The organism is Rhizobium mongolense subsp. loessense, assembly GCF_900099775.1.
GTDB classification, from domain to species: domain Bacteria; phylum Pseudomonadota; class Alphaproteobacteria; order Rhizobiales; family Rhizobiaceae; genus Rhizobium; species Rhizobium loessense.
The window spans coordinates 170,948-271,086 of record NZ_FMTM01000003.1 but is presented as its reverse complement, the minus strand read 5'-3'; the positions used below and the strand labels follow the sequence as shown (position 1 = coordinate 271,086).

Below are 100,139 nucleotides of genomic sequence, written 5' to 3'. Positions count from 1 at the left end.
CTAAGCCATTGATTTTTATAAAATGGGGTCTTCGTCCCACACGGGGTTAAGCTGCTGATTTTCTTGGAATTCGGCAGGCCCTCCGGGCCCACCATTTCTTTCTTCGGACGTTGTTTTTCCATCGTTTTTTCCTAGATTTGTCTCACCGGAATTCCGGTTCGATGAAAGTGGGACATTTTTGCGGGCCACGTAGGTCTTCCGACGCTCGAAACCAGCATCGATAATCCGCTTGGATTGGGCGGCTTTGGTGTAGTGCTGCGCCATCTTGGAATCAGACCAGCCGAAGATCGCCATCAACTGATGCTCGGTTGCGCCCGCCTCGGCGAGGATCGTCGCGGACGCCTTTCTGAGGCCGTGCGACGAGCATTCTGGTAAATCGGCATCATTGCACCACTGGCGCATCTTGTTGCCGAAGCCGTTCCCGCTGAACGCCTTGCCGTATTCGGTGACAAGGAAGGTCGGCTGTTCATGTGTGATCGCGTCCAGCGCCTCGCGTAGCTCGTCTGTGACGGGCAGGCTGAGAGATTGTGCATATTTGCCGGAGCCCTTCTCCGGCATGAATTCGATACGGTCGCCGACCAGGTTCCGCCAACCGAGCTTGACCAGGTCCGAGCGTCTGACGCCCAAATTCAGCATCAGCTCCATTGCAAGCCGGGCCATGGAGCCGAGCGGATAGACGGCGCGATACCGCCCCAACTCCGCTTCGCTCCAGGTGTGGAAACCGGGAGACTTGTGGATTTTGGTGACGCCGTTCGCGGGATTGAAGGTCGCCAGCTCGGCGCTGATAGCCCAATTGAAGAGCGCCTTCAGGTACTTCACCAGCTTGTCGGCCGCGCCGGGGGTCCCGCTGCGCTTCATCTGACTGGCTTCGATGTCGGATTTGCGGATCTTCTTGAAGGGCAGCTCGCCCACATTGCTGCAATAGCGATTGAGAACGCTCTTCTTGTCCTTCTGCGTGGCCGGCGACTGGCTTTGAAACGCCTTGGACCGATAATAGGTCTCGACCAGCCAACGAACCGAACCCGGTTCCAGTCGCGAAATCGGGACCGTCTTTTCACCACGATCGCCAGCCAGCACGCGGTGATATTCTTCGGTAAACGACCGGGTGATGCTGCCTGCCTCGTCCAGATAGGCCGATGTCATGCGATATTTCGGCATGCCTGGCAGGCGCAGATAGAAACGCTCGTTGCCATGCCGATCGATATCCCGCGAGCAATATTTGAAGGGGACGCGCTGATTACCCGACCGCGTAATCAAACGGGTTTTCGCCATCGTCTTCGTCTCCGCTCAAGCCCTGTTCTTTGATGTCGTACCAGGACGCCCGGATTTCCTCCGCATCCCAACGGCGCAACGCACCGATCTTCACGCCTTTCGGCATAAGACCACGGCGGACCCAGTCGTCAAAGGTGCCCGTCGAGACGTCCAGAAGCTCCGCCGCTCGGATGCGGCTGACCGCGAAGCGGTCGTGGGGCTAGCGCTTCAGCTTGCTGCGTCATGTGCTGCTCCTCACGCTCTGGAGGCGCTATGCTTGGGCTCGACCATATTCGCCGCAAGGTACTCATCCACGGCGTTTTCGGGCAGGAACAAGCTACCTCCGATCCGCACATGCCGGATTTCCTGCTTCGCAATCAGATTGCGAATGCGTGCGACCGGCCATCCGGAACGATCGGCCAATTGCTTCGGTGATAAAAGCTGAGATTGCATAACTGCTCAACTCCCTAGAGATAATTCGACACGATACAGAACGAATCATATAATCGCACTGGACACAACATTTTTATCGCATTTGAGATATTTTGATGCAAGATGGATTCATGGAGGCGATGGGGCAGCGGCTGGGGAAAATCCGGAAGGATTCCGGGTTAAAGCAGGTGCCCTTTTCCGAAGCGCTTGAGGTATCGCAAAGCGCTTACAACACCTACGAGCGGGGAAATCGCGAGATCCCGCCAAAACTTCTCCGGCTTCTTCATGTCAAATTTAATGTGAACCCCGTGTGGATGCTCACGGGGGAAGGAAGCCCGTACAACCGGGACTCCGTCGATCTGTATCACCAGGTCACAGGGGCGGTTGACGCTTTCATCGAAAGGGAAAACTGTCAGGTGGAACCGGACAAGCGCTTGAAGCTCATCCGGTTTCTGATCGACTACGCCGAACAACACGGCGAATTCACAGAGGAAATTGCAGAAAAATATCTGAGGTCAGCGATATGAGTAAATCGAGCTTCGAAGAGCAGATAATGCAGGGCGTATACGTGCTTGGTCGCCAGCGCGATCAACTGGCATCCGAAAAGCGAAGGTTGGCAAGGCAATTGCGCTATGCCCAGCATTCGGCCAGGCTCACGAGCCTTTCAAAGCAATACGATTTCGGAATGGTCTTCTTCGCTGCAATGGGAGCTGTTTCGCTCATCTTGTTCGATGCAAACAGCGGCTCCGATGCTTGGTTGACGCCCGTGCTTGGCTTTTCAATGATGCTGTTCGCGTGTGGTAGTGCGCTGAGAGGCCGAAAGATGGTCAGCCGGATCAGATGCTTCCATAGCCGGTTCGGTAGTTGGCAGTTCTAGTGGCAGTTATTAAACCCACTTTAATGGGTTGAATAAGTTGAAAAAATGCATTATTTGATCCATTGAAAGGGTCAATTAATGCGCCTAACGCTCCAAACCCATTTTAATGGTGAGTGGCATCACGCCGCGACGCTAGAACTCCAGGACGACGCGGCCGGCTTCCAGGGCGCGTCGATCGTCGATTACGATCTCGATTATTTCGTCACCCTGGCGTCGGCGGAATTCGCGGCCGGAAAAACGGTCCGCGACCATCGCGCCTTGTCAGTCCGTCATCCCGTTGATCTCGAAAATCGATATAGCCGCAGCTGGCCGCCCTTCCTCTTGGATCTTATGCCCCAAGGGCATGCAAGGCGAAAGCTTGCCGAGCACCTCGGCCTTTCTGAAGGCTCGCGCGCTTCCGATCTGCCGCTGCTTCTGCGATCGGCGACTGGGGGCATAGGCAATATCCGGATCAAAGAAGCGGCCGAGGCGGAAACGGAACGGCTGAGCGGTGTTGAGCGCCAAGGGGTTACAGAGGCGGAAATCCTTGAGCGGTCTGATCGCTTCATGGAAGTCGCCGATCGCTTTGGAATGCTCGCCTCCGGCTCAAGCGGCCTGCAAGGTGAATGGCCGAAGGTCTCGATGACCCAGGCGAATGACGGACTCTATTATCCTGACAGCTTCGTGACCGATGATGAGGCCGTGCGCCACATCATCGTCAAGCTGGTACGCAGCAACGAGCCTGTAGACCGCCTGATTCTCGAAGGCGAAGCCCTTTATTCGAGGATGGCTCAAGAGATCGGTCTGAATGTCAGCGAACCGTCGACCTATGCCGAAGGCGTCCTGATCATTCCCCGTTTCGACCGGAAGAAGAAGGAAGGCGGCGGAACCGTCAGGCTGGGCCAAGAAAGCCTGGTGTCAGCGATCGGCGTTGCCGATTTCGGCCATGTCGGCACACATGAGGCCTATATCGACATTCTGCGCCAATATTCGGCCGATCCCATCGCGGACATCGTTGAGTACTTGAAACGTGACATCACCAACCTGGCGCTCGGCAATCCCGACAATCACGGCCGAAATTCCGCTCTCAGCAAGCACCAGGACGGTACGATACGCCTGTCTCCGCTCTTTGATTTCGCACCAATGCGGCTCGCCAAGGAGGGAATCGTTCGCTCTACGCGATGGGCGATGATGCGTGACGGTGGCCGCGACCATCTTCCCGATTGGAAGCACATCTGCACAGAGCTGATGGCTGATCTTCAAGAACCGAAAGCGCTTGCAGCGGTGCTTTCTGACTTTGCAGAACAGCTGCGCCGGACGCCGGCCATGGCGAAAGAATTGGGGGCGTCTCCAGACATTCTGGACCGTGCGATGGGACGCTGCATCGCGATAGCAGACAGCGTTCTGGCGGCGTGCCACTGATGCCGAAGGACAGCTAAATGGCTCGATGGAAGAAACCCACGAAAGAAGAGATTCTAGAAAACCGGCGAACGCTGGCGGAGCGTGCTCGAACCGGCGACTTAAGGCTGCCTGAAGCGGTTGTTGAAATCCGTAGGGGGCTTGGTTTGACGCAGGATGAATTCGCCAAGACGCTATCGCTCACCAGGCGCCAAGTTGCTGAGATCGAAGCCGGGGCGGCGAACCCAACGCTCGAAACTTTAGTGAAAATTGGCCGATTGTTCGGATTTGCTGTGGGGTTTGTTCCAAAGGCGCAATGAAGGCAGAATTTTCAGTTTGCCGCATCGATTAAAAGTTGTGCTTTAACGAGTTTGGAATATCGATTTACTGCTGAATTTTGCCGGGGGATGGGCATTGTCATTACGCAAGGAAGCAACGGCCAGGATCAAAATCAATCGGCTGCTGGAGGCCGCCGGCTGGCGCTTCTTCGATGACAAAAACGGTCCTGCGAACGTCGTTCTTGAGCCAAACATCAAGCTGAAGCCTGAGCACATCGAAAGTCTCGGTGCGGACTTTGAGAAAAGCGCGAAAGGATTCATCGATTTCCTGTTGCTGAACAAGGACGGCAAGCCGCTGATCGTCCTCGAAGCGAAATCGGAAGATAAAGATCCCCGTATAGGGAAGGAGCAGGCGCGCAAATATGCCCGCTCCCAGAATGCCCGCTTCGTCATCTTGAGCAACGGAAACATCCATTACCTTTGGGACCTTGAGCAGGGCAATCCGACCGTCATTTCCGCCTTCCCGGGGCCGGATGAGATCAAGAACCATTACGCATTCGAGCCGAACGCTGATCGTCTCTTCGCCGAAAAGGTGGAGAGCGACTTTATCGTTCTGACCCAAATGCCCGGCTACGCCAGCGAGGCGGCTTGGAAAAACGAGACGGAGCGCGCGGCCTTTGTCGAAAAACAAAAGCTGCGCTTCCTTCGCCCCTATCAGGAACGTGCCATTCAGGAAATTCAGAGGAGCGCCAAGAAAGGCGCAACACGGTTTCTTTTCGAGATGGCGACTGGAACCGGCAAGACTCTTACGTCAGCCGCTGTGATCAAGCTGTTCCTGAAAACACGAAACGCAAAGCGTGTGCTGTTTCTCGTCGACAGGCTAGAGCTGGAAACGCAGGCCGACAAGGCGTTCAAGGCCCATCTGAAAAACGACTTCACTTCGATCATCTACAAGGAACAGCGCGACGATTGGCGAAAGGCTGATATCGTCGTGACGACGGTGCAAAGCCTACTTTTCAACGACAAATACCGCCGGCTGTTTTTGCCGACGGATTTTGATCTCGTTATTTCGGACGAAGCACATCGGTCAATCGGCGGCAACGCCCGCGCCGTGTTCGAATATTTCATCGGCTACAAGCTCGGCTTGACGGCCACGCCCAAGGACTATCTGAAGCAGTCAAAGAAGGCGAAATCCAACGAACGCGACCCTCGTGAGGCCGAGCGCCGTATGATGCTCGATACCTACCGCACGTTTGGCTGCGAATCGGGCGATCCCACGTTCCGCTATTCATTGCTGGACGGTGTGCGGGAAGGTTTTCTGATCAATCCCTATGTCATCGATGCTCGAACTGGTGTCACGACCCAGCTTTTATCAGACGAAGGATTTACCATTGAGACGACTGCAGAAGATGGCACCGAGATCAAGGAAGCCTTCGGCGGCCGCGATTTCGAGAAGCGATTTTTCGCTGAGGCGACCAACCAGGCCTTCTGTCGAACGCTGCTAGAACATGGGATGCGCGACCCGATTTCCGGCGAGTTCGGCAAAACTATCGCCTTCGCTGTCAGCCAGAACCATGCCGCCAAGATCACACAAATCCTGAACGAACTGGCCGATCAGTTGTGGCCGGGGCGCTACCAGTCGGATTTCGCGATGCAGGTGACCAGCGACGTGCCCGCCTCGCAGCAGATGACGATTAATTTCGCGAACAACAATCTCGGCGGCCGCAGCGGCTTTGTCGAAAACTACCGCACCAGCAAGGCGCGGGTTTGCGTGACCGTCGGCATGATGACGACGGGTTATGACTGCCCCGACATTTTGAACCTGGCGCTGATGCGGCCGATTTTTTCGCCGTCGGATTTTGTCCAGATGAAGGGACGCGGAACGCGAAAGCACAACTTCACGGAAGAGCTGTTCGATCCCGTGCAAAAGGCGGCGCGCGGGGATGCGCAGAAGGCGGCGTTTCGCCTGTTTGATTTCTTCGCCAACTGCGAGTTCTTCGAAGAAGAATTCGATTACGACCAAGCATTGGCTTTGCCGAAACCTGCCGCCATGCCGCTGTCCAATGGTGGCGATGATGGTACGACGATTGCCTCAAAACCCGCCATCTACGAGTTTTTGGAGCCCGACCAGGTCGTTTATCATGTGGAGGAACAGATTGGTCTGGACGGCATGCGGATCGACCGCGAACTGTTCCAAAAATTCGAGGAAACGGCGCGCTCCGATCACAAGCTTGCCGAACTGGTAGAGCAGCGGGATTGGGATGCCGCAACCCGTCACGTGGTCGAAGAGCTGTTCGACAAGCCGAGTGAATACTTCAATCTGGAGAAGCTGCGCCGCGCCGCCGGTGTTGATCGCCGCATCTCGGTGCGGGAACTGGTGGAAAAGGCCTTTGGTTTCATTCCGAAGTTTAAGAGTAAGGGCGAATTGATCGATGACGAATTCCAGAAATTTCTGATCGATCAGAAGCCCGAGGAAGCCGATCGCATCCGAGAAATACGTTACTTCTTCGAGGCCTATATCCACGATGCCAAGGTCAGGGCTCTGATCGATGCTGGCCATTTGGCCGACCTCAACGTAAACCCCTCCTTCTCGACCCGCGATCTCAAGGAAGTGCCCGCCCCATGGCGAAAGCGCATCCCCGAATACATCAAGGACTACGTGTCCCTGAACCCCTTCATGTCATGAAAGCCCGAAATGCTCGATAAAGATACCAAGCGCCGCATCGATACCTGCCGCGACATTCTCGTCGGCAAGGTGCCTGACCCCAAAAGCCAAGTCGAACAGATCACGGTCGCGCTGATCTATAAGTTCATGGACGACATGGACCTCGAGGCCGAAGAGTTGGGTGGCGAACGCAAGTTCTTCACGAAGGACTACGAGCGTTATCGCTGGGCCAAGCTGGTGGCGCCGGGCGTGTCCGGCCAGGAGATGCTGAATACCTATTCCGAAGCGCTGACGAAGATGGTTGAAAATGACAACCTGCCGGCGCTTTTCCGATCCATCTTCCGCAATGCCTATCTGCCCTATCGTGACCCGGAAACGTTGCGTTCTTTCCTGCGCGAGATCGATAGCTTCACCTACGATCACAGCGAACGCCTGGGCGATGCCTTCGAATACCTGCTCTCCGTTCTGGGCAGCCAGGGCGACGCCGGGCAGTTCCGCACACCGCGCCATATCATCGATTTCATGGTCGAGATCATCGATCCCAAGAAGAACGAGGTGATTCTTGACCCGGCCTGCGGAACCGCCGGTTTCCTGATCTCGGCCTACAAGCACATCCTGAAAGCCAACTCATCCTTTGTCGTCAACGGCAATGGCAAGCATGAGGACGCTGATGCTACCGAACAGGCACTCGAAAGCCCCATGCGCTTCCCTGGCGATCAGCTCTCACTGGAAGATCGTTCGCGGCTGGCCGGAAACATCAAGGGCTACGACATCTCGCCAGACATGGTGCGCCTCAGCCTCGTGAACCTCTACCTGCATGGCTTCGCCGACCCGAAGGTCGAGGAATACGATACGCTGACCAGCGAGGAGAAGTGGACTCAAACTGCGGACGTGATCCTCGCCAATCCGCCCTTCATGTCGCCAAAGGGAGGCATCAAACCTCACACTCGTTTCCAGGTGCAGTCGAAGCGCAGCGAAGTGCTATTTGTTGACTACATTGCAGAGCACCTGAATCCGAACGGTCGCGCAGCGATTGTGGTACCGGAAGGGATCATATTCCAAAGCCAGAGCGCCTATGTCGCTTTGCGGAAAATGCTCGTTGAAAACCATCTGGCTGCCGTCGTCTCGCTGCCAGCCGGTGTGTTTAATCCCTATTCGGGCGTCAAGACCTCGATACTGATCCTCGATCGCGCCGTTGCCAAGGCGAGCGAGCATGTCGCCTTCTTCAAAATCGAGAACGACGGTTTCCAGCTTGGTGCGCAGCGCAAGGCGCAAAAAGGATCACAGCTTCCGCAAGTGAAGGCCGAATTAACCGCTTGGTTGCAGGAGGCGCGGGCGGGCAGAGGCGAGCAACTGAATGGCCACTTCGGCTTTGTTGTACCTCGCGAGATGCTCGTCAACGGTAGCGACTATAATTTGAGTGGCGAACGATACCGCCCGATTGAGGAATCGACATCCCACTGGCCGATTGTGAAGATTGGGGAGGTTTGCGAGATTGCTCGGGGGGCCTCACCGCGCCCGATTAACGACTTTATGACAGACAGCCCAGACGGCGTAAACTGGATTAAGATCGGAGATGCACCAGTTGGTGCAAAGTATATCACCTCTACGAAAGAGAAGGTGACGCCAGCGGGAGCGGAAAAATCTCGTTATGTGCGACCAGGAGACTTTCTGTTATCCAATTCGATGAGCTTCGGTCGTCCATACATAATGGCAACGGATGGCTGCATTCACGACGGTTGGCTTCTGCTCCGCCTAAAAGACACGTCTCTAACCGACCAAGATTATCTTTACCATATCCTCGGATCGTCGTCAGTCTATGATCAGTTTGCGCGGCAAGCTACTGGTGGGGTGGTCAACAATCTGAATAGCAGCATCGTTGCTTCGGTGGAAATTCCTCTGCCACCAATTGAAGTGCAGCGCGAGATTGTTGCTGAGATAGAGGGCTATCAGCGCGTTATCGAAGGTGCGCGCGCTGTTGTCGACAACTACCGCCCTCACATTCCGGTTGATCCAGAGTGGCCCGTTCCGTCGATGGGCGAAATAGCAGACTTCAAGAATGGTTTGAACTTTACGCGTAGCGAGGACGGTGAGCCGCTTCGCATCGTCGGCGTGAGTGATTTCCAGAGCAACTGGTTAGTGCCCAGCGATAGCCTGTCTTCCATTCAACTGGACGCCGCAGTAGGAGCAGATTATTTGCTACAACCGGGCGATGTTCTGTTCGTTCGATCGAACGGAAACCCTGATCTGGTTGGTCGCTCGATGCTTGTACCTGAGGAAATTGGACGTGCATCCTTCTCAGGCTTCACGATCCGTGCCCGTTTCGACACCTCCAAAGCAAGCCCAAGGTATCTTGCTCATTTCTTTAAGACGCCGCTGTTTGCGGAACGAATGAAGACAACCGGACAGGGCGCAAACATCAGAAACCTGTCACAAGGTATTTTGTCCGAACTGCAGGTTCCCCTCCCTGATCTAGCAACTCAACAGGTCATCGTCACCGAGATTGAAGCCGAGCAGGCTCTCGTCAATGGCAACCGCGACCTAATTGCTCGGTTCGAGAAAAAGATCGACGCTGCCATTGCCCGTGTCTGGGGTGAAGCCAAGGTCGAGGGGGCTGCCTGATGGATGAAGCACTCGAACTGGGAACCTACTTGCCGCAATCATTCGCCAATAGCAGCGAACAGGCTTATCTCGACTTTCTCTGGTCTGCATTCGAGACGAACTACGAAGCGGAGCGTTTTGAGTTTGCCAGCCTCGCCTTCCACCTTCTCTACATGAGCTTTGTCAGCTTCTCGATTTGGCAGATCAGGCTTGCCCGGCCTGAGCAGTTTTCTATGGCGATGGTTGGCTTCCGTTCGGACGAGGAAGGCAGTCTGATGGATTGCGAAAGTCCGTTCAAGTTCTACGACCGCCTGAAGGAAAGCCAGATTTTCCGGTTTCTCAAGCTCATTGGCTGCACAAATCAGCAGGTCGGGGAATTCGCCAAGTTCGTGAAACGCCGAAACAAGATTGCTCATCCGACAGGAACTGTCTTCTTCAATGACCGCGCCGCGATCGACGCGGAAATCGCTGATATGATGAAGGAAGTTCGCAACATCGAAACACACATGCAGCCGGTTATCATTGAGCTCTATCGACGCTTCCTGAGAACGAGCGCTGACCTGGAAGAGCGCCAATATACCGACCCAGCGGACGAACTCGCTGCCAACCTGATCCACACCAATTACATGTCTGCCGCTGATCTCGTCATTTGTGCTCAATTCGACATCTCGACGTTGGCGACAGAAGCAGATTATGAAGAAATGCAGGTGCTGCATGCCAAGCTGGGTGAACTTCACCCACCGGAAGATATGGAAGAAGCCGCATGAGCTCGCTCTACTCGATCGTTGACGGCAAACTCATAGCTGCCACGCGCCGCGCCTTGATGAAGGAAAGCCTGATTGAAGACTGGGTGGCGGCCGATCCATCGCTGCTCGGCCTGGATGCTCTGGTTATCGGCCGCCAGGTGCCGACGGACCACGGCAAGTTTATCGACCTGCTGGCGCTGGATGCTTCGGGCGCGCTGATCATCATCGAGTTGAAGAAGGACCGCACGCCGCGCGAGATCGTGGCGCAGGTGCTCGATTACGCCTCCTGGGTGCGCACGCTGACGACACCGCAGATTTATGAGCGTGCGGAAAGGTATCTCCAGACACGCCTGGTGACCGCCTTCCGTGAAAAATTCGGCGAAGCCATTCCCGAACAGCTCAATGGCAGCCACTCCATGTTGATCGTTGCGAGCGAACTCGATCCGGCGTCGCGGCGAATCGTCGAATATCTGTCGGAAGAGCATGGCGTCGCCATCAATACCGTCTTTTTTAACGTCTTCGAAGCCAATGGCCAGGAATGGCTGACAACCGATTTTCTGCTGGATCAGGAAGAGGTGGAAGAGCGATCCGAGCGCAAGGTCCGCCCGCCGTGGTCCGGTTATTACTTCGTCAATGCCGGTCTGGGCGAGCACCGCTCCTGGACGGACATGAAGCGATACGGCTTCGTGAGTGCCGGTGGCGGCGAATTCTACACCAAGCGCCTGGAGCAGCTCGGTGTCGGCGACGAGATATTCGTTTTTGACAAGGGCAAGGGCTATATCGGTTACGGCGCGGTGACGAGCGAAGCGCAGCTTGCCTCTGACTTCATGACACCGGACGGCCTGCTCTTCGAGCAACCCCTTGCAGAACCCCGAATGAAGCGTCTTGGCGAACCTGCTGACCGGGCGGAATATGTCGTCGGTGTCGAATGGCGCAAGACGGTAGAGCCGTCCCAAGCCAAATGGTTCAAAGGCGCCTTCGCCAACCAGAACATAGTCTGCAAGCTGCGAGACCAGGCGACTGTGGATTTTCTTATCGCGGAATTTGCGGTGGACAGCTAAAGTGAAGCAGAATGTAATGGCGATCGATCAGAGCCAGCCATCCGGTGGATTTTTCAGGAAAAACGATGATAACATCTGGTGAAATTGCCATTATTCTGAGGGCACTCCAAAACCACACGGCCCTTGAAAATGATTATTTAAAAGAGATTGTAGAAAAGCAATGGGAGGAAGAGAGCGGATACTTAGCCGCACTCTCAGCTTGCTTTGAAAAAGGCCTCGTTGAAAAATCTGGTGCATTCCTTAAACTATCAAATGAAGGTATCTCATGGATACAGGAAAATAACGCGGAATTCAGTGTCGAGAAAGACTTGGAACATTCGGGTGATAGTGGGGCCCAGCCGACCAAGCCATACGATGTTGCCAAACTGAAAATGGAGACGAAGCCATTAAGCGTGTTTCAAGCGCTTCGGAAAATAGAGAGGGCGGAAATTGATCTAAGTCCGGAGTTCCAGCGTGCCTTTGTATGGGACGAACTCAAACAAAGCCGGTTGATCGAATCCATGATTATCAAAATTCCTTTGCCTGCATTCTACATCGACGCGACCACAGCTGTTCGCTGGATCGTGGTTGACGGTCTTCAAAGGCTGACGACGCTTTATCGTTATTGTAGACTCCAAGACTTTGCGCTCTCGGGTCTGCAGTTTTTGACTGAGCTTAACGGGAAGAAATTTGACGAGCTGCCACCCGAATATAAGGTCGCCATCGAAGACGACACGCAGCTCATGTTTTACAACCTCATGCCGGGCACCCCTCCGCTCGCGAAGTACACGATCTTTTCTCGTGTAAATACGGGAGGAATGCAGCTCACACCTCAGGAAATTCGACACGCGCTAAACCAGGGGCCATGCACAGAACTCCTGCGGAGGATGGCGAAGTCTCCTGAGTTTCTTTCGGCCACTCAAGGTGTAGTTGAAAGCCTTCGCATGAGTGATCGCGAATTGATACTTAGGGCGCTGGCTTTCACCCTCAACGACTACAGTTCATACCGTGAGCATGGCGATATGGAGTCGTTCCTAGTTCACGCGATGAACCAGGTTAATGCTTTGCCAGAAATCGAAATTAAGAACCTGGAACAAGAATTTTATTCAAATATCGGGAAAGTTCGAAAAATATTTGGTATATACTCCTTCCGAAAATATTACATGAAGGGTGGACGACGATCTCCATTGAATAAGGCGTTGTTTGAAGTTTGGACTGTAACTGTAAAGGGATTTAGTTCTTCTCTAATAGAACAAAAAAAGGATGCGATAGTTACAGAGTTTCTCACCGCTATGAACACGGACGACAGATTTGTTCGATCAATTAGCGCCAGCACAGGAACTTACTCGGCTGTAGAAAAGCGTTTTAAAGCCACCACTAGTATTTTAGAGAAAGCTTTAAATGCTTAAAAGACTCGATATAAATGGTTACAAGAGCCTTGTGAATATTTCACTTGAACTTGCGTCGCTCAACGTGCTTGTGGGCGCGAATGCGTCTGGGAAATCTAGCGTCCTTCAGAGCCTTCTCTTGCTGCGGCAATCGGAAGGAGCTGGTGGCTACATCGAGAGGCTCGCGTTGGGTGGCCCTCTCTACGAGGCTGGCACGGCTCGAGATATTCTGCATCCCAAAAGCGGATACCAAGTAAAGATGCGTTTAGACGCATCCGGTCGTACCTATCGGTATGCATTTACTGTGAACCGAGATGCCTCGGATGGATTGTCACAGCGTGAGATACGCTGTGAACCTCGCCGAAAAGCACCTACAGAACTAACGCGGCGCGGACATGGGTTTGTCTATTTGAATGCCGAGCGGCTGGGCCCCAGAACGAGTTATAGCCTGTCGGGGGAAGATAAAGATCCTGCCGGCGCATTCGGTAAGCATGGTGAGTACACGCCATCCGTGTTGGCCAAGGCGCAGGCTACTGAAATCAAATTCGATGGATGGGATGACGATGTAGCCGGTCGTTGGGTAACCGCAGCCCTCCAGGCTGACAACTTTGACCGGAGTGAGGACTTCAAGAACACCCAAGGTCGGGTTGATCTTCTTACCAACGTTTTATTGTCGTGGATTATACCCGGCAGCCGCTTCGAGTGCCAAGAGCTGGTTTTGCAGGATCTGGCAACCCTTTCTTATCAAATCGGGTCAAGCATCCGGTCTTCGGTTCGTCCGACACATATCGGCTTCGGACTCAGCTATACCCTGCCTATCATTGCTGGAGCGCTGTCGCTTAATAGAAACGGCGTGATGATCGTTGAAAATCCGGAAGCCCATTTGCACCCCTTCAGCCAGTCTCGGCTCGGGATGTTCTTAGCAATGATTGCTGCTGCCGGTCGCCAGATTTTTATCGAAACGCACAGCGACCACGTTGTAAACGGCATTCGTTTGGCGACAAAATTCGGCGTAGTTCAGGCGAATGAGATATTCCTAAACCATTTTACGTATGACTTTCGAGAAGAATGCACGGTGGCTCATCAAATTCGGATGGACCAAAAGGGAAAGGTTTCCTCGTGGCCCAGAGGCTTCTTCGATCAAATCGAATCCGATCTCTCAAAGCTTTGAAACATGAAAAGCTTTTATCTCGTTCCTTTGACAGTGAAAGAACAATGTTATGCTTTTTCGGAAGCCGAACACTGTATCGGCGAACTTGTCGTTGCGCTGCAGTATGCGGAGCCCGCGCTAGCTCGAACAGTGACACTCTATTTTGACCCAGCAATTGAGAACCTTTCCCTTCGACCCGCAGAATCGCTAATTCAGACAATTAGCGCGGTAAATGACCGCGACCTGGTCCGTCTTTGGTATCTTTTTACGAGAAACAGAGCTGTGGAATGTGATGCGCCCCCTCAAATGACGAAGGTGTCGCGCGAAGACTTTACGAACGAGGGCGCAATATCCGGCCAAGACATCAAGCCCCACGCGATATGGCTTGGTTTACGTCACCCCGAACTGCCGGATGCTTGTGATGACTTATTGGTTGCAGATTCTGAGTCGGAGTATAACGTTTCATTCGTGAGTGGGCTAGAGGCGATAAGGCAGGCTCTCCCCCGCTATGAGCCAAATCCGAAACACAAACGTCAAGAATATACCCGTACAGGAGCAGAGTCTGTCTCGCCAATGACGCTTTCGGATGCGGAAGCGCAGCGACTTCTTCTACAGGCACTCGTTGGAGGTCGCGGTTTATACTCATATCATTCTGAAAGTAAAAAGTATTATCGGTTTGTCAGAACACATCCTGATCGTGAAATATTTCATGGATTTGAAATAAAAGAAGCTGAAGTTCCTGGAAAAACTCTGAAGTTGCTTCAGCGATAGCACCTGGCATTCCATTTGCGAGCAGTTGGTTAGGTGACGATTCACACCATCGGGTTCCGGTCCAGCTTCCCCCGATATGCCGGATGCCGGTGCGACACGATCGCGTCAACAAGCGCCGGCGGCTTCGAGCCCGTCAGCAGCAGCATCTTGCCGGTCTTCATTTCCAGGATCTGATCTGCGGTCATGAGCTTCTGGCGCTGTTCGGCGGTTGAGGTCCTACGGCTCTCGCCGAATTTGGCGGACGATTGCTTCGTGCGAGTGAGCACCGTCTGGTCGCCGAGCGCGTTCGCGGCCCAGTTGGCGGTTTCGAACTCGGCGCGGCCAAGACCGAAAATGCGGGTGGTGACGCAGGATCCGAGAATGCTGGCTGTGTCGCCCTTGCCATAGACGCTTTCGATCTGGCCCTTGTCCTGGGTGATGATTAGCGCCTTGATGCCGCAGCCGGCGGCGACGTTGGCGATGTTGATCAGTTTTTCCATCCGGCCGAGACGGACAAACTCGTCCAGCACCAGCAGCACATTCTTTTTCGTCTTCTTCGCGCCTTCAAGGCGCACGGCCATGCCGAGAATGATGTTTGTCAGCAGCCGGAGAAACACAGCCTGGGCGTCCACCTGGTCGAGCGGCACGACCATGAAGAGATCGGCGCGGCCCTCGAACAGGTTTTCGAGCGAGCATGTGGAGGCGCTGAGGAAGCTGCGCAGTTCGTCGGAACGCGCCCAATCGAAGGCCTTCTTGATCGTCGTCTTGATCGCGCCGCGCTCGTTCTCGCCGGCTGCAAGGAAAGTGGCAGCGGCGGCGGCCGGGCGGGTGCCGAATGTTTCAGGCGCTCCGGCCCATTCTGTTAGCGTCTTCTAAAAGCCTGCGGAAAACAGCAGGTCCATGACGGTGATCAGGTTGCGATCGGCTTCCGCGCGTCTGGTCATGATGACCTCGATCACGGCGGCGATCATGGATTTCGCCATTTCGGCGAAATGCGCGCCGTTTCCGCTTTCCGGCCGAACAAGGCCTTCGGCAATGACCTCGATGTCGCGGACCAGGTGCGCCTGTCGGATATAGTCGAGCGGATTGAACTGGTCCTTTGACGGCTCGATGACGCCAAAGGGGTTGAGAACCACGACTTGGCGCCCGAGCGATCGGCGATAGCGGCGGGTCACGGCGAAGTTTTCGCCCTTGATGTCGAGGACGGCGACCGGGCCGTCATGGTCGATGATGGCGGGAATGACGACGGACACGCCTTTCCCGGCGCGGGTGCCAGCGATGGCGACATGGTGGCCCGCGCGCCATCCGGTCTTCGGGTTGGGGCGATAGCGCAGCATTGCCCTGCCGGAAAGACCAAGTGGCAAGCCGGTATCGTTGTGCCGGAGCTGGCGCAGCTCGCTCCGGTTCATCCACCGGGCGCGCCACGGGCCTTGTTTGGAAACCCGGCTGGACGACGCCGGGGCGGCAATCGAGATCGCCCGCAGGATGAAGAACACCGGCACAGGCAGGCCGATGGCAAGGTTGGTCTGCAAACCCAGTTTCTGCGCCTCTGTGAAGCGATCCCATATCGAAACCATACCTCGGATGCTCTCAATTCCGGAATAGCCGGCATTTCGCCAAGCCTTGAAGCTGTCGAGCAGGACGCCTGCCGCAATGGTCGGGTCGGTAAGGGCGAGAGCAGACGCGGCAAGGAGGGCAGCCCCCACAGCTAAGCCCGACGCGCTGCGGATGCGGCCCTGGGTGTCTCCCGCCAAGGTCAGCAGCGCAAACCCGCAGAACATGACCAGGATCGCGGCGCGCGCGTTTTGGTAGATGGGTGGCCAGAACAACGGTGCCGTTTCCATCAGCAGGAAGCCGGCGGCCACCACGGCGATGGAAAGGGCATAACGATAGGGCTGAATGATCAAATTCATGGATCGAAACTCCAGACGGAAATGAGGATTAGTTGCGGCCGCGACCGGGCGCGGGCGGTCGGGCTGTCACGTTGGCGGCGCGACCGTCTCCAGCATCGCTTCGGCTTGCTCCAGCAGGGCGAACGCTTCCGCCAGCTCGGTCGAGGCCGTGTCGCTGGAAGGATTGCCGGAGGCGAGCCAGGCGTTCATGAAGGAAGCCTGTGACGCGATGAGCGATTTCAGCGATTCTTCCAAAGCCGCTTGCCGGTTTTCGATCATGTCGGTCGAGCGTTTCTCCAGCGCCTCGAATTGCGCGGTTCCGCTCTGCAATGTGTTCATCAACGTCTCGACGTAACCCAGCAATTCGCGCTCCAGCGGCGACAGGGTCTCGGGCATCTGTGGTCTGGCGGGTGTGGTCATTGGTCAATCTCCCTGGACGATCTTCAGGCATGGCGCTTTGTCGCTCCCGGCCTGACAGGTGATCAGCTGAAGGCGGTTGACGTCCCAGGTCAGGACTTTGCCGCTGCTGGTCTGGTTGATCTGCAAGCCCATTTGCCAGAGGCTGGCGCTCTGGGCGCGGTCGATAATCAGACCCGCCCAAATCCAGCTCGCGGTGAAGCTCAACAGGACGATCAGTAGCGCCACCGCGCCCATGGTCAGGAAGAACGGCTGCACCATCGACCGGAGCCGGTTCACGTCCGCCTCGGTCGTCACCAGCGCCTCGCTCAAGTGCTGGCGGTTCGCGTCCGTGAAGTTGCGGATATCGGTCTCGATTGTAGCTTGCGCGCGCTTCAAGGCTTCGCTCCAATCGGTCTCGAAGCTCGTCGAAGGCGATGGCGTCGAGCCGGCTTCCGGAGCGGCTGGGCTCGCCAGCCGATCTTTCAAGCGCTCGCTCAAGGGTATTCTCTCGGGTCCAGTCTTCACGGAACAGGTCTCCTTTCAGACGCCACCGCTCGTCCGTCTCGGGGTCGCGCACGGTGATGTAGTTCTTGCCGGCGCGCGGCAGGTCGAAGCCTGCCGCTGTCAAAGCCTCGGCCATGCTCGGGCGGTCGTGGATTTCGCCGGTCTCGATGCGCTGGACGATCCAGTCATGGATCAACTCGCGGGCATCGCCGCGCCTGACGCTCTCGATGAGGCTGACGGTCTCGCGTGAGCGCTCCGGGGCCATCGGATCGTTCCAGCCGTGTTCCTTGTTCAGAACGTCCCGCAATGCGTCGTAGTGCTTCTGGTAGCCGGGTGGCGCGATGTTGAGGCTGCGCCCGCTGACAAGCTCCATGCGCGGCGTCACGAAATGCAGTTCGACGCGTCCCTCGTGCGTGTGGCGCACCCAAAGCATATCGCGCTGGTCGGCTTCGAGCCCGGCAAAGGCAAGGTTCTCGAAGGCGTCCATGACATGCCGTTGCTGGGCAGGGTTCGGCGCGTCCTTCGCCGCGAAGGCGATAAGGCATCGATCAGCGCGCGCATGCGGTCGGCGTCTCCGCGCAGAACCTCTGGCAGGGGCTCGCGGGCAAACAGTATGACGTCGCCGCGCTCATCGCGAATCGCGTTGCGGTTCTGGTCGTAAGCGACGACGTCGCGCTCGACCAGATAATCAACCGGTCCCGATCCGCCGCCCTGACCGTTTCTGAAAAACTTGATCAGCACGGCGCGCCATCCTTGGCCGTGAACTGCTCAAGCGTTTCCGAAAGCGTGCGCTCGATCGCGACCAAGCGGGCGGCAACCGTGATTGCGTCGATGGCCGACACCTGGCCCTGAGCCTGGGCCGTGTTCAGCCATCGGGCGATCTGGTTGAGGTTGCCGCCGATCCGAGCGACGGCGCGCACCAGCTCCGGGTCCACCTTGGGAACCGGACGGCGGCGGCGCGCCTCGGTGAGGCCGAGCGCTTCCCGCATTAGCATGGCGAAGGGCAAACCAGCCCGCGCCGCGCGTGCGGTCAGCGCCTGCTTTTCCGATGCCGTGCAGCGGAAAACCACGACGGCATTGAGTTCGCCCTTGGGCGGTCGCCGCGCGCTCTTGGTGGGGTTTGAAGGGGAGGCTTGCCTCCCCTCACAAGGCTCCCTGTCGGACGGCTCGCCGTATGACAGGGGTCGCCTTGCTCCCTTCAAATCGCCGCCCGTCATGACGCCCTCCGAAGGTCGGCTTCTCGGGCAGTTTCTTCGGCGATGTGGTCACGGCGACGGCTGAAGAATGCGATCCAATCGAGCGCGCTGGAGCTTGCTTCGTCCGGCGGCCAATAGCTGGGCAAGGCATAGCCTGGTTTCCCGGCTTTCACCGTCCGCATGCCCAAAGCGTCGATCGAAGAAAAGCCGTGACGTCGCAACCAGGTGCGCCATTGCTCGACCTGATCGGCTTTGGTTTCTGCCACGAAAACGACCGGGACGGCTCGCCGCATCTCGACGCGCGGCGGAGCGTCCTCACGCTGGTTAGGTTTATATATTTTTTCCTTCTCTAAGTTTGGTGGACATATTTGTCCCCCTTCGCTGGACACATCTGACCGCCTTTCCGGACGATTTTGACCGCCTTTATCAGGGTAAAGGGTGACAACTTTGTCCGTCTTTTCGCGGGCGTCGGATGCGCGTAAAATCGACGCGGCTGAGGGACGATATTCCGTGTTGTGCCCAACGCCATTTCCGCGCTGGATCTCGAACCATCCTTTGACTTCAAGTTCATGGACGGTGCGCTGAATGGTCTTGACGCTCTTGCCGGTCGCGTCGGCAATCGTTTGATAGGACGGCCACGCCTTCGCGGTGTGGCCGTTCAAATGCGTGGTGATGATGTAGAGCGCCACCGACCGCGCGCTGTCGCTCAAATCCTTGTCGCAGCTCAGCTGCTGAAGCCATTGCAGCTTCACGTCCCGAAATGGTCGCGCTCCGCTCATGCGCGCCTCCCTGGTCGCCATACGACCGGGAAAGAAGGGGCGGAAACGGCCGGAAAAAGTGGGACGGCGGCTTTACTAAGCCATTGATTTTTATAAAATGGGGTCTTCGTCCCACACGGGGTTAAGCTGCTGATTTTCTTGGAATTCGGCAGGCCCTCCGGGCCCACCATCTCTACCGTTTTGATTTCGCTAAAAATCCCTGTAAACAAAGGCTTTGTTTACTGCTGGGGTTCCAACAGCGCGAGCGCCCAACGCGTGTCGAGGACACCGGGCTGCATGAGGTCCGCCTCCGATCATGCCGCGCTGTTGAGCCTGTCGAAGACACGAGAGTCGCACCGACGCAACCTGCGTAACCCAACAGATGATGCCGTCATCAACCACAGCGCTGCTGCCCATCCGGCGAAGTCCTGCCCCTGTGGGACACGGACCGCCGCCAACGTCGTCGGATTGGAGATGAAGAAGGTTGTTCAGAAATTGAACCGCACGCCGAAGACATTTGCACTGGAGCCGCCGTGCACGTCGCCGAGCGTCCCCCAGGCTCCGGACCGGTGGTGTATACGCCAGAAGAAATCGACGTCGGGCATGGCGTTGAAGGAAAGGTTCAACTCGGGGCCGAGATAGAACAGCGTTCTGGCGTCCCCGTTATGCTCCACCTCGTTCTTGCGCTCCCGTCCCTCCTGGGTATGCGTGACATGGCTGATGCCAAACGTAAAGGCTGGTGAGATACGGACGGTATCACCAATCTCGAAACCGTCGTAGCGAACGACGCCGCCGCCCCAGAATTCCGCATTCGGATGCCCGCCGAATCTTCCGGCGAGCCCCGCTTCCAGTCCGAACCTGAAGGAGCCCATCCTAGCCGGGAAGTACTGGTAGCCGAGGCCGAAGATCGGGAGGTCCTCGTATGTGACGCCGAAAGGATTGGCTGCATGGAGGATGTCGGCGTCGACCATCGTGCCGCCGAAGGCGAATACCGATTGATTGACGTCGCGGTTCTGGGCCTGCGCGTCGGTTGTTCCCAAGAACGGCATAGTGGCAGCGCCGAGCAGCAGAGCAAGCGGGATCGCGGTTGAAGGCTTCATATCGGATCTAATCCTGGACTTCATGTTTTCTCCAGCGCGCGCGCACATTCACCTAAGGCTCTGGAACAGCTCCTGACTGGGCGAAGACACGTCTGCTAGCCCCTGCATGCGGCCCCGCAGGATCGTCAGCGGGGTCCTGAGCTCGTGGGGATCGCGGAATTCGAGTACTTCGGCTCCTTCGCCGCCCGCTGCAACTATTCGGCCATGCGGTTGAAATACTCGATCAGGTGGTCGGCCTCGCCGAAGCTGCCTTGGCCCGACGCCCGTCCGCCAAGGTCGCCCGACGCTATCGAGCGGGCCGCCTCCGTCACGGTCACGAGCGGCGTGACAAGCCTCTTTTCCACTCTCAGGCCCACATAAGCCGTTACGGGACTGCCCAAAAGAATTTTCCATCGCAACCTCCGGCAGTTGCGGAATGACCCTGCGCAATGAACTCTACACATTACCTCCACGAAAACGCAACATTGCGAAGCCATATGGTAGAGGGCCGCCAGAAAAGATTACCGCTCGACAAAGGGCTGAGAGGACGCCGTCGGTGTGATTCCGAGGGGACGTTGAAGCCGTCGTGGCACACGAAGCTACGATCTCGTGGCATCTGCTACATTACTCCGCGGAATCCATTTCTCGGAACGAGATCCAATTGAGACTGTTAAGTACGCTTGGCAACACCTGCCAATCGGAATCGGTCAAACCAACCGCTGCTTTCGGACCCATTGCTGACGTTTCTGCGAGGCGGCAATATTGAAGGCATCAGCCCCTTCGCATTCCCTGCGGCTCATACTGCGAGACAGGATATCCGCAACAGCCATTGCGGTGCTGTTCGCATATCTGTTGCTGTTGCAGGGGCTCTTGTCGGGCACGTCGCAAGGAGCAATGGCAGCCCCTGCGGTCGATCCGCTCCACGCCATCTGCTTCTCATCGGGGTCTGTTGGCCCAGGCAACGGAGGATGAAAGCCCGGCCAAGAAGTCGATTGACTGCCGATGCGGCACGGTCTGCCGCCTGGCTTCAACAGACATGCCGGCGATCGTCGGCGGAGAGGATCCGGTCGCTTTTGCCGTTGAAGTTGCGATCGTCGCGGCGATTCTCTTTGAAGAGGTCGCCTCGCTGTCGCTCCTCGTCTGATCGCCGAGCCTCGCGCCCCTCCACAAATCAGACCCTGCAGCGCATCGAAGCGATGACCCCGCCCCGGCGATAATCGGATGGGCCCGGCGAGAACGGGCGAAGAACATGGGCCCATCGGGCCCATCAAAACCCCAATAAAATCAAAAAGGATGGTATGCCCTCCGGGCCCACCATCATCTTCCTAACGAACTCATGTCACTGGTATCATCGCGTCGTTCAAATGGAACAAAACCGCGCGCTCAACGTTGGGTTATATCGGAGTGTAAGCATAAGAAAATGCACCGTGCTAGGCACTCCTAGGAGACGTACATGGATATCACCACGCTTCTCATCATAGTTCTTATCGTTGTTCTGCTCGGCGGCGGCTGGTACGGCCGAGGACGCTGGTATTAAGCGACGCCCTGGATTACTTGTCCACGCAGGAACTCCGCGAGATATAAAGTTACAGGCGGCGCTCATGGGCAATGGGCACTCTGCCGCCTCTTGCGAAACCAAACCGCAACGGCCCGCCCTATCCGGAGCCACGTCAAACTCTCGTTGACATTCGTTCCAGTTGGGGTCGGAAGGTGGGTGGGTGGCTGCGTTCCTCGACATTGGCCATGGTCAACTCATGGAAGAGGCTGTAGACAACTGCCGGCAACGTTGGCCCATCGCCGCCAAGGAGCCCGAAGAGGCCGAGCAGCACTGGCAGGTTGTTGGGCTTGCCGAGGACGTAGGGTCGGATGAGATGAGATCGTCAATGCTGCTGACGAGGAGCAAGCGCCCCATGCTGCGACGAAGATTACTCCGCCAAAAACGCGGCTCCCTGGACGAGAAACCATAGTGCAACAGAGCCCCATACAAGCGGGGTGGCCTGCCGGCACAAACGGCGTGATGAACATAGGAACCCCAGCAGCAGCGCGCCCCGGACTCCAAGCTTTATTTCTTTGAGGCCGGCCTTTTCGCGCTCGAGGAAAAACCTGAACGAAATCGTGGCTTTAGCGGGCAAGGAAACGAGCGAAAGTATCCGTCGGTATAGGCCCGCGATATCCAAGATCAATATTCGGGACGTGAGTGGCTTGCTAAAGTCTTGAACGGAACCCAACTCGGACATCACGCCCATGCGACACGTCCCCAAGCACGATAACTCTCTCGGACACGCGCTACTCTTGCGTTTGCCGGGATTGTACTGACTATGATCGGCGCCTATGCCGTCGGCCTCGCCCTCATGTCGACAAAGCCTGCCGGGACGCGTGTCTACGTCCCCATCCTTGCCGAATGCGCCATCCGAGTGCGGCGCATCGCCGGGCGCGAGGTGCTCAGTCACACGTACCGGCGAAGGCAACGTCGCAAGCAACTGAGTTCGCCTGCTTCTCCACACGCGGAGCGATAACATGGATGTGACCACCAACCTCGACAAGATGACGTCAGCCGAGAAGTACGGCGCTATCCGTCTCCTAAGCCGCAGGCTCCACTTCTCCGCCATTCTGGCGAAGCAACGCGGCGACGATTTCTGGGACAGGTTGGAGCGCCTGGCCGATCGGCTGCTCCACGAGAGCGATGCGATTGTCACGGGGGGACCGCGCATCTCCGATCCCATCCTGGTCGAGGCAGCGGACCTACTTGCTCGGTTCGACAACGCGGACGGATCGAAAACCCGATCTGCCTCGCCATCGACGCTTGAATGATAGCCAGTTCCCAGCCGTTGAAGCTCGAGGTTTCCTGAGGCATCCGGACCAAGCGTTGGCAGTCGTTCCGCTCACTCCGCCAGCGGCGGCGCAGCACTCGCCGCTCCGATCTGCAAAAGCGACGCGCTTGGTGCAAGGTCGCGCGACCTCTGCCACCGTCGCAGGGCCTCCCGCGATCTGACGCTGACGGCGTGCATTTCGATGCTACCGGCAAGCTTCGAGGGGCCATCGAACGTGCGGCGCAAGAGACCGCGGACGGCAGCAAGCGGATAGGCGCGGTCGGGCATGGCCTGCGGCATCTCGCTGAACAGGCGCTGGATCATCTTGCGTCGGACATCCTCGGCGGTCTGCCGGATTTCCCAGTCATAGCGGCGGTCCCGGACCGCCACGATGGAGATGGATAGCCCGAGGCGCGCACTATCCACGCCGCTCACCCTGCCCGCGACGTCGAAGTCGGCAAAGGGCGAAAAGATCACAATGTCGCCTGGACGAATCTGCCTGGCCGTCCGATTGTCATGCAGCGTTATCTCGGCCTTGCTGATTGAAATGGTGTCGACCGTGCAGGGCATACAATTGCCGTCGTGTCCAAGATTTGCCTGCCGTGCGAGTGGAAACCGGATGCTGTCAAGCGGCTCTCGCGGAAGTTCTATGCAAACGAGCAGGGAAACGAAGGAATAGACCATGACAACCATGCCCCAGGCGACGCTGAAGCCGTCGAGGTCGTTGTAGGTGCCCATCAGGGGACCGTTGAGCATACCCATGAACGTCAGGATGATGACCAGGAAGAAGGTCCCGGCGATCGGGTAAAGGACATCGACGCGCGCCCGGTCCTCGCCCTTGGCCGTGACCTTGAACGGCCGCCCGAACGGATGGATGAGGGCGTGAAGCAGCGCGATCGTGATAGGGATCGCCGAGACCATTTGCGACACTTCCGTAAAGAGCGGCATGCTGCGCCGCCCAGAAACCCAGGCGTGAAATGCCCACATGCCGCTGACCATCGGAAGCGCATAGAGGAAAAAGGCTTCCGGCTCCATCTGGATAGCCGGCAGGCCAAGGAAGTAATAAAGGATCGGCGCTGCCATCAAAAGCAGGATGAACGGGCGACAGAACCAGAAGAGCAGTCCGTGGAAATAATGCAGCCGTTGCAGGAAGGTGTATCCGCCGCCGAAGAACGGACCATCCCGGAGCAGCGCGACCTGAACGGTTCCGAGGCACCAGCGGCAGCGCTGGGTAATATAGCCTGAGAGGCTTTCGGCCGAGAGCCCGACGCTCAGGCGTTCGTTGAGCCAGCGGGTCTTCAGGCCCTTCTGCAGCAGCCGGTAGGTCAGGTGGATATCCTCCGTGACTGTTTCCTGCGGCATGCCGCCGATCAGGCCAAGCGCATCGCGCCGAACGATGCACGACGTGCCGACGCAAAAGGCAGCCCCCCATCCGTCCTTCGACGGCTGCATGACGTCGAAGAAGATGCGCTGGTCATCGACCCATGCCTTCGATGCCAGGAGGTTATGCTGGACGGGGTCGGCATTGTAGTAGAACTGCGGCGTCTGGATGAGCCCGATCCCTGGATCGGCGAACTGGCCGACGGTGCGCTTCAGGATTGCGCGTTGCGGCGCAAAATCGGCGTCGAGAATGAGGATGAAGGGCGCATTGGTCTCGTTCGCCGACTGCCGGATGGCATTGTTTAGATTGCCGCCCTTGGCGCCAATATTGTCGCTGCGCCGCAGATATCGCACGCCAATCTCGGTGCAATAATCCTCCAGCCAGTCGCGGCGTCCGTCATCGAGCACCCAGACAGCGAAATTGTGATAGTCGATCGCCTTCGCGGCAAGGATCGTGCGCTCCAGAATGGATAGTTCTTCGTTATAGGTGCAGATGAAGACATCGACGGCCGGCGGCGACGCGTTGCCGGCGATCGTGAGCTCGCTCGCGTCCGCAGCCGCACTGTGGTCAGTGCGCCGGAAGAAAAAGACGATCGAAAGCAGCGTATAGAAGATGACGACGACTTCGAAAGAGAGATAGGCGCGCGGCCACAGCGCATAGGCGCTCCACTCGAAGTCTGGCAGCGTCTTGGTGATGCGGAAATAGAGATAATTCAACAACATGACGATGAGGATCATGCCGAATATAACGCGATCCTTTCCCCGGCGGCTGTCGAGCAGCCAGGCACAGCCCATGATCAGCGCAAGCGAAAGCAGCGAAAAGAGAATGGCGTCCGAGAGAGTGACTACTTCGGGGGACATGGGCTATCCTTGCTGGTCAGCGCCTGGCCCGCGCGGCCGAGGAAAGGGTTGAGGTCAAGCGCGGCAAGCACGGCCCAGCCGGTCGCCCCGATATGCGGAAGACGGTAATATTTGAAATCGCCGGGCGAGGAGTTGGGACCGACCTGAAGGCCTGTCGAAAGCTGCTCGTTGACCGTCGCATAGATGAGTCCGCCGGGCGTGACCTGGGCAGCGATGGTCTTGAACAAGGGTTCTGCCTTTTCGGGCTGTCCGGCAAGCCGCAGGACGAGTGCTGCCTGCGCCGTGCCCTCGAGCCAGATGCCGTCCCGGTCGCTGTTGAAGTCGAAGCCACCATCGACGCCGTGGTTAAGCTCGGTCCATTCCATGACTCGCTCGGCCTTGGTCTTGAAATCCGGCACGGCGATCAACGGCCACAATTCAGCGTCAAGCCCCGACATCGCGATATTCGGAGTGTTGCTGTCGGGGACGCTGCCGATGTAGAAGCGCCCCTCGCCGTCGTCCCACATGGCGCGGAGGAACTTCAGCGCGCTGTCGCCGCGGTGGGTCCAGTCGCCGCCGGCGTCCAGTCGCGCAAGCCAGCTATCCGCGGCGTAGATATCCAGATTGTGTTCCGTCGATTTCCAGGTCATGCGCTCAGGCGCCGGCTCATGGCCGAAAAAGCCGCCGTAATAGCCCGGGCTTTGCGGATCTGCCGTGCTGCGGTGGATCCAGTCCATGATCTTGCGTGCGGTGTCGAGATAGGCCGGCTGTTCGGTCTCCTCGTAGGCCATGAGCAGCGCCAGCGCGCCCCATGCGGTGCTGCCCGTCGCACTGCCGACTTGGTACCCGTCCTCGATCCAGGAATTGCTGGCCGCACTCCAGTAACCGGGCAGCAGCATTCCCTCCTTGCCCGGAACGACGGGACCGGACCGGTAGGCATTCCTCAACCGTCCGTCATGATAGTGACGGTCCGTCTCCACGGCGAGCACGAGAGCATCGGCAACGCGGCGCGCTTCTGCCTTTCGCTTGCAACCGTAAAACGCCATTAGGGCAAGGGCGTTGTCATAGGTAAAGCCGGCGTTTTCCAGAGCCGGATGGAGCGCCGACCCGCCGTTTGCCGGTTCGAAACTGCGCAGGACGAAGGGCTGCGCCGGATCTCCGCCCATCTGGGCGGCCAGCCCGTCGCAAAGCGTGCAGGCAAGTTTCTGATGTTCGCTATCGGCAAGCGCCGGGAATGTCTGCAGGACAATCACTGCCGCGGCGAGCAGCAGCAAGCGTCCTGTGTTGATGGTCGATCTCAGATGCTTCATTGCTGATCCTCATCAATGCAGCGGCGATACCGGCGTTAGGGCTTGACGGGTTCGGCAGCGGCTGAACGCGGCGCCGTCGCCTTGTCGAAAAGCGCGGACGCCGAAAGCATGGCGCTTTGCGAGGCCAGCCTGGCAATCGCCAGCTTCGAATAGCGGGCGATCCGCGAGACGATCGTCTCGCCCAATGAGACGATCACATCCTCGCCGACATGGCATCCAAAGAATTTGTCGTTGTTCTGATGCGCCGAAGCGCCGCCCTCGCCGGCCGGTTCGTCGATCTTGACGAGCACATAGACCTCGTGGCCTTCGGCTTCGGGAAACTTCGCGTAATAGCGATTTTCCGGGCCTGAGTTGAAGTAGCGCACGATCTTGTAGATATGGGCGTCGCGCTTGACGCCGAGGCTGCGGAAATTGACCATCGCCGGCATGCCGATCTCGAGCGACGTCACATCGCGGCTGCGATAGACGGCGGCAGCAAAGGCCTCGTTGCAATCCAGCGATTTTGCCACCGGCTGGCCCTGCATCACGAAATCGCCGAAGGATGCGTCGACGCTGACGATCTGGCCGTGGCGCTCGGCCACGACCTCGGCCGCCCCGGTCTTGCCAAGCCGCCCCTCCTCCCGCGCAATCAGGTTTTCGACCTGCTGCTTGCGCTCCGTCATCTGGTTGATCTCGATGTTGTCTTCGGCGATCTCGCCGGCAAGCTTGGTGCGCTGCATTTCAAGCGTCAGCAGATTGGCGGCGACGGTACCGCCGGTGTAGATGTCGCGTTCGACGAGCGACAGGACAATCTCGTTGCGGCGTAGTTCGCCGCGCGCGGAGTCGAGTTCGTACTGCGCGGCATTACGCTTCTGGCGCTGCGGTTCGATGCTGGCCTCGGAGATCAGCTTCTTCTTTAGGAGCACGAGCTGCCTCTGCAGCAGGGCGTTCTGTTCATTGAGCCGCGCCTCGTAGGTCTGCACGTTGTAACGGGCATTCTCGATGACCGCCGAAAGCTCGCTGATCACGCCGTTCTTGACGTCCGCAATCTGGCTTTTGACCTTCTGGAGTTGGTCGGTGCGTTCCTGAACGACGCTTCTCGTATTGTTCAGCTTTTCGGTGAGATCGAGCTTCTCGAGCCGCAAGCCGGTCAGCGACGTCTGGTCCTGGTTGGGATTGGAGACCGTCGCCATGACATCGCCGAGCTTGACGACCTGCCCGACCTGCAGCGAAATCCTGTCCACCCTGCCGTAAATCGGCGAGGCGATCATTTGCACCGGCGCATTGATGACTGCGCGCGTGGAAACAATGAAAAACTGATTGGGGATCATCGCCATGGCGATCGTGAAAATCAGCATAAAGGCGAACACATAACCAAACGCCCTTGATACTGAAAGTATCTTATGATCACGCGGATCTAGTAATAGAGTTTCGTCCTTCATTTTCGCCAATCCTGACTTCTTACACCGCAGGCCGAATAGAAGGGCGTTTCCATGTATATTTTTTATTATTTGTATTTTATATCGATGAAATTCGAGTATGCAAACGAAATTTTTTCTATGACGTCGATGTTTAGATTCAGTATCGGCACGATAAGTATCACCACGAATGCAATCAATCCATCTTATTTAAGTAATTCATGCAATTAATACGCGCAGAACTGGACGCAATCGAGTTTCATCCAGCCAGAAGCTATTTTAAGAGTTTAACTTTGATTTTTCGGTGATTTTTGTAACACACCCAGGGGGACGAGCCAGACACGGCATCCATCCTAACTCTGCGGAGCGGGCTGTTCACAAATCGCGAGCTCCCGAACAGACGGATCGTGAAATGGTGGCGCTCGATAACCTTAGTGCCGAAGGATCATTTGCTTCGCAAGATCGACGCGATGATCAGGACCTTAAAAGCTTCGCTGTGTTTGGACATGCAAAACCCCCGAAGGTCGATGTCCAACTTCCGGGGGTCAGTTCATGTTGGCGGTCTTGTTATTACGCTACTGCTGCGCCGGAGGTGTTGCCGGCGGAGTTGTAGGTGCCGGTTCCGTAGCCGGCGGCGTTGCCGGTGCCGGAGTTGCCGGGGCCGGCTCGGTTGCCGGTGGCGTTGCCGGTGCGGTCGACGTTGCCGGTGGCGTTGTGGCTGGCGGCTGGGTCGTTGTTGTCTCGCCGGCGGGCGGTGTGGCTGGCGGTGCACTCGTGCGCGGCCAGTAAATCGCTGCAAGGGCTATGATTACAACAACAGCCGCGATACCGATCCACATTGCCCATGGTGACCGGCGGTCGCTGCCCGGTGTCGAACGAACATCCGGGCCAGGTCTATTAAAATCATTGGTCATAGTAGTCCTCCTGTACACTCTAAAACTACTAAGTGCATAAAAGGTTCCATGCTGTGTTATGATGCGATGCTGAAATATTGCAAAACCGCCTAAGTTTCGAATGCTATTCCTCTTCAGGCATTCGCAAAGCGGTGTCTGCAGCACATCGCATCGAGAGAGATTATACCATCTTTTGCTCTTCCGATCGCAAAAAAGGAGGAATTCGATATTCGAAAGGTGATTTGCGCTCGTAGTGACGCCGTGGCAGCATTCGCCTCCAGCATTCCGGCTTTGGCCGGCAGAATGACTGTCACCGAACAAGCATGAAAATCGTGCCCATGGGAGGGAAACATGTCCGATCAACTGCCGATGTTCATCCTGCAATCGATCGTAATCTTCGGCCTCGTCGGCGTGCTCTTCATTCGCGCCTGACCTGTCTAGCGAACATCTGACCTTGCTCTCGGCCGCGTGTCGTTGCGTTCCCAGGAGAATATGGTGCGTGGCAAGGGTTCGCGCCCGCGGATGATGTCCGCTCCCTTCTCGCCGACCATGATTGTCGGACCGTTGGTATTGCACGAAGGAACACGCGGCATGACGGAGCTGTCGCACACGCGCAGTCCCTGCAGCCCCCTCACCTTCAGATCGAGACCGACGACGGCCATGGCATCCGCGCCCATCTTGCACGTGCCGACCGGATGGTGGTCCGTCTTGGCATTGGCGCAGCCGTAGTCGAAAAGCTGCTCGTCGGTGACGACGCCGCTTCCCGGCAGCTTCTCTTCGAGCACATAGGGCTTCAACGCCGCCTGCTGCATGATCTCGCGGGCGATCTTCAACCCCTCGATCGACATCTTCCGGTCATGCGGATCGCTCCAGTAATTCGGGTCGATCAGCGGCGCAGCCGCCGGATCGGCAGATGCGAGACGCACGGTGCCGCGCGAGCGCGGATGCAGATAAGCGGAATTCAACGTCACCCCGGCGTTCTTCAGCCTGGCGACGCCCGCCTCGATCCCGGAGCCGAGGCCGAGATGGAACTGGATATCGGGGGAGCGCGCGTTTGGATCCGCATACCAAAAGCCGCCGGTCTCGAAGAGCGAGGAGGCCACGGGGCCTGAACGGAAGAGGACATATTGCAAGCCCGCCCAAAGCGTGCGGTGCAGCTTGGCGACCCCGTCATATGTGTGCTCGCCGGTGCATTCTGAAATGACGAAGAGGTCGAGATGATCCTGGAGATTGCCGCCGACGCCGGGCAGATCATGCTTCACATCCACCCCAACAGCTTTCAGATGGTCCGCAGGCCCGATTCCGGATTGCAGCAGCAGCTTCGGCGACCCGATCGCACCGGAAGAAACGAGTACCTCCCGCTCGGCGCGGATGAGCTCGACGCCGTTGCGTCCGGCAACCTCGACGCCGATCGCTTTTCTACCCTCAATCACGATCCTCACAACACGGGCATTCATCCGGATGATCAGGTTTCTCCTATCTCTGACCGGTGACAAATAGCCCAGTGAGGCCGAGGAGCGGCGGCGGTTGCGCTGCGTGAGCTGATAGAAGCCGACGCCCGCCTGCTGCCGGCCGTTGAAATCGTGGTTATAAGGAATGCCAAGCTCTTGCCCCGCCCGGATATAGGCGTCGCAAATCGGCAGCGCGGAAACCGGCATCGAAACGCCGAGCGGTCCGCCATAGGAATGGTAGTCGTCGGCAAAACGCTGGTTGTCTTCGGCGCGTTTGAAGTAGGGCAGAACGGAGCGATAGTCCCAGCCATCGCAGCCCTCCTCGCTGGCCCAGAGATCGTAGTCGGCGGCATTGCCCCGCGTATAGAGCTGCGCATTGATCGACGAGCCGCCGCCGATGACCTTGGCCTGGGTATAGCGCAGCACCCTGCCCTTCATGTGCTTCTGGGGCACGGTCTCCCAGCCCCAGCTCGCGACGCCCTTCGTCATCTTGACAAAGCCTGCCGGCATGTGGAACAGAGGGTTCCAGTCGCTGCCACCTGCTTCCAAAAGCAGCACTTTGACATTCGGATCCTCGCTCAGCCGGTTGGCGAGCACGCAGCCCGCCGGGCCGCCGCCGGTGATGATGTAGTCGTATGCCATCCCAAGTCCCCCGCTCAAAGGCGGCCGATCGAAAGCCCGCCACCAGCATCGATCACCGAGCCCGTGGCAAAGCCGAAGGTCCCCGACGCTAGGGCTGCGACGATCGCGCCGATGTCCTTAGCCTCCCCCCAACGCTTCATCGGCACGAGCCCGCCCGAAATCAACGCATCGTATTTTTCGGCTACCGTCGCCGTCATCGCCGTGCGGATGATGCCTGGCCGCACTTCGAAGACGCCAATCCCGCTCTCGGCAAGCCGCACCGCCAATCCCTTGGTGAAGGCTGAAAGCCCGGCTTTGCTGATGCAGTAGTCCAACCGCTCCGGCGACGTCAGCTCGGAGGAAACGGAGGTGATGTTGACGATCGAACGAGTTGCCTGCCCGGCGCCACTTACCAGCATCGCCTTGACGACCGCCTGCGTGAAGAACACCGTTCCCCGCAGGTTGGTGTCGAGCACCGCGTCGAAATTCTCCGGCTTCAGCTCGATGAAGTCGCCGCGGACAATCGAACCGATGCCGGCATTGTTCACCAGGCAGTCGATCGCCCCGAATGTCTGCAGGACGTCCTCGATGGTTGTGGCATGCCCGTCAACGTCCGCCAGGTCGGCCTTCCGGTAAGAGGCGTTGGCCCCGAGCGAACGCAATGCCTCGACCACCGGATCGTTCGGCCCGCCCTCCTCTATTCCGGTGATGGCGACGTCATACCCCGCCTTCGCCAACGCCTCGGCGATAGCCAGTCCGATACCTTGTCTTCCTCCGGTGACAAGCGCGACCGGCCGCCTTCCCTGTGCCATCACGCGAGTTCCTTCTGCAGGATATGATCCCCGACGCGCAGCGCCTGCGCTGCCACCGTCAGCGCCGGATTGACCGCGGCAGACGTCGGCAGATAGCTCGCATCGACGACGAAGAGGTTCGGATGGTCGTAGGCGCGGCACCAGATGTCGAGCGGCGCCTGCGCCGAATCGTTGCCGATTCTGACCGTGCCGCACTGATGCGACGGCGTGCGCTTGTCGAATGGCCGCGAGAGCACCAGAGGAAAGCCCGCCGCCCTCAGAGCCTGCTTCAGCTTCTTCACCAGCATCAGATGCGCCGGCCAGTTCGTCCGCACCCACTGCAACAGAATGCGCTCGCCATCGACCATGATGCGGCTTTCGGCATGCGGAATATCCTCGCTCATCGCGTAGAAATCGATCGCATGCGCCGAGAGTTGATTCAGCATCCATTCCGGCACCGAGGGCATATTGGCCTTGAGGATGGCGCCGGAAACGCGGCCGAGCAGCTGAACATTGCCGAGCGGCGGCCCGCCCTCGCCGTCCGTGAGGTAATAGTCGTTGAAGCCGAAGGTCTTCTGATAGATCGCGTCGTTTCGATAGGTCGGCGAGACCGCGATCACGGCGCTCGAATTGTGGTTCATGAAATTGCGGCCGACCTGATCCGAGCTGTTGGCGAGCCCTTTTGGATTCTTCCCGTCCGCGGAGCGCAGCAGCAAGACGGCGGATTGCACCGCGCCTGCCGCAAGGATCACGAGCTTCGGAGAGACCACCTCGTCGGCGCCATCCTTCCGGTACTGAACCGTCTCGATGCGCTTGCCGTCAGCCCCGGCTTGAAGCCGTGTCACCCGCGATCGGGTCTGCAGGCGAACGTTCGGATGCTGCAGCGCCAGCGCAAGACCGATCGTCTCGGCATCCATCTTGCCGTCGAAACTGTTCGGATGCGCGTCCCAGGGCGTCTTCGCCTTGGCAAGCCAGCGCTCGATATCGATGCCGAGCGGCAGCGAATAGGGATGCAGGCCGTTCTGCTTCATCCGCTCGCGCACAAGCGCAATCGACGGCTCGTCGGGCACGGGCGGAAAGGCGTAGTTCTGCGAATGCACAGGCTCGGTAGGGTCTTCGCCAATCTGTCCGCGCACCTGATAAAGCTGCTCCGCGCGGCTATACCATGGCTCCAGCTCTTCGTAGGCAAACGGCCATGCGGGCGAGATGCCTTCCAGATGCTGCATCTCATAAAAATCCTCGCGCCGGTAGCGCACCATGACCGCTCCGAAGAACTTCGAATTGCCGCCGACATTGTAGTAATTGCCCGGATTGAACGGCTTGCCGTTCATCTCATACCAGAATTCCTTTGGCCGGAAGTGGCCGCGCTGGAAGATCGCGCGCTGGTCGCGGTTCTCCGGCCGGTCCTCGATATGTCCGCCCGCCTCAAGGAGAAGGATATCGGCCCCGGAGGGCGCAAGCGCCGCAGCGATGGTCGCCCCGCCGATCCCCGAGCCGATGATGACGATGTCCGGCTGCTTCACCAAGCGATCCTCCCAGAACGCAAGCCCCTACCTCAGCGCGGCATCCACCAGCCCGTCCGGGCGCCAATGTGCATGTTGAGCGTCTTGGTCTCTGTATAGTCCTCCACCGCATGTCGCCCGAGTTCGCGACCGAGGCCCGATTGACGATAACCGCCGAAGGGCAGTTCTGCTGCACCATCCATGAAGGTGTTCATCCAGATCGTGCCAGCCCTGACTTTTCGTCCGATCGTCAGGCAGGTGTCGATGTCGCGGCTCCAGACGCTGGCCGAAAGGCCGTAGTCGACGGAGTTCGCGATGCGGACGGCATCCTCCGCAGTTTCGAATGTCAGCACCGAAAGCACCGGTCCGAACACCTCCTCGCGCGCCACCGCCATCTCTGGTTTGACGCCGGAAAGGATCGTCGGTGCCATGTACTGGCCAAAACCAAAATCGATATGGCTGCCGCCAAGTGCGATATTCGCACCACTGTCCGCGGCGGCGGAAACATAACTCTGAACCTTCTCCAGATGCTGCGGCGTGATGATCGCGCCCACCTGCGTCGATGGATCCAGCGGATCGCCGACCTTGACTTTCTGCGACAGCGCCGCCACCCGCGACGTCACGTCGTCGGCGATGTCGCGATGCAGGATCAGGCGCGATCCGGCATTGCAGCATTCACCTGCGTTGAAATAGGCGCCGAAGACGGCGGCATCGACGAAAGCGTCGAGATCGGCGTCCGGAAACACGATCTGCGGATTTTTGCCGCCAAGCTCCAGCGACACTTTTTTGAGTGTCTTCGAGGCGTTTTCCATCGTCAGCCGGCCAACGCCGGTCGAGCCGGTGAAGGAGACCATGTCGACATCCGGATGCCCGGTCATCGTCGCGCCGACGGCTGCACCCGTGCCGACGAGAATGTTGACGACGCCCGCCGGAACGCCCGCCTCCATCAGGATTTCGCCGAGCACGAGCGTCGAGCCGGAGGTGAGTTCAGATGGCTTGACGACCGCCGTGCAGCCCGCCGCAAGCGCGAAAGGCAGCTTCTGGCTGACGATCAGGAACGGGAAATTCCAAGGCGTGATGATCGAGACGACGCCGACGGCCTCCCGCAGCACGACGCCGAGCGTTCCCTCGCTCAGCGTATTGTAGCTTTCGCCATGCAGATCGCGGGCAAGTGCTGCCGCATAACGCCAGATATCGGCAGCACCGGCGATCTCACCCTTGACCTGCGTGATCGGCTTGCCGGCCTCGATCGCATCGAGATAGGCAAGTTCATCAGTACGCGCGGCGATCATGTCCGCGGCCTTAAGCAGAATGTTGGAGCGCTCGGAGGCTGTCATGCGCGGCCACAGACCATGGTCGAACGCCTTGCGCGCCGCAGCAATCGCCTTGACCGCATCATCCTTGGCCGCTGCCTTGTAGCGGCTGACGGCAACGCCATGACTCGGTGCCACGCGCTCAATCGTGCCTGCCTCGATGCCCTCCACCCATTTGCCGTCGATCAGCATGCTGAACTCGCGCACCTTCACGTCCACGAGCTTCTGCGGTTTCAGCAGCACCGTCATCACCACTCTCCCCTGAATTGAGCCGGACGCTTTTCAGCAAATGCCGCAACGCCCTCTTTGAGATCGCCGGTCTTGGCAGCCAGGATCGATCCTAGTGCCTCGACCGCTGCACCATTGTCCTCGCCATTGGCCGATGCGATGAGAAGCTTCGAAATCTCCAGCGCCGCCGGCCCGCGAAGTGCGATGCGGAAGGCATAGTCCCTGGCCGCGGCAAGTGATGTGCCGGTATCGACGACGGCGTCGACGATGCCGTTCGCCTTTGCCTCTTCGGCCGAAAACATCTCGCCGCCGAGCACCATCCGCCGGACGATCTGCGCGCCGAAGCGCTTGACCAGCCGCTGCGTACCCGACCAGCCCGGGATCATACCGAGGCCCGTCTCAGGGAGGCCGATCTTGATCTGGCTCTCGGCAATGCGGATATCGGCAGCGCCCGCCAGTTCCAGACCGCCGCCGAGCGCATGGCCGTTCAGCGCCGCGATCAGCGGCACGCGCAGCGTCGCAAGTCGCTCGAAAATGCGATGGCCGAAGCGCACCCAGGCATGGCCGAACTCATTGGCCTGCATGCCGCCCCAGGCCTTGATGTCACCGCCCGCAGAAAAGGCCTTGCCCTCGCCTGTCAGAATAGCGACGCGGACATTAGCGTTCGCCTCCACCCCGTCGCAGGCCGCGGCCAGCGCCTTCAGCATGTCGATATCGAAGGCATTGAGCTTTTCCGGCCGCGCCACGGTCATGACCGCGATGTGACCTTCGATTGAAACCTTCACCTCACCCATGGGATGCTCCTTAAAGAACCCGCTTTGGCTTTTCTGGCAGCTTGAGGCCGATCGGCGCTTCGCCGAAGAGAGCGTCGTCCATGACCTTCAGATTGTCCGAAACGATCAACGGAAATTCCGATTGGTCGAGAATATGTGCCTGCAGATCGGCGCCGGGTGCGATCTCGGTCAAAACGATGCCATCCGGCGTCAATTTCATTACGCACCGCTCGGTGACATAGGTGACATCCTGCCCTTGGGCCACGCCGCGCGGACCCGAGAAGGTCACGTGCTCGACGGTGTTGACGAGCTTCTTGAGTTTGCCTTCCTTCTCGATCACCAGCCTGCCGCGCTCGACTCCGAGCTTTGCGCCGGCATTGAACATGCCCGAGAAGACGATCTTCTTCGCCCGCGCCGTGATATCGACGAAGCCGCCGGCGCCTGCCGTTACGTGTGGACGGAAGGAGAGCTTCGAGACGTTGACCGAGCCATCGCGGCCGATCTCAAGGAACGAGAGCAGCGAGGCATCGAAGCCTGCACCCTGGAAATAGGTGAATTGGTAGGGCGACGGCATGAAGGCATCGGCATTCGAGGCGCAGCCGAAAGCGAAGTCGAGAAGCGGAACGCCACCAACAGCACCTTGCTCGATCACCCATGTCACCGCCCCGTGAAGTCCCTCCTCCAGCAGGATACGCGGCACGTTGGCGGAAATCCCGAAGCCGAGATTGACGGCGCTCCCACCCTGCAGTTCCTGCGCCACCCGGCGCGCAATCGCCTTCTGGATATTGAACTCCGACAGGCGGAACGTGTCGAGCGGCCGGAAGATCTCGCCGGAGATGGCCGGATCATAGAGCGTTTGCGTCGTTTGCTTCTGGTCGGGATCGACCACGACATAGTCGACGAGCACGCCTGGAACGCGGACATCGTGGGGCTTCAATGAACCTTCCTTGGTGATGCGCTTCACCTGCGCGATCACGATGCCGCCATTGTTGCGGGCGGCGAGCGCCTGGTCGAGGCCGCCGAGATAGGCGCCTTCATGTTCGTATGTCAGGTTACCGCGCTCATCCGCCGTTGTCGCCCGGATGATCGCGACCTGCGGTGCGATTGCCTTGAAGAACAGCCAGTCCTCGCCTTCGAAGCTGATTTTCTTGACGACCGGTTCGGCAGCGGCCTTGGCATTCATGGCGCAGCCTTCGCGCACCGGATCGACGAAGGTATCGAGCCCAACCTTGGTGATCACCCCCGGCCGTTTGGCGGCCGCCTCACGGTGCATGTCGAAGAGGATGCCCGACGGCACGTTATAGGCGGCGATCTCGTCGTTGCCGATCATCTGCCAGATCAATGGCGGCTCGGCGCCGGACGGGCCGGAGGGATAGGAGCCCCCGATGATCTTCTTCAGCAGGCCTTTCCTCGCGATGTGGTCCACGCCTTTGATACCGCTCATGTCGCCTGCCGCAATCGGGTGCAGCGTCGTCAGATCGCAAGGATGGCCGATCGCTTCGAAACGCTCGCCGATCGCCTTCAGCATCAAATCGGGGCAGCCGAGGCCGCTCGACGACGACACCGAGACGATCGCACCGTCGGGGATCAGGGCTGCAGCCTCGGCGGGTGTGACGTGCTTGTCCATGTCAAAGCCCCGGCTCGATCTTGACCGCCTGGCCGGTCCTGGCGGATTCGACGACGGCAAGGCCGGTCGCAAGTGACCAGACACCGTCTTCGCCCGTCGCCGACGGCCTGCCCTTCCCAGCAACCGCATCGTGGAAGGCGCTGAGCGCAACCTCGTAGAGATTGGCGCTTTTGCATTCGAGTTCGGTCTCGCCTTCTGCATTCCGCAGAGTCACGCGGCCGACGGGACGCTGAGTCATGACGTTACTGGCAACGAGCGATCCGTCGCTGCCATGCACCTCGAAGCCGGTCTCTGCATATTTCGTGGTGAACCCGTCATGGAACTGCGCGATGAGGCCGGACTTGAAGCGCAGTACGCCCATGACGGCATCCTCCAGCCCGGCCTTGCCCATGCCGCCGCTCTGGCCGAAGGCGATCGCCTCGACCGGATCGTCTCCGAGCACGAAGCGCAGCGTATCGGCATCGTGCACGGTGATATCAAGGATGACGCCGCCGCCCGCGTCTGGCCGGTCGAGCCGCCAGCCCTGCAGATGCGGCGGCAGATAGACGGCGTGAAAGACACGGGCAGCGAGCGGCTTGCCGATCTTGCCCGCTGCAATCGCATCGCGCATGGCGCGGTGGGTGGCGGCATTGCGCAGGTGGTGGTTCGTCGCCAGCACCACACCCGCCTGCCTGGCAGCCTTCACCATCGCATTCGCATCGGCCTGGCTCATTGCCAGCGGCTTCTCGCACAGTACATGCTTGCCTGCCTGGATCACCGCCAGCGTCTGGTCACAGTGAAGCTCGTTGGTGGTCGAGATGTAGACTGCCTCGACATCCGGATCATTGACGAGGTCGGCAACGCTGGTCACCGATTTCGCAATGCCGTTCTCGGCCGCGTAAGTCTTGCCGCGCGCCGCGTCCGTGCTCATCACCGAGACGGCCTCGCCGCCCGCTGCGCGGATCGCACCAATCACCCATTCCCTGGCGATCGTGCTGGCACCGATCAAACCCCAATTCGTCATCGCACCCCTCCTTGAATGCCTGCGCCGCAGCTTTGACGGACGACGAGGCGCACGCTTTTGACCAGCGCTTCGGGCTCAGCCGTCCCCGAATTGATCTGCTTTAGAAGCAGCTGCGCTGCCCGGCGCCCCATGCCTTGCGGATCGACGGAAACGGTCGTCAGCGCCGGCACCGCCGTCTTTGCCTCGATCACATCGTCGAAACCGACTACCGCGAACTCGGCGCCCGGCTCTATTTTGCGGCTTCGAAGCCCGTCACAGGCGCCGAAGGCAACCGCGTCGTTGAAGCAGACCGCAGCCGTCGGAGGGGTGGCAAGCCGCATCGCCCGCTCGATCGCCTCGACGCCGCCCGCCCGCGAGGGTGCCGCTCCGATGGCCAGATCCGCGTCGAAATCCAGACCCGCGTCAAACAGCGCATCGCGATATCCCATAAAGCGCTCGGTAAAGACGGCGGTATCTGGAAAGCCCCCGAGAAAGGCGATGCGGCGATGGCCGAGTTTTGCAAGATGCGCGACGGAGGCGGCCGCTCCCGCGTGATTATCCGATGTCAGCGACGAAACCCGCGCACCTGGCACATTGCGGACGGCCAACACGACAGGGATTCCGGCATTGGCGAGCGCCCCGAAATCTGCAGCCTCGGTGCCGCGAGCCGGCGAGATGATAAGCCCGGAAATCCCGTGTTCGCGCATCGATGCAATGACTTCGCGCTGCCGGTCGATATTCTCGCCGGTATTGGCCAGAAACTGCACGTAACCCGCAGACTGCATGACGCTGTCGATGCCGACGGCGAGTTCGGCGAAGAAGCTGTTCGTCAGGTCGTTGACGACCATGCCGACGATCTTTGACTTGGCGTTGGCCTGTCTCAGATTGGCAGCGCCGCGATTATAGACATAACCAAGCTCGCGGATTGCGGCGTTCACCTTGGCGCGCGTCGTTTCGTTAACGAGCGAGCTCCCCTGCAGAACGAGCGACACGGTCGACTTTGAAACGCCGGCGGCGTTAGCGATGTCGATGACGGTCACCCGCTCCCTGCTCATGATTGCTCCTCCAAGAATACTCGAAGTTAATTGGAACGTTCCAAATTTGTCAAGGAATGAATTGCAGCGCAGTCACATCTTTCTCTGATCGGTTTGGAACGTTCTAAAATAAGGTGATAAAGCCGTGAAAAAAATCTCTTCCCGAACACAAAAGCGTACCGGAATTGACAAAAGTGCACTTTGCAGCCGTACTCAACGGTACTAATGAAATGAGCGTCGCTTCTTCTTTTCCCCGAAGCGGCCTAGAACTCAGCCTCGCCCGTCGCGAGGCTTTTTTCATTTTTACGACCGCAATCCAGGCAATGAAAAACCGCCCTTGCCGTGATCCGAGAAGAATTGGCAAAGGCGGTTCTTGTGCCGCCGCGTCTGAAAGACCGGCGGCTGCTACTTATTAACGGCGGATCAGCGGGCAGCCACGGACATTCGCGAAGGTCATGCGGTCCCAGCCACGGCGGTCACGACCGGCAACGACGACGCGGCGCGGTGTGACATTGACGACGCGCACGTCGCGCAGACCGGACCAGCGAGCCGCGCGGACTGCCATGACCGGCGAGCAACCGCGGTAGACCGGTGGCGGACGATGATACTGGACGTCGATGACAACGCCGCGCTCCGGGCCGGCTGCGGCAGCAGTCGAGACGCTGGCGGGGATCGAAGCAATGGCAAGCAATGCGGCAAACGACGCCTTGGCAATGAAATTGGTCATCGGGTTTTCCTGGTTTCAAATGATCGAACTCCCTTCCGGGGATGATTCGACAATAGAAGGCTGAAACTGAATGCTGTTCGAATTGCGTATTCAGGTTCGGTTCAGGCGCTGACATGCAGCACGATTTCGCGGCGATGAGGACGGTCGCGATGCTCGAAGAGATAGAGCCCTTGCCAGGTGCCGAGCACCATCTTGCCACTCGTAACAGGAATACCGAACGAAACCTGTGTCAGCGCCGCCTTGATATGGGCAGGCATGTCATCCGGACCTTCGGTCGTGTGGACAATCCAGCGCATCGATGGGTCCGATGACGGCGGCACGAGCCGGCGGAAGAAGGCATTGAGGTCCGTCTGCACATCCGGGTCGGCATTTTCCTGGATCAAGAGCGAACAGGAGGTGTGGCGCACGAAGACAGTGAGCAAACCTTCGTCCACGCCGGTTGCCCGGACGAAGCCAGCCGCCTGGTCGGTAAATTCGTAGAGGCCTTGCCCCCGGGTTGAGACGGAGATGATCGTCTGGGGCATGGAACTCCCTTTTTCAAAGTTCGACGACAGTTTCGAAGCCGCCGTAGATCATTCGCTTGCCATCAAAGACCGTTTTCCATTCTTCGCCCTGCAGGCGTGGATCGGACATGACCTTGGCCACTATATCGTCGCGCTCCTTCCTCGATCCATAGACGATCCAGGAAAACCCCACCACTTCGTCTTCCTTCGCCATCACCGCACGCGGAAACGAAGTCAGTTCGCCATAGGGCACGTCGTCGGCAAGGCACTCGACATATTTGAGCGCACCATGCTCCTTCCAGATCGAGCCGGCGAGATTCGCCAACTTCTTGTAAGCCTCGATATTGGCTTTCGGAACAGCCACGACGAATCCGTCGATGTAAGGCATTGTCGTTCTCCCATATTCTGTTGACGCTCATAGGACGGATGGCGAGCGCAAGGCCCGACAGTATAGGTGAGAAAATATGCGTGATCGGCCGATTTCCAGCCCCACGGCGTCCCGGCCTTGGCAAGATTGGGCAAAAGACGCGTTCGTTTCTGAATAATCCGATTGGCACGATTTGCGCCTATTGAAACGATTGTTCCGATCGCGACAACGCACCTGATCAGCCATTGAAAGAAAGCGTCAATGCGCCATTTTCTGACGCAAACGGAATGGCGCATGACGCATGAAAGCATGCTCAATAGGCTTGCTGGCGGACGCGGTGCCGCAGGCGAGTGGGTTCAGTCACACCGCGACCAGAGGGAACAAGAAAATGAAAGCACTTTTGGCTTCAACCGTCCTTGCTGCCGGCCTGATCGGCCTTTCGAGCACGGCATCGGCCGCGGACTGTGGCAACGTCACCATCGCCAGCATGAACTGGCAATCGGCCGAAGTTGCCGCAAACCTCGACAAGATCATCCTCGAGGAAGGCTATGGATGCACCGCCGAGATCGTCAGCGGCGACACTGTTCCGACGCTCACATCAATGGCTGAAAAGGGTGAGCCGGACGTCGCACCGGAAGCCTGGGTAAGCCTCCAGCCGGAACTCGTGAAGCGCGGCCTGGAAGGCGGCAAGGTGGTTGCTGCCTCAAAAATCCTTTCGGACGGCGCGATCCAGGGCTGGTGGATCCCCAAATACATCGCCGAGGCTCATCCAGACATCAAGACGATCCCTGATCTCTTCAAGCATCCCGAACTCTTCCCGGCTCCCGAAGACAAGAGCAAGGGCGCCGTCTTCAATGGCCCTCAAGGCTGGGGCGGAACGGTGGTGACCTCGCAGCTGTTCAAGGCCTATGGCGGCGACAAGGCCGGCTTCACGCTGGTTGATACGGGCTCTGCCGCCGGCCTCGACGGCTCCATCGCCAAGGCCTATGAAGGCAAACAGCCCTGGGTCGGCTACTATTGGGCCCCGACCTCGCTCCTTGGCAAATATGAAATGGTAAAACTCGGCTACGGCTCCGAATACGATGCGGCGGAATGGAAGCGCTGTACCTCGGTTGCCGATTGCCCCGATCCCAAGCCGAACGCCTGGCCGGCCGACGATGTTCAGACGCTCGTGAGCAAAACCTTTGCCGATCGCGCCGGCCCGGCCATGGACTATCTCAACAAACGTGCCTGGACGAACGACACCGTTAACAAGCTGATTGCCTGGATGACCGACAACCAGGCTACCGGTGAAGACGGCGCCAAGCACTTCCTCAAGGAAAACGAAGCCCTGTGGAAGGAATGGGTCTCTCCGGAAGTCGCAGAGAAGATCAAGGCTTCCCTCTGATCCCTCATGATCCGCAAGCTGGCGGTGCTTGACATCCAGGCACTGCCAGCCCGATCCTTTTGCGCGACGGCCATAAGAAGAACAGGGCCGCCGCCGCTTTAGCCATGGGGAACTGACATGGACTGGCTCTGGAAATTTCCGACAATGGATGCCGACACGCTGCGCGTTCTGAAGAAGAACGTGGACGAAGGCTTTCGCGCTTTTACCCGCACTTACGGCGACAGCATCGAAGGGCTGTTCAGCCCGCTGCAAAGCTTTCTGATCTGGGCCGAAAGGCTGCTCACCGGCACGCCCTGGCCGCTGGTGATCCTGGTCGTCGCCGGCATTGCCTGGCTTGGGAGCCGCAATTGGAAGATTGTCATCGGCTGCGCCGCGACGCTTCTGCTGATCGGCTGGTTCGACATGTGGGAAGACACGATGAAGACCGTTTCGATGATCTTCGTCTGCACGGTGCTTTCGGTCGCGATCGGCATTCCGATCGGCATCGGCATGTCGCGTTCCAACCGGCTCCAGAATGCCGTCAATCCGGTGCTCGACGTGATGCAGACCATGCCGAGCTTCGTCTATCTGATCCCGGTCGTCATGCTGCTCGGCATCGGCCGCGTCCCCGGTGTGATCGCGGTCGTCATCTATGCCTTGCCGCCGATGATACGCCTCACCAATCTCGGCATTCGCATGGTCGACAAGGACGTGCTCGAAGCGGCCGACGCCTTCGGTTCGTCGAGCTGGCAGAAGCTGCGCAACGTCCAGCTTCCCTTGGCGTTGCCGACCATCATGGCCGGCATCAACCAGACGATCATGATGGCACTTGCCATGGTCGTCATCGCTTCGATGATTGGCGTCCAGGGCCTCGGCCAGCCGGTGCTCAAGGCTATCGCCAACCAGTACTTCACCCTCGGCGTCTTCAACGGTCTCGCCATCGTCGGCATCGCCATCATCTTTGACCGCATCAGCCAGGCCTATGGCCTCAGGCTGCAGAAGCACCGGGAAATCGTGCATGGCTAGCCAGTCGATTGAGATACGCAATCTCTACAAGATTTTCGGTCCGCGTGGCGGCGATTACATCGAAGCCGTTACCAAGGGCATGTCGAAAACCGAGCTCAACAAGGAGCACGGTCATGTCCTCGGGCTGAAGGATATCAACATCTCGATTCCCGGCGGCAGCATCACCGTCATTATGGGGCTTTCCGGTTCCGGCAAGTCGACGCTGATCCGCCACATCAACCGGCTGATCGACCCGACGGCGGGCGAAGTACTCTATGGCAATACCGACATCTGCAAGATGAGCGAAGAGGAACTCCGCGAGTTCCGCCGCCGCAGGACGGCGATGGTGTTCCAGAAATTCGGCCTGCTGCCGCATCGCAACGTGCTGCAGAACACCGTCTACGGACTGGAAATACAAGGCATGCCGAAGGGTGAGCGCGAAGAGCGTGCTAATATCTGGATCAAGCGCGTCGGGCTCGACGGCTTTGCCGGGCATTATCCGAACCAGCTTTCGGGCGGCATGCAGCAGCGTGTCGGTCTTGCCCGTGCACTCACCAACGATGCCGAGATACTCTTGATGGATGAGGCCTATTCCGCCCTCGACCCGCTGATCCGCGTCGACATGCAGAGCGTACTGCTCGACCTGCAGAAGGAACTGAAGAAGACCATCGTCTTCATCACCCACGATCTCGACGAGGCGTTGCGGCTCGGCGACAAGGTCGCCATTTTACGCGATGGCGAGCTCATCCAGCAGGGCTCGGCTGCCGATATCGTGCTCAATCCCGCAAACGACTACATCGAGGCCTTCGTCAAGGAAGTAAACCGCAGTCGCGTCATCCCGATAGAAGCGCTGATGGAACCGCTCAGCAATCCCGCAAGCGACACCGTGATCCGCATCCCCGGCAAATCGACCGTCGAGGAAGGTATGCGAATGATGACCGAAAGCAACGTCACGCACGCGACCGTCACGGCCGCCGATGGCCTGCCCGCAGGCCGCGTGTCGCTGGAAGGTCTCGTGCGCTGTCTTGTCGGGACGGGACGCTAAAACTCGCCGGCCTCAGGCGACTGCAGTTCTTCGATCGAATCCACGCGATCCGGATAGAACGCCATGCGGTCCTTGATTTCGCGCATCGCCGCATGCGGGTTTTCATAGGTCCAGATGGCGTTCTTCGCGCGCTCGCCGCCAGGCGCGATGCTGTAATAGGAGGCCTCGCCCTTGTAGGGGCAATAAGTAGAGTGGTCGGTGCGTTGAAGCAGCGACATGTCGACATCCTTGCGCGGAATATACTGCACCGGCGGATAGGAAGCCTCGCGCAATGTCAGTGCATCGCGGGTATCAGCGACGACCTTGCCGTCGAGCTTGACGACGACGCGCGCTGGATTGTGGTCTACGGTGATCGGATGATCAGGCCCGGGAATCTTGATTGGCTTGTCTGACATGAGCGTTCGCCTTCGAAAGATTGCACCGTCCCTAACATAGGGTCGTACCCGGCGCTTCCCAAGGGGTCACCCGTCACGCGCGCCGCACCCGGTAAAGTGCAGACAAGCCGAGTCCCAGAACGGCGGCGAGCACACAGGCGACGCCAAAAATCTGATGGATGCCGACTGGCTCGCCGAGCAGCACGAAGGCAAAAATGACGGCGGAGACTGGAGCGATTGCCGTAAACAGTGAAGCCTCGCTGCCGCTGACGCGCGCTAAGCCCGCGTACCATAAGATGAAGCCGCCGACAGTCGGAACCAGCGCATAGTAGACGACGGCCGACAGCGGCCCTCCCGAAAAACCGCTTGCCCCATGGCTTTCGAAGAGAGCCGGAATGCCGGCAACGAGGAACCCGATACCGGTCATCAGCGCCGACTGCGTGAGCGGCAGGATCTCGCTCTGCATGCGCTTGTTCAGAAGAATGAACAGCCCCTCGCAGATGACGGCGCCGAGGATCAGCGCATTGCCGGCAAGTGAGCCGCGTGCGGATGCGCCTGGCGACACCGCAACCCAGAAGACGCCGAAAGCAGCAAGCGCGATGGCGACCAGCAGGAAGCGGTGCGGCCTTTCGCCGAGAATGACGATCGAGATTACCGCCGAGACGACCGGCAGCGTGCCGATGATGATGCCGGCATTCGCCGCCGACGTCAGCTGCAGGCCGGAGATCAACAACGTCGTATAGCCGACGCTGCCCGCCCCTGCCTGCGTCACGAGAATGAGCCAATCGTGGCGCGACAGTTTCGGCAGCCGGGATCGGGTGAGTTGCATCAGAAGCAGGAAGAAGGGGAAGGCCGCAGCGAAACGCAGTGCCGTTGCCGTAAACGGCGGAAGGCCTGATGCGATGATCTTGCTGGCAATCACCGTGCTGCCGACCGTGATCATCGCCAGCGTCAGATAGATGTAGCCCTGAAATGCTTTTGTCATGGGATTCTCCGTTTCGATGGACGGAGAAAACCGCAAAGACGAAATAGCTTCTTGAACGAAATTGCAGGCCGTCAAGCAAGTGCCGTGGCATAGACACGCGGCGTAAGGCCGTATTTGGCCGTGAAGACGCGTGTCATGTGGCTCTGATCGGCAAAGCCGCTGGCGAAGGCCGCTTCGGCAAGCGGCGTGCCCGAAGCGATCAGGCGGCGGGCCATGTGGATGCGCGCCTGGACCAGATAGGCATGCGGCGTCATGCCGGTTGCTTTCGCAAAACCGCGCAGCACCTGAAACCGGCTAAGGCCGCTTTCGCGCGCAAGATCGGCAAGCGAGACATTGGCGAGGGGATCGCCGTCGATCAGGCTCTGCGCCTTGCGGATCGCGCCCGGCGCCATACGAGCCACTTCCGGCATCGGCTGTTCGCGCATCACATCAGCAACAACGCCGAGGAGCAGTTCTTCGCGTGCAAGGTCATCCTGCGTGGAACTGCCTGTGATTGCGGCAAAGAGGCTCGCGAAGCGTGCTGCAAGGACGCTATTTTGAATAACGGGGCGCGGAATTTCCGAGCGCATCATCCTGCTTTCGCAGGCATCCTGCACGAGATCCCCGATGATCGCCGGATCGAAATAGAGGATGCGCCACGAGCGCCACTCGCCGATCGGTGTGCCGTCATGGACCTCGTTCGGATTGACGGTGATGAGATCGCCGGCTTGCGCCTCGACCATGCCGCGCCCGCTCAGCGACCTCTGCGCACCGGAGACAATCAGGCCGATGCCGAATTGTTCATGCGTATGCCGTGCGAAACTATGTCGTGTTTCCGCTTCGACGGCCTCCACCCCGGCCATCGCCGAACGGTGCATTGTGAACTGACTTTTGGCCACGCAGCGTCTCCTTCCGTCCGGACTGTGCCAGCGGCAGGCGAAGCACGCAACGCTTTGCCGAGATTAGTGAAGTGTTTCAGGCCGGATGTCGTCGGAGAGAATTTTCAGAGCGTCTTCGAGCGCTGCGACCAGAATATCGGTGAGTTCATCACCCTTGTTTTGGAGGAACGCCAGGCTCGCGGCCTCGTCCTGCATTTCAAAGAAGTGCTCGATTTCGTTCGACATCATCGTCCTTTCATTCACCGGAACATTCAGCGATGAAAGCAGACTAGGAGAACTTACTTGCGCAGGGCTGGTGCGAGCCCGTGTCAGAACTGCGGAAGATTGCGGCTGCGCCACAGGCTGGGCGGGATCGGATCGCCGACATCGACGGCAAACGAGACGATTTTGGTTACGCCCTCGTCCACCTCACATCGGAATTGAACGTCGTACCATCCCTCGCGCGTGCGGAAGGCACCACGCCGCACCTCGAGCTTCGTACCGCGCGGCAGCGCATAAGTGGGGACCATTACCGGGTTGTAGGCGGGCGATCCGTGAACCAGTTGCTCGCGAAGTTCGGTGCTGCAAAGCTGCGCGGCCCTTCTTCCGCGCGGCATGTTGCCCATGGCAGTCCGGGCGATCGGATCATCCGTTTCGTTCTGCGAGAACAGCGTCTTTGCTTCCTTCAGCTCGCTAGGCTTTTCAGCCTTCGTCGTTTCCGTCTGATCGATCTTGGGCTGGTCCGTAGGCTTTGCCGGTTCGAAGCCGATATTCGCCTTGTCTTCCGCGCCGGCTGCAGGTCCGTTCTTCTGCGGGTCGTTATTGGCCACATCCACCTGAGGCAGATTGACATCGTCCGGCACTGGGTTTGCCGGCGGCTGGTCCGTGGCGGGAGGCTTTGCAGCAGCCGTTTCGGCGGGCTTGGGCTCTTCCTGTTTCGGCTCGTCCGGGGGCGTCACCGGCGGCTTACCAGCCTCCGCCGAAACGTTGCCCGTTTCGGATTTGCGGGGGCCACTATCCTTGTCGCCGAACTCGAAGACCGGCCTCAGGACGGGCATTCTCTGGTCCTTCCCTTCCTTGTCGGAGGGATCGTTCCTGGCTTCGGATTTCGGCGGTTCGGACGGCTTGGCTTCCGACGGCGGAGGAGGAGGTGGTGGTGGCGCCGGCGGTTTCTGCTCAGCCTTCTCCTCGATCTTCGGCAGCTCGGGAGGTTTCTCAGGCGGCTTTTGCTCTTCTGCCTTCTTTTCCTCGGCCTTCTTCTCCTCCGGCTTCTTTTCCTCTTCCGGCGGAGGCACGAGATCGACGTTCACCGTCTCTTCTTCTGGCGGTTGCGGCGTCTTTTCAGGCAGCTTCACCAGGAAAAACGCAACGACGGCAATATGCAGCGCGATCGAGGCTGTGACACCCCAACTGATCTCTCCCCAGCGCTTTGCGACGATCTTCTGCATGCCCGCGAATTATGCTCTCCGACAAGGTACGGATGTGGCCTTTCAAGAAGGCAGCATCAAGCCGCAAAACAAAAAAGTGCCTCGCCGCGCGGCCGAGCGAAGGCCCCGCGGCCGATCGTCCACATCTTTTCACCGTCACGAGGCTGCGATCGCAGGCCGATCGCCGTTAGCCGAGCGAGCCTATGATTTCGCGATAGGCAGCCTCTGGAAACGCTTTCAGCGTTTTCGTGCGAACGTTGCCGGCCGTTGCAAGCTGCAGCGTGAACCGCGCCATCACCGCGTCGTCCGGCGCCTCGCATATGGAGACCATGTCGTATTCACCCATCGTCAGAAAGAAATCCTTGAAGGAGCCGCCCATCTCGCCGAGCGCCTTCTTTGCCGCGTCCAGCCTTTTTGCCGAGTCGCGTGCACTGCGAACGCCTTGATCCGTCCAGTTGATAAGCATGACGTATGTGGTCATTGCACACCTCCCTACGGAGGGTTTTGGTCCACGCAGGTATTGTGGCGACCTTCGCTCACGCGCTGCGGCCGGTCCCGTCCCCCGTATCATCCGGACTATACCATTGAGGCGCGAGGAAAGCGACGGAATGTCTGGTAACGCAAAAGAAAGAGCCGGGACGGACCCGGCTCTTCGATCATCAATCAGTCATCCGCAAGGCTGTCATCGCGGCCGGTACGGCTCTCAGCTATCCAGGAAGCTGCGGAGTTTTCTGGAGCGGCTCGGATGCTTGAGCTTGCGCAGCGCCTTCGCCTCGATCTGACGGATACGTTCGCGGGTAACCGAGAACTGCTGGCCGACTTCCTCGAGCGTATGGTCCGTGTTCATGCCGATGCCGAAGCGCATGCGCAGCACGCGTTCCTCGCGCGGTGTGAGCGAGGCGAGAACACGCGTCGTCGTCTCGCGCAGGTTCGCCTGGATGGCGGCGTCGATTGGCAGCAGCGCGTTCTTGTCTTCGATGAAATCGCCGAGGTGTGAATCTTCCTCGTCGCCCACGGGGGTTTCGAGCGAGATCGGCTCCTTGGCGATCTTCAGGACCTTGCGGACCTTTTCGAGCGGCATGGCGAGCTTTTCGGCCAGTTCCTCCGGCGTCGGCTCGCGGCCGATTTCGTGCAGCATCTGGCGGGACGTGCGGACGATCTTGTTGATCGTCTCGATCATGTGCACCGGAATGCGGATCGTGCGCGCCTGGTCGGCGATCGAGCGGGTGATCGCCTGGCGGATCCACCATGTCGCATAGGTCGAGAACTTATAGCCGCGGCGGTATTCGAACTTGTCGACCGCCTTCATCAGGCCGATATTGCCTTCCTGAATGAGGTCGAGGAACTGCAGGCCGCGGTTGGTGTACTTCTTGGCGATGGAGATGACGAGGCGAAGATTCGCTTCGACCATTTCCTTCTTGGCTATGCGCGCTTCGCGCTCGCCCTTCTGCACCATGTGCACGATGCGGCGGAACTCCGAAATCGAGATGCCGGTTTCCGTGGCGAGGTTCTGGATCTCCTGGCGGATGTCACGGATCGTCGTGTTCTCGCCCTTGGCGAATTCCTTCCAGCCGCGCGCAGCCAGATTGCCGATCGACTTCATCCAGTTCGGATCGAGCTCGGCACCCTGATACTGCTCCAGGAACGAGTCGCGCTTGACGCCGTAGGATTCAGCCAGACGCAGCAGGCGGCCTTCGTTCTGAACGAGGCGCTTGTTGATATCGTAAAGCTGCTCGACCAGAGCCTCGATGCGGTTCTGGTTGAGCGAAAGCGACTTGACGGCCTTGATCAGCTCGTCCTTGAGTTCCTTGTAGCGGCGCTCTTGGGCAGAAGACAGCGTACCGGTCGCGGCAAGGCGTTGCTCGACCTGCTGGTCCTGCAGCTTGCGCAGCTTCTTGTAGGTCTCGGCGATGAGGTCGAGCGTCTCCATGACCTGCGGCCGCAGCTCTGCTTCCATGGCTGCGAGCGAGAGGTTGGATTCGTCTTCGTCCTCTTCCTCTTCTTCCACAGGCATGCCTTCGCCGCCGACATCGGTGATGTCGTCGTCGCCGGAACGCATGCGGCGGGTCTTTTCCTTCTCTTCGGCGGCCTTGCGGTCAGCCTCGATCTTTTCAGGGCTCTGGAACTGTGGGGCGGCCTTGGCTTCCGGACCGGAATAGGTCGTTTCGAGATCGATGATCTCGCGAAGCAGCGTCGTGCCCTCGTTCAGTTCGTCGCGCCAGATGATGAGCGCTTGGAAGGTGAGCGGGCTTTCGCAGAGCCCGGCGATCATGGTTTCGCGGCCGGCCTCGATGCGCTTGGCGATGGCAATTTCGCCTTCGCGCGACAAGAGTTCGACGGAACCCATCTCGCGCAGATACATGCGCACCGGATCGTCGGTACGATCGGTCGGCTCCTTCTTCTTTGCCGTTGCAAGCGCGGTGCCGCCGGAAGGCGCAAGTTCGCCGCCTTCGCTCTCGTCATCGCCGCCCGCGTCGTCGTCGTCACCGCCGCCCTGGCCTGCCTCTTCGGCTTCTTCGTCTTCGATGACATTGATGCCCATATCGGACAACATCGCCATCGTGTCTTCGATCTGCTCGGACGTCACTTCCTCGGACGGAAGAACGGCATTCAGCTCGTCCATCGTCACGTAGCCGCGCTTCTTCGCGGCCTTGATCATTTTCTTGACCGCGTCATCGGAAAGATCGAGAAGAGGGCCGTCGGATGCGCCGTCGCGTTCGACTTCCGCTTCTTCGTTCTCTTTGACCTTGGTTACCATTTATATCGTCGCCTTCCTGACGCTATTCAAACTCGCTGCGGTGAACGGCCCTCGAAGCCTGAGTGCGCAAACCCAAGCCTCGAATCACCTTACCCACCTAACGGGATGACCTTTAAAGCCCAATTAACCACGATCGCTGATGCCGGACGACAGAGCTTTAGTGCTTCGAAATTTCCGGCCATGGTTATGTGCGATCCGCCTCGACCCAGTTCACCGCTTTTCAAGTCGAACGGTGATTCCCACAATTTTTGTTCGCGTCAAGCTTTTCCACTAAAAAAGCCGTCGAAAACACGGAAAAACCCTTATCCACAGGCTGGGAACCGCTCAAGCGATTGCTTCGCTTAGATAGGATGTCACCGCAAGAAGACAAGGGGAGCAGGAATTCTTGCCACGGCAACGAGAGATCTTCCTGGTTTTTAGCTGCCGTTACAGGATATCCGCCGCCCATCGCTATCGGGACGCGCCATCGTAAGGCATGATTTCCAGAGAATCGAGATCGATGACGGGAATACAGCGCAGGTTGATCGATGCCATGGGATCGCCGTTCGGAAGAACGCCTTCGCCGTAGGGTGCAATACCGCAGTTGCTGCAGAAGTGATGTTTGATGACATGGGTGTTGAAAGTATAGGTCGACTTGTTTTCTTCCGGCGTCTGCAGCTTTAGCTTGTCGCGCGGTACAAAAGCAAGCAGGCCGCCCCGCCGCCGGCAGAGCGAGCAATTGCAATCGATCGCCGTCTTGAAGTCTCCTTCCACCTCGAACGCGATCTTGCCGCAGTGGCAGCTTCCCTGGTAGATCATCTTTTTTCCTTTAGTTCCAATCCATCACGACCTTGCCGGAATTGCCTGAGCGCATCGCCTCGAAGCCGTCCCGGAATTCGTCGATCTTGATGCGGTGCGTGATGACAGGCGACAGATCGAGCCCGCCTTGCACGAAGGCGATCATCTTGTACCAGGTCTCGAACATCTCGCGACCGTAGATGCCCTTGAGGTTCAGCATCTTGAAGATGACCTTGTTCCAGTCGATCTCGAAACCAGCCGGCGCGATGCCGAGGATTGCGATCTTGCCACCGTTGTTCATCTTGTCGATCATGTCGCGGAAGGCGGGTGCTGCACCCGACATTTCCAGGCCGACGTCAAAACCCTCCGTCATACCGATCGCCTTCATGACATCGGCAAGATTCTCCTTCGATGCATCCACGACGTAGTCGATGCCGAGTCTGCGCGCCAAATCCAGTCGGTGCGGGTTGATGTCGGTAATGACGACTTTGCGGGCGCCGGAACGTTTGGCGACGAGTGCGCCCATGATGCCGATCGGGCCTGCACCGGTGACGAGCACGTCCTCGCCGACGAGATCGAAGGAAAGTGCTGTATGAACCGCATTGCCGAAGGGGTCGAAGATCGCAGCGATCTCGTCCGGGATGTCGTCCGGGATCGGCACGACATTGGCTTCCGGAATACAGACGAACTCGCCGAAGGAGCCGGGACGGTTGACGCCGACGCCAAGGGTGTTGCGGCAGAGATGCCCCCTGCCGGCACGGCAGTTGCGGCACTTGCCGCAGACGATATGGCCCTCGCCGGAAACCCGCTCGCCGACATGGTATCTGGTGACGGCGGAACCGATCTCGGCGATCTCGCCGCAGAACTCATGGCCGACGACCATCGGTACCGGAATGGTCTTCTGGGCCCACTGGTCCCAGTTCCAGATATGGACGTCCGTACCGCAGATCGCCGACTTCTTGACGCGGATCAGAACGTCGTTCGGCCCGACCTCAGGAACCGGCACGTTTTCCATCCAGAGCCCGACTTCCGGTTTCGACTTGACCAGCGCCTTCATCATATTCGACATTTGAGGATTCCCGTCTTGTAAGGTGCCCAGCTTCGCTATTTCCCTTCTCCCCTCGGGGAGAACGGCACACCGTCAATTGCTCTTCATTCCATTCAGAGCGTCGCTGACGCTTCGGCCCCTCATCCGTTTTGACATCTTCTCCGCGCCGCGGAGAAGATGGAACAAGCGGTGTCAAATGACGCCCAGCTCCCTGCCCGCTTCCGCGAAAGCCGCAACCACGCGCTCGACATCTGCCCTGGAATGCGCCGCCGACATCTGCGTGCGGATGCGCGCCTGGCCCTTGGGCACGACCGGGAACGAAAAGCCGATCACGTAAACACCCTTCTTCAGCATCAGCGCCGCCATGTCCTGTGCGAGCTTGGCATCGCCGAGCATCACGGGAATGATCGGATGCCCCTCGCCCGCCAGCGTGAAACCGAGCTTGGTCATCTCCGCGCGGAAGAGCGAAGCATTCGCTGAAAGTTTTTCGCGCAATGCGTTGCCGTTCTCGATCAGGTCAAAGACCTTGAGCGAGGCGGCGGCAATGACCGGTGCAAGCGTATTGGAAAAGAGATAGGGTCGCGAGCGCTGCCGAAGCCAGTCGACGATCTCGGCCTTCGCCGAAGTATAACCTCCCGAAGCACCGCCGAGTGCCTTTCCGAGCGTGCCGGTGATGACATCGACACGGCCTTCGACGCCGCAATGTTCCGGCGAACCACGACCATGCTTGCCGACGAAGCCGACGGCATGGCTGTCGTCCACCATGACCATTGCGCCGTATTTCTCCGCGAGATCGCAGACACCTTGCAAGTTGGCGATGATGCCGTCCATCGAGAACACACCGTCGGTCGCGATCATCTTGAAGCGGCTGTCTTCGGCCTTCTTCAACTCCTCTTCCAGCGCCTTCATATCGTTGTTGGCATAGCGGAAACGCTTGGCTTTGGAGAGCCGCACGCCGTCGATGATCGAGGCATGGTTAAGCGCATCGGAGATGATCGCATCCTCCTCGCCAAGCAGCGTCTCGAACAAACCGCCATTGGCATCGAAGCAGGAGGAATAAAGGAGCGTGTCCTCCATGCCGAGGAACGACGAAATGCGGGATTCGAGTTGCTTGTGCTCCTCCTGAGTGCCGCAGATGAAGCGGACGGAGGCCATGCCGTATCCATAACGGTCGAGTGCCTTTTTGCCCGCCTCGGCCAGCTCGTCGTTATCCGCAAGGCCGAGATAGTTGTTGGCGCAGAAGTTCAGCACGCGCTCGCCGGAGGCTATGGCGATTTCGCCGGCTTGCTTCGAGGTAATGACGCGCTCGGACTTGTAGAGGCCGGCATCCTTGAGCGCGGAGAGTTCGCCGCGCAGATGGGAGATGAATTGCGAGGTCATTGACGGTCTTTCTTCCGATGCTTCCGACTGTCGCCGAGTTAGCATATTGCCGTCGGCTTGTCTTGTTCAGCGCCGAACCGAAACCAGCAGGAAGCAGCCTCCTGCAGAAGGATGGAGCTGGCACGCACAACACCGCACTTGAATTCGCCAATTGACCTCGCTCGGAATTGCCTCCTTCGTCAACGGCATGTCCTGACCGTCGATCGCGGATGACCGTCGGGATGTGAAAACTGCCTTTGCAGCTAGCCTTCATCGGGCGGATAGACTGCAAGATGGCGATCTCGATCCTAGAGCTCGGTTTCCATTTCGACGTCAACAAGACCGAAACGCTCCTGAACGGCAAGGATGGCTCCCGGCGTGTTGGCGCCGGTGCGTTCGAGTTCCATGAAGAAATGTTCGAAACCACCGGGTGTTACGACGGCCATCATGCGCCCTGTCGCATCGCTGATGTTTTTCCACGCATGCGGCACGTTCGGCGGCAGAACGACCGTGGTGCCCAAAGGCGCATCGATCACCTCGTTGCCGCACCAGAAACGATAGGCTCCGGCAATCACACGGAAAACCTCGGTCTCGCGCGTATGCATGTGCGGGGCCGGTCCTGTTCCGGGCGCTGAAAATGTCTCCCACATGCCAAGCACGCCCCCGGTCTCTTCTGCCGTCGCATGAATAAAGACCTGCCCATCGTGCAGATGTCTAGCAATCCGCTCACGCCCGGGCGACGAAACCACCGCTCTGTTGAAAATTGCCATTGAAGGTCCCCCGGACTTTAGGGGAAACATATCAGAGGTCCGGCGCGCAGAACATCACCCGATTGCATTAGGCAGGCCTCTGCAACCGCCCCAATTCCGGTCTAGTCGCCGTTTGCCAGAATGACGTCCAGAAACGCATCGCCATAGCGCTCAAGCTTCGATTGCCCAACGCCCGAGATGTTCAGGAGATCCTTCCGGCTCCTTGGCCGCTCGGTGGCGAAGGCAATCAGCGTCGTATCGGGGAAGACGACATAGGGCGGAACGCCGAGGGATTTGGCGATCGACGTGCGTTCGGCCCGAAGCGCTTCGAAGAGAATGCTGTCGGCGCCGGAAAGACCGGAGCGGCGCTCGCTACGTTCGGCTTTCTTGGTGCGGCGTTCCGAGGCCGGGCGGTCCTTGCGGAAGAAGACCTGGCGTTCATGCTTGAAGACGGCTCGGGCATCCGGCTCAAGCTTCATCGCGCCATAGGCTTCATGATCGATGCGGATCAGACCCATGGCAAGAAGCTGGCGGAAGACGGATTGCCAGATGCGGGCCGGGACATCCTTGCCGGCGCCGAAGACCGGCATGTCGATATGGCCGAAGCGCTCGGTCTTTTCATTGATATTGCCGAGGAGCACATCGATCACATGGCTGGTGCCAAAACGCTCGCCGGTGCGATAGACGGCGGCCAGCGCCTTGATCGCCGCTTCCGTCCCGTCCCAGGTTTCGACAGGCTTCAGGCAGGTATCGCAATTTCCGCAATTGCCGGCATGCGCCTCGCCGAAATGCCCAAGAATCGCCTGACGGCGGCAGGAAGCCGTTTCGCAGATGGCGAGCAGCGCGTTGAGCTTGCCGCGTTCGATGCGTTTGATCTCATCGGCCGCATTGCCCTCGTCGATCATGCGGCGGCGCTGGATGGCGTCGGACATGCCATAGGCCATCCAGACCTCCGACGGCAGGCCGTCGCGCCCAGCACGACCGGTTTCCTGGTAATAGGCCTCGATGGAGCCCGGCAGGTCGAGATGGGCGACATAACGCACATTCGGCTTGTCGATGCCCATGCCGAAGGCGACTGTGGCAACGAGGCAAAGCTCTTCCTCTTTCAGGAACGCATCCTGATTGGCATCGCGCAGCGACCGGTCCATGCCGGCATGATAGGGAAGCGCGCGGATGCCCTGCGTGTTCAGCCAATCTGCCGTGTCTTCGACCTTGGCGCGCGACAGGCAGTAGATGATGCCGCTATTGCCCTTGTGCCTCGAGAGGAACCGCAGGAGCTGCTGGCGCGGCTGATCGCGCTCGACGATTTCGTAGGAAATGTTCGGCCGGTCGAAGCTGGTGGTGAAGACCTTGGCATTGTTCAGCGCCAGCCGTTCGATGATGTCGTCGCGGGTGTGCGGATCGGCAGTCGCCGTCAATGCAATGCGCGGCACGCCCGGATAGTGTTCCGCAAGCCTGCCGAGTTCGCGATATTCCGGGCGGAAGTCATGCCCCCATTGCGAGACGCAGTGCGCTTCGTCGATCGCAAAGAGCGCGATCTTCGCACTGCCGATCGTCTCTCTGAAGCCGTCCATGAGGATCCTCTCCGGCGTGACATAAAGAAGATCGAGCTGACCCGCCGAGAGCGCCCGGCGGACATCGACGAATTCCTCGCGGGTGAGCGACGAGTTGATCGCTGCAGCGCGGATGCCGAGCTGCTTCATCGCCTCCACCTGATCGCGCATCAGGGCAATCAGCGGCGAAACGACGATGCCGACGCCGTCACGGCAAAGCGCCGGGATCTGGAAGCAGAGCGATTTGCCGGCGCCCGTCGGAAAGAGCACCACGGCATCGCCGCCTGCCACGAGCTGATCGATCACTTGCTGTTGCTTGCCGCGAAACGCGGGATAGCCGTAGACGCGCTTCAGGATGACGAGCGGGTCCCGGCCGTTGCCGAAGAGCGCGCCTGCGGCGGAAAATGCCATGTCACCGCCGTCCATCAATGGCTTGCCGCGCCCTTCACACGGCCGGATAGCACGCCGAAGCCATCGATGATGGCTTCCTGGTTCTCCAGCCGGAGGCCCTCGAAATGGACTTCCTGCAGGGCGCGCATCAACTGGTCGATGACATCGCCGTCTCCGGCCTCCGTTGCCTCGGCGATCTCGCGTTCGAGCTCGATCTTCTGCCAGCGCAGTGCCTTGGCGCGCTTGTGGAAGGCAAGCGCCTGGCGGTAGCCCTCGCGGGCATCTTCCATGGCTGCCTCCTCCGTCGCGATCCAGAGGCGCGCGTTGCGGATCTGCTGCTCCAGGCTCTTAAGGAGCGCGCCGAACCCCTGCTCCTCCAGCCGCTCGATCAGGTATTCGCGCGTCAGATGCGGCCCGGCGACGGCCGCCGCAGCACCGAGCACACCTGACCATAGTCGCTGAAGCTCGCGGTTGTCGTAATCGATCGAGGCGATTTCGTCATACTCGTCCTGCATCAGGGCGGGATGATTGACGATGGTGAGCGCCAGCACGCTTTCGCGCAACGCCGGAATCTCCTGATGCCCGCGCACGAGACCCGAACGCGCAAGGCGCTCGGAAACGCCACCGCCGGAGATGCGCGCGCCGCGCGCCTCATGCCCGCCGCGTCCGCCGGGCGGGCCGCCGCGATCGAAGCTTCGGCGCTCGCCGCGGTTTTGGAATTGCGGTTGAAAGAATGCGTTGAGCCGGTCCCGGATGTCCTGCTGATAGTGGCGGCGGACATTTTCGTCGACGATGACGGCGACCATCTGTTTTAGCCGGGCTTCGAGTTCGGCGCGCGCCTCCGGCGTATCGAAATTGCCCGCGTTGATCTCGCGGCTCCAGAGCATCTCGGCGAGCGGCTTTGCCTGGCTCATCACCTTGTCGAAAGGCGCGCGGCCATCATGGCGCACGAGGTCATCCGGGTCCTTGCCATCTGGCAGCAGCGCAAAACGCACGGTTCGGCCGGGCTTCAGATGCGGCAGCGCCAAATCTGCCGCACGGTTTGCGGCGCGGGTTCCGGCGCCGTCACCATCAAAGCAGAGCACCGGCTGCGGCGTCATTTTCCAAAGCAGTTCGAGCTGATTCTCGGTAAGCGCCGTACCGAGCGGCGCAACGGCATTCTCGACGCCGGCCTGATGCAACGCGATGACGTCCATATAACCTTCGACGGCGATGATGGTGCCGGCGCCGTCTGCGCCTTGGATCGCTCTGCGGGCGCGCGCGAAATTGTAGAGCACATTGCCTTTGTGGAAGAGCTCGGTCTCGTTGGAATTGAGATATTTCGCTGGCGCATCCGGCGACATGGCGCGGCCACCGAAGGCGATCACCTTCTCCCGCGACGAGAGAATGGGAAACATGATGCGGTCGCGGAAGCGATCATAGCTGACAGGCACGTCGGGACCATGGACCACAAGACCGCAGGCTTCGATCTGCTCCTTGGCAATGCCCTTGCCCGCCAGAAACTCCTTGAGCGCATTGCGGCTGTCCGGCGCAAAGCCGAGGCGGAAGGTGTCGATTGTCCGTCCCGTCAGTCCGCGGTCGCGTAGGTATGCCCGCCCCCGCGCGCCGTTCGCCGTCTGCAATTGGTCCTGGAAGAACTGCGTCGCCAGTTCCATGACGTCCTGAAGCGAGCCGCGCTCCTTCTCGCGCTTTTCCATGACAGGATCGGCGATCGGCATGGCGACACCCGCCATATCGGCGATCTGCTGAACGGCTTCGGGAAAACTCATGCCCTCAAGCTCGGTCAGGAAGCGGAAATGGTCGCCAGTGACGCCGCAGCCGAAGCAGTGATAGCGGCCCTTTCGGTCCTCGCAGTGAAAGCTCGGCGACTTCTCGCCGTGGAACGGACAGCAGGCCCAGTAATCGCCGCGCGAAACATTGGTCTTGCGCTTGTCCCAGCTCACGCGACGGCCGATTACATCCGAAATCTGGACGCGGTCGCGTATCTCATCGAGAAAGGAATTGGAAAAGCGCATATGAACCTCTTGGCGAACCATCATATACGCAGGTTTGGCGGAACCTGCCATGAACTTCAGCGGAAAGACGCGCTATTCACAGGCTTGACGCCCCCGAATTTGTATAGACGACGACGCATGCGTGCCTAGACGAAATCGAGCCTGTAGGTGCAGCATGGAGCCTGTTCAGAAGCAGTTCTCGTCCTTCGAATGGGACGAAAACAAGCAGCAAGCAGATATCCATGAAACGTGGAATAGACTCTCCAAAGGCAGCGGCCGCAAAGAACGAACCGAATCTGGAAAGAAATTTTGATCGACATGGAGGAGTTCGCACTTTGGCAATCTCTCCGGACTCGCTCATGGCAATCGCGGTCGTCTATACGCTGCGCGCCGAATCCTGCCGGATTATCTCAGCTCGTGCGGCACGCAAGAACGAGCAAGGAGCGTATCGCCAGATACTCGGCTGAAGAGATCAAAAAATGATCGCCCGCAGCGAAGACCGGACGGACCGCGCCCGCGTCGACCAGGCTATCGAACCCGCTTCAATGCCATTCTGTGCCATTACGTCCAGCAGCAGAAAGCTTTGAACGCTCGACTCCGAAAATAACAAAAGACAATCAAAAAAGCGTGACAGCTTGCAGCCCAGGGTGCGACAAACTGCGCGCGCCGGCCGCCGGTCCGCAAGACGAACAGACCAAACAGGCTCGCGGCAAGACACGCATAACGACGAATAAAATCTTGTTTATCAATCGATTAGCCCGCGCATAAGAAGAGCGCCGGATAGGCTTGGCGTTGTCCTGTGCGCACCGGAAATTCGGATGCAAAAGGCTCACGATCGAATTATTATATTTTTGTAATTTGAATCCTCTGCTGCATCGCAATACGCTCCGTCCCAACAAGCGATCCCCGAGCGAGGCTCCATCCCTACCCCCGGCGCCGCCTCGCAAGGGTGCCTTTGCAAATACGCCGCTGGTTGGGTTTCGGCCCGCGTCGCCAGCGACAAGCAAAGAGCAAGAAGGCAGGAGCGCCCCCAGCTCCTGCCTTCTTTTACTTTTGGGCTTAACCTTGTCGGTTAACTGACATCGGAATATTGCAGCGTCTTTGCAGCATCCTTGTGCAAAGTAACATTGACAGGCGCATCCTTCGTAACAGATGGAATACGTGTGCCCGCCTGGGATGTTCGATGCCTATTACCGCTGAAAAACTTGCAGCCGATGATCGTTTTTTTGAAGCAGTGTTACTCTGCGCCAATGAGATGCTTGCGATCTATCGCGAAAGCCCGCGCATTGCCTCGATCTTTGCCGCACAGCAGCGCTGGCTGATGGCGCATGTCGGATTTGCGCTGCACTACGGCTATCCCGACGACATAAAGAAAGGGCTTTATTCCGGCCGCTTTGTCGAATTCGTCGTCGCCAACAATATCGCCAGCCGCAATACCGCTGCCGCTTTCGTGCAGGAAATGCTTGCCTATCGCTTCCTGAAGCCGGCAAGCGGCCAGAGCGATCGACGCACGCGGCTGCTTGAGCCGACGGAAACGGCCGAACAGCATTTCTTGAAGTGGCTGCTCGCCCATCTGTTCATCCTCGACGGACTGGATGGCGGGAAACGCTTCGAGCGGGCAAGCGCGGATCTTTCAACCATCGGCAAAATTCAGCCGCTGATCGCCAAGGCGATCATCGAAACCGATGCCGTGCGCGACCCTGGCAGGACCTTCAATCTCTTCAACTGGGCAAATTCGGGCGGGCTGGTCATGGATTATCTGATGTCGCGCCTACCGGGCTTCGATCGGTCGAAGGAGCGCATGGTTCTTGGGCCCGTATCACTCGGCGAAATCCGTGCGCAATTCATGATTTCGAATACGCACCTGAAGCGCCTGCTTTCACAGGCCGCCGAAATGGGAAGCATTGGCTGGGAGGAGCCGCCGCGCAAGGGCGATCTCTGGCTCTCGCGCGGCTTCATTCTCGAATACTGGAATTATCAGGCCGCGAAATTCGCGGTGGTCGATGCTGCGGCCGAGGCAGTGCTGGGCCCGGCCGCATAGAGCCTATTTCAGCAGTTCCTTGACCGTGCCTGACGCCTTGGCGAAGTCCATTTGGCCGGCATAGCGTTCCTTGAGCCCCGCCATGACCTTCCCCATGTCCTTCGGCCCCTCGGCGCCGGTCTCCTTGATGATGGCAGCGATATTCGCCCGCACTTCGGAGTCAGAAAGCTGCTTCGGCAGGAAGTCCTGGATCACAGTGATCTCGGCACGCTCTTTGGCAGCAAGTTCCGGACGGGCGTTGTCTTCGTAGATCTTCGCCGATTCGTCGCGTTGCTTCACCATCTTGGCGAGGATCTGCAGAATCTCGTCATCCGGAGCCTCGCCCTTGCCCGTGCCGCGATTGGCGATATCCCGGTCCTTGATCGCCGCCTGGATCAGGCGGACGGTCGAGAGCCGTTCGGCATTCTTGGATTTCATCGCGTCCTTGAGCGCGGTGGCGACCTGATCGCGCAGCATTATCTTCACTCCTGTTGAATGGCGCTTCATAAACCAGCCCGATGGCAGGGATCAAATAAATTGCGAAATTTGCGTGAGAAAGCGAAGGAAAAGGCGGCCGATCCACGCTAGAAAGATTGACGCCGGGGCACAGCGCGGCTATCTACCGCCACCTGCACCAAAATTCGTGATCAGGCCTGAGATGCGCTGCGACAAGCTGCGCCCATACGCTTGCGAACACAAATGGCAGTCTGACGGCCCCAAGACGTCAGGACCTGCCGGAAACGGGATGAAGATGACCGCGACAGCACCCTGGACAACCGAAAAGCCGACCGCCCTGCTCGTTCTGGCAGATGGAACCGTGATCGAAGGCAAGGGCATCGGCGCCACCGGCAAGGTCCAGGCCGAAGTGGTCTTCAACACGGCGCTGACCGGCTACGAGGAAATCCTGACCGACCCCTCCTATCTCGGCCAGATCGTCACCTTCACCTTCCCGCATATCGGCAATATCGGCACGAATGAGGAAGACATCGAAGACCTGACGCCGGCAGCGCGCCACGGCGCGGTCGGCGTCATCTTCAAAGCCGACATTACCGAGCCTTCCAACTACCGGGCCGCAAAGCATCTCGATGCCTGGCTGAAGTCCCGCGGCGTCATCGGCCTCTGCGGCATCGACACCCGCGCGCTCACCGCCTGGATCCGCGAGAACGGCGCACCGAATGCGGTGATTGCTCATGACCCGAACGGCGTCTTCGACCTTGAAACCCTAAAGACGGAAGCCAAGGCCTGGAGCGGCCTCGAGGGCCTCGATCTCGCCAAGATCGCCTCCTCCGGCCAGTCGTCGCAATGGGCGCAGACGCCTTGGATCTGGAACGAAGGCTACGCAGAACTCGCCGCCGACAAGGCAAAATACCATGTTGTCTGTCTCGATTACGGTGTGAAGCGCAACATCCTGCGCCTCTTTGCTGGCCTCGACTGCAAGGTCACGGTCGTTCCGGCAACGACGAGTGCCGAGGACGTGCTTGCCATGCAGCCGGACGGCATCTTCCTGTCGAACGGGCCGGGCGATCCAGCGGCAACAGGCGAATATGCCGTGCCGGTGATCCGGAAGCTGATCAAGACGGACATCCCGGTCTTCGGTATCTGCCTCGGCCACCAGATGCTGGGCCTCGCGCTCGGCGCAAAGACCGAAAAAATGCACCAGGGCCATCATGGAGCCAACCATCCAGTGAAAGACCATACGACCGGCAAGGTCGAGATCGTCTCGATGAACCACGGCTTTGCGGTCGATACGAAGTCGCTGCCGGAAGGCGTTGAGGAGACTCACGTTTCCCTCTTCGACGGCACCAATTGTGGCCTACGCGTCGCCGGCAAGCAGATCTTCTCCGTCCAGCACCATCCGGAAGCCTCTCCCGGCCCGCAGGACAGCCATTACCTCTTCCGCCGCTTCATCAACATGGTGCGCGGGAAGAAAGGCGAAGCAGCGCTCGCCGAGCGTTGAGACGCAGCCGCCAGCCGAACGAAAGCCCGCCTGCCGCGGGCTTTTTCTTTTGCCTGGCGCTTGACCTAAACTTAACTTGAGGAACTAGACCGATTGCCGTGACATCGATAACCAAGGAGATGGTGATGAACGGCGCTTTTTATCGCGTGGACAAGTTTGCCGTGCCGCAGGAGGCACGCGAGGAGTTTCTGATCAATGTGTTGAGGACGCACGAGGTGCTGCAGGCCCAGGAAGGCTTCATCCGGCACACGGTACTGGAGCAGGTATCGGGGCCGGGCGAATTCAATTTCGTGACGATTGCCGAATGGGAAAGCGCCGAGGTCGTCGAGCGGGTAAAGGCCGCCGTCCAGGCGGCGCACCGGGCGCGAAACTTCGATCCGCAGGAGCTTTTCACGCGACTCGGTATCCGCGCCGACATCGCCAATTACAAGCCGGTTGCAGCTTGACGATCGAATGGCCGGCTCAGGCGCCGGCCATTTCCCCCTCGTGACGCACGAGAATGTAGAAACGTGCGCAGAGCATGACCGCTGCAGCCGCAAGGCCGACGAGAAAACCGAACCAGATGCCGACACCGCCGAAGCCCATCGGGAAAGCGAAGAACCAGGCAAGGAAGAATCCGATCGGCCAGTAGGCAATCAGCGCCAGGATCATCGGCACACGCGCATCCTTGAGACCGCGCAGCAAACCATTGGCAACCGCCTGCATGCCGTCGACGAGCTGGAAGAGACCGGCAACGACGATGAGCGGACCGGCGTAAGCCAGGACCTGCGGCGCTTCCGGCGAATTGACGTCCAGGAACCAGCTGCCGAGGAATTGGGGCATGATTGCAAAAAGCACGCCGCCGATACCGGAGATCGCCGCCGCGATGATCAGTACCGCAATCGAGGCGCGAACCAGAGCAGAATGGTCCCCCTGCCCGTGCGCAATGCCGACGCGCACGGTTGCGGCCTGCGAGAGGCCGAGTGGGATCATGAAGGCGATCGACGCCCATTGGAGCGCAATGCCATGTGCCGCAAGTTCGATCGTGCCGATGTAACCCATCAGCAGCGAGGCAACTGTAAACAGGCTGACTTCCGCAAGAATGGTCACGCTGATCGGCAGACCGAGACGAACGACGTCCCAAAGCGCGTGCCAATCCGGCCGCCAGAAACGCACCAGGATCTCGTAACGCCGCGTCTCCTCCCTCATCTGCACATAGGCGAGAATGAAGATAAAGCCCGCAGTCTGCACTGCGACCGAGACGATCGCAGCGCCCTGAAGGCCCATTGCCGGAAAACCGAAATGACCGAGGACGAGGGCGTAGGCGAAGATCGCGTTCATCACCAGCATGGCAATGGTCACATTGAGGACGACGGCAGCCTTGCCGATCGCGCTGACGAGCGCGCGCACAACATTGTAGAGCAGCCCCGGCAGCACGCCGAAATGGCCGATCAGGATATAGCCGTGCGCAAGCTTGGCCACTTCCGGCTTCTGGCCAGCGGCGAGCAAAATCTCCTCGGCATAAAAGAAGGCCGGCTGCATGACGAGCCAATAGACTGTGACCATCCAAAGGCCCATGCGCATCGAGCGACGAACGGTGACGACATCGCCCCGGCCGTAAGCCTGCGCGACCATCGGGATAACCGCAATGGCAAAGCCCGAACCGAAAATCAGGATCGTGAATAGAAACTGCGCCGACAGCACCATGGCAGCCAGATTCTCGGCGCCGAGGCGGCCGACGATCATCACGTCCGTGGTATTGATGCCAAGCTGGGCAAGCTGTGCGCCGATGAACGGAATGCCGAGCGACAGCGTGGCGCGGAAATGCGCGCCCCAGTGATTGTCGGTTTGCGGCGCAAGCCTGTGCACGTCGATCGGCGCGTCCATCAGAGCCATTCCTGTTTGGTTGAATCAGTTCAGGCCGCATTTCGCGGCAAAGTAATACCGGGCCTTAGATCAAAGGCCCGCAAAGAGCCACCCTAAAAGAGGCAGATGATGAAAAATTCATCACATCATCACGAATTCTGATAGCTCATTGCGCCGGCGCCTCCAAGGCTTCCGAAGGTTTCGGTGTGCGAACCTTCGCGAGGAACACCAGGGCCGCCGAGAGAATAAAGAAGGCGGCGAGCAGGTAGGGAGCACCGGCAAAGGTCACCGGAGCATCCGGCCCGGTGAAATAGCCGAACATCTGCGTGAAGATCAGCGGGCCGGCAATCGTCGTAATGCTGCTGAGGCTGGTCAGCGCTCCCTGCAATTCGCCCTGCGCGGAGGGCGGCACCTTGCCGGCGGCGATGCTGCGAAGCGGCGGATCGGCGACGTTTTCCATCACGGTCAGAATGATGACCGTGTAGACGACCCAGCCCTCCCAGGCGAAAGCATAACCCGTCAGGCCGACGACAGAGAAAGAAAGCCCGAGGATGGCGGTCTTCCATTCACCGAGCACCGGCACGATCTTTGGCAGCACGAGCCCCATGACGATCGCAGCGCCGATGCCGTAGATACCGAGCGAAAGGCCGATTTGGCCTTCGCTCCAGCCGTAGCGATAGGTCGAGACGAAGGACCAGACGGACGGATAAACGGCGTGTGCCAACCAGAAGAGGAACATGACGGCGCCGACCCAGCCGATGCCGGGATAATTTCGCATCTGCTTCAACGCGCCCAGCGGATTGGCTCGCTTCCATTCGAAAGTGCGCCGATGCTTGGCGTCTAGTGTTTCCGGCAACAGGAAAAAGGCTGCAGCGAAATTGAGGAAGGATAGCGCCGCTGCGCCGAAGAATGGAACGCGCGGGCCGAATTCGCCGAGTAAACCGCCAATGACCGGACCAATCGTGAAGCCGACGCCGAAGGCGATGCCGATCAGTCCGAAATTCTTGGCGCGGTTCCCGTCATTGCTGATGTCGGCGATATAGGCAGAACACGTTGCATAGCTGCCGCCGCTGAAGCCTGCGAGCGCCCGGCCGACAAAAAGCATCCAGAAGCTGGTGGCGACCGCGCAGATGAGATTGTCGATCGCAAAGGTCAACACGGAGACAAGCAAAATCGGACGGCGGCCGAAACGGTCACTGAGATTGCCAAGCAGCGGCGAAAACAAAAACAGCATGCCGGCATAGACGACCAGCAGCCAGCCGCCGTCGAGTGCGGCATCGCTAATGGTTCCGCCGGTAAGTTCCTCAAGATAGGCCGGCAGCACCGGCATGATGATCGCAATGCCGATCACGTCCAAAAATAGGATCAGGAAAACGAGGAAGAGGCCTCGGCGAACGAATTTGGGATCAAGCATGGAACATCTCTCAACAGGGGATTGCTTCTGGAAAGACGATCTCGTCGCCGGCGTTGTTACATAGCTCAACGCGAAAAACGAAACAATACGTGAACATTTCAAAGTTTTTGATCAAGCCGCCAGTGAAATTGATCGGCGGGCGGAACAAATGGGGATTCTACTCGGGCCGCCGCTTCTCCTTTACGACATCAACGAAGGCGCGCAGCGCAGGTGGCATGTGCCTGCGGCTGAAGTTCGCGGCGTGCGATGGCTGGAGTGAGCACTTCCTCGAAGAGGCCGGCGATGGCGGCACCAACCTCCATCTCGATGATGTTGGCCACCAGCGGCCCGGAGGGCGAGATTACGAGCGTTTCGCCGTCGCTCTCGAACTCCCAGTCGAGACGCGAAATTAAGAAATGGTGGCGGATGCGATCTTGCGCCAAGAGGTCCTTCGAGGGCTGCGGCACGCCGCGTCTTTCAAGATAGGCGGGCGACGCGGCACCGATATGGCGCGGGGGGTATTGGGCTGCCGTGCGAAAGCTCCGCTCCCTTGCAATAGCGGCAAAGGCAGCCAGATCACTGAGAGGCAAGTCATCCATTGTGCGTATTTCCGTACAGATTGTTCGACGTTATCCCAATTATCGCACAAAGTCCGGCCCGGTAAAACACGCCTGAGGATGCCCGCTGAGGTATCGAAAAAGGAGGAAAAGAAATGCAGACCTATCGTTTGGCAAAGACCGGACCCGAAGTTTCCGCCATCGGCCTTGGTTGCATGGGTATGTCGGGCATGTATGGCCCTTCGGACCGTGAAGAGGGCATAGCCACCATCCATGCCGCGCTGGACGCCGGCGTCAACCTGCTGGATACGGGCGATTTCTACGGCATGGGCCATAACGAGATGCTGATCGGCGAAGCGCTGAAAGGCCGCAAACGCGAGAATGTCGTAATAAGCGTCAAGACCGGAGCGCTCCGCGATCCGCAGGGCACCTGGCTCGGCTACGATTGCCGGCCGGCGGCGCTCAAGAACTTCGTTGCCTACTCGCTGCAGCGTCTCGGCGTCGACTACATCGACATCTACCGCCCTGCCCGCCTCGACCCGAACGTCCCGATAGAAGAGACCGTCGGGGCGATCGCCGACATGATCAAGGCCGGCTATGTCCGGCACGTCGGCCTTTCCGAAGTCGGCGCCGACACGATCCGCAGGGCGGCGGCCGTTCATCCGATCGTCGATCTTCAGATCGAGTACTCACTGATTTCCCGTGGCATCGAAGATGCAATCCTGCCCACCTGCCGCGAACTCGGCATCTCGATCACCGCTTACGGCGTGCTCTCGCGCGGCTTGATCAGCGGCCACTGGCAGAAGGGTCAGGAATCGGGCAAAGGCGATTTTCGCGGCTACAGCCCCCGTTTCCAGGAAGGTAATATCGACCAGAACCTGGCGCTCGTCGAAGAACTCCGCAAGATTGCCGAGGCAAAGCGGGTTTCAGTCGCCCAGATCGCAATCGCCTGGGTTGCCGCACAGGGCAAGGACATTATCCCGCTCGTCGGCGCCCGCCGCCGCGACCGGCTGACGGAAGCGCTCGGTTCAAGAGCCGTCGAGCTTTCGGCAGATGATATGGACACGATCGCACGCGCCGTGCCGAAGGATGCGGCGGCAGGCGCGCGCTACCCGGATGCACAATTGCAGCATATGGACAGCGAAAAATAGGGCGATACGCTCCTGCTGGCATCGCCCTCCCCAGCCCGCTCCCTGTCACAATGTGGAGAGGGCGAGCAAAAGATGCTTGCTCAAACCGGCCCGGAGAAAGTATCGCAGGCGGCGAGCTGGCCGCTGTCGAAGCCCCGCTTGAACCAGCGCATGCGCTGGTCCGACGTACCATGATTGAAGCTTTCCGGCACGACATAGCCCTGGCTGCGCTTCTGCAGCGTGTCATCGCCGATCTGCTGAGCAGCGTTCAGCGCCTCTTCAAGGTCTCCGGCATCGAGCATGCCCTTTTGTTCGGTATATTTCCCCCAGATGCCTGCGAAGCAATCGGCCTGCAGCTCGACGCGCACCGACATCTTATTGGCCTCGGCTTCGCTCATGCGCTGGCGCGCCTCGTTGAACTTTGGCAGGATGCCGAGCAGGTTCTGGACGTGGTGGCCGACTTCATGGGCGACGACGTAGGCTTCGGCGAAGTCGCCAGAGGCGCCAAATTTGCTCTCGAGCTCCCGGAAGAACGCGGTGTCGAGATAGACCTTGTGATCGCCGGGGCAATAGAACGGTCCGGTGGCGGCGGATGCGAAACCGCAGGCCGATCGCGTCGCCTCTGCAAAGAGCACCAGTGTTGGCTCCTCATAATCCCTGCCCTGAGCCTGGAAGATGCCCTGCCAGGTGTCCTCGGTCTCGGCCAGCACGGTACGCATGAATGCGGTCATCTCGTCATCGGCCGGCGTGCTAGTGCCTTCCGATTGGCTCTGCTCGTAGCCTGAGCCGCCCGTCATGCCGCCATCCAACACCTGCATCAGGTCGATGCCCATCGCCTTGAAGATCAAATAGATGACAACGAGGAAGATGATCGTGCCGATCGAAAGCCCGCCGCCCCTGCGTCCCACACCGCCGCCTGTTGGAAAGCTGAAGCCACCGTTGCGGCCGAACGGATTACGGCCGAACCCGCCGCCTGTCGCATCACCGCGGCGATCCTCGACATTGTCCGACTGGCGGCGCCCTTTCCATTCCATCTGAACTCTCCCCTGGCGATGCGCAGGCATGCGCTCTAAGGCAATTATATATCCTGCGAAGGCGTGAAGGCCAGCAGGTTTCAGGCAACGGGCTTTAGACACGGACAAAGCGCGAGAATGGCACCGATCGTCACGAGCATAATGCCGGCCATGGCCGAAGCCCTATTGTTCCCGCTGAAGATCAAGTCATCCATGATCCGCCCCCAGCACCAGAGTGAACAGACGGATGCAAGACCACACCGAAGTCGTGACAAGCCTCGGCCGCGAACTCGTGCTCCTTGTCCCTTACCGACGCGCTGAAGGAGCCCGGCGACACAACCGGGCTGCACCGTTCGTCGCTCGCACGGGACCTCCCATGGCCATGTCGAGCGCTTGAAGCGGGACAACGGAAAGCTTCTTATCCGGACGCGCGACGGCGTCGAAATTCCGGTCAGCCGTAGCTACGCGGCGAAGATGCGGCGTCATCGTCGGTTGAAGAAAATGCACCAAATGCTTGACGTGACTCCGGCTTTCGCCCTCACTGAAGGAGAGGATGCGGGAGGACATGATGAAAGCTGTACGCCTGGAAGCGACGGGGCGGCTTGCGGTAAGCCAAATGGAAAAGCCGGTGCCAGGCCCTGGCGAAATGCTGGTGAAGGTCGAAGCCTGCGGCATCTGCGGCACCGACCGCCATCTCTTCCTGGGTGAATTTCCGTCGGAGCCGCCGGTGACACTCGGGCACGAATTCGTCGGCATCATCGAAGCCGTTGGGCAAGGCGTGAGCGCCTTTCGTCCCGGCATGCGGGTGACCGGCGACCCGAACATCGCCTGCGGACGCTGCCCGGAGTGCCAGCGCGGACGTGTCAATCTCTGCCGGAACCTGCAGGCGATCGGCATTCATCGGGATGGCGGTTTTGCCGAGTATGTCTGCATGCCGGAGCAACAGGCGTTCGAACTGCCTCAGTCGCTGGCACCGCTGCATGGCGCCTTTTGCGAACCCCTCGCCTGCTGTCTGCACGGCGTCGATTTGGCAAAGATCAGTGCCGGTGCATCCGTGGCCGTGCTCGGCGGTGGCGTGATCGGACTACTGGTCGTGCAGCTTGCGCGGCTCGCCGGTGCAACGCGTGTCGTGCTGGTGACGCGCAACGCCGATAAACGGCGGCTTGCCGAAAACCTTGGCGCGACGGCAACGGCCGACCCCTCAGCAGGCGACGTCGTCGATCTGGTGACGGCTGACCAGGGCCTTCTGCCGGGCGGTGCCGATGTGGTGATCGAATGCGCCGGCGTGGCGGAGACCATGGAACAGGCTCCTCTCCTCGCCCGCCGCGGCGGCACCGTCGTGATCCTCGGTGTCATGCCGCAAGGCGCCAGGATTTCCGTGCAGCCCTTCGATCTGCTGTTTCGCGAGATCAAGCTGGTGAACTCGTTTCTGAACCCCTTCACCCACGGCCGCGCTGCGGACCTGATCGCCTCTGGCGTCATCAGGGTCGAGCCTCTCATCTCCCGCCGGATCGGGCTTGATAACGCTCCGGAAGCGATCGCCAATCCGGCAGGCAACGGCGAGATACGCGTCATTGTGGTACCCGGCCCGTGAACGGCATTTCAGGAGTTTTCGGATTCCTGTCGATTCCGCGATTTATGGGGTTCCGTTTGCAAATACATTTGCCTATAAGCCGCTTCTAGCCTGAAAAGACCCCTCGTGCGCGACCGACCCGGTGCCTCCCACCCTGGCCGGCTTTTTGCGCAGCTAGAAACGGATATCGCCCATGCCGAAGCGCCAAGACATCAAATCGATCCTCATCATCGGCGCGGGACCGATCGTCATTGGCCAGGCTTGCGAATTCGACTATTCCGGCACCCAGGCATGCAAGGCGTTGAAGGAGGAAGGCTACAGGGTCATCCTTGTCAACTCCAACCCAGCGACAATCATGACCGACCCGGGTCTCGCGGACGCGACCTATGTCGAGCCGATCACCCCGGAAGTCGTCGCCAAGATCATCGCCAAGGAGCGGCCGGATGCGCTGCTGCCGACCATGGGCGGCCAGACGGCACTGAACACGGCTCTTTCGCTAAAGCGCATGGGTGTGCTCGACCGCTACAATGTCGAGATGATCGGCGCCAAGCCGGCCGCGATCGACATGGCGGAAGACCGCGCCCTCTTCCGTGAAGCCATGGCCCGCATCGGACTGGAAACGCCGCGCTCGATGCTGGCGAACGCCACAGACATCAAGGACGCCGACCGCAAGATGCACGAGGCCGAGCGCACAAAGCTGCGCGAAAGCCTCTCCGGCGCCGCACTCGACACTGCGCTGGACGATCTGGAAAACCAGTGGAACCTGGGCGAGAGCGACCGCAAGCAGCGCTATTTGAACCACGCGATGGCGATCGCTGCTCAGGCGCTCGATGACGTCGGCCTGCCGGCCATCATCCGCCCGTCCTTCACCCTCGGCGGCACCGGCGGCGGCATTGCCTACAACCGTTCGGAATTCTTCGACATCGTCGGCGGCGGCCTCGATGCTTCGCCCACGACCGAAGTCCTGATCGAGGAGTCGGTCCTCGGCTGGAAGGAGTATGAAATGGAAGTCGTCCGCGACAAGGCGGACAATTGCATTATCATCTGCTCGATCGAAAACATTGACCCGATGGGCGTCCACACCGGCGACTCGATCACCGTCGCTCCGGCGCTGACGCTGACCGACAAGGAATATCAGATCATGCGCAACGCCTCGATTGCGGTGCTGCGCGAGATCGGCGTCGAGACTGGCGGCTCAAACGTCCAGTTCGCCGTCAATCCGAAGGACGGCCGCCTCGTAGTCATCGAGATGAACCCGCGCGTTTCGCGTTCTTCGGCACTCGCCTCCAAGGCAACGGGCTTTCCAATCGCAAAGGTCGCGGCGAAACTCGCGATCGGCTACACGCTGGACGAACTGGAAAACGACATCACCGGCGGCGCCACACCCGCCTCCTTCGAACCGTCGATCGACTATGTCGTCACCAAGATCCCGCGCTTTGCCTTCGAGAAGTTCCCGGGCGCCTCCCCGATCTTGACGACGGCGATGAAGTCCGTCGGCGAAGTCATGGCGATCGGTCGCACCTTCGCCGAATCGCTGCAGAAGGCGCTCCGCGGCCTCGAAACGGGCCTGACTGGCCTTGATGAAATCGAAATTCCAGACGTCGAGGAAGGCGAGTCCAGCCAGAACGCCATTCGCGCCGCGATCGGCACGCCGACGCCCGATCGCCTGCGTATGGTTGCCCAGGCGCTGCGCCAGGGCATGAGCGAGGCCGAGGTTCACGAGGGCTCCAAGATCGACCCGTGGTTCATCGCCCAGTTCAAGGCGATCGTCGACATGGAGGCCCGCATCCGCGAGCATGGCCTGCCGAGCGACGCGGTAAACCTGCGCATGCTGAAGGCCATGGGCTTTTCGGACGCGCGCCTCGCGACGCTGACGAACAAGCGTCCGAAAGAAGTGGCTGAACTTCGCAACAGCCTCAATGTCCGCCCGGTTTTCAAGCGCATCGACACCTGCGCGGCCGAATTCGCCTCGCCGACTGCCTATATGTATTCGACTTACGAAACGCCCTTCGTCGGCGCCGCCCGCTCCGAAGCGCAGGTCTCCGACCGCAAGAAGGTCGTCATCCTGGGCGGCGGTCCGAACCGTATCGGCCAGGGTATCGAGTTCGATTACTGTTGCTGCCACGCAGCCTTCGCACTGAAGGATGCCGGCTACGAAGCGATCATGATCAACTGCAATCCGGAAACGGTCTCGACCGACTACGACACCTCCGACCGCCTCTATTTCGAGCCGCTGACGGCCGAAGACGTGATCGAGATCCTGCGGGCCGAGCAGGAAAAGGGTGAGGTCGTCGGCGTCATCGTCCAGTTCGGCGGTCAGACGCCGCTGAAGCTTGCCGAAGCGCTGGAAAAGAACGGCATCCCGATCCTCGGCACCGCGCCGGATGCGATCGATCTCGCCGAAGACCGTGACCGCTTCCAGAAGCTTCTGATGAAGCTCGACCTCAACCAGCCGAACAACGGCATTGCCTATTCCGTCGAGCAGGCTCGCCTCGTCGCCGCCGAAATCGGCTTCCCGCTGGTGGTACGCCCCTCCTACGTTCTCGGCGGCCGCGCCATGCAGATCATCCACTCGGAATCGATGCTGCAGACCTATCTGCTCGACACCGTTCCGGAACTGGTTCCGGAAGACATCAAGCAGCGCTATCCGAACGACAAGACCGGCCAGATCAACACGCTGCTCGGCAAGAACCCGCTGCTCTTCGACAGCTACCTGACGAACGCCATCGAGGTCGACGTCGACTGCCTCTCCGACGGCAATGACGTCTACGTCGCGGGTATCATGGAACACATCGAAGAGGCCGGCATCCATTCCGGCGATTCGGCCTGCTCGCTGCCGCCGCGCTCGCTGTCGGGGGACTTGCTCGACGAGCTCGAGCGCCAGGCAAAGGCCATGGCAAAGGCGCTGAATGTCGGCGGTCTGATGAACGTGCAATTCGCGATCAAGGACAGCACCGTCTACGTACTCGAAGTCAACCCGCGCGCCTCGCGCACCGTGCCGTTCGTGGCAAAGACCATCGGCGCTCCTATTGCCAAGATCGCCGCCCGCGTCATGGCCGGCGAGAAGCTGGATGCCGCCTTCGCCGCCTACGGCGAAAAGCCCGATCCGCGCGCCCTGAAGCATATCGCCGTCAAGGAGGCCGTCTTCCCCTTCGCCCGCTTCCCGGGCGTCGATACGCTGCTTGGGCCTGAAATGCGCTCGACCGGGGAGGTCATCGGCCTCGACACCGATTTCGCCCTTGCCTTCGCCAAGTCGCAGCTCGGCGCCGGCGTTGAACTGCCGCGCGACGGGACGGTCTTCGTCTCCGTTCGCGACCACGACAAGCCGCGCGTGCTGCCTGCGATCCGTGTTCTTGTAGACGAAGGTTTCAAGGTACTCGCCACCGGCGGCACACAACGCTTCTTGGCTGAAAATGGCATCGAAGCGACGAAGATCAACAAGGTGCTCGAAGGCCGTCCGCACATCGAGGATGCCATCCGCAACCGCCAGGTCCAACTTGTCATCAACACGACGGACGGCAACAAGGCGATCTCCGATTCGAAGTCACTCCGCCGCGCGACGCTGATGCAGAAGGTGCCGTATTACACGACCATGGCAGGTGCCGAAGCAGCCGCCCAGGCGATCAAGGCGCTGAAGGCCGGCAACCTCGAGGTTCGCCCGCTGCAGAGCTATTTCTGAGCATTAGACGACCGGAAGTTGCCGTAAAACCTTCCGGATGTTACCGTTTCGGCGGTACAGCCGGAGCGATTGATGGCAAAGAACATCGTCATTCTGTTCGATGGCACATCGAACGAGATTTCGGCCGACCGGACCAATATTGTCAGACTGTTCGGCACCTTGAAACGCTCGGATGAGCAAATCGTCTACTACGATCCAGGCGTCGGCACGTTCGGCGCGGCCAATGCCTGGTCGAGACTGCTTCGCAAATCCTATGAGGTTTTCGGTCTCGCGACGGGCTGGGGCCTCGACCAGAACGTCAAGGAAGCCTACCGCTTCCTGGTCGAAAACTACGATCGCGGCCCGCCCGACGCCGCTCGGCGGCATTCCGAGCGCGACCGCATCTACATCTTCGGCTTCAGCCGTGGCGCCTATTCGGCGCGGGTGCTAGCGGGTTTCATCCATGCCTTCGGCCTTACAAGCCGGCATCATCTCAACCTGCTCGATTATGCCTACAGGACCTATAAGGGAATTTCCGCGTACGAAGAGAAAGCCGGCGGCGCTGCAGAGAATGGCGGGGAGGATCCGTCCTCTGCTTTCGCCGCCATGCGCCTCTACGAACGCATGCTCCGAAACGACCGCCCGCCGATCAAGCTGCTTGGTCTTTTCGATACGGTGACCTCAGTGATCGAAACGGGGAAATGGTTTCCGCAGTTCAAGACCCATCCGTTCACCCGCAAGAACCCGAGCGTCGAATGGGTGCGGCACGCAGTCGCCATAGATGAACGGCGGACGATGTTCCAGCCAGAGCTCTGGAAGCGGGACCAGGAGTATTGGGGCCGCCCGTTCCGGCCGAAGGCACCGGTGGCGAAGCAGAATTTCCGGGAAGTCTGGTTTGCCGGCGTCCACGGCGATATCGGCGGCGGCTATCCGGAAGCGCAAAGCGGGGCAGTCAAGATCCCCCTCGCCTGGATGATCCAGGAAACGCAACCGGCCGGGCTCCTCTACCGCACCCGCATCGTCAACGACATCGTGCTCGGAAAAGGCGGGAAGAAGTATGTGCCTCTGGACGCCACTGCTCCCATCCATGATTCCATGAGCGCCGGATGGAAAATCCTCGAATACATTCCGCGGCGCGTGCCGGAAAATTCCTGGCGCAGGCACGGCAACCGGAATGCGGTCTATTTCCCGTTGAGTGACCGACGCTTCGTTCCGCACGATGCGCTGATCCATATCTCGGTCAAGGAACGGATGAATGCCGGCCCCTACAATCCGCCGAATTTGCCTGCAAATCCTGACTTCGTTTCTTAACGGCTTGAATCACTCTCTTCGATCACGCGTCCAAGCGCTTGATCCGACTCACAATCTTCACCAACGCGATCGGCATGCTGCGAGCAGACAGTTAGCCGGGCGCGCGCCATTACGAATTTTATGGAAATCGGCGGCAACGATCTGCTATAAGCGGGCGATTAAGATTATTGCACGGTTCCGAAGTCCCCTTCGGGACCTGTTTTCTTTTGTGTCGCTGCCTGACTATAGGACACGAAGATCAAAGGACAGGAAAATGGTTGATAAGGTTCCGATGACACAGGGTGGTTTCGTCAAGCTGCAGGAAGAACTGCGCTGGCGTCAGCAGGAGGAGCGCCCGCGCATCATCGAAGCGATCGCCGAAGCCCGTGCCCATGGCGATCTTTCCGAAAACGCCGAATATCACGCAGCCAAGGAAGCGCAGAGCCACAACGAGGGCCGCATCAGCGAGCTCGAAGACCTGACGGCGCGCGCCGAAGTGATCGACCTTGCGAAGATGTCCGGCGACAAGATCAAGTTCGGCGCCAAGGTCAAACTCGTCGACGAGGACACCGAGGAAGAAAAGACCTACCAGATCGTCGGCGATCAGGAAGCCGACGTGAAAGCCGGCCGCATTTCCATCTCCTCCCCGATCGCCCGCGCGCTGATCGGCAAGGTAGTCGGCGATTCCATCGAGGTCATCGCACCGGGCGGCTCGAAAGCCTACGAAGTCCTGTCGATCTCCTGGGGTTGATTGCCTGTGGCGGAAACGGTCAAGCCGGCCGCGATCGATATAGCTGACATCGAAATCATCGCACCGAACTTCAAGCAGCGCCTCTCCGGCGTCACGTCAACGATCGTTCAGCTGATTCCCCTCCAGGTCAGACTCGGCATCAAGATCGCTACGCTCGGCCCCGGTTTACCGAAAGACCTACCGAAGCTGACGTGGAGACAGCTTCTTGGCGCTTGGCGTCCGTCAGCCGGGCGCCGGCAGCGCGTATGGCACGCACGCCGCAACAACGAGATGGCCGCTGGTATCGTGCTGCGGCACGTGTTACGCATGCCGCTGAAGCTGCTCTTTACGTCGGCCGCCCAGCGCCGCCATACCGCCTACACGCGCTGGCTTATCCGCCGGATGGACGCGGTCGTCGCGACCAATGCCCGGTCCGGCTCCTTCCTCCAGGTACCGCATATCGTGATCCGCCACGGCGTCGATCTGGAACTTTTCCATCCACCCCAGACCGCCGAGGACACCATAGAGGCCACCGGCCTGCCCGGCAGGTATCTCGTGGGCTGCTTCGGCCGCATCAGGCATCAGAAAGGCACCGACCTTTTCGTTCGCTCGATGATCGAGCTGCTGCCGCAACATCCGGATTGGACGGCGGTGATCTCCGGCCGGGTAACGGCAGAGCATACCGCTTTCGCCGACAAGCTGAAGGCCGATATTGCCGCCGCCGGCCTTGCCGATCGGATCGTCTTTCTGGGCGAAGTGCCAGACATCAAGGTCTGGTACCGCCGCCTGACCCTATATGTTGCTCCTTCCCGAAATGAAGGTTTCGGGCTGACGCCTCTCGAAGCGATGGCATCGAAGACTGCGGTTGTGGCATCGGACGCCGGAGCCTATGGCGAAATGATCGAGGACGGGATGAACGGAAGCGTCGTTCAGGCCGGCGATGGCGAAGCTCTCACGAAGGCAATCGCCCCCTATCTTGCCGATCCACAAAGGACGCTCGCCCGTGGCGAGATCGCGCTCGCGCATGTGCGAGCGAATTTTGCACTGGAAGGCGAAGCGACGGCGTTGAAAGCCGTCTATGAGGACCTTCTTCGGCGGTAGCGTCAATTCTCTTGGTTAGGGCTGCGCCTTGAAACGTTCGAGATGGGCACTGGCGACCGCATCGATAATCGGAGATACCGCGCGCCAGTCTGTCTAAATGTCTACCAGAGAGACATCCTTTACCTGTCGGATGGTCAACATCGTCCGCACGGTATCCACATTCTCCGTGGCCGTGAGCTCTTCGATCACGAAATCCTGAAAGCCCGCAAGGTTCTCAGCGACGCACTGCAAGAGAAAATCGGATTCGCCCGACACCATCCAGGCCTCTCGCACGAGCGGCCAATTGGCCGTCTGTTTCGCAAATGCCTTGAGATTGGCATCCGACTGATGTTTCAGACCGACCATACAGAAGGCCACGAGATCATAACCGAGCGCCGGCGCATTCAAAAGCGCCCGATAGCCACGGATGAAGCCGGATTCTTCCAGCTTACGCACCCGCCTGAGACAGGGTGGCGCCGATATACCGACCCGCTCTGCAAGTTCGACATTCGTCATCCGGCCATCATTCTGGAGCTCGCGCAGAATCTTCATATCTATTGCATCGAGTTCGACGCGCATCACCATGGTAGAGCTTCCTGTTTCTTTTTCGATCGGCCGTTTGCAGGCCGCTTCCTATTATTGCCCGCGACAACTTCAAACACCGCGCCTAGCTGCCAACCTATATTCAGTTGAGGTTCGAACTTGCCCTTGACGAGGGCATGCACGCCTGTGATGAAGCCCTTGATAGGTGCAAACCACACAGTATCTGGGCACCCGCGCCAATCCATACATCGTCCTCGTTAAGCGTCTACCGAACGGCCTTGCTTTATAATCGTGTTGCCGCCGAGATGCAGTGACCTCGGCAATAGCAAGCCCCTAGCGAGGCAGAGATAGCCCGAAAGCGGCCCTGTATGCACCTTGATCCCTAAGACTTCTTCATCTGATCCGGCGCCCAAATCTCGGATATTAAGCCGGGCTCGACTGGTTGGCCGGTAGAAGGATAGGTCAGAGATCCATCATAGACAAAATTGATATCGCCTTTCATCAGATACTGTTTTCAATATCTTTTGGTACTCGCTCGCGGATCCTTCAACGGAAATGGTGATCGGCGCTTGCCCATTACTGGCTCTCTGTTGTAGCGGTGTGGATGAAATGGTCGATAACAGCATCAGCCAGCGAAAACGAGGGCGTCGGGGTCGAACCAACAAAAACATCTGCGGATAGCCCGTGATAATAGCGTAAGCACTTGTGCGTATTCCATGCTGTCCCCTTGAAAGCTAGCTTGGTTCATCCCTAGACTATACAGAAGCGTTTATTACGATATCTCGCACGGTGCTTCCACAGAACGCCTGCCACAAAGGATCCGGACCATGACTGCCCGACACACTAAAGTTCTCATCATCGGCTCCGGTCCCGCGGGCTATACGGCCGCAGTCTATGCGGCACGCGCGATGCTGAAGCCGGTGCTGATCGCCGGGATGGAGCAAGGCGGGCAATTGATGATCACGACGGATGTCGAGAACTATCCGGGCTTTGCCGACCCGATCCAGGGGCCGTGGCTGATGGACCAGATGCTGCAGCAGGCCAAGCATGTCGGCGCAGAGATCGTCAGCGATATCGTAACCGAGGTCGAGATGAACCAGCGGCCCTTCGTGGCCCGCACCGACAGCGGCCAGGTTTGGACCGCCGATACACTGATCATCGCGACCGGCGCCAAGGCAAAATGGCTCGGCATCGAAAGCGAACAGCATTTCCAGGGCTTTGGCGTTTCAGCCTGCGCCACCTGCGATGGCTTCTTCTATCGCAACAAGGACGTCATCGTCGTTGGCGGCGGTAACAGCGCCGTGGAGGAAGCCCTTTATCTTTCCAATATCGCGAAGTCGGTGACTGTCGTGCATCGCCGCGATGCGTTCCGCGCCGAAAAGATCCTGCAGGAGCGCCTCTTCTCGAAGGAGAATGTGACGGTTCTCTGGAACACCGAAGTCGCCGAAATCACCGGCACGCTGGCGAAACCGCCGATGCCACCTTCCGTTACCGGCGCGCGCTTGCGCGATACCCGCACCGGCGCCATCAGCGACGTTTCGGTCGACGGCGTCTTCGTGGCGATCGGCCATGCGCCGGCAACCGAACTTTTCAAGGGCAAGCTCAAGCTCAAGGACAACGGCTATCTCTGGACCGCTCCGGATTCGACCGCAACCAGCATAGAAGGGATCTATGCTGCGGGTGACGTGACGGACGACACCTTCCGGCAGGCAGTCACCGCCGCCGGCATGGGATGCATGGCCGCCCTCGAAGCCGAGCGTTATCTCACGGGCCACATGCCCGTCGCCGTGGCCGCGGAGTAGGATCGGCTATGAGGGGTGGGGGGATGCCATTGGATTGGGACAAGCTGCGTATTTTTCACGCGGCTGCCGAGGCCGGATCGTTCACGCATGCGGCCGACAAACTGCATCTCTCCCAATCCGCGATCAGCCGCCAGGTGAGCGCGCTGGAGCAGGACGTCGGCACCAAACTCTTCCATCGCCATGCCCGCGGCCTGATCCTGACGGAACAGGGCGAACTGCTCTATCGCACCGCCCATGACGTGCTGCTGAAGCTCGAAACTGTGAAGATGCAGCTCACGGAAACGACGGAAACGCCCAGCGGCAAGCTGCGGGTGACCACTACCGTCGGCCTCGGCCAGGGCTGGCTGACGGACAAGATCCAGGAGTTCATGCAGCTCTATCCGGACGTCCAGATCCAGCTCATCCTCGACAACGAGGAGCTGGACGTGAACATGCGTCATGCAGACTGCGCCATCCGCCTGCGCCAACCGCAGCAGTCCGATCTCATTCAGCGCAAGCTCTTCACCGTGCATATGCACGTGTATGCCGCCCCCTCCTACATTAACCGCTACGGAGAGCCTCAGTCGGTCGAGGACCTGGACAATCACCGCATCATTACCTTCGGTGAGCCCGCCCCCAGCTATCTGCTGGACGTAAACTGGCTGGAGATTGCTGGCCGCTCCTCGGACAACAAGCGGATTCCACATCTGCAGATCAACAGCCAGACCTCGATCAAGCGCGCCTGCCTGCTTGGCATCGGCGTCGCCTGCATGCCGGATTACATCGTCGGACGCGATCCGGGCCTCATCCAGCTGGCGATCAACGCCGACGTGCCCTCGTTTGACACCTATTTCTGCTATCCGGATGAAATCAAGAATGCCGCAAAGCTGAAGGCATTCCGCGATTTTATCGTCAGCAAGGCGAGAAACTGGAACTTCTGATTCCCGTTTTTGTTCACTAAAATGCTGACCATGCAACCAACGCATGACTGGCATGCACAAAAGAGGGTTGCCGTTTGCTCAATTAAACACCATATCGCACTCAGCTGATGCACACGGTGGCTTTTCCTCCCAGTTCCACCGCATTAGCTGTTCCCCTCTGGAGGTTTTTGACCTTCACACCTTAAAGGGCCCCGAACTTTCGGCGGCCCTCTTTTTTTGCCCAGAATCGCTGCATTGCAACATAATTTGTGCAACGCATGGCAGACATGCATAATAATGCATTGAAAGCTGCCCAAGAAAGCACCATATCGCACGTAGCTGATGCACTTTGGTGGTTCTCTCCCAGTGCCACCGCATTAGCTGTTCCCCTCTGGAGGTTTTTTGACCTTCACACCTTAAAGGGCCCCGAACGTTCGGCGGCCCTCTTTTTTTGCTTGAAATTTAGGCAGGCTATCAAAACCGCACAGCTCACGCCCTCGTGATTTGCATATCGAGCTGAAGCGATTCATATATCGATAAAACCTGATTTATAGTTCGGCACGAGACGATGGACAGAGATGAAATCCTGAAAGCGCTTTCCCACCCGATGCGGGTGGAAATCCTCAACTGGCTGAAGGATCCGAAGGAGCACTTCTCCTCCCAGGAGCACCCTTTGGAAATGGGTGTCTGCGCCAGCCAGTTCGAGCGCTGCGGCCTTTCGCAATCGACCGTATCCGCTCATCTTGCAACATTGAGCCGCGCCGGCCTCGTCACGACCAGGCGCGTCGGCCAATGGGTTTTCTACAAGCGCAACGAAGAAACGATCGCTGCCTTCCTCAAGCAACTAAGCCAAGATCTGTAGCAGCCTCAGCGCCACCGCACTTGCCTATCTCTCCGCCGGGTCGAGTTGCCCCGCCATGGCGGAGTGATCCTCCCGCCAGAACAGGAAAGGACTTCCATGAACAAGCTTTTCGAACCCGCGCAGATTGGCGACATTGCCGTCAGGAACCGCATCGTCATGGCGCCTCTGACCCGCAACCGCTCGCCCGGCGCAATCCCGAACGATCTGAACGTCGAATATTATCGCCAGCGTGCCACAGCCGGTCTCATCATCACCGAGGCAACGGCCATCACACACCAGGGCCAAGGTTACGCCGACGTTCCCGGCCTCTACAAGAAGGAAGCTCTCGATGGCTGGAAGCGCGTGACGGATGCCGTGCATGCAGGCGGCGGCAAAATCGTCGTACAGATGTGGCATGTCGGCCGCATCTCGCACACCACGCTACAGCCGAATGGCGGCAAGCCGGTCTCTTCAACCAATAAAGTCGCGGCGGCGAAGACCTATCTGGTCAATGCCGATGGTACCGGCAGCTTCGCGGAGACCTCCGAGCCGCGGGCGCTCGAGACATCTGAAATTCCCGGCATCATCGAGGATTATCGCAGGGCAGCGCGCGCTGCGATCGACGCAGGTTTCGACGGCGTCGAAATCCACGGCGCAAACGGCTACCTGCTCGACCAATTCCTGCGCGATGGCGTCAACGACCGCACCGACCAGTATGGCGGCTCGATCGAAAACCGCGCTCGCTTCACCTTCGAGGTGGTCCATGCCGTGACCCGGGAAATCGGTGCCGGCCGCACGGCGATCCGTATCTCGCCTGTCACACCCTCGGGCGAAAGCTATGATTCGGATCCGCAGGCGCTTTTCACCTATGTCGTCGAAGGCCTAGCTGGATATGACCTCGCCTATGTCCACGTTATCGAGGGCCAGACGGGCGGCAAACGCGACTACACGCAGGGGACAAATCCACCCTTCGATTACAAGGATCTGCGCCAGGCTTATGAAAAGGCTGGCGGCCATGCAAACTGGATGGTCAACAACGGCTACGACCGTCAGATGGCAATCGATGCCGTCGAAAGCGGCCGCGCTGACCTGGTCGCCTTCGGCAAGCCGTTCATCGCCAATCCGGATCTGGTCGAACGCCTGCAAAAGAACCTGCCGGTGAACACGCCGGACCAGGCCACCTTCTATGGCGGCGGGGCAAAGGGTTACATTGACTATCCGCTGCTCGAAAAGGTCGCCTGACTCAGACGTACTGGATGAAATCCCGCCTTGCGCGGGATTTCTTTTTCAGCTGCTGCCGTTAGAATGCGGCCATGTTCGAATCCCATCTCGACCGCTGGTCGCTGACGCCGGACGGCGAACCGATCATCACCCATTCCAGTCACCTCCTGCCTGTCCTTTGGAACGGCAAACCGGCAATGCTCAAGAAGTCTCGTGACGAGGCCGAAAGAGCCGGCGGTGCGTTGATGCACTGGTGGGACGGCGGCGGTGCCGCCAAAGTTTATGCCCATGATGACGAAGCTGTTCTGCTCGAACGGGCGACGGGCGGTCGCTCGCTGCTGAAGATGGCGATGGATGGCGAAGACGATGAGGCAAGCCGGATCATCTGCCGCACCGTCGAAAGACTGCACGCACCGCGGCAAAAGCCCCTGCCCGGCCTCATCCCGCTCCGCCGCTGGTTCCGATACCTGGCGCCTGCAGCGAAAACCTATGGCGGCATCCTTCCCGAATGCAATGCTATGGCCGAGACACTGCTTTCCGATCCACGCGATCCGGTCGTGCTGCACGGCGACATTCACCACAGCAACATTCTCGATTTCGAAGACGACGGTTGGCTTGCGATCGACCCGAAGGGCCTGATCGGCGAACGCGGCTTCGACTATGCCAATACTTTCGCCAATGAAGACCTTCCGGCCATCAGCATGCCGGGGCGCCTCAAGCGCCAGCTCCGGATCGTTTGTGCCGAAACCGGCATGGAGCCCAAACGGCTGCTGCAATGGATTGCTGCCTATTCCGGCCTGTCGGCGGCTTGGTTCCTCGGCGACAACATGAATACGTCTGCTGAGAACCCACTTGCCGTCGCGCGCATCGCTCTGGCGGAGTTGCGGCAAGCCTAGCGGCTTCCTTCAATAAAGGTCAGAGGATGTTTTCTTCATGCGGCAGATCGTGCCACGCGCAAGAGCCTGCGCTTGAATGCCGCGGAAAAGCGGCTTCATCAACAAAGTCGTCGAACGGGCGCTCGGCTCAGGCACGCGGAGAGACATCGGCGGAACCGCCACCCTTCCATTTGGTATCGACGACTTCCGTCTCCGGCCGGTCGCCGCCTTCGGCATATTCCTCATGCCATTTGCCTTTCTCGTCCTGCCAGCTGATCTCGGCGGAATCGCCGCCGACCTGCTGTTCGGCCGCCACGATGCGGGCTGCCTCCAGCGCTTCGGCATGCGACGGGAACGCTTCGGAATAGACTTCTCCCAGCCGGTAGGCCCAGCCGCCGTCATGGGGAACGACCTCGTAAACCACCTTGATCATACACCTCTCCTCTTTTCTCGTTACCCGATCTGTCGGCAATCAGCCGAGGTCGCCGGACTGCATCCGGTTCCATCGCGCGCGGCAAGGCGAGAATTACGAGGCACGCCGCGATTGCTTCCGGCTGACCAATATCGGCAGTATTCCATTAAATGCACAAGACTGCAAATTCGCCCGCAGTCGCACTGCCTGATGTGGAAGATCATCGGCTGTCGAAGAACCGAATTAGAATGTCAGGTCCGGCCGATAGCCTGCAAGAGCCCGGTCGATTGTCACAAGCTGCAATCCTTCAACTCGGGCATTGGGCGAGCAGAAGGCGGATCGAAGGGATCGCCGCTGGCGGGGACCATCGAAGACGTCGGCGATGAACATCTGCGTCCTCGTGATGTCTTGCTCTTGAGGTAAGCTTCGGACGCATCAAGGTTCACCCGCCGCGCTGCTTATGCGGGACGAGATCGAAGACCCGACGGCCGTTTCGCGATATGACAATCGTGTTCCCGTCCTCGACCTCACGGGCAAGCTCAGTCCGGCCGTTCTTGGGATCGAAGATCGATACAGTTTTCTTGCATCAAATGCAGCCACACCGACAACGACCGGATCAAAAGGGAAAAGCCCGCCATCGCTGACGGGCCTTTTCTTCAATTCTGCCAACTGCCTTACTTGCAGGCGGCGCAGAAGCGCTGGATGCGCTTGCAGGCTTCCTCGAGCAGAGCTTCCGAGGTCGCATAGGAGATGCGGAAGTTCGGGCCGAGCCCGAACGCCGAGCCGTGAACGACGGCGACGCCTTCACTTTCGAGCAGCTCAGAAACGAAATCTTCGTCGGTCTCGATGGCCTTGCCAGAAGGCGCAGTTTTGCCGATCAGGCCGGCGCAGGACGGGTAGACGTAAAAGGCGCCCTCCGGCGACGGGCAGGTGATGCCTTTGGCCTGGTTCAGCATTGAAACCACCAGATCGCGGCGACCTTCGAAGATCTTCTTGTTCACCGGGATGAAATCCTGCGTCCCGTTCAGCGCCTCGACGGCGGCCCACTGGGCAATCGACGTCGCACCCGAGGTCTGCTGTCCCTGGACCATGTCCATCGCCTTGATGAGCTCAAGCGGCCCGGCTGCGTAGCCGATACGCCAGCCGGTCATCGCATAGGCCTTGGAGACCCCGTTCATCGTCAGCGTGCGGTCGTAGAGCTTCGGCTCGACTTCGACCGGCGTGACGAACTTGAAGTCGCCATAGGTCAGGTGCTCGTACATGTCGTCGGTCAGCACCCAGACATGCGGATGCTTGAGCAGCACGTCAGTCAGCGCCTTGAGTTCGGCATGCGTATAGGCAGCACCTGACGGGTTCGACGGCGAGTTGAAGACGAACCACTTGGTCTTGGGCGTGATTGCCTTGTCGAGATCCGCTGCCTGGAGCTTGAAGTTGTTTTCCTGCGTGGTCGACACGATGACCGGCGTGCCGCCGCAAAGCGCCACCATCTCCGGATAGGACACCCAGTAGGGAGCCGGGATGACGACTTCATCGCCAGGGTTCAGCGTCGCCATGAAGGCGTTGAACAGGATCTGCTTGCCGCCGGTGCCGACGATCGTCTGCTCCCAGGAATATTCCAGACCGTTCTCGCGCTTGAACTTTGCGGCGATCGCCTTACGCAGTTCCGGGATGCCGGAAACCGGCGTGTACTTCGTCTCGCCGCGATTGATCGCGTCGATGGCGGCCTTCTTGATATTATCCGGCGTATCGAAGTCCGGCTCGCCGGCGCCGAGGCCGATCACATCGCGCCCCTTTGCTTTCAGCTCACGCGCTTTTTGGGAGACGGCGATGGTGGCTGAAGGCTTCACACGGGAAAGAGCATCGGCAAGAAAGGCCATGATATCGGTCCTATACGGTTGAAACGGGCAGAAGGCCGGGACCGGAGTTCTGCGGTTAGCTCTATGTCCAATGTGCGGCGGCATTTCAAGCGCAAAGGCGTGATGGTGCCAATGATTCTTATTGATCAGTTGCCGGGCGCGGCGGCCGAAGCATGAATCACTTTGCGAAGAACTTGAATCACTTTCTGAGGAGATGACGATTTCATCCCTGGAATCAAAAACTTCGCCGGATTCAGCCTTTGCCACGATTATGCCGCAACAAATGACACGGCATGCCGCAATTCGGTCGCGAGCCTGCCGGGATCTAAGCCTCATCTTTAGCGCTCCGCAATTGGTTGTTGAGGGTATGCCAATGTTTCTGGAGGATGAGCGAGCCGCAGGGCGGCTTCGCGCCCGCCGGGTTTCGCTTTCTTTTTTGATTGCAGCAGGGCTCGTCGTCGCTTCGACGATGACGGCATTCGGGGTCATTTCGACAGCTCGTGCTGAAAGGACGCCCCAACTGCACAAGGCCGAGCAAACAACCGGCTCGGTCACCGCACCGGTGCCGGTAGCGACCGAAGCGACCACCCTGCCTGCGGCTTCGGCGAAGCCGCCGCGGATAACGACACACGCCGACGGGCAGATCATGCGCGGGCTGACCATGCTGGTTTTCGCCCTGACCGCTGCGGGCGCACTTGCAGTATGGCGCCGCCGTATAAAGCGCCTATTGACCACGAGGACCCGGTAATGGTGTCAAGCCCCCGCAACGGAAACCGGCATCAGGATGCTTACGGGTTCGAACCGCTTCCCTCTTACCTCGAACTTGCCATGGCGACCGCGGCAGCCGCAGCCCATGACGGTTCGCAAAAGCAGGAGAAAGGCTTCCTTTTCTCGCGCTTTTCGACGGTCGAGCGGATGATTGCGCTCTGCATCGCCGGGCTTGCCCTGTACGGCATCGCGCTGATGAGCGACGGCTTCTACATCAAGGGAAAGGCTGCCGTCGCGCAGGTCCTGCTGCAGCGCGCCTTCGAGGGAACCGAGCTGGTGGACACGACGCCCACCGCCTCCATTCAACCTCGAAACACAAAGCCGTTATCCGCCCCGCAATAAGGTTGAAGCGCCCTGCCCTCCGCTCCACGTTGAAAGTGGATGAAAGCGACGGGAAACGCCACATGACTATCGCCAGAACATTCGCCGCTTCGGTGCTTTTCGGCGCGCCGGTCTTCGCACCCGGTTTCGCCGCGGCGGCAGACAGGGTCGAGACCGAGAAGGTCGCAGTCAATGTCGAAACCCTGGCGGAAGGGCTGGAGCATCCCTGGGCCGTGGAAGTGCTGCCTGACGGCGCCTATCTGGTGACCGAACGGCCTGGGCGGATGCGGATCGTCAGGGACGGCACGCTTTCAGATCCGATCAGAGGCGTGCCGGACGTCCGCGCCCGTGGCCAGGGCGGCTTGATGGACGTGGCGCTTGCGCCGGATTTTGCGACGAGCCGCACGATCTATTTCACGGCATCGACCGCCAATCGAAGAGGCTCGGGAACCGAAGCCTTCAGCGCCACGCTTGCCACCGACGGCAGCAAACTTGAGAACGTGAAGACGATCTTCACGATGAAGCAGTTCACCGGCGGCAGTATCCAATACGGTTCGCGCATCGCCATTGCGGGCGACGGTAGTCTCTTTATCAGCATCGGAGACCGCGGCGACAGCCATCGCTCGCAGGACTGGAAGGATGATGCCGGCTCGATCGTGCATATCAATGCCGACGGCAGCATCCCTGCGGACAACCCGTTCAAGGACAGCGGAAAGGCGCTGCCGATAATCTGGTCGAAGGGCCATCGCAACCCGCAGGGCATCACCTTCGACATTGCCGACGGCAAACTCTACACCGTCGAGCACGGCGCGCGCGGCGGCGACGAAATCAATGTCATTGAACCCGGCAAGAACTACGGCTGGCCGATCATCAGCTATGGACGTAATTACTCCGGCTCAAAGATCGGCGAAGGCACGGCCAAGAAAGGACTGGAACAGCCGCTGCATTATTGGGATCCGTCGATCGCGCCGGGCGCGCTCGCGATCTATCGCGGCAAAATGTTTCCCGAGTGGGACGGCGACTTCCTTGTAGCAGCGCTCAAATTCGAACTGCTTGCCCGCATGCAGCGCGACAAAAGCGGTACCTTCGTTGCAGAGGAGCAGATTTTCGAGGGTGATTACGGCCGCCTGCGGGATGTTATCGTGGCACCGGAAGGTGCGCTCTTGATAGTAACTGACGAGGCCGATGGCGCACTGCTGCGTGTCTCGCGCTCCGACCGCCAGAACGGCTAGGCACTGCGCAGTTGCTTGCGGATCACGAATTTCAGGCCGGACCAGACGGAATTGATGGCACAGACCTTGACGTCCACGAGACCGATCGGAAGCAGGATTTCCCGCAGCACATCCTCAGTTATCGTCGTCGGCAGGCGCGCTGCCTTCTTCGGCCAGGATATCCAGAGCATTCCGTCAGGCTTCAAGGCCCTCAAAAGGTGACCTGCCATGCCTTCCAGTGCAACACGCTTGGCTTCGAAGACATGTATGTAGTCAAAACATGTGCCGTCTTCGGGCAGCGCATCATCAACGCGCGAGAAGCCGGCAAAGCCGCTGATCGCGCCGATAGCGTCGGGCACGCCGATCAGCAAGGCCGCCTGCCCGTCCCTCAGGCCGAGCTTTGTGGCAAGCGGAATTCCGGGGTAACCGACGGTCATTCTTTCGGCCATGCACGCAGTCCCGGCACTCTGAGCGAGCCTTTCTTCGCCCTTGCCGAAACGAAATGCAACTGGTAATCGTCCGCGATACAACCTGCCCCACATCGAGGCCTGATATGACGCGCGTCCAGGCGAACCTCCTTCTATTGCTTGCTGCCGCCATCTGGGGCGGCGGTTTCGTCGCGCAGTCGACGGCCATGAAGGCAATCGGTCCGTTCTGGTTCATAGGCTTGCGCTTTGCAGTCGCGACCGTCGCCGTCCTGCCTTTCCTGCTCGTTGAAGTGCGCAGGGCCAGTGTTAAGACGACGCGTCGCCATCTGGGGCATTATCTCTTGATCGGCCTTGCCCTTTTCGGCGGTGCCTCGACACAACAGATCGGGCTTCAGACGACGACCGTGACGAACTCCAGCTTCATCACCGGGCTCTATGTTGTCTTCGTGCCGCTGATTGCAGTCGCCTTCCTGCGCCGACCGCCGCACTGGATCATCTGGCCGGGTGCCATCATGGCCGTCGCCGGTATCTACATGCTGTCCGGCGGTCATCTTTCGGCGCTGACCACAGGCGACGGCCTGACGGTCGTCTGTGCCGCGTTCTTGGCGATACAGATCACGCTCGCCGGCACGACGGTCTGCGACACGGGAAGGCCCCTTACGCTGTCGGCAGCCCAATTCGCCGTGACAGCGCTCGCCGCACTTTTCGTGGCCGCAATTGTCGAGCCTATCAGCATGGAGGCGATCTTGGGCGCGGCACCGGAGATCCTCTATGTCGGCGTCTTCTCTTCCGGCGTCGCTTTCGTGCTGCAGGTGATCGGCCAGCGCTACACCACTCCGTCGCAAGCCGCCATCTTCCTCTCCTCCGAAGCGCTCTTCGGCTCGGCACTCGGCGCCCTGCTACTTGGAGAGAAGATGCCGCCGCTCGGCTATGCAGGCGGTGCGCTGATGGTTATCGCTATGCTTGTGGTCGAACTGGTACCGGAACTCAAAAAAAGACGCAGCCAGCCCGCTTGAGCAATGGCTTTTTCCACGTTGGACGGCAATTCTGGAAAAAAATTAGCGCGCGTTCTAGGACGCGCTATCATTGCATTTTTGGGAAAAACTGCTCTCAACTTTTATTGCAAGCAATACAAAACCGTTAACATCCCTGGGCTGCGAGCGAAATTTTGCGTTTTGACGCAAATAGGATAGCCGACCTGAATGTGCTTTCGATAACACGTTAAAAAACTTTTGCTTGCCAATTCCCCTTAATCGCAGCAATCTCACGGCGTTCGGGCATTTTGCGAGCATGGGAAGTCCTTAAGTATGTGCGCGCCGGAAACGCTAATATTCCGGTCAGCCGGTTTCGCCAAGATGGGGAATAATCCCGTCGTGAGACAGGCCGAGGTAGAGGGGACCTTTTTCTCGAATTTCAAGAATTGCCTGCCAACGCCCCGCAAGGGACATAGTTGATGCTGCCCGTGTGGATGGCGGGCAGAGAGAAAAGGACCTGACGCATGGCCGAGACTGGCACTGTAAAATTCTTCAATACCGACAAAGGATTCGGATTCATCAAGCCGGACAAGGGTGGCGCCGACATCTTTGTTCACATTTCTGCCGTTCAGGCATCCGGCCTTGCCGGCCTGACGGAAAATCAGAAGGTCAGCTTCGACACGGAGCCGGATCGTCGCGGCAAAGGCCCCAAGGCCGTCAATCTGCAGATTGCGGGCTGAGGCCTCCACAAGGCCGTCGAATTCGAGTTGAGGCCCGGCAGCCATGCCGGGTTTTGTCATTCAGCGTCCGTTCAGATAGCCGCCACTATCTTGTCATCATCACGGTGCAGGAACCGCTCACGGGGTTCCAAGAACAGGATATGATTATGAACAGGCTCGCCAAGACATTTCTTCTGACCGCTACTGCCGCAGCCCTCACCCTTTCTGTAATCGGCGAAGCATCCGCCCGTGACCGGTGGCATCGCCATAACAATGGCGACGCAGCGCTTGTCGGCGGCGCCGTCGGTCTCGCAACCGGCCTGATCGTCGGCTCGGCGATCGCCAATCAGCCGCGCTATTATGAAGAGCCGCGCTACATCGATCCGCCCTATGAGCCGGAATACGAAGCCGTGCCGGTTTACCGCGCGCCGCGTTACTACGCCCCTGTCCGGGCTGATATCGAGCCTTGGACGCCGCAGTGGGAGCGCTATTGCTCTTACCGGTACCGCAGCTTCGATCCGAGAAGCGGCACCTTCGTCGGCAACGACGGCCGCGAGCACTTCTGCACCGCAGGCTGATCCGCGGACCATTTAAACGCAAAGCGCCGCTCATCGGGCGGCGCTTTTGTTTTGTTCGTCTGCCGAGATCAGATGCCTCTGAGGAACGGGTTGCCGCGTCGCTCGTCGCCGATGCGGCTGCCAGGGCCATGCCCGCAGATGAAGCCGACGTCATCTCCAAGAGGCAGCACCTTGTCGCGGATCGAACCCAGCAGTTGCTGGTGATTGCCACCCGGCAGATCGGTTCGGCCGATCGAGCCGTTGAAGAGCACGTCGCCGAGATGGGCGAAGTTCTGGGCACGATTGAAATAGATGACATGGCCGGGCGCGTGGCCGGGTGTGTGATAAACTTCAAACTCGTGGCTACCGAAGGAAATCCTGTCGCCATCCTTCAGCCAGCGGTCCGGCACGACGTTTTGAAGACCGGTAATGCCGTATTGCAGCGCCTGCATCTCGATCCGCTCCAGCAACTGCCGATCGTCCTCGTGCGGACCGACGATTTCAACGCCGAGCGCTTCCTTCAGTTCTTTTGCGCCACCCGCGTGGTCGAGATGCCCGTGCGTCAGCCAGATCTGCTTGATGATCAGGCCGTTCTCCTCAAGCGCTTTGAGAATGACCGGAACATCGCCGCCCGGATCGACGACTACGCCCTCCTTCGCGTCCGGATCGAAGAGAACCGTGCAATTCTGCTGGAAGGGTGTCACCGGAATGATGCCGGCCTGGAGCATGCCCATGATATGCCTCGCTTGTCTCTGCCTGCTTCCGATATAGCTTGAAAGGTCATCAAAGCCAGCCGCCTTTTACCAGGCATTGCCCTTGCCTCACGCCTTCAAGACGCATCGTAACAACAGTTCATCGCCTCTGAAATGGCCCGGCGCTGTCCAGCTTTATCATTAAATTTCAATTCGTTGCGATTTTCCGATGAATCCAGAATTCAGCCCGGGCGGTCAAGCGGCGGAACTAGATGGTGAACGGAGCGTTTCATTCCAGCTAAAGCAAGGAGAAAAAGAATGACCTTCACGAGAAATCTTTTCCTGGCAGGTGCCGTGCTCGCCGCGAGCGCTGGCTTCGCCCATGCGGAAATGAGCGCGACGGCCATCAACGACCTCAACGTGCGTTCCGGGCCTGGACCGCAATATCCCTCGGTCGGCGTGGCAACGCGGGGCTCTGCGGCCATCTTGGATGGCTGCATCCAGGGCAGCCGCTGGTGCCGCGTCGATGTTAACGGCATGCGCGGCTGGGTCTATGCTGAATACCTGCAGGTGGAGCACCAAGGCAACGCGATGATCGTCGAAGAGAACGAGGCCGTTCTTGGCGTCCCGTCTGTGACATATGAATCGACCGCAACCGTGGTGCCCGCCGATCCGCAGCCCGCGCCCGGCGATGAACTGCTTGGCCCCGTCGGCTCCGTGGAAGCGATAACGCCACCGGAGACGGTCCGCACCTATATCGAAACCACGCCGACGCAGACGGTTCAGTTGGGCGGCGATGTCGTCGTGGGTGCCGAGGTTCCGGATACCGTGACCTTCCAGGAGATTCCCGACTATCAGTACCGCTATGTGCGCATCAATGACCGGCCCGTGCTCGTCGATCCCGGCACCCGCCGCATCGTCTATGTCTATCAATAAGCGTGCAGTGTGAGGCGGTCGTTGGACCGCCTCATTCCGTTAGCGTTGCCAGCAGCTTTCTGCCGCACCGAACTTCTCACATGGGTTGCTTTTAGCGCCCCTTCCATCCTCGACACTCGAAAATCGCGATATGTCGCAGGAGCGGCGTTGGCGGTGATCCGAATTGATCGCCCGGGCCGGAGATCATGGAAACGATTTCCGCTCATCACACAACTGATGCCGGTGCAATCGTTAGCATCGGCGGGAGCATCCTGTCGGGTGTCGAATTCGGTAAAACAAAGTCCGGTGCGCGAAAGGCGCGACCGGACTTTCTGGCCGATGGAGACGTTACTCGGCCGCGATAGACGCCGCGGGATAAACTTCCTTCATGTAGTCGTTCATCAGCGTCTCGGAGATCGTCGCCGGCGTGAATTTATAAGGTCCGATCTCGGAGACCGGCGTCACTTCCGCAGCAGAGCCCGTCAAGAAGCATTCGCTGAAACCCGAAAGCTCTTCTGGCTGGATTGCCCGCTCGACGACCGGATAGCCGCGGCGCTTGGCGAGTTCGATCACCGTCTGGCGCGTAATGCCGTTGAGGAAGCAGTCGGGAAGTGGCGTATGGATGACGCCGTCCTTGACGAAGAAGATGTTGGCGCCCGTCGCTTCGGCGACCTGGCCGCGGTAATCGAGCATCATCGCATCTGCATAGCCCTTGGCCTCCGCGGCATGCTTGGAGATGGTGCAGATCATGTAGAGGCCGGCGGCCTTCGACGAAGACGGCGCCGTCTTCGGGTCGGGGCGGCGATATTCGGCTATATCGAGGCGAATGCCCTTAAGCTTTTCGGCGGGATTGAAGTAGCTGCCCCACTGCCAGATGGCAATCGCAACATTGATGCGGTTTGACTGCGCCGAAATCCCCATCATTTCGCTACCGCGCCAAGCGATTGGGCGCACATAGGCATCGGAAAAACCTTGGCGCTTCAGCAGTTCGATAGTTGCCGCATCGAGTTCCTCGACCGAGTAAGGCACCTTGAATCCAAGGATTTCAGCGGACTTGTGAAGACGCTGATTATGCTCCGTCAGCTTAAAAACGCGTCCCCCATAGGCGCGCTCGCCTTCGAAGACCGCACTGGCATAATGCAGACCATGCGTCAGCACGTGAACCTTCGCGTCCTTCCAGGGCACGAATTCGCCGTTGAACCAGATTTCGCCATCCAGCTGATCGAAGGGAACTGAAGCCATTCTCTTATCCTCCGGCGCCCGCACGCCATGCCTGTTGATTGTTGCCCATATTACGTTTTATCCACTACGCAGTGGGGAAAAATATGCGTTGTATGGGGAGGAAAGACGGGCCGGTTTCGAAGGAACGTCCCGCCTCCGCAAAGTCCGGGGAAGCTAACAGTGGCGTAAAATTGTGTCAACAAAGCTGACATATCTTTGCTAAAGTTTCCCGGAGCCTGCAGAACGAGAAAGGAAATGACGTGGCGGCACGACAGACCAGCTCGAAAGTAACCAACGCCGAACCATTGGCCGCACCGATGGAAAACACCGGCATCATCGATTTCGAGATCATCGAGCTCTTCTTTTTCGCCTATCGCGATTTTGTATCTGATCCGGATGCGATCCTCGAAAAAAGCGGGTTCGGCCGGGCTCATCATCGGGTAGTGCATTTCGTTAACCGTGAGCCGGGCATGACCGTTGCCGATCTTTTGGATACATTGAAGATTACCAAACAGAGCCTCGCTCGGGTGCTCAAACAACTGATCGATTCGGGGTATATTCGTCAGGTTGCTGGGCCTGAAGACCGGCGCCAGCGTAAGCTTTATCCGACTAAGACCGGGCGCGAACTCGCGCTCGCTCTGGCGGAGCCGCAATCGCGCCGCATTGAGAGAGCATTCGACGGTGCCGCTCCGGACGTGCGCGAAAGCGTGAAGGCATTTCTGAGGGGTATGAGGGACAGACAAACAACGAAAGCGGATTGAATGGCGGGGAAGACAATCATTTCTGATGACGCGGCGCATCTGCTGGTGGTCGATGACGACACCCGGATCCGCGCTCTTTTGAACCGTTACCTGACGGAGAACGGCTTCCGGGTGACCGTGGCTGCAGATGGTGCCGAGGCGCAACGCAAGCTCGCCGGGCTCGACTTCGATCTCATCATCATGGATGTGATGATGCCGGGCGAATCCGGCATCGACGTGACGCGCGGCCTGCGCGCCATCAAGAACGTGCCGATCATCATGCTCACGGCGCTTGCGGAATCCGACAATCGTATTGCGGGTCTTGAAGCCGGCGCCGACGATTATCTCTCGAAGCCTTTCGACCCGCGCGAACTGGTGCTGCGCGTCAATAACATCCTGCGCCGCAACGCCTCGGACGCGCCGAAGATCGAGCAGATCATGTTCGGCCCATACACTTTCTCGCTCACCCGCAAGGAGTTGAAGAAGGCGACGGAAGTGATCCGCCTCACGGATCGCGAGCAGGAAATCATGCTGCTTTTTGCCAAGCGCGCCGGCGACACCATTCCGAGGCACGAGCTCATCGGCAACGACGTCGACGTCGGCGAGCGCACGATCGACGTGCAGATCAATCGCCTCCGCCGCAAGATCGAGGACGACCCTGCAAATCCTGTCTGGCTCCAGACGGTTCGTGGTATAGGATACAGGCTGAGCATCGATTGATGGCTTCAACGTCAGGATCGCGACAGTGATGGTAACTTTCGACTCCCTGCGCCGCGAAGAACGATCGCCAGCCTCCGGATGGAAAGGATTCGGCCGCTGGCTACGCCGCCGCCTGCCGACCGGTCTCTACGTCCGTTCGCTGCTGATCATTATCATTCCCATGGTGCTGCTGCAGTCCATCGTTGCCGCGGTGTTCATGGAGCGGCACTGGCAGATGGTGACGCAACGCCTGTCGATGGCCGTCACCCGGGATATTGCGGCAATCATCCAGATCATCGAAACCTATCCGCAGGATACGGATTACAGCGAGGCCACCCGTATCGCCCGCGAGCAGTTGAACCTTCAGATTTCGATCGAGCCTGACGGAGATCTGCCGCCGCCGCGCGAAAAGCCATTCTTCTCCATCCTCGACGGCATCCTGAGCGATGAGATCAGCGATCAGATCAAGCGACCGTTCTGGATCGATACGGTGGGAGACTCGAGCCTCGTCGAAATCCGTATAAAGCTGGACGACAAGATTCTGCGCGTTTTGACCAAGCGCAACCAGACCTACGCGTCGAACACACACATCTTCATCGTCTGGATGGTCGGCGCTTCTCTCGTGCTCATCGGCGTGTCGATCCTCTTTCTGCGCGGCCAGATTCGGCCGATCCTGACGCTCGCGCAAGCCGCCGAAAGCTTCGGCAAGGGACATAAACACGATGACTTCTATCCGCGCGGCGCCGACGAGGTCAGGCGCGCGGGTCTTGCCTTCATCCTGATGCGCGAACGCATTGAAAGGCAGATCGAACAGAGAACCGCGATGCTCACCGGCGTCAGTCACGACCTACGCACGGTGCTCACGCGTTTCAAGCTGCAGCTTGCCCTTGCCGGGAACAGCCCGGAACTCCAGGGACTGAATGACGACGTCAACGACATGCAGTCGATGCTCGAGGCCTACATGGCCTTTGCGCGCAGCGAGATCGAGGAGGATGTCGGAGAACTAAAGCTTACCGAACTGCTCGGAAAGATCGCAACGGATTTCGCTCTGCACGAAAAGCAACTCACCTATTCGATCGAAGGCGAAGACAGGATCTCGGTTCGGCCGAACGCATTTACGCGCCTGGTGACCAACCTCGCATCCAATGCCCGCCGCTACGCGAATACGCTGAACATCGAAGCGAAACACGGCGCAAAATGGCTGACGCTGAATTTCGACGACGATGGCCCCGGCATTCCTGAAAAGAACCGCGAGGATGTCTTCAAGCCCTTCTTCCGTCTGGATGAAGCTCGCAATCTGGACGATTCCGGCACCGGACTGGGCCTTGCGATCGCGCGCGATATCGCCCGTAGCCATGGCGGCAATGTCACGCTCGGCGACAGCCCGCTCGGCGGTCTGCGCGCCACCATCCGGATCCCCGCGTGAGTTCCAGATGGCAATCGACCGGAAAGAAATGACCTGGCTCAATCCTCCGCCCTTGGCGGAGCTTCACGAGGGTGCATTGCATGTCCGATCGGGCGACAAGACGGACTTTTGGCAAGGTACCTATTACGGGTTCCACCGTGATGACGGCCATTTTCTCTATCATCGGCGCAAGGGCGACTTCACGGCAGAAGTGACATTTTCCGGACGCTATCAAGAGCTGTACGACCAGGCCGGCCTGATGATACGAGCAGATTCAGCGCACTGGATGAAATGCGGAATCGAATATACCGACGGCGCAAGGCACTTCAGCACCGTCGTGACCAATAGCAATTCCGACTGGTCGGCCTTTCGCATCGAGCACGAATTCGACCTGCTCTCCCTTCGCGTGACCCGCAACAAGGACGCACTTTTCATTCAGTACCGGACCGACCGGATCAGCGAATGGCGTATGGCACGCCTCGCCTGGTTCGATCCGTCGATTGAAGAGGTTATGGTCGGCCCGGTATTCTGCTCGCCGCAGCGCTCTGGCTTCGAAGCCATCTTTCATGATTTCACGCTGACTGATCCGGTCTCGCGCGACATTCACTGATCACATCAGCTTCCTGCCGTTCGGCACCGGCTTGTCGGTTGCAGCAAGAACGATCGCACCCGCCTCGTCTTCGAAGCCGAGCGTCAGCACTTCCGAGCGGAACGGTCCGATCTGGCGCGGCGGGAAGTTCACCACCCCGAGGACCTGGCGGCCGACGAGGTTTTCCAGCGTGTAGTGAACGGCGATCTGCGCCGAGGATTTCTTGACGCCGATTTCCGGGCCGAAATCGATCAGAAGCTTGACCGCCGGCTTTCGAGCCTCCGGAAAGGGCTGGGCCTCAATGATCGTGCCGGCACGAATGTCCACACGCTCGAAATCGGCATAGGTGATTTCTTCAGCCATCGCGCGTCTTCAACCGGCAAGCTCTTCGGCACGCGCGCGCGCAGCCGCAAGAGCCTCGTCGAACAGCGGCTGCATGCCCTTTTCTGCCATAAGCACTGAAAGGGCCGCGGCCGTCGTGCCGCCCGGCGACGTTACGTTCTGGCGAAGCTTCGAGGCGTCGTCGGGGGACTGGTGTAGGAGTTCACCAGCCCCCGCGACAGTTTCCCGTGCAAGGCGCATGGCAAGGTCCGCCGGCAGGCCAAGCTTACGGCCTGCTTCTGCCATACACTCGACGAGATAGAATACATAGGCCGGGCCGCTGCCTGACAACGCCGTCACGGCATCGATATCCGATTCGGCCGAAACCCACTCGACAGGACCCGAGACGCGAAGAAGCGAATGAACGCGATCGCGCTGACCGGTGCTGACGCGCGGATTGGCGAAGGCGCCGGTGACGCCGCGGCCGATCATGGCGGGCGTATTTGGCATGGCCCGGACCATGGCGGCTTCGCCGAGATGCTTTTCGAGGAAAGCCAGCGTCTTTCCGGCAGCCACCGAGACGACGACCGTCTTGGATCCGACAGCGCTTTTGACCGGTGGCAGGACTGTCTCCATCACCTGCGGCTTCACCGCGAGGAAGATGACATCCGCCTTCAGGCCGGCGGGAACGGTTGAGGCATACGTCGCGCCCGCATCGCCGATGACCTTCATCATCGCGGGCGACGGACCCGGATCGACCACGACAACGGAGGATCCTGGAACTCCGCTTTTCAGCCAGCCGGAAAGCATCGCGCCGCCCATATTGCCGGCGCCGACAAGAACGACTGTATCGGAAGACGATGGTGACATTTTACGCTTCGCCGACCGTTTCGAAGAGGACTGCTTCCATGGCCTTGGCAGCATCCAGCCCCGACCAGATGACGAACTGGAACGCCTGATAATAAGCTTCGCAGGTATCGAGCGCGCTGGAAAGCAAAACTTCCACCTGACGGTTCGTTGGCTCGGCACCGCCCGCCAGAAGCAGCGACTGCCGGAAGATGATGACGTCTTCCTGCCGCCACAGGTCGAAATGACCCATCAGAACCTGCCCGTTGATCGCCGCCAAAAGCTTGGTGACCTCGTTGACGCGAGCTTCTGGAACCTTGATGTCGAACGCGCAGCCGAGATGCAGCGCCTCGAATTCCTCCATCCAGGAGAAGGAAATGTGGTAATCGGCCCACTTCCCCTCGACCGTCATTGCGATCTCGTCCTCGCCCGACCGCTCAAACGACCAGTCGTTATTGGCGGCGACGTACTCGATCATATCGACCGGGTTCGACTGACGCTCGAATTCCAATTCCATAAGGCTCATGCAGCACCTTCTTGACCGGAATGAATGCGACTGAACTTGGGTTTACGAACACAAGAAAAGACACACGCAAATACCGGAACCACCACTCGGATGTTCGTTGAACCGCTGCCAGACCTAACGCAGTGAACCTGCCCGGAGCTTACCAATGTCCGCTTCGAATCATCATTTAAAATCAGTGTATAACGCCCCCGGTGACAAGCCAGCCCCTCTCCGGTCATTTCCGGAAAGGCACTGTGGACAGCCGTTCGGAATTTGATTTCAGAAGGAGGTTGTAAACGACTCTGCGTATTGGCTTTTTTGGCAGTGTCCACAGGTGGAAAACGACACCTGATTTTTTTGTCGATGAGGCGGTGTGCCGCTTATGCGCCACACCGTACCCTGTGCCTGAATGGATTTACTTCGTTTTTGCAGCAAGCTTTGCTTCGAGCGCAGCGACTCGGGCAAGCAGCGCTTCGTTCTCGTCGCGCGCCTTGATCGCCATTTCGCGGACGGCCTCGAATTCCTCGCGCTTGACCACATCCATGGTGTTCAGCCAGCGTTCGGCCTGAGCGTTGAAGGCCGTCTCGATTTCCTTGCGCACACCCTGGGCAGCGCCTGCAGCATCCGTCATCAGCTTGGCGAATTCGTCCATGATGCGGTTTGTTCCACTGGTCATGGCGGTTTTTCTCCTTCCCACCACATGATTTTGATGGGCCTGAAGCCCTAAGGAATGAGGTAGGGCTTTGCTGTTAAGGATGCAAGCGCTTTGCTCTGGATAAGCCGCTCAGAGCGTTGCTCTGCCTCACAATCGACTTGACCGCTTCGTATCGCAACGCCATGTTCCGCGCACATCAACGGGTGGAAAAGCCTTGCCAACTGCAGCCAATCTTCTTTCGATCATGCCCTTTCCGGATATCGATCCGATCGCCTTTTCGATCGGTCCTGTGGCTGTTCACTGGTACGGTCTCGCCTATGTCGCAGGCATCATGCTCGGATGGCTCTATGCCCGGCAGATCGCCGGCAATGATGCGCTTTGGCCGGGCAATGCCTCGCCCATCACCAAGGCGCAGGTCGACGACTTCATCGTCTGGGCGGCCCTCGGCATCGTTCTCGGCGGTCGCATCGGTTACATCTTTTTCTACGATCTGCCGGCGGTGATCGAGAGCCCGCTCCGTGCCATCGAGATCTGGAATGGCGGTATGTCCTTCCACGGCGGAACGATCGGCACGACGATCGCCATGATCCTCTTTGCGCGCAAGAACGGCATTCCTGTCTGGAGCCTTTTCGACATCGTTGCTACCGTGGTGCCGATAGGCCTGTTCTTCGGCCGCATTGCGAATTTCGTCAACGGCGAGCTTTGGGGGCGGCTTACGGATGTGCCATGGGCAGTCGTGTTCCCGACCGGCGGGCCGTTTGCGCGGCATCCGAGCCAGCTCTATGAAGCAGGCCTCGAAGGCATCGTGCTGCTGCTTTCGCTTGCTCTTATCGTCTACGGTTTCCGGGCGCTAAAATCACCGGGGCTTGTTACCGGTTTCTTCGTCTGCGGCTACGCGCTGTCACGCATATTCGTCGAGTTCTTCCGCGAGCCGGATGCGCAGCTTGGTTACCTGCTAGGCACGAACTGGCTGACCATGGGCATGGTCCTTTCTTTCCCGATGATTCTGCTCGGCATCTGGGCCATGGCGCGCGCCCGCCGCCAGGCCGCTTTGCAGCATTGAGCCCGTCAGGACTGTACGATCATGACGACCGCACTCGGTGAAAAGATAAAAACGATCATTCAGGCAAACGGGCCGATCAGCGTCACAGACTATTTTTCACTCTGCCTCGCTGATCCGCAATACGGCTACTATCGCACCCGCGAGCCCTTCGGCCGATCCGGCGATTTTGTCACTGCGCCCGAAGTCAGTCAGCTCT

Annotated in this window: 96 protein-coding genes and 2 pseudogenes (1 of these 98 cut by a window edge); 45 read left to right on the top strand and 53 right to left on the bottom strand. The window is 59.2% G+C overall.

The genetic code is table 11. The features are described 5' to 3' along the window. Positions 1-15: 15 nt before the first annotated feature. Both BLP23_RS12530 and BLP23_RS12520 read right to left on the bottom strand, forming a co-directional pair. Positions 16-1,143: a site-specific integrase gene (locus tag BLP23_RS12530; protein ID WP_092585567.1), complete on the bottom strand. Its 1,128-nt coding sequence runs from the start codon at positions 1,141-1,143 to the stop codon at positions 16-18. Between the two features lie 363 nt (positions 1,144-1,506). Next, positions 1,507-1,704: a helix-turn-helix domain-containing protein gene (locus BLP23_RS12520; RefSeq protein ID WP_092585178.1), complete on the bottom strand. Its 198-nt coding sequence runs from the start codon at positions 1,702-1,704 to the stop codon at positions 1,507-1,509. 95 nt (positions 1,705-1,799) lie between these two features. On the opposite strand from BLP23_RS12520, the gene BLP23_RS12515 reads away from it, so the two are divergent. From BLP23_RS12515 to BLP23_RS33110, 11 genes are all read left to right on the top strand, one after another. After that, complete coding sequence (locus BLP23_RS12515; protein WP_092585177.1) at positions 1,800-2,210, top strand: helix-turn-helix domain-containing protein; 411 nt, start codon at positions 1,800-1,802, stop codon at positions 2,208-2,210. Next, the gene (locus BLP23_RS12510; RefSeq protein WP_092585176.1) at positions 2,207-2,560 is read left to right on the top strand and encodes a hypothetical protein; all 354 of its coding nucleotides are present in this window, start codon (positions 2,207-2,209) and stop codon (positions 2,558-2,560) included. Before BLP23_RS12515 ends, BLP23_RS12510 begins: the two co-directional genes overlap by 4 nt. A gap of 78 nt (positions 2,561-2,638) precedes the next feature. Then, the gene (locus tag BLP23_RS12505; RefSeq protein ID WP_092585175.1) at positions 2,639-3,961 is read left to right on the top strand and encodes a type II toxin-antitoxin system HipA family toxin; all 1,323 of its coding nucleotides are present in this window, start codon (positions 2,639-2,641) and stop codon (positions 3,959-3,961) included. Between the two features lie 17 nt (positions 3,962-3,978). After that, positions 3,979-4,257 carry a helix-turn-helix transcriptional regulator gene (locus BLP23_RS12500; RefSeq protein ID WP_064694766.1) on the top strand — a complete coding sequence of 93 codons (279 nt, stop codon included), beginning with the start codon at positions 3,979-3,981 and terminating at the stop codon, positions 4,255-4,257. Between the two features lie 94 nt (positions 4,258-4,351). Continuing rightward, positions 4,352-6,901, top strand: a complete 2,550-nt coding sequence (locus BLP23_RS12495) for a DEAD/DEAH box helicase family protein (RefSeq protein ID WP_092585174.1) — start codon at positions 4,352-4,354, stop codon at positions 6,899-6,901. 9 nt (positions 6,902-6,910) lie between these two features. Continuing rightward, the gene (locus BLP23_RS12490) at positions 6,911-9,502 is read left to right on the top strand and encodes an N-6 DNA methylase (RefSeq protein WP_092585173.1); all 2,592 of its coding nucleotides are present in this window, start codon (positions 6,911-6,913) and stop codon (positions 9,500-9,502) included. Then, positions 9,502-10,248: a hypothetical protein gene (locus BLP23_RS12485; protein WP_092585172.1), complete on the top strand. Its 747-nt coding sequence runs from the start codon at positions 9,502-9,504 to the stop codon at positions 10,246-10,248. The genes BLP23_RS12490 and BLP23_RS12485 overlap by 1 nt, the downstream gene beginning before the upstream one ends. Next, positions 10,245-11,288, top strand: coding sequence for a PDDEXK family nuclease (locus BLP23_RS12480; RefSeq protein WP_092585171.1), 1,044 nt, complete (start codon positions 10,245-10,247; stop codon positions 11,286-11,288). The genes BLP23_RS12485 and BLP23_RS12480 overlap by 4 nt, the downstream gene beginning before the upstream one ends. Before the next feature lie 65 nt (positions 11,289-11,353). After that, positions 11,354-12,676: a DUF262 domain-containing protein gene (locus BLP23_RS12475; protein ID WP_092585170.1), complete on the top strand. Its 1,323-nt coding sequence runs from the start codon at positions 11,354-11,356 to the stop codon at positions 12,674-12,676. Next, complete coding sequence (locus BLP23_RS12470) at positions 12,669-13,826, top strand: AAA family ATPase (protein WP_092585566.1); 1,158 nt, start codon at positions 12,669-12,671, stop codon at positions 13,824-13,826. The genes BLP23_RS12475 and BLP23_RS12470 overlap by 8 nt, the downstream gene beginning before the upstream one ends. Before the next feature lie 3 nt (positions 13,827-13,829). Then, complete coding sequence (locus BLP23_RS33110; RefSeq protein ID WP_139187056.1) at positions 13,830-14,576, top strand: hypothetical protein; 747 nt, start codon at positions 13,830-13,832, stop codon at positions 14,574-14,576. Positions 14,577-14,617: 41 nt separating this feature from the next. Here the strand turns inward: BLP23_RS33110 and BLP23_RS12465 are convergent. From BLP23_RS12465 to BLP23_RS34470, 3 genes and pseudogenes are all read right to left on the bottom strand, one after another. Further along, a pseudogene (locus tag BLP23_RS12465) lies at positions 14,618-15,892 on the bottom strand (type IV secretory system conjugative DNA transfer family protein). Between the two features lie 642 nt (positions 15,893-16,534). Beyond that, positions 16,535-16,867 (bottom strand): hypothetical protein, encoded by a 333-nt coding sequence (locus BLP23_RS34475; RefSeq protein ID WP_233426708.1) that lies wholly within the window; start codon positions 16,865-16,867, stop codon positions 16,535-16,537. 3 nt (positions 16,868-16,870) lie between these two features. Further along, complete coding sequence (locus BLP23_RS34470) at positions 16,871-17,176, bottom strand: hypothetical protein (protein ID WP_233426707.1); 306 nt, start codon at positions 17,174-17,176, stop codon at positions 16,871-16,873. A 19-nt stretch (positions 17,177-17,195) separates the two neighbouring features. Here BLP23_RS34470 and BLP23_RS35265 point away from each other — a divergent pair, with 19 nt between their 5' ends. After that, positions 17,196-17,600 (top strand): hypothetical protein, encoded by a 405-nt coding sequence (locus tag BLP23_RS35265; RefSeq protein WP_407691788.1) that lies wholly within the window; start codon positions 17,196-17,198, stop codon positions 17,598-17,600. Positions 17,601-17,731: 131 nt separating this feature from the next. On the opposite strand, the gene BLP23_RS33670 is transcribed toward BLP23_RS35265, so the two are convergent. From BLP23_RS33670 to BLP23_RS34455, 5 genes are all read right to left on the bottom strand, one after another. Beyond that, on the bottom strand, positions 17,732-18,091 hold the full coding sequence (locus BLP23_RS33670; protein WP_167363879.1) for a hypothetical protein: 360 nt from the start codon (positions 18,089-18,091) through the stop codon (positions 17,732-17,734). After that, the gene (locus BLP23_RS34460; protein ID WP_233426688.1) at positions 18,085-18,567 is read right to left on the bottom strand and encodes a MobC family plasmid mobilization relaxosome protein; all 483 of its coding nucleotides are present in this window, start codon (positions 18,565-18,567) and stop codon (positions 18,085-18,087) included. The genes BLP23_RS33670 and BLP23_RS34460 overlap by 7 nt, the downstream gene beginning before the upstream one ends. Further along, positions 18,564-19,325 carry a helix-turn-helix domain-containing protein gene (locus BLP23_RS12450; protein WP_092585168.1) on the bottom strand — a complete coding sequence of 254 codons (762 nt, stop codon included), beginning with the start codon at positions 19,323-19,325 and terminating at the stop codon, positions 18,564-18,566. The genes BLP23_RS34460 and BLP23_RS12450 overlap by 4 nt, the downstream gene beginning before the upstream one ends. Before the next feature lie 467 nt (positions 19,326-19,792). After that, complete coding sequence (locus tag BLP23_RS12445) at positions 19,793-20,404, bottom strand: hypothetical protein (RefSeq protein WP_092585167.1); 612 nt, start codon at positions 20,402-20,404, stop codon at positions 19,793-19,795. A gap of 194 nt (positions 20,405-20,598) precedes the next feature. Further along, positions 20,599-20,784 (bottom strand): HAMP domain-containing protein, encoded by a 186-nt coding sequence (locus tag BLP23_RS34455; RefSeq protein ID WP_233426687.1) that lies wholly within the window; start codon positions 20,782-20,784, stop codon positions 20,599-20,601. Between the two features lie 2,116 nt (positions 20,785-22,900). On the opposite strand from BLP23_RS34455, the gene BLP23_RS12425 reads away from it, so the two are divergent. Beyond that, positions 22,901-23,194 carry a hypothetical protein gene (locus BLP23_RS12425; RefSeq protein ID WP_092585166.1) on the top strand — a complete coding sequence of 98 codons (294 nt, stop codon included), beginning with the start codon at positions 22,901-22,903 and terminating at the stop codon, positions 23,192-23,194. 71 nt (positions 23,195-23,265) lie between these two features. Here the strand turns inward: BLP23_RS12425 and BLP23_RS12420 are convergent, their stop codons facing one another. From BLP23_RS12420 to BLP23_RS12410, 3 genes are read right to left on the bottom strand one after another with little or no spacing between them, the layout of a single operon-like run. After that, on the bottom strand, positions 23,266-25,434 hold the full coding sequence (locus BLP23_RS12420) for a glycosyltransferase family 2 protein (RefSeq protein ID WP_092585165.1): 2,169 nt from the start codon (positions 25,432-25,434) through the stop codon (positions 23,266-23,268). After that, positions 25,419-26,723, bottom strand: coding sequence for a hypothetical protein (locus BLP23_RS12415; RefSeq protein WP_092585164.1), 1,305 nt, complete (start codon positions 26,721-26,723; stop codon positions 25,419-25,421). Before BLP23_RS12415 ends, BLP23_RS12420 begins: the two co-directional genes overlap by 16 nt. A 35-nt stretch (positions 26,724-26,758) precedes the next feature. Then, positions 26,759-28,144, bottom strand: a complete 1,386-nt coding sequence (locus tag BLP23_RS12410; RefSeq protein ID WP_092585163.1) for an HlyD family secretion protein — start codon at positions 28,142-28,144, stop codon at positions 26,759-26,761. Positions 28,145-28,672: 528 nt separating this feature from the next. On the opposite strand from BLP23_RS12410, the gene BLP23_RS12405 reads away from it, so the two are divergent. Further along, positions 28,673-28,909: a hypothetical protein gene (locus BLP23_RS12405; protein WP_092585162.1), complete on the top strand. Its 237-nt coding sequence runs from the start codon at positions 28,673-28,675 to the stop codon at positions 28,907-28,909. 541 nt (positions 28,910-29,450) lie between these two features. Here the strand turns inward: BLP23_RS12405 and BLP23_RS12395 are convergent. From BLP23_RS12395 to BLP23_RS12345, 11 genes are all read right to left on the bottom strand, one after another. Next, on the bottom strand, positions 29,451-31,106 hold the full coding sequence (locus BLP23_RS12395) for a GMC family oxidoreductase (RefSeq protein WP_092585160.1): 1,656 nt from the start codon (positions 31,104-31,106) through the stop codon (positions 29,451-29,453). Between the two features lie 14 nt (positions 31,107-31,120). Beyond that, entirely contained in the window at positions 31,121-31,897 is a 777-nt protein-coding gene (locus BLP23_RS12390; RefSeq protein WP_092585159.1) for a 3-ketoacyl-ACP reductase, read from the bottom strand. After that, a complete protein-coding gene (locus BLP23_RS12385; protein ID WP_092585158.1) occupies positions 31,897-33,402 on the bottom strand; it encodes an FAD-dependent oxidoreductase in 1,506 nt (501 codons plus the stop codon). The genes BLP23_RS12390 and BLP23_RS12385 overlap by 1 nt, the downstream gene beginning before the upstream one ends. A 29-nt stretch (positions 33,403-33,431) precedes the next feature. After that, entirely contained in the window at positions 33,432-34,940 is a 1,509-nt protein-coding gene (locus BLP23_RS12380; RefSeq protein ID WP_092585157.1) for an aldehyde dehydrogenase family protein, read from the bottom strand. Continuing rightward, entirely contained in the window at positions 34,940-35,713 is a 774-nt protein-coding gene (locus BLP23_RS12375; RefSeq protein WP_092585156.1) for an enoyl-CoA hydratase/isomerase family protein, read from the bottom strand. Before BLP23_RS12375 ends, BLP23_RS12380 begins: the two co-directional genes overlap by 1 nt. A gap of 10 nt (positions 35,714-35,723) precedes the next feature. Beyond that, a complete protein-coding gene (locus BLP23_RS12370) occupies positions 35,724-37,319 on the bottom strand; it encodes an acyl CoA:acetate/3-ketoacid CoA transferase (protein ID WP_092585155.1) in 1,596 nt (531 codons plus the stop codon). Between the two features lies 1 nt (position 37,320). Continuing rightward, positions 37,321-38,322 carry a Gfo/Idh/MocA family protein gene (locus BLP23_RS12365; RefSeq protein ID WP_092585154.1) on the bottom strand — a complete coding sequence of 334 codons (1,002 nt, stop codon included), beginning with the start codon at positions 38,320-38,322 and terminating at the stop codon, positions 37,321-37,323. After that, positions 38,319-39,356: a LacI family DNA-binding transcriptional regulator gene (locus tag BLP23_RS12360; protein ID WP_092585153.1), complete on the bottom strand. Its 1,038-nt coding sequence runs from the start codon at positions 39,354-39,356 to the stop codon at positions 38,319-38,321. Before BLP23_RS12360 ends, BLP23_RS12365 begins: the two co-directional genes overlap by 4 nt. A 391-nt stretch (positions 39,357-39,747) precedes the next feature. Next, a complete protein-coding gene (locus BLP23_RS12355; protein ID WP_092585152.1) occupies positions 39,748-40,062 on the bottom strand; it encodes a hypothetical protein in 315 nt (104 codons plus the stop codon). Positions 40,063-40,163: 101 nt separating this feature from the next. Further along, positions 40,164-40,586, bottom strand: coding sequence for a secondary thiamine-phosphate synthase enzyme YjbQ (locus BLP23_RS12350; protein WP_092585151.1), 423 nt, complete (start codon positions 40,584-40,586; stop codon positions 40,164-40,166). 13 nt (positions 40,587-40,599) lie between these two features. Beyond that, a complete protein-coding gene (locus BLP23_RS12345; protein ID WP_092585150.1) occupies positions 40,600-40,953 on the bottom strand; it encodes a DUF1428 domain-containing protein in 354 nt (117 codons plus the stop codon). Between the two features lie 367 nt (positions 40,954-41,320). On the opposite strand from BLP23_RS12345, the gene BLP23_RS12340 reads away from it, so the two are divergent. The 3 genes from BLP23_RS12340 (at position 41,321) to BLP23_RS12330 (ending at position 44,348) form a co-directional block, all read left to right on the top strand. Beyond that, positions 41,321-42,319: an ABC transporter substrate-binding protein gene (locus BLP23_RS12340; protein WP_092585149.1), complete on the top strand. Its 999-nt coding sequence runs from the start codon at positions 41,321-41,323 to the stop codon at positions 42,317-42,319. 117 nt (positions 42,320-42,436) lie between these two features. Beyond that, a complete protein-coding gene (locus BLP23_RS12335; RefSeq protein WP_092585148.1) occupies positions 42,437-43,324 on the top strand; it encodes an ABC transporter permease in 888 nt (295 codons plus the stop codon). Further along, the gene (locus BLP23_RS12330) at positions 43,317-44,348 is read left to right on the top strand and encodes a quaternary amine ABC transporter ATP-binding protein (RefSeq protein WP_092585147.1); all 1,032 of its coding nucleotides are present in this window, start codon (positions 43,317-43,319) and stop codon (positions 44,346-44,348) included. Before BLP23_RS12335 ends, BLP23_RS12330 begins: the two co-directional genes overlap by 8 nt. On the opposite strand, the gene BLP23_RS12325 is transcribed toward BLP23_RS12330, so the two are convergent. The 13 genes from BLP23_RS12325 to dnaG form a co-directional block, all read right to left on the bottom strand. After that, positions 44,345-44,743, bottom strand: a complete 399-nt coding sequence (locus tag BLP23_RS12325) for a DUF427 domain-containing protein (protein ID WP_092585146.1) — start codon at positions 44,741-44,743, stop codon at positions 44,345-44,347. The two genes, BLP23_RS12330 and BLP23_RS12325, sit on opposite strands and share 4 nt — an antisense overlap. Positions 44,744-44,816: 73 nt before the next feature. Further along, positions 44,817-45,707, bottom strand: coding sequence for a DMT family transporter (locus BLP23_RS12320; protein ID WP_092585145.1), 891 nt, complete (start codon positions 45,705-45,707; stop codon positions 44,817-44,819). Positions 45,708-45,778: 71 nt separating this feature from the next. Beyond that, complete coding sequence (locus BLP23_RS12315) at positions 45,779-46,585, bottom strand: AraC family transcriptional regulator (protein ID WP_092585144.1); 807 nt, start codon at positions 46,583-46,585, stop codon at positions 45,779-45,781. Between the two features lie 63 nt (positions 46,586-46,648). Next, positions 46,649-46,813 carry a hypothetical protein gene (locus tag BLP23_RS33665; RefSeq protein WP_167363875.1) on the bottom strand — a complete coding sequence of 55 codons (165 nt, stop codon included), beginning with the start codon at positions 46,811-46,813 and terminating at the stop codon, positions 46,649-46,651. Positions 46,814-46,893: 80 nt separating this feature from the next. Further along, positions 46,894-48,012, bottom strand: coding sequence for a DUF930 domain-containing protein (locus tag BLP23_RS12310; protein ID WP_092585143.1), 1,119 nt, complete (start codon positions 48,010-48,012; stop codon positions 46,894-46,896). Positions 48,013-48,178: 166 nt separating this feature from the next. After that, on the bottom strand, positions 48,179-48,472 hold the full coding sequence (locus tag BLP23_RS12305; protein ID WP_022714277.1) for a GYD domain-containing protein: 294 nt from the start codon (positions 48,470-48,472) through the stop codon (positions 48,179-48,181). Between the two features lie 222 nt (positions 48,473-48,694). Continuing rightward, the gene (gene rpoD / locus BLP23_RS12300) at positions 48,695-50,749 is read right to left on the bottom strand and encodes an RNA polymerase sigma factor RpoD (protein WP_092585142.1); all 2,055 of its coding nucleotides are present in this window, start codon (positions 50,747-50,749) and stop codon (positions 48,695-48,697) included. 450 nt (positions 50,750-51,199) lie between these two features. Further along, positions 51,200-51,547 carry a GFA family protein gene (locus BLP23_RS12295; protein WP_092585141.1) on the bottom strand — a complete coding sequence of 116 codons (348 nt, stop codon included), beginning with the start codon at positions 51,545-51,547 and terminating at the stop codon, positions 51,200-51,202. A 10-nt stretch (positions 51,548-51,557) separates the two neighbouring features. Then, positions 51,558-52,595, bottom strand: coding sequence for an L-threonine 3-dehydrogenase (gene tdh / locus BLP23_RS12290; RefSeq protein ID WP_092585140.1), 1,038 nt, complete (start codon positions 52,593-52,595; stop codon positions 51,558-51,560). A gap of 171 nt (positions 52,596-52,766) precedes the next feature. Then, complete coding sequence (locus BLP23_RS12285; protein WP_092585139.1) at positions 52,767-53,954, bottom strand: glycine C-acetyltransferase; 1,188 nt, start codon at positions 53,952-53,954, stop codon at positions 52,767-52,769. Between the two features lie 287 nt (positions 53,955-54,241). Then, a complete protein-coding gene (locus BLP23_RS12280; protein WP_092585138.1) occupies positions 54,242-54,703 on the bottom strand; it encodes a cupin domain-containing protein in 462 nt (153 codons plus the stop codon). 101 nt (positions 54,704-54,804) lie between these two features. Continuing rightward, positions 54,805-56,646 carry a DNA helicase RecQ gene (gene recQ, locus BLP23_RS12275; RefSeq protein WP_407691787.1) on the bottom strand — a complete coding sequence of 614 codons (1,842 nt, stop codon included), beginning with the start codon at positions 56,644-56,646 and terminating at the stop codon, positions 54,805-54,807. Between the two features lie 14 nt (positions 56,647-56,660). Beyond that, on the bottom strand, positions 56,661-58,640 hold the full coding sequence (gene dnaG / locus BLP23_RS12270) for a DNA primase (RefSeq protein ID WP_092585564.1): 1,980 nt from the start codon (positions 58,638-58,640) through the stop codon (positions 56,661-56,663). Positions 58,641-58,861: 221 nt separating this feature from the next. On the opposite strand from dnaG, the gene BLP23_RS12265 reads away from it, so the two are divergent. Next, positions 58,862-59,086, top strand: a complete 225-nt coding sequence (locus tag BLP23_RS12265) for a BrnT family toxin (RefSeq protein ID WP_233426686.1) — start codon at positions 58,862-58,864, stop codon at positions 59,084-59,086. A gap of 716 nt (positions 59,087-59,802) precedes the next feature. After that, a complete protein-coding gene (locus tag BLP23_RS12255) occupies positions 59,803-60,660 on the top strand; it encodes a hypothetical protein (protein WP_092585136.1) in 858 nt (285 codons plus the stop codon). A 3-nt stretch (positions 60,661-60,663) separates the two neighbouring features. Here the strand turns inward: BLP23_RS12255 and BLP23_RS12250 are convergent, their stop codons facing one another. Next, complete coding sequence (locus tag BLP23_RS12250) at positions 60,664-61,116, bottom strand: GatB/YqeY domain-containing protein (protein WP_092585135.1); 453 nt, start codon at positions 61,114-61,116, stop codon at positions 60,664-60,666. Positions 61,117-61,390: 274 nt separating this feature from the next. On the opposite strand from BLP23_RS12250, the gene carA reads away from it, so the two are divergent. Together carA and BLP23_RS12240 are read left to right on the top strand one after the other, a co-directional pair. Further along, positions 61,391-62,596, top strand: coding sequence for a glutamine-hydrolyzing carbamoyl-phosphate synthase small subunit (carA, locus tag BLP23_RS12245; RefSeq protein ID WP_092585563.1), 1,206 nt, complete (start codon positions 61,391-61,393; stop codon positions 62,594-62,596). 125 nt (positions 62,597-62,721) lie between these two features. Then, positions 62,722-63,042, top strand: a complete 321-nt coding sequence (locus tag BLP23_RS12240; protein WP_092585134.1) for an antibiotic biosynthesis monooxygenase family protein — start codon at positions 62,722-62,724, stop codon at positions 63,040-63,042. A 16-nt stretch (positions 63,043-63,058) separates the two neighbouring features. Here the strand turns inward: BLP23_RS12240 and BLP23_RS12235 are convergent, their stop codons facing one another. The 3 genes from BLP23_RS12235 to BLP23_RS12225 all read right to left on the bottom strand — a co-directional run bounded on the left by BLP23_RS12235 (position 63,059) and on the right by BLP23_RS12225 (position 66,433). Continuing rightward, positions 63,059-64,462 (bottom strand): MATE family efflux transporter, encoded by a 1,404-nt coding sequence (locus BLP23_RS12235; RefSeq protein ID WP_092585562.1) that lies wholly within the window; start codon positions 64,460-64,462, stop codon positions 63,059-63,061. Positions 64,463-64,607: 145 nt separating this feature from the next. After that, positions 64,608-65,855 carry a TCR/Tet family MFS transporter gene (locus BLP23_RS12230; RefSeq protein WP_092585133.1) on the bottom strand — a complete coding sequence of 416 codons (1,248 nt, stop codon included), beginning with the start codon at positions 65,853-65,855 and terminating at the stop codon, positions 64,608-64,610. A gap of 188 nt (positions 65,856-66,043) precedes the next feature. Then, positions 66,044-66,433, bottom strand: coding sequence for a type 2 periplasmic-binding domain-containing protein (locus tag BLP23_RS12225; protein ID WP_092585132.1), 390 nt, complete (start codon positions 66,431-66,433; stop codon positions 66,044-66,046). Positions 66,434-66,546: 113 nt separating this feature from the next. On the opposite strand from BLP23_RS12225, the gene BLP23_RS12220 reads away from it, so the two are divergent. Continuing rightward, positions 66,547-67,542, top strand: a complete 996-nt coding sequence (locus BLP23_RS12220; RefSeq protein WP_092585131.1) for an aldo/keto reductase — start codon at positions 66,547-66,549, stop codon at positions 67,540-67,542. Between the two features lie 80 nt (positions 67,543-67,622). Here the strand turns inward: BLP23_RS12220 and ypfJ are convergent, their stop codons facing one another. Continuing rightward, complete coding sequence (ypfJ, locus tag BLP23_RS12215; protein WP_092585130.1) at positions 67,623-68,555, bottom strand: KPN_02809 family neutral zinc metallopeptidase; 933 nt, start codon at positions 68,553-68,555, stop codon at positions 67,623-67,625. A 547-nt stretch (positions 68,556-69,102) separates the two neighbouring features. On the opposite strand from ypfJ, the gene BLP23_RS12210 reads away from it, so the two are divergent. The 5 genes from BLP23_RS12210 (at position 69,103) to BLP23_RS12190 (ending at position 76,886) form a co-directional block, all read left to right on the top strand. Next, the gene (locus BLP23_RS12210) at positions 69,103-70,128 is read left to right on the top strand and encodes a zinc-dependent alcohol dehydrogenase family protein (RefSeq protein WP_092585129.1); all 1,026 of its coding nucleotides are present in this window, start codon (positions 69,103-69,105) and stop codon (positions 70,126-70,128) included. Between the two features lie 172 nt (positions 70,129-70,300). Further along, entirely contained in the window at positions 70,301-73,786 is a 3,486-nt protein-coding gene (carB, locus tag BLP23_RS12205) for a carbamoyl-phosphate synthase large subunit (RefSeq protein ID WP_092585128.1), read from the top strand. A 72-nt stretch (positions 73,787-73,858) separates the two neighbouring features. Continuing rightward, complete coding sequence (locus BLP23_RS12200; RefSeq protein WP_092585127.1) at positions 73,859-75,076, top strand: T6SS phospholipase effector Tle1-like catalytic domain-containing protein; 1,218 nt, start codon at positions 73,859-73,861, stop codon at positions 75,074-75,076. 253 nt (positions 75,077-75,329) lie between these two features. Further along, positions 75,330-75,806, top strand: coding sequence for a transcription elongation factor GreA (greA, locus tag BLP23_RS12195; protein ID WP_022714254.1), 477 nt, complete (start codon positions 75,330-75,332; stop codon positions 75,804-75,806). 39 nt (positions 75,807-75,845) lie between these two features. Continuing rightward, entirely contained in the window at positions 75,846-76,886 is a 1,041-nt protein-coding gene (locus BLP23_RS12190) for a glycosyltransferase family 4 protein (RefSeq protein WP_092585561.1), read from the top strand. Positions 76,887-76,979: 93 nt separating this feature from the next. On the opposite strand, the gene BLP23_RS12185 is transcribed toward BLP23_RS12190, so the two are convergent. Next, complete coding sequence (locus BLP23_RS12185) at positions 76,980-77,450, bottom strand: Lrp/AsnC family transcriptional regulator (RefSeq protein ID WP_022714252.1); 471 nt, start codon at positions 77,448-77,450, stop codon at positions 76,980-76,982. Between the two features lie 785 nt (positions 77,451-78,235). On the opposite strand from BLP23_RS12185, the gene trxB reads away from it, so the two are divergent. From trxB to BLP23_RS12155, 5 genes are all read left to right on the top strand, one after another. Next, entirely contained in the window at positions 78,236-79,210 is a 975-nt protein-coding gene (trxB, locus tag BLP23_RS12175) for a thioredoxin-disulfide reductase (RefSeq protein WP_092585125.1), read from the top strand. Between the two features lie 23 nt (positions 79,211-79,233). Further along, positions 79,234-80,130, top strand: coding sequence for a LysR family transcriptional regulator VtlR (locus tag BLP23_RS12170; RefSeq protein ID WP_039845452.1), 897 nt, complete (start codon positions 79,234-79,236; stop codon positions 80,128-80,130). Between the two features lie 547 nt (positions 80,131-80,677). Beyond that, a complete protein-coding gene (locus tag BLP23_RS12165) occupies positions 80,678-80,971 on the top strand; it encodes an ArsR/SmtB family transcription factor (RefSeq protein WP_074069015.1) in 294 nt (97 codons plus the stop codon). Between the two features lie 96 nt (positions 80,972-81,067). Then, a complete protein-coding gene (locus tag BLP23_RS12160) occupies positions 81,068-82,192 on the top strand; it encodes an alkene reductase (RefSeq protein ID WP_092585124.1) in 1,125 nt (374 codons plus the stop codon). Positions 82,193-82,263: 71 nt separating this feature from the next. Beyond that, complete coding sequence (locus BLP23_RS12155; protein ID WP_092585123.1) at positions 82,264-83,067, top strand: aminoglycoside phosphotransferase family protein; 804 nt, start codon at positions 82,264-82,266, stop codon at positions 83,065-83,067. A 127-nt stretch (positions 83,068-83,194) separates the two neighbouring features. On the opposite strand, the gene BLP23_RS12150 is transcribed toward BLP23_RS12155, so the two are convergent. From BLP23_RS12150 to BLP23_RS12140, 3 genes and pseudogenes are all read right to left on the bottom strand, one after another. Next, a complete protein-coding gene (locus BLP23_RS12150; RefSeq protein ID WP_022714246.1) occupies positions 83,195-83,479 on the bottom strand; it encodes a DUF2188 domain-containing protein in 285 nt (94 codons plus the stop codon). A gap of 339 nt (positions 83,480-83,818) precedes the next feature. Beyond that, positions 83,819-84,026: pseudogene (locus BLP23_RS35260) on the bottom strand (type II toxin-antitoxin system Phd/YefM family antitoxin); the annotation flags it as partial. A gap of 106 nt (positions 84,027-84,132) precedes the next feature. Next, a complete protein-coding gene (locus BLP23_RS12140) occupies positions 84,133-85,335 on the bottom strand; it encodes a pyridoxal phosphate-dependent aminotransferase (protein ID WP_092585122.1) in 1,203 nt (400 codons plus the stop codon). Between the two features lie 352 nt (positions 85,336-85,687). On the opposite strand from BLP23_RS12140, the gene BLP23_RS12135 reads away from it, so the two are divergent. The 3 genes from BLP23_RS12135 to BLP23_RS12125 all read left to right on the top strand — a co-directional run bounded on the left by BLP23_RS12135 (position 85,688) and on the right by BLP23_RS12125 (position 87,635). Further along, the gene (locus BLP23_RS12135) at positions 85,688-86,062 is read left to right on the top strand and encodes a hypothetical protein (RefSeq protein ID WP_092585121.1); all 375 of its coding nucleotides are present in this window, start codon (positions 85,688-85,690) and stop codon (positions 86,060-86,062) included. Then, positions 86,062-86,424 carry a hypothetical protein gene (locus BLP23_RS12130; RefSeq protein ID WP_092585120.1) on the top strand — a complete coding sequence of 121 codons (363 nt, stop codon included), beginning with the start codon at positions 86,062-86,064 and terminating at the stop codon, positions 86,422-86,424. The genes BLP23_RS12135 and BLP23_RS12130 overlap by 1 nt, the downstream gene beginning before the upstream one ends. Positions 86,425-86,486: 62 nt before the next feature. Next, positions 86,487-87,635, top strand: a complete 1,149-nt coding sequence (locus BLP23_RS12125; protein WP_092585119.1) for a PQQ-dependent sugar dehydrogenase — start codon at positions 86,487-86,489, stop codon at positions 87,633-87,635. On the opposite strand, the gene BLP23_RS12120 is transcribed toward BLP23_RS12125, so the two are convergent. Then, on the bottom strand, positions 87,632-88,063 hold the full coding sequence (locus BLP23_RS12120) for a DUF3052 domain-containing protein (RefSeq protein WP_092585118.1): 432 nt from the start codon (positions 88,061-88,063) through the stop codon (positions 87,632-87,634). The two genes, BLP23_RS12125 and BLP23_RS12120, sit on opposite strands and share 4 nt — an antisense overlap. A 104-nt stretch (positions 88,064-88,167) precedes the next feature. Between BLP23_RS12120 and BLP23_RS12115 the strand changes: the two genes are divergently transcribed. The 3 genes from BLP23_RS12115 to BLP23_RS12105 all read left to right on the top strand — a co-directional run bounded on the left by BLP23_RS12115 (position 88,168) and on the right by BLP23_RS12105 (position 90,313). Further along, positions 88,168-89,058, top strand: a complete 891-nt coding sequence (locus BLP23_RS12115) for a DMT family transporter (RefSeq protein WP_092585117.1) — start codon at positions 88,168-88,170, stop codon at positions 89,056-89,058. A 482-nt stretch (positions 89,059-89,540) separates the two neighbouring features. After that, on the top strand, positions 89,541-89,756 hold the full coding sequence (locus tag BLP23_RS12110; protein ID WP_007534130.1) for a cold-shock protein: 216 nt from the start codon (positions 89,541-89,543) through the stop codon (positions 89,754-89,756). A gap of 146 nt (positions 89,757-89,902) precedes the next feature. Beyond that, entirely contained in the window at positions 89,903-90,313 is a 411-nt protein-coding gene (locus tag BLP23_RS12105) for a BA14K family protein (RefSeq protein WP_092585560.1), read from the top strand. Between the two features lie 68 nt (positions 90,314-90,381). Here the strand turns inward: BLP23_RS12105 and BLP23_RS12100 are convergent, their stop codons facing one another. Continuing rightward, positions 90,382-91,026 carry an MBL fold metallo-hydrolase gene (locus BLP23_RS12100; protein WP_092585116.1) on the bottom strand — a complete coding sequence of 215 codons (645 nt, stop codon included), beginning with the start codon at positions 91,024-91,026 and terminating at the stop codon, positions 90,382-90,384. A 276-nt stretch (positions 91,027-91,302) separates the two neighbouring features. Between BLP23_RS12100 and BLP23_RS12095 the strand changes: the two genes are divergently transcribed. Further along, on the top strand, positions 91,303-91,920 hold the full coding sequence (locus tag BLP23_RS12095) for a DUF1236 domain-containing protein (RefSeq protein ID WP_074069026.1): 618 nt from the start codon (positions 91,303-91,305) through the stop codon (positions 91,918-91,920). A gap of 327 nt (positions 91,921-92,247) precedes the next feature. Here BLP23_RS12095 and BLP23_RS12090 read toward each other — a convergent pair whose 3' ends face one another. Further along, on the bottom strand, positions 92,248-93,141 hold the full coding sequence (locus tag BLP23_RS12090) for a branched-chain amino acid aminotransferase (protein WP_092585115.1): 894 nt from the start codon (positions 93,139-93,141) through the stop codon (positions 92,248-92,250). Between the two features lie 296 nt (positions 93,142-93,437). Between BLP23_RS12090 and BLP23_RS12085 the strand changes: the two genes are divergently transcribed. The 4 genes from BLP23_RS12085 to BLP23_RS12070 are packed head-to-tail and all read left to right on the top strand — an operon-like array spanning position 93,438 to position 96,574. After that, positions 93,438-93,881, top strand: coding sequence for a MarR family winged helix-turn-helix transcriptional regulator (locus BLP23_RS12085; RefSeq protein WP_051154449.1), 444 nt, complete (start codon positions 93,438-93,440; stop codon positions 93,879-93,881). Next, the gene (locus BLP23_RS12080; protein ID WP_022714235.1) at positions 93,882-94,580 is read left to right on the top strand and encodes a response regulator; all 699 of its coding nucleotides are present in this window, start codon (positions 93,882-93,884) and stop codon (positions 94,578-94,580) included. Positions 94,581-94,608: 28 nt separating this feature from the next. After that, complete coding sequence (locus BLP23_RS12075; RefSeq protein WP_092585114.1) at positions 94,609-95,985, top strand: ATP-binding protein; 1,377 nt, start codon at positions 94,609-94,611, stop codon at positions 95,983-95,985. 7 nt (positions 95,986-95,992) lie between these two features. Beyond that, positions 95,993-96,574: a DUF1349 domain-containing protein gene (locus BLP23_RS12070; RefSeq protein WP_092585113.1), complete on the top strand. Its 582-nt coding sequence runs from the start codon at positions 95,993-95,995 to the stop codon at positions 96,572-96,574. Here BLP23_RS12070 and BLP23_RS12065 read toward each other — a convergent pair whose 3' ends face one another. From BLP23_RS12065 to BLP23_RS12050, 4 genes are all read right to left on the bottom strand, one after another. Then, positions 96,575-96,916, bottom strand: coding sequence for a tRNA-binding protein (locus tag BLP23_RS12065; protein WP_092585112.1), 342 nt, complete (start codon positions 96,914-96,916; stop codon positions 96,575-96,577). It abuts the gene before it with no gap. A 9-nt stretch (positions 96,917-96,925) separates the two neighbouring features. Next, positions 96,926-97,744, bottom strand: a complete 819-nt coding sequence (gene proC / locus BLP23_RS12060) for a pyrroline-5-carboxylate reductase (RefSeq protein WP_092585111.1) — start codon at positions 97,742-97,744, stop codon at positions 96,926-96,928. Position 97,745: 1 nt separating this feature from the next. Beyond that, positions 97,746-98,246 carry a type III secretion system chaperone family protein gene (locus BLP23_RS12055; protein ID WP_092585110.1) on the bottom strand — a complete coding sequence of 167 codons (501 nt, stop codon included), beginning with the start codon at positions 98,244-98,246 and terminating at the stop codon, positions 97,746-97,748. A gap of 394 nt (positions 98,247-98,640) precedes the next feature. Next, positions 98,641-98,901: an accessory factor UbiK family protein gene (locus BLP23_RS12050; RefSeq protein WP_022714228.1), complete on the bottom strand. Its 261-nt coding sequence runs from the start codon at positions 98,899-98,901 to the stop codon at positions 98,641-98,643. Between the two features lie 193 nt (positions 98,902-99,094). On the opposite strand from BLP23_RS12050, the gene lgt reads away from it, so the two are divergent. Further along, entirely contained in the window at positions 99,095-99,943 is an 849-nt protein-coding gene (gene lgt / locus BLP23_RS12045; protein ID WP_092585109.1) for a prolipoprotein diacylglyceryl transferase, read from the top strand. Positions 99,944-99,964: 21 nt separating this feature from the next. Then, positions 99,965-100,139, top strand: partial view of a class I SAM-dependent methyltransferase gene (locus BLP23_RS12040; RefSeq protein ID WP_092585108.1) — the 5' portion only. It continues 926 nt past the right edge of the window; 175 of the gene's 1,101 nt are visible here — the first part of the coding sequence; it begins with the start codon at positions 99,965-99,967; the stop codon falls past the right edge of the window.

What these genes read in the sequence shown, in the direction of transcription:
- BLP23_RS12530 (WP_092585567.1), bottom strand. Translation starts at nt 1,143, where the DNA reads ATGACATCGGCCTATCTGGACGAGGCAGGCAGCATCACCCGGTCGTTT.
- BLP23_RS12520 (WP_092585178.1), bottom strand. Translation starts at nt 1,704, where the DNA reads ATGCAATCTCAGCTTTTATCACCGAAGCAATTGGCCGATCGTTCCGGA.
- BLP23_RS12515 (WP_092585177.1), top strand. Translation starts at nt 1,800, where the DNA reads ATGCAAGATGGATTCATGGAGGCGATGGGGCAGCGGCTGGGGAAAATC.
- BLP23_RS12510 (WP_092585176.1), top strand. Translation starts at nt 2,207, where the DNA reads ATGAGTAAATCGAGCTTCGAAGAGCAGATAATGCAGGGCGTATACGTG.
- BLP23_RS12505 (WP_092585175.1), top strand. Translation starts at nt 2,639, where the DNA reads ATGCGCCTAACGCTCCAAACCCATTTTAATGGTGAGTGGCATCACGCC.
- BLP23_RS12500 (WP_064694766.1), top strand. Translation starts at nt 3,979, where the DNA reads ATGGCTCGATGGAAGAAACCCACGAAAGAAGAGATTCTAGAAAACCGG.
- BLP23_RS12490 (WP_092585173.1), top strand. Translation starts at nt 6,911, where the DNA reads ATGCTCGATAAAGATACCAAGCGCCGCATCGATACCTGCCGCGACATT.
- BLP23_RS12485 (WP_092585172.1), top strand. Translation starts at nt 9,502, where the DNA reads ATGGATGAAGCACTCGAACTGGGAACCTACTTGCCGCAATCATTCGCC.
- BLP23_RS12480 (WP_092585171.1), top strand. Translation starts at nt 10,245, where the DNA reads ATGAGCTCGCTCTACTCGATCGTTGACGGCAAACTCATAGCTGCCACG.
- BLP23_RS12475 (WP_092585170.1), top strand. Translation starts at nt 11,354, where the DNA reads ATGATAACATCTGGTGAAATTGCCATTATTCTGAGGGCACTCCAAAAC.
- BLP23_RS12470 (WP_092585566.1), top strand. Translation starts at nt 12,669, where the DNA reads ATGCTTAAAAGACTCGATATAAATGGTTACAAGAGCCTTGTGAATATT.
- BLP23_RS33110 (WP_139187056.1), top strand. Translation starts at nt 13,830, where the DNA reads ATGAAAAGCTTTTATCTCGTTCCTTTGACAGTGAAAGAACAATGTTAT.
- BLP23_RS34475 (WP_233426708.1), bottom strand. Translation starts at nt 16,867, where the DNA reads ATGACCACACCCGCCAGACCACAGATGCCCGAGACCCTGTCGCCGCTG.
- BLP23_RS34460 (WP_233426688.1), bottom strand. Translation starts at nt 18,567, where the DNA reads ATGACGGGCGGCGATTTGAAGGGAGCAAGGCGACCCCTGTCATACGGC.
- BLP23_RS12450 (WP_092585168.1), bottom strand. Translation starts at nt 19,325, where the DNA reads ATGAGCGGAGCGCGACCATTTCGGGACGTGAAGCTGCAATGGCTTCAG.
- BLP23_RS12445 (WP_092585167.1), bottom strand. Translation starts at nt 20,404, where the DNA reads ATGAAGCCTTCAACCGCGATCCCGCTTGCTCTGCTGCTCGGCGCTGCC.
- BLP23_RS12425 (WP_092585166.1), top strand. Translation starts at nt 22,901, where the DNA reads ATGGATGTGACCACCAACCTCGACAAGATGACGTCAGCCGAGAAGTAC.
- BLP23_RS12420 (WP_092585165.1), bottom strand. Translation starts at nt 25,434, where the DNA reads ATGTCCCCCGAAGTAGTCACTCTCTCGGACGCCATTCTCTTTTCGCTG.
- BLP23_RS12415 (WP_092585164.1), bottom strand. Translation starts at nt 26,723, where the DNA reads ATGAAGCATCTGAGATCGACCATCAACACAGGACGCTTGCTGCTGCTC.
- BLP23_RS12410 (WP_092585163.1), bottom strand. Translation starts at nt 28,144, where the DNA reads ATGAAGGACGAAACTCTATTACTAGATCCGCGTGATCATAAGATACTT.
- BLP23_RS12405 (WP_092585162.1), top strand. Translation starts at nt 28,673, where the DNA reads ATGTTGGCGGTCTTGTTATTACGCTACTGCTGCGCCGGAGGTGTTGCC.
- BLP23_RS12395 (WP_092585160.1), bottom strand. Translation starts at nt 31,106, where the DNA reads ATGGCATACGACTACATCATCACCGGCGGCGGCCCGGCGGGCTGCGTG.
- BLP23_RS12390 (WP_092585159.1), bottom strand. Translation starts at nt 31,897, where the DNA reads ATGGCACAGGGAAGGCGGCCGGTCGCGCTTGTCACCGGAGGAAGACAA.
- BLP23_RS12380 (WP_092585157.1), bottom strand. Translation starts at nt 34,940, where the DNA reads ATGACGGTGCTGCTGAAACCGCAGAAGCTCGTGGACGTGAAGGTGCGC.
- BLP23_RS12375 (WP_092585156.1), bottom strand. Translation starts at nt 35,713, where the DNA reads ATGGGTGAGGTGAAGGTTTCAATCGAAGGTCACATCGCGGTCATGACC.
- BLP23_RS12370 (WP_092585155.1), bottom strand. Translation starts at nt 37,319, where the DNA reads ATGGACAAGCACGTCACACCCGCCGAGGCTGCAGCCCTGATCCCCGAC.
- BLP23_RS12365 (WP_092585154.1), bottom strand. Translation starts at nt 38,322, where the DNA reads ATGACGAATTGGGGTTTGATCGGTGCCAGCACGATCGCCAGGGAATGG.
- BLP23_RS12360 (WP_092585153.1), bottom strand. Translation starts at nt 39,356, where the DNA reads ATGAGCAGGGAGCGGGTGACCGTCATCGACATCGCTAACGCCGCCGGC.
- BLP23_RS12355 (WP_092585152.1), bottom strand. Translation starts at nt 40,062, where the DNA reads ATGACCAATTTCATTGCCAAGGCGTCGTTTGCCGCATTGCTTGCCATT.
- BLP23_RS12350 (WP_092585151.1), bottom strand. Translation starts at nt 40,586, where the DNA reads ATGCCCCAGACGATCATCTCCGTCTCAACCCGGGGGCAAGGCCTCTAC.
- BLP23_RS12345 (WP_092585150.1), bottom strand. Translation starts at nt 40,953, where the DNA reads ATGCCTTACATCGACGGATTCGTCGTGGCTGTTCCGAAAGCCAATATC.
- BLP23_RS12340 (WP_092585149.1), top strand. Translation starts at nt 41,321, where the DNA reads ATGAAAGCACTTTTGGCTTCAACCGTCCTTGCTGCCGGCCTGATCGGC.
- BLP23_RS12335 (WP_092585148.1), top strand. Translation starts at nt 42,437, where the DNA reads ATGGACTGGCTCTGGAAATTTCCGACAATGGATGCCGACACGCTGCGC.
- BLP23_RS12330 (WP_092585147.1), top strand. Translation starts at nt 43,317, where the DNA reads ATGGCTAGCCAGTCGATTGAGATACGCAATCTCTACAAGATTTTCGGT.
- BLP23_RS12325 (WP_092585146.1), bottom strand. Translation starts at nt 44,743, where the DNA reads ATGTCAGACAAGCCAATCAAGATTCCCGGGCCTGATCATCCGATCACC.
- BLP23_RS12320 (WP_092585145.1), bottom strand. Translation starts at nt 45,707, where the DNA reads ATGACAAAAGCATTTCAGGGCTACATCTATCTGACGCTGGCGATGATC.
- BLP23_RS33665 (WP_167363875.1), bottom strand. Translation starts at nt 46,813, where the DNA reads ATGATGTCGAACGAAATCGAGCACTTCTTTGAAATGCAGGACGAGGCC.
- BLP23_RS12310 (WP_092585143.1), bottom strand. Translation starts at nt 48,012, where the DNA reads ATGCAGAAGATCGTCGCAAAGCGCTGGGGAGAGATCAGTTGGGGTGTC.
- BLP23_RS12305 (WP_022714277.1), bottom strand. Translation starts at nt 48,472, where the DNA reads ATGACCACATACGTCATGCTTATCAACTGGACGGATCAAGGCGTTCGC.
- rpoD (WP_092585142.1), bottom strand. Translation starts at nt 50,749, where the DNA reads ATGGTAACCAAGGTCAAAGAGAACGAAGAAGCGGAAGTCGAACGCGAC.
- BLP23_RS12295 (WP_092585141.1), bottom strand. Translation starts at nt 51,547, where the DNA reads ATGATCTACCAGGGAAGCTGCCACTGCGGCAAGATCGCGTTCGAGGTG.
- tdh (WP_092585140.1), bottom strand. Translation starts at nt 52,595, where the DNA reads ATGTCGAATATGATGAAGGCGCTGGTCAAGTCGAAACCGGAAGTCGGG.
- BLP23_RS12285 (WP_092585139.1), bottom strand. Translation starts at nt 53,954, where the DNA reads ATGACCTCGCAATTCATCTCCCATCTGCGCGGCGAACTCTCCGCGCTC.
- BLP23_RS12280 (WP_092585138.1), bottom strand. Translation starts at nt 54,703, where the DNA reads ATGGCAATTTTCAACAGAGCGGTGGTTTCGTCGCCCGGGCGTGAGCGG.
- recQ (WP_407691787.1), bottom strand. Translation starts at nt 56,646, where the DNA reads ATGGCATTTTCCGCCGCAGGCGCGCTCTTCGGCAACGGCCGGGACCCG.
- dnaG (WP_092585564.1), bottom strand. Translation starts at nt 58,640, where the DNA reads ATGCGCTTTTCCAATTCCTTTCTCGATGAGATACGCGACCGCGTCCAG.
- BLP23_RS12265 (WP_233426686.1), top strand. Translation starts at nt 58,862, where the DNA reads ATGAAACGTGGAATAGACTCTCCAAAGGCAGCGGCCGCAAAGAACGAA.
- BLP23_RS12255 (WP_092585136.1), top strand. Translation starts at nt 59,803, where the DNA reads ATGCCTATTACCGCTGAAAAACTTGCAGCCGATGATCGTTTTTTTGAA.
- BLP23_RS12250 (WP_092585135.1), bottom strand. Translation starts at nt 61,116, where the DNA reads ATGCTGCGCGATCAGGTCGCCACCGCGCTCAAGGACGCGATGAAATCC.
- carA (WP_092585563.1), top strand. Translation starts at nt 61,391, where the DNA reads ATGACCGCGACAGCACCCTGGACAACCGAAAAGCCGACCGCCCTGCTC.
- BLP23_RS12240 (WP_092585134.1), top strand. Translation starts at nt 62,722, where the DNA reads ATGAACGGCGCTTTTTATCGCGTGGACAAGTTTGCCGTGCCGCAGGAG.
- BLP23_RS12235 (WP_092585562.1), bottom strand. Translation starts at nt 64,462, where the DNA reads ATGGACGCGCCGATCGACGTGCACAGGCTTGCGCCGCAAACCGACAAT.
- BLP23_RS12230 (WP_092585133.1), bottom strand. Translation starts at nt 65,855, where the DNA reads ATGCTTGATCCCAAATTCGTTCGCCGAGGCCTCTTCCTCGTTTTCCTG.
- BLP23_RS12225 (WP_092585132.1), bottom strand. Translation starts at nt 66,433, where the DNA reads ATGGATGACTTGCCTCTCAGTGATCTGGCTGCCTTTGCCGCTATTGCA.
- BLP23_RS12220 (WP_092585131.1), top strand. Translation starts at nt 66,547, where the DNA reads ATGCAGACCTATCGTTTGGCAAAGACCGGACCCGAAGTTTCCGCCATC.
- ypfJ (WP_092585130.1), bottom strand. Translation starts at nt 68,555, where the DNA reads ATGGAATGGAAAGGGCGCCGCCAGTCGGACAATGTCGAGGATCGCCGC.
- BLP23_RS12210 (WP_092585129.1), top strand. Translation starts at nt 69,103, where the DNA reads ATGAAAGCTGTACGCCTGGAAGCGACGGGGCGGCTTGCGGTAAGCCAA.
- carB (WP_092585128.1), top strand. Translation starts at nt 70,301, where the DNA reads ATGCCGAAGCGCCAAGACATCAAATCGATCCTCATCATCGGCGCGGGA.
- BLP23_RS12200 (WP_092585127.1), top strand. Translation starts at nt 73,859, where the DNA reads ATGGCAAAGAACATCGTCATTCTGTTCGATGGCACATCGAACGAGATT.
- greA (WP_022714254.1), top strand. Translation starts at nt 75,330, where the DNA reads ATGGTTGATAAGGTTCCGATGACACAGGGTGGTTTCGTCAAGCTGCAG.
- BLP23_RS12185 (WP_022714252.1), bottom strand. Translation starts at nt 77,450, where the DNA reads ATGGTGATGCGCGTCGAACTCGATGCAATAGATATGAAGATTCTGCGC.
- trxB (WP_092585125.1), top strand. Translation starts at nt 78,236, where the DNA reads ATGACTGCCCGACACACTAAAGTTCTCATCATCGGCTCCGGTCCCGCG.
- BLP23_RS12170 (WP_039845452.1), top strand. Translation starts at nt 79,234, where the DNA reads ATGCCATTGGATTGGGACAAGCTGCGTATTTTTCACGCGGCTGCCGAG.
- BLP23_RS12165 (WP_074069015.1), top strand. Translation starts at nt 80,678, where the DNA reads ATGGACAGAGATGAAATCCTGAAAGCGCTTTCCCACCCGATGCGGGTG.
- BLP23_RS12160 (WP_092585124.1), top strand. Translation starts at nt 81,068, where the DNA reads ATGAACAAGCTTTTCGAACCCGCGCAGATTGGCGACATTGCCGTCAGG.
- BLP23_RS12155 (WP_092585123.1), top strand. Translation starts at nt 82,264, where the DNA reads ATGTTCGAATCCCATCTCGACCGCTGGTCGCTGACGCCGGACGGCGAA.
- BLP23_RS12150 (WP_022714246.1), bottom strand. Translation starts at nt 83,479, where the DNA reads ATGATCAAGGTGGTTTACGAGGTCGTTCCCCATGACGGCGGCTGGGCC.
- BLP23_RS12140 (WP_092585122.1), bottom strand. Translation starts at nt 85,335, where the DNA reads ATGGCCTTTCTTGCCGATGCTCTTTCCCGTGTGAAGCCTTCAGCCACC.
- BLP23_RS12135 (WP_092585121.1), top strand. Translation starts at nt 85,688, where the DNA reads ATGTTTCTGGAGGATGAGCGAGCCGCAGGGCGGCTTCGCGCCCGCCGG.
- BLP23_RS12130 (WP_092585120.1), top strand. Translation starts at nt 86,062, where the DNA reads ATGGTGTCAAGCCCCCGCAACGGAAACCGGCATCAGGATGCTTACGGG.
- BLP23_RS12125 (WP_092585119.1), top strand. Translation starts at nt 86,487, where the DNA reads ATGACTATCGCCAGAACATTCGCCGCTTCGGTGCTTTTCGGCGCGCCG.
- BLP23_RS12120 (WP_092585118.1), bottom strand. Translation starts at nt 88,063, where the DNA reads ATGGCCGAAAGAATGACCGTCGGTTACCCCGGAATTCCGCTTGCCACA.
- BLP23_RS12115 (WP_092585117.1), top strand. Translation starts at nt 88,168, where the DNA reads ATGACGCGCGTCCAGGCGAACCTCCTTCTATTGCTTGCTGCCGCCATC.
- BLP23_RS12110 (WP_007534130.1), top strand. Translation starts at nt 89,541, where the DNA reads ATGGCCGAGACTGGCACTGTAAAATTCTTCAATACCGACAAAGGATTC.
- BLP23_RS12105 (WP_092585560.1), top strand. Translation starts at nt 89,903, where the DNA reads ATGAACAGGCTCGCCAAGACATTTCTTCTGACCGCTACTGCCGCAGCC.
- BLP23_RS12100 (WP_092585116.1), bottom strand. Translation starts at nt 91,026, where the DNA reads ATGGGCATGCTCCAGGCCGGCATCATTCCGGTGACACCCTTCCAGCAG.
- BLP23_RS12095 (WP_074069026.1), top strand. Translation starts at nt 91,303, where the DNA reads ATGACCTTCACGAGAAATCTTTTCCTGGCAGGTGCCGTGCTCGCCGCG.
- BLP23_RS12090 (WP_092585115.1), bottom strand. Translation starts at nt 93,141, where the DNA reads ATGGCTTCAGTTCCCTTCGATCAGCTGGATGGCGAAATCTGGTTCAAC.
- BLP23_RS12085 (WP_051154449.1), top strand. Translation starts at nt 93,438, where the DNA reads ATGGAAAACACCGGCATCATCGATTTCGAGATCATCGAGCTCTTCTTT.
- BLP23_RS12080 (WP_022714235.1), top strand. Translation starts at nt 93,882, where the DNA reads ATGGCGGGGAAGACAATCATTTCTGATGACGCGGCGCATCTGCTGGTG.
- BLP23_RS12075 (WP_092585114.1), top strand. Translation starts at nt 94,609, where the DNA reads ATGGTAACTTTCGACTCCCTGCGCCGCGAAGAACGATCGCCAGCCTCC.
- BLP23_RS12070 (WP_092585113.1), top strand. Translation starts at nt 95,993, where the DNA reads ATGGCAATCGACCGGAAAGAAATGACCTGGCTCAATCCTCCGCCCTTG.
- BLP23_RS12065 (WP_092585112.1), bottom strand. Translation starts at nt 96,916, where the DNA reads ATGGCTGAAGAAATCACCTATGCCGATTTCGAGCGTGTGGACATTCGT.
- proC (WP_092585111.1), bottom strand. Translation starts at nt 97,744, where the DNA reads ATGTCACCATCGTCTTCCGATACAGTCGTTCTTGTCGGCGCCGGCAAT.
- BLP23_RS12055 (WP_092585110.1), bottom strand. Translation starts at nt 98,246, where the DNA reads ATGAGCCTTATGGAATTGGAATTCGAGCGTCAGTCGAACCCGGTCGAT.
- BLP23_RS12050 (WP_022714228.1), bottom strand. Translation starts at nt 98,901, where the DNA reads ATGACCAGTGGAACAAACCGCATCATGGACGAATTCGCCAAGCTGATG.